Below are 115,110 nucleotides of genomic sequence, written 5' to 3'. Positions count from 1 at the left end.
AAACACAAGCCGGACCGTCCAGAACCAGTCCGGCGCGTTCACTATATCAACGAGTCCGTACCCGTATTTCCGCATTTTTGTTCTAATAAACAGAACATAATCGTTTACCCTAGAATTGTTATCAGAACAAGGAATCGCACATGCTTGCCTTCCATGACGCGCGTCTGCGCTATCTGTACGAAGCCGTCGCCTGCGGCTCCGTGCGCGCAGCAGCCGACAAGCTGGGCATCGCACCCTCCGCGGTCAGCCGGCAGGTCGGCCTGCTGGAAGAAGAACTGGCTTCCGTGCTGCTGGAACGTCATCGCAAAGGCGTGGTTGCCACGCACGCGGGCCGGATACTGATCGACTACTACCGGCAGCACATGGCGCACCAGCACGATATGCTCGCCAAGATCGATGCTCTGCGAGGACTGAAAAGCGGCTCGGTTTCCGTTGTCAGCGGCGAAGGTTTTGCCCAGGAACTGATCGCCGGCCCCATCCGGCAATTCCGCCGGCAGCATCCAGGCATCTCCGTGTCGCTGGATATTTTCGGCACGACCGAGATCGTGCGCCGCGTGCGCGAGGACGAAGCGGAAATCGGACTGGTCTACTATGCCCCTACCGATGCGCATATCGTCTCGCGCGGCTCGGTGACCCAGCCCATGCACGCCATCATCGGCGTCGATCACCCCCTGCGGCATGCCAGCCAGACCTCGCTCCAGGAGCTGAACACCTGGCCGCTTGCATTGCTGCACGGCGTCTTCGGCATCCGGCAACTGCTGGATCATGCGGAACGCATCGAAAAAATCCGCCTGAACGCGGCGCTGACGACCAATCTGATAAGCGTGGCCATCGGATTCGTCACCAGCGGACAGGGCGTTACCTTGCTGCCGCCCTGCGCCGTTTCAACCGAACTGGCGGACGGACGCGTGCTCGCCATTCCCGTGGACAGCCCCGCGCTGCACCAGGCCGAAGTGCAGCTGATCACGCGCGCCGGACGCAATCTGTCGCCGGCGGCGAACCGTTTCCTGCAATACTGCATGCATGGAATGGAAGCGTTCCAGGCGACGACTTGAGGCAATCCCCGCCGGAAAAGGAAAGGCGCCCGTCCAATGGCGGGCGCCCTGCCTGCCCCGCGCTTGCGGCGGGACCTTGGTACGAGCCGTTCCGGCTTACTTTGCCACAGGCATGGAGAACTCCGCGCCCTTGGCGATGCTCTGCGGCCAGCGCTGCATGATGGACTTTTGCTTCGTATAGAAGCGGAAGCCCTCTTCGCCATAGGCGTGCATATCGCCGAACAGGCTCTTCTTCCAGCCGCCGAAGCCGTGCCATGCCATCGGCACGGGGATGGGCACGTTGATGCCGACCATACCTACCTGCACACGCCTGCCGAACTCCCTGGCCACGTTGCCGTCGCTGGTGAAGCAGGACACGCCATTGCCGAATGCATGCTCGTTGATCATGTCCAGCGCTTCCGCGAAATCGGCCGCGCGCACGCAGGCCAGCACGGGACCGAAGACTTCCTCCTGGTAGATGCGCATTTGCGGCGTCACATTGTCGAACAGGGTGCCGCCCGTGAAGAAGCCCTCTTCATGTCCCGCCACCTTCAGGCCGCGGCCATCCACGACCAGCGTCGCGCCCTCGGACTCGCCGATGCCGATGTAGTTTTCGATGCGGTCGCGCGCTTCGCGCGCAACGATCGGCCCCATTTCGGACGCGGAATCCATGCCATTGCCGATCTTCAGCGCGCGCACGCGCTCCGCCAGCCTGGGCATGATGCGATCCGCCACGTCTCCCACCAGCACCGCCACCGAAATCGCCATGCAGCGTTCGCCGGCCGAGCCGTATCCGGCGCCCATCAACGCATCGACGGCCTGGTCGAGATTGGCATCGGGCATGACCACCATGTGGTTCTTGGCGCCTCCCAGCGCCTGAACGCGCTTGCCGAAATGCGCGCCGCGCTCGTAGATGTACTGCGCGATCGGCGTGGAGCCGACGAAGCTGATCGCCGCCACATCGGGATGCTCCAGCAGGGTATCGACGGCCAGCTTGTCGCCCTGCACTACATTGAAGACGCCGTCGGGCAGCCCGGCCTGCTTGAGCAGTTCCGCCATGAGCAGCGATGCCGAGGGATCGCGCTCGCTGGGCTTGAGCACAAAGCAGTTGCCTGCGGCGATGGCCACGGGGAACATCCAGCACGGCACCATGCACGGGAAGTTGAATGGAGTCACGCCGGCCACCACGCCCAGCGGCTGGCGCATGGTCCAGTTGTCCATGCCGGTGGAGACCTGTTCCGTATAGTCGCCCTTCAGCAGTTGGGGAGCGCCGCAGGCGAACTCGATGATGTCGATGCCGCGCTCTACCTCGCCCCTGGCATCGCTGAATACCTTGCCATGTTCCTGCGTGATCAGTTCAGCCAGCCTGTCCTTGTTCTGGTTCATCAGCTCGAGGAAACGGAACATGACGCGCGCCCTGCGGATGGGAGGCGTGTCCGCCCATGCGGCAAAGGCCGCCTTGGCCGCGGCGACCGCGGCATTCACATCATCCTCGGCGGCCAGGTGCAATGTGCGGATGGCGCTGCCCGTGGCCGGGTTGTAGACCGGCTGCGTGCGCGTGCCGGCGCCGTTCTCCCGGCGGCCGTTGATGTAATGGACGATATCCGTCGATGCTGTCGTCATGGTGTCCTCGCTCTGTATGGTGGTTCGTGTTCCAGGCGCCATGGGAAAGTTCACGACGCGATCCGATGCCTGCAGTTTAAGTAGGCCCGCCATGCTTGCATAGACATGGACGCTTGATTCATTGTTCAGATTAATGAACAATGAAAGGCATGGATATCCAAAAAATAGAAACCTTGTGGACGCACCTGCATACGTTGGGCATGCTGGACCGCCAAGGCAGCTTCACCGCTACCGCGCAAAGGCTGGGCATCAGCAAGGCGGCCGTCAGCCAGCGGATCGCCGAGCTGGAGAAAGCCGCCGGCATCCCCCTCGTGCAGCGCACGACCCGCGCCGTGCGGCTGACCGATGCCGGCCGCCAACTGGCGGAAAACACGCAACTTGCTTTCGAAACCATCGCCAACAGCTTCGCCTCGGTGCGGGAGTTGGCGGAACACCCTCGCGGCACCCTGCGCGTAACCGCGCCCGTAGCCTTTTCGCGGCAGCATCTGGTTCCGCGCCTGACGGGCTTTCTGCGTCGGCATCCCGATATCCGCATCGAGCTTGATCTGTCGGACAGGCTGGTATCGCTGGAGCAGGAAGGATTCGACCTGGCCATCCGTCATACCGACGCTCCCCCTGACACCCACGTGGCCTGGCAACTATGCACAACGCGCTCGCTCCTGGTCGCCAGCCCGGACTATCTGCAGCGCCACGGCGTACCGGACCGTCCCGAAGCGCTGTCGGAGCACCGCTGCCTGCATTATCCTCGTCCCAGGGGAACTGCCGCCTGGACGTTCGAGCAGCACGGCGCGCGCAGGCAGGGCGCAGCGCAGAAGCCTGCACGCATCACCGTTCCCGTCCAGGGCTCGTTCGCGGCCAACAACAGCGAAGTGCTGCGCGATATCGCCCTTCAGGGAGAAGGCATCGCGCTGGCGCCGGATTTCAGCGTCCAGCAGGCCCTGCGGGAAGGCGCGCTGGTGGAAGTCCTCCCGCAATGGCGAACGCTGGGGACCTTTGGCGAGCGCATCTATGCGATGCGCCCATACTCGCCGCATGTCCCTCTGGCCGTCAGGCTGTTCGTGGCCTATCTGCGCACCGCCTTCGAAGCGGGTTTCGCGCACCAGCCCAAGGGCTGACTCCCCGCACGGGCGACGGCGAGACGACGCCTTGTCCGGCCGGGCGGCCTATCCTCGCAATCAAAGCTGTTTCGTCGCCCGCCAGTCCTTGCCGCTGTCGTTCCGGCCCCCCATGGAGTCCCCATCGACGCGGCCGGTGTAGACATCCTTTCCGACGGTAAAGGTGATGTCGGCGCCGCTCAGCTTCGCATCGCTGATCTCCTGCGGTTCGCCGTCCTTGCGCAGGCTGCCCGACAGCATCTGGAATGCCTGCGTCAGGGCAAGCACGCCGCCGTCCTCCATCTTCCAGCTGCCTTCCACCTTGGCCGGAATGATCCACTTGTAAGCGTTGCAATAGCCGGTGCAGCCCTCTCCGTCGACCCGCACCGTGTCGTCCGGCTCCCAGTCTCCCATGTCGAACGAGTTGGATACCACCCTCGTGCCCGGCGCCATGTCCAGCAGCGTGGGACGCAGCCTCAGATTCAGATTGGGCAGCAGGAACAACGAAATGACCGAGGCCTTGGAAAAATCGGACTCGAAGATATCGGCTTCTTCGAACGTTGCCCGGTCCGACACGCCGGCCGCTTCCGCCGCCTGCTTGGACAGCGCCACCATGTCCGGGTTGTACTCGATGCCGTGCGCCCTGGCCCCGCGCATGGCAGCCGTGATCACGGTACGCCCGTCGCCGGAGCCCAGGTCGATCAGATAATCCTGCGCCGTCAGCCCGGCCATGTCCAGCATCGCATCGACCAGCGCCTGCGACGTGGGAACCCAGACCACGTCCTTGCCCGCCTGGCCGACTTCGGGCGTGAACGCCCCGACCGCCGCTTCCTGCGCCCAGGCATTTCCCAGCAGTGCCGTCGCCGTGATTGCCGCGAGCAATGTTCTGCGAATTTTCATCATGCTTGTTCTCCCGGTGATTGATTGGAAAAGTCTTGCGTGTTCAATCCGTCGTCGTCGCAGCAGCGGCCTCGCGCGTCTTGCGAAACAGCAGCAGCGGCGTGCCCGCCGCCAGCACGGCCAGCCCCATCAGGCCGGCGGTGCCCGTATACATGACGCTCGAATACAACATGTACAGGCACATCAGGCAGAAAATAGCGGGCGTCACCGGGTAGAAAGGCACCCGGTACGGCAGGACGCGATCGGGATGCCGGCGCCTGAGCACGAACAGGGACACTCCGACCATCAACAGGAAAAACCAGAATACCGGCGCCGTATAGTCGACCATGGCCTTGAAGCCGTCCCTGGTGAACGCGCCCAGCCCGATCAGCGCGAGCGCAATCGCCCCCTGCGCGACAAGCCCATTGGCCGGCGTTCTTCCCCGGCCGTCCCACACGCCAAGCCAGCGCATGACCGTCATGTCGTTCGCCATGGCATAAAACACCCGGGCTCCAGTAAAAATGGTGGCGTTCAAGGTGGAAATGGCGGCCACGACGATGGCCAGCGTCACGGTGACCTCGCCCGCGGGCCCCGCCACGGCGCGCATCATGTCGGCCGCCACCGCATCCGATGCTCGGATTCCGTCCAGCCCGAGAATGGACAGCAAGGCCAGGTTGGCCAATACATACAGCGTCACAAGGATCAGCGTCCCCATGACCAGGACGCGGGCGATATTGCGCGGGGCATCGTTCAACTCTCCCGTCAGATAGGCCGCTTCGTTCCAGCCCCCATAGGTCAGCAGCACGAAGATCATGGCCATGCCGAGCGCCGCGCCCTCCGGCGCCATCGCGGGCGCGGCGGGCGCGGCGGATCCGCCCGAGTTGAAAAAGCCGAACAGAATGATGGCTGCGACCGCGCCGATCTCGATCAGCGTCACGACGATCTGGAGATTCTTGCCATGGGATGTGCCGATGACGTTGACCGCCGTCAGGATGGCCACGGCCAGCGCCGCGTACAGGGCCGGCCCATACGGCCCGAGCGGCGCGAGCAGAGACAGGTAGTCGCCCAATATGAATGCCACCGCCGCGATCGCACCGGTCTGGATGACCGTACAGCGCGCCCAGCCGAACAGCATGGCGCAGGCCTTGCCATAGGCGCGGGACAGGAAGTGATATTCGCCTCCGGCATGCGGATTGGCCGCCGAAAGCTCGGCATAGCATAACGCCCCAACCAGCGTCACCAGGCCGCCGAATACCCACGCCAGAATGAACATCCACTCCGATCCGACATTCGAAGCCACGATGGACGGCGTGCGGAAAATGCCGATTCCCACCACCATCCCCACCATGATGACCACGGCGTCGAACACGGTTAGCTGGGGCTGAGGCCTGGAACGGCTGTCCTGGATCATGGGAGTTCCTTATTCGAACTTATGCCTTCACCGGCTGATCTCCGATTTGACAACATCCATTCAGGAAATATTCATATTAATTTTTCATAAAACACATGAATAATCCAGCATAATCCGCCTTCCAGGCGGATGCGCCGCGCCTCGTTGAAAAGCAAAACGCGGCACGACGAGCCTCGCCCGTCATGCCGCGCCTCAACCTACAGGCGATTCTTCGCCTACTTGGCGAACAGCTGCCCCATGTCCTTGAACGCCTTGAACTCCAGCGCATTGCCACAGGGATCCAGCAGGAACATCGTGGCCTGCTCGCCCACCTGGCCCTTGAAACGCACATAAGGTTCGATGACGAACTTGGTGCCGAAGGACTTGAGCCGATCCGCCAGCGCTTCCCACTGGCCCCACTCCAGCACGATGCCGAAGTGCGGCACAGGCACGTCGTGGCCGTCCACGGGATTGGTGTGCGCCTGCTCCTGCGCGGCCGTCCTGGGGTGTTCATGGATCACGAGCTGGTGACCGTAAAAATTGAAGTCCACCCATTGCTCGCTTGAGCGGCCCTCTTCCAGGCCGAAGACTTCACCATAAAAGCGCCGCGCAGCCGGCAGGTCGTGCACGGGAATGGCAAGGTGAAAAGGAGAAAGACCCATGTGTTGCTCCAGTGAAAGTGAATGAAGGCCCGCACAATGTACCGCAATACGCGTCGTGCCGGCGCGGCGCAACGCGCCAACAGGCACGAGACGCATCAGTCCCTGGCGCCAGCCACCCTGCGCTTGAGCGCGTCCAGCGATGCCTGCGTCCAGTCCGAAGGCGAAACCAGGCTGGCCCAGGCATCGACATAATGCTCAAATGCATAGACATGGCCGTATCCTTTGGGCGGCTCCACCGCCAGCATCAGGTCGAACGCCAGTTGCAGGAACGTGACCACGGGAATCCAGCGCATATCGGGCGATACGTCAGGCCCAAGCGGCCCATTGAGCCAATCGGGACGGCGCCACAAAGACTTTGGATCGAAGAAAGTCACCGCATCGCTGGCATACTGGAGAAAAACGATGCGGTATGGCCCCCATCGCTGGCCCTCCTGGTCCAGCGCATTGACCTGGGCAGTGAAGCGGACAACGGATCCGTCGCCAAACGCAGGCAGCCACGCAGGCGATCCGGCATTGCGCCGGTCCGTCACGGAACGCCACGTAGGCGTATTGAACGGCGGCCCCGACCAGAGCGCGCCATGGTACGGAGCCTCGATAACCTGATAGAGATCATGGCTCTTGTCGCCGTTCAGCGCCCCCAGGCTAAGCCCCTGAAGGTAAAGACGCGGACGCGCCTCCTGGGGCAGACTGCGCCAGTAGTCGTACACCGCGGCAAACACGACACGCGCCGTTTCCGCGCCATACTCCGGGTCGGCCAGCAATGTCAGCCAGCTCAACAGATAGGAGTACTGGACCGACACGGTGGCCACATCGCCATGCAGCACATACTCCAGCGCCGCTTGGCTTTCGGGATCCACCCAGCCTGTACCGGTCGGTGTGGCGATAACGAGATTGCCGCGCTCAAACGCGCCGATGCGCTGCAGTTCGCGCAACGCCAGTTCCGCGCGTTCCTGCGGCGTATCGGCGGAATTCAGGCCTACATAAACGCGCAGCGGCTCCCGGGCGGGGCGCTGGGTCATACGCTCGATCTGCGCAGCATCGGGGCTCGCGGCGATCATGCGCCGCCCCTGCCGGCCCAGCCGTTGCCAGTCGAGGTAAGAGCCCCGCCCTCCTGTCTTGTCCCAGGCGGCCGGCTTCTCGATATCGTCCTCGATCAGGGCATCCAGGCCGGCGTAAGTCTGGTCAGCCAGGCGCATGGCGCCGTGAACCAGCACGCCGTTGCCTATCGTCCAGAACAATGTCGCCGTGACAATCACGGCCAACACTGCCGCAGTCGGTCCTGAAATATGACGCGACAAACGTTGCGACAAGCGCCGCCATATCCATGCGGCCAGCCTGCCGACCATCACCAACAGCAGAAAAGTCGACAATGCGAGCACGGCAATGGTCCACGGACCGGCGCTGTCGACAGGCGGCATTTCCATCAATGCCCGCAAACGGTTCTGCCAGTCAGCCGCCCACCAAAGCGAGAAGACTGCGATCACGATGCAGACCGCCAGTGTTGCGGCCATGGCGATGCGCCGCCCCCTGCCCTGCAATGACGGCAACTCCAGCATGCGCCACAGGTGGCGCAGCAACACCCCCAGCCCGTAGCCCGATGCCAGGCAGAAACCGCCCAGCACCCCTTGTATCCAGGGTTCGCGCGGCACCAGTGATGGCGTCAGCGATGCGGCGAACAATAGCGTGCCGAACACAAGCCCCATGCCGCACAGGGATAAAGCGGGCAGATCGCGTAAAAAACCAAGGCGGTGCATGCTGGGGACGACTCCGTTCCGGCGCGCAGGCAAGGCTGCGCCGACCGGCAGACTGGCGATCCGCAGATAGTAAAGTCCGCCGTCGTTACGGCGCAAGCGCGAAAGCGCCGCGGCTTACTGCCCCTGGGAAACCCGCAACGTCACACGCTCGACGGTTTTTTCAAAGAAATGATAACCGGACCCGCCCTCCGCCAGCAGCGTCAGCAAGGTATCCGGATCATGCACACGCGTGCCGCCCACCACCGTCACGCCCCGCTGCGCATAAGGCGGCATGAACAGCGTCGCGGTCGGGCCGATCACTGCGGCCTGCGCGCCGGGCTTCAGCATGCCCAGCAGGCCGTCCAGCGATCCGTTGATCAGCGTCGTTCCGGTCGTGATGAGCACGTCCGCCTTGGGCACGATTTCCGCGGCTCGGTCCGCAGGGACGTAGAACGGCAGCTCATCCGGCTTGAGCACTGCGGGGTCCAGCTCCAGAATGTTGAACGGCTGCTTGCGTCGGCGCAGTTCCTTCATATAAGGCGGAAACGCGCCGACCAGGGCCACCCGGTGCTCCGGCTCCAGCGCCAGCGCCAGCGCTTCGAAACCGTCCTCGCCCATGACCTCCACTCCCGCCGCAGGCCCATCGCGCCGCCACAAGGTCTCCGCCAGCGCATTCAGCGTGGCGATGGCCAGGGTGCGGCGCAGATCCTGCGGCCGGTAAAGATCGCCTAGTATCTGCTGTACCGGGCGGCCGGTAATCTTGCCCGGCGTCGGCATGGCATGGGCGGAGCTGGGGCAGCATACGGCCTCGGGTACGCTTTTGATCGGCGTGGCGCACAGGCCGCCCGCGCCATTGCTGAGCTTGACGCCGGTAAAGAATACGCCAAGCACCGCACGTTCTATCGTCAGTGTCTCCACTTCGGGTCCCAGCGCCTCGACGATGGCCCTGTGCAGCGCGGCCAGCAGCGTACCGGACGCATCTTCGGGCATGGCACGACGGGAAGGACTCAATAAGGTTTCCATTGATCTACTCCTGGCTTGCTTCGGGCTTGCGCGCGAAATGCAGCTTGGTAACGCCATATTCGCCATGCAGGTCGGCGCGGTCGGCATCGAGCAGGCCGATCTTGCCGAAACGCTCGCAGAAAGTCTCTACATGGCACATGGGATGGCTGTCGGTCAGCACGGCCTTGTCCAGGTCGCGCAGGCCTCCCGGGGCGGTATCGCACGCCTCCAGGCAGAACCAATGCGCGCAGAACAATTCCCCTTCGGGCGCCAGCCGGCCGGCAACGGCGGCCAGCGCGTCATTCGTATTCCTCCGCAACGGATACAACGCGTGGAACAATACTCCGAGATCGTATTCTCCTTCTAGCGGCGTCAGCGCGGAACCCCGCCGCACGCTGCAGCGCTGCTCGAATCCGGATGCGGCGACCGCGGCCCTGGCCTGCTCCAGCCCCTGTTCCGCGACGACGGCCGTCACCACGGCGCCGGGCAACTGCCGGCAAAGCGCAACCGCCAGTTGCCCTTCCCCACCGTCGAAGCACAGCACGCGCAGCGCTCCCTGACGCGCCGCCAGATGATCGCGCAGGTAGCTGGCCAGTCGATCGGCCTCGCCGAAGAACGGGTGCTGCCGCGGCGCCAACGCGGGCCTCGCTGCTTCCGCCGCCGTCCAGCTTGCCGACATGAACCGATCCAGGGAAGACCAACCATTGGACCCGGCAAGCATGTCTTCGAACACTGCCCCCTGATACCAGGGGTTGCCCTTGCACAGCACCTGATCCATGCCATCGGCCAGCACATAGCCGCCATCCGCCCTGGACAAGGCTCCCAGATCCTCCAGCGCCTGCAGGAAGCCAGCCAGGTGCGCGCCCCTGAGATCCAGGGCGGAAGCAATATCCGGGCGCGCAGCAGGGCCATGCTGCGCCAGCCAGTCGAACAGGCCGCAGCGAAATCCCGCCAGCAATGCCTGAAACGATTTATAGCCATCGCTGACCCGGCGTATGGCCGCCATGGCTTGCGGCTCGTTCAACTGGTCCATCACGGATTTGTGTACTTTCAGTTCCATAGGAATGCTCCTCGATGTTTTCATTGCCGCCCGACATGGGCGGGATTCTGCAGTTGTGCCTGTCCCTGCGTTCCTGACGCCAGCATCATGGCAATATCGGCATCGGACACTTCGTATCCGAAAAACCGCCGGTAGAATGCTTTGATCTCACCCGCCAGATCCTCTGGGAGAAACAGTTGCGGGTGAATCAGGCCCGCCGCCCACAGCACCGTCAACGGCTGTTCTACCGTGCGCTGGCCCCAGGAATGGCTGCCCATGGGCGTCGCATGCACCCTCCGGCCCTTCACTGCCGCCAGCCTGGAGAACCGCTCGTCGCGATAGACCGCTTCGACCTGCTCCGGCGAGCCGACGATCAGCACCTCCGGATCCCATTGCAGCAAGCGCTCATGGGAATATTGGGCATTGCCGCCGGCGGCCCACCCTTCGGTCACGCTTTGCCCCCCCGCCTGCGCAATCCACCAGTTGGCGATCAGCAACGGGGTCGTCATGGAATGCGGATTGAAGTACAGCACCCTGGGGCGCTGGCCAGGCGGGATGTCGTCCGTCACCGTGCGCACCTTCTGCATGACTCCGTCGAAATAGCGCAGATAGTCTTCGCCTTGCGCCATTCGATCCAGCGCGCAGCCCAGTACATGCATATTGCGACGGATATCGACTTCGCTTCCCCACTCCAGATACAGCACCGGGATCCTGGCTGCTTCCAGAGAACGGATGCGCATGCGGTCCATAGTGATCACGACATCCGGAGACAGCAGCATGAGGTTCTCCAGATTTACCCCGGTGTCCGCCTGCCCTTGCAGCACGGGCAGATCGGCCAGATGAGAGGCGATGCGCAAATGCAGCGCCCAGCGGCCCGACGCCGTGAAACGCCCGGGCAGCCCATTGACGATCCGGTCTCCGGCGTCCAACGCCAGCAAATAACCATTGATGACGGGAACGGACCCCACGGTCGCCACTCTGCGTACCGTCCCGGGCAGGACTACTGTGCGCCCCGCCATGTCCGTTACCATGGCGCCGTCGGGCGTTCGCACACACTCTCCCGGCGTTTGCGCCCAAAGGGCGCCAGCCGTCGTGGCGGCGCACGCCGATAGCAAGGATCGCAACAGCAGATGCTTCATGCGCTTCATGAATCTCCTTTTCCGAAGCCATGTCCCGCCCCGGAAACACCCGGGCGGGACGCCTCCGTCATCAGAAGTTGTAGATCATGGACAGGTAGAAACTACGCCCGGGATAGGCGTAGGCATCATCCGGCACCTTGCCCAGATAGGAGTACTGGCGATCGAACAGATTGTTGATATCCAGCTTCACATCCAGGCTGTTCGACACGTCCGAACCCCACAGGCGCTTGCGCAGGCTCAGATTGGCCACCGTGAATCGTCCGAAGCCAACCAGCGGCCCGTCGGTGACGTTGGCGCGCCCGCCATACTGCTTGCCGTAGTAGCTGAAGTTCAGGTTGCCGGAGAACTGCGAGGCCGGATGATGAAAACGGACGCCATAGCTCATGGTGGTGTCCGGCACGCGCGTGATCGGCCACCAGGCGCCCAGCATGCCCGGCCCGCCTTCGCGCACTACCTCGTCCTTGCGCGTCATGTGCGTCACATTGAAGTACGGGCGCAGTTCGACGCTGCTATAGCCCAGCAGGGGAGCCACATTGGCGCTGGCCTGCACCTCGAACCCTTCCTGGATGCGCTTGTCGACATTCATCATGACACGGCCCTGGGCGCCCGTGCCGTCTTCCCGAACGCCGGGATAGATATAGATGTTGTCCTTCACGTCGTAGCGGAAGTAGGTTGCCGACAGACGCCAATGCTCATGCGCGATGTCGAACCCGGCTTCAAACGCCTTGGTGAACTCGGGACTCAGGCGGGGATCACCCGGAGCGCCGTAATCCTCGTAGAAGCTGCTGGCGAACAGCTGCCGGCCCGAAGGCGCGCGCCAACCTTGCGTGTAATTGGCGCGCAGCTTGAGCCATTCCGTCGGAAGGTAGGACACGCCCAAGGTGGGCGAGACATGGCTGAAGCTGCGTTTCGTGGGCAACTGGTCGCGCGACGTGATGCCGCGACTGCTGAAATAGGGTACCCGGTCGTAATGCTCGTCGCCCACCGCTTTGTCCTTGGCGCGCACATATTCGTAGCGCAGGCCGCCGGACAGGTTCAGCGCGCCCTCCATGAGCTTGAGCGTACCCACCATGTAGGCGCCCCACTGCGTGGTTTCGCTGGTGGGATGCATCGGGAATCCCTTGCCGGCCCATTCCGGATCCCTTCCGCCCTTCTGCAGGAAGGCCCCGCGCGCGGAGGATGAATTCTCGACGTCGTACTTGATGTAGTCCACGCCGCCAGTGAGGTCAAACCTGGAGGAGGTATAGCTCAGGCTGCCTTGCGCCCGGTCGGTCGATACCTTCTGGCCCTTGGGGTAAAGATTGCCGGACCAGGTCTCGTAGACATCCTTGCCCTGGCCGATGTTGGCATTCCAGGAAAGATGCCCGTCCTGGCTGGAGCCATCGTAGTTCAGGTAGAACAGCTGCGTTTCGCGGTCGGTGTAGTTGGCGTCGCGGATTTCGCCCTCCTCGTCGACATAAGAGGGGCGATGCGCTGCGTCCACCTTGTAATGATAGCCATCGACACTGATGCGGTGGCGCTCGCCGAAGGTATAGCCCAGGTTGAAGTTCAGGCGCTCGGTGCCGTCGGTTTTTGTATTGTGGACTTTCTCGCCTTCGCCGTCCTTGTAGTCGCGGGCAACGCGTCCGCGTTCATAGCCCACCAGATAATCAAAGTCATCGACCTTGCCATGCAGGTCGATGCCGATGCGCTGGGTATCGAAGCTGCCATAGCCCATTCGTATGGAACCGCCGAAGCGCTCCGGTCCGCCCTTGCGCGTCACCACATTGATGACGCCGCCCGGAGAACCCATGGAATAGCGGAACATGTCAGGACCACGCAGCACTTCGACGCGCTCCACGTTGCTCAGCGCAATCTGGCGGATGTTGGCCACGCCCGAACGCCGTCCGTCGATCAGGATGAGCAGCTTGCCGTTGACTTCGGTCATGAGATGCTCGGTATGGAACCCTCGCAGGACCAGTGTATTCTCGCCATGGTCCGTCGGCGTGGCCTCCACGGCAAAGCCTTGCTCGATCAGCAGTTCGCTGAGGTTGGTGGCGGGCGAGCGGCGGATGGCATCCGCCTCGATGACGAAATCGCTGGTGGCCTGCGCCCTCTCCTTGGATGTGAACGTATCCGGCGTGACCTGCACCGGAGACAAGGTACTGACCTGCCCGCTTTGCGCCATGGCTGCCGCGGGCAGTATCAAGAGACAGGCCGCGATTGGCTTGAGTTGATATTTCCTCTTCACTTCAATGACTCCCTAGTCTTCGCTTATTGTGGGAACATGGGTCTGAAGGCGATCCCCTTGCCTTCGGCGGTACGCAGCAAATCCACGCGAACCCCGTACAGCCCCTCGATTGCATCTGGCGTCAGCACTTCGTCTGGCCGTCCATCCGCGGAAACCTTGCCGCCGGCCAGCATGGCCACGCGCTGGCACCCGGACAGCGGCTGGTTGGGATCGTGCGTCGTCATCAGCACGCCATAGCCGTCCTCGACCAGCGCTTCCAGCCGAGCCAGCAAGCGCACCTGATTGCCGTAATCGAGCCCGGACAGCGGTTCGTCCATGACCAGCAGCCGTGCTTCCTGCGCCAGCGCCCGGGCGATCAGCGTCAGTTGTCTTTCTCCTCCGGAGATTTCGGTATAGGCGCGTTCCGACAGGGACGCGATGCCAAGCCGCGCCAGCATGTGCCGGACGCACTCGATATCCGCCCGCCCCGGCGCTTTCATGAATCCACGGTTCGGCAGGCGCCCCATCATCGCCACCTGCATGACGGTGTAGGGGAAAGACGCCATGTGCGCCTGTGGCACATAGGCCACCCGCCGCGCCACATCCCTGCGCCGCCAACCGGAGAAAGGCGCGCCGTCCAGCGCCACGACGCCCGTATCCGGCGCAAGCAGGCCCAGCATGATCTTGAGCAGCGTGCTCTTTCCGGCGCCGTTGACGCCCAACAGGCACACCAGTTCCCCGGCGGACAGGGACAGCGATGCATCCGACAGGACCAGACGGCCTCGGTAAGAAAAGCCGATGTTCCTGGCCGACAAGCCTGGCGGACTCATGCCCATCCCCTCCGCACGCGATGTAGAACGAACAGGAACACAGGAATGCCCAGGATTTCCGTGACGATACCGATGGGTACTTCCGCGCGGAACAGATTGCGCGCGACGCCATCGGCAAAAAGAAGAAACGCAGCGCCCAGACAGGCGGCGGCAGGCAACAGGCGCGCATTGCCAGGCCCTACCAGCAGGCGGGCGATATGGGGAACGATCAGCCCGATCCAGCCAATCATCCCCGCGATGGAGACGGTCAGGGCCGAAACCAGCGTCGCCGTCGCGATAGTCGCCAGGCGTATTGCGGTTACGGGCATGCCAAGCGCGCGCGCTTCATCGTCGCCCATCGACAACGCATCCAGCGCCCGGCCCATCAGGCACAGCAGGACTATGCCGCCCAGCAAGGGGACGGCGGCCCAGGCCACATCGCCGACCGTGGTCTGCCCGAGATTTCCCATCAGCCAATAGGTAATGGCCGGCAATTGGCTGTACGGATCCGCCATATACTTGATGATCGTCAGCAGCGAGGCGAACAGCGCGCCGCTGAGAATCCCGCCAAGAATCAGCATGATGATGGAACCGCCGCCGAACAGATGAGCAATGCCGACGCCGACGGACACGGCAAGCAGCCCCATCAGAAAAGCCCCGGCCTGCACCACCAGCCAGCCGCCCTCAGCGAGAATGCCAAGAGCTGCCCCCGTTGCCGCGCCTGCCAGCACGCCGAGCAGGCCGGGCGATACCAGCGAATTTCGGAACATCGCCTGGTAGGCGGCCCCCGAAACCGAAAGCGACGCCCCCACCAGAATGGCGGCAAACACGCGTGGAAAGCGGATTTCGATGATCAGGTGATGCAACAGCGCATGGCGCTCCGGATCCATGGCAACCAAGCCCGCCGTTGCCAGGAAAAAATGGACAGTCTCCCACCAGGGGACAGGATATGAGCCAATGGACAAGGCCAGCACCGCAGCGGCCAAGGCCAGAAAAGGAGACAGCAGCCAGGCTCGCCATGAACCCGGCACACTAATGCCTAGTTGATGCTCAGCCACGCCGGCACCTCTGCTGTTCATGGAAACCAACGCAAGCCATGGCGACCTTTCCCTGGAATGGAACTGTTTGCACGCTCGCCAAACAGTGACTTGCTTATGCCATCACGCAACTGTATTACTGCCAATCGCTATATATTTAAGTATATATATAATGATACAGAAAACAATTGACTGAAATCAATGCTCACGATATTCCGCTCAAGGTATTCTCTGCATCCGGAAGCGAAGAACTCCGGCCCAAGGGCCGGAGCGTCTTCGCCAAAATACAGGGGCGCCTGCGGCGCCACATGGGTACTGCCTCGCTCGACCTCGGCCTGAAGGCCGAGGCTTGCGCTTTGGCGCGTGGTCAAACTCGTATACTCTATTGGCGTGGCGAATATGGGCGCTCCTGATCCAGGAACGCTTCCATCGCCACCTTGACTCCGCCCTATCCAATCATCCAGCACTGCGGGGAGACGCATGAGCGCCGCCATGGACCAAACAATCACTTCATCAAATGCGCCCGGCCCTGCGTCTGACGTTGCCTGCCACTCCACGGATCAAAGCGCCTGCGACTGCAACGGCCTGCAATACCTGCTCGACGCCGCCAGCGCCATGGAAGCCGTCGATACCGCCGTCGTCCATCCTTGCGACGTAACCAGCCTGTCGTCGGCCCTCGATGCGCGCGCCGCGGGCCTGATACGGCCCATCCTGGTCGCTCCGCAGGCAAAGCTGCGCTCCATCGCCGAGAACGCGGGGCTGGACTTGTCCGGCATCCCCATCGAAGACGTGCCGCACAGCCATGCCGCCGCCGCGCGCGCCGTCCAGCTCGTCCACGAAGGCAAGGCCGAGGCCATGATGAAAGGCAGCCTGCACACAGACGAACTGATGTCCGCCGTGGTGTCGTCCGTCTCGGGGCTGCGTACCAAGCGCAGGGTCAGCCATTGCTTTCTGCTGCAAACGCCGCATTACCCTCGCCCCTTCATCGTGACCGATGCCGCCATCAACCTGGCGCCCGACCTGCTGCAAAAAGCCGACATCGTCCGCAATGCCATCGAACTGGCCCACGTCATCGGCGTAAACCTGCCCAAGGTGGCTATCCTGGCCGCTGTGGAAACCGTCAGCCCGGCGATGCCGGCCACGCTGGACGCCGCCGCGCTGTGCAAGATGGCCGACCGCGGGCAGATCACCGGCGGCATGCTCGACGGGCCGCTCGCCTTCGACAATGCCATCTCCATCGCCGCGGCGCAGACCAAAGGCATCGTTTCCGAAGTCGCCGGCCAGGCCGACATCCTCGTCGTCCCGGACCTCGAAAGCGGCAATATGCTGGCCAAGCAACTGATCTTCCTGGGCAATGCCGCCAGCGCGGGCATCGTGCTCGGCGCCAGGGTCCCCATTGTCCTGACCAGCCGCGCCGACTCCAGGGCCTGCCGCCTGGTGTCATGCGCCCTGGCGGTGCTGCTTGCGCACCACTATCGCAATACGCCGCCCTAGCGCGCTGCACCCTTCCGGAAATCCACATATAAAGACAGCCATGGCCATGACAGCCTCCCGCTCCGATTTTCTCGTACTGGTATTGAATTGCGGCTCTTCGAGCATCAAGTTCGCCGTATTCGACGCATCCGGCGATCCGCTGCCGCGCACGCCGCTATGGAACGGCAAGGTGCAGGGCATCGGCGGCCCCACGCCCGACTTCGGCGAAACCGGCGTCGAGCCCTACCGCATCGAGCTCGATGCGGCGCACCCCTATCGCAGCGCTCTTACCGTCATCCGCCAGCGCGTCCTGGCGAGGCTGGACGGCCGGCCTCTCGGCGCCATCGCGCATCGCGTCGTGCACGGCGGCAGCAAATACTTCCGGCCGATACGAGTGGATGGCGGCATACTCGCCGACCTCGAAAGCTATATTCCACTGGCACCGCTGCACCAGCCGTTCGCGCTGGAGGCCATAGCCATCCTGCTGAACGAACGCCCCGGCCTGCCGCAGATCGCCTGCTTCGACACGGGTTTCCACCATACTGTCCCGCAGGTCGAGCAGATCCTGCCGCTGCCGTTCGATGCCTGGCAGCGCGGCCTGCGCCGCTACGGGTTCCACGGCCTGTCCTACGAATATATGGCGACGGCGCTGGCCGAACGCCACGGCGACGCCGCGCGCGGACGCACCATCGTCGCCCATCTGGGCAGCGGCGCCAGCCTGTGCGCCATGCGCAATCTCGAAAGCGCTGCCACCACCATGGGGTTTTCCGCGCTGGAAGGGCTGATGATGGGTACGCGCACCGGGTCCCTGGATCCAGGCGCCATCCTGTACCTGATGGAAATCGAAAAGCTCTCACTGGAGCAGGTCGGCCGGATTCTCTACCACCAGTCCGGGCTCCTTGGCGTATCGGGCATCTCGCCCGAACCCAGGGTCATCGTCAGGCACGAACAGGATGAAGGCGAAACGGGGGAACGCGCGCGGATCGCCCTGGATCTTTACGTGCGCCGCATCGTCAAGGAAATCGGCGCGCTGACCGCAGTGCTCGGCGGACTGGACATGCTGATCTTCACCGCCGGCGTCGGCGAACACAACGCCTTCATCCGCGAACGCATATGCCGTGACCTGGCGTTTCTCGGCGTGGCGCTGGACGAGCCGGCAAACACGGCCGACGCGCCCGTCATTTCCGCACAGGACAGCACCGTCCTGATCGGCATCGAACCCACCAACGAAGAATGGGTGGCCGCACGGCACGCGGTGCGGCTGCTGCAGGCGCAATAGCCAGGCAATGAAAAGCCCTGGTCCGAAGACCAGGGCTTGCGCAGAAAACCGGCTCACGCAGGCATTACTTGCCCTTGGCGACCGCCTCGTTCCAGGCGGCCACGACCTTCTCGTAGTCGGCCGCAGCTTCGCCCTGGTCGAATTCGTACACCTTGACGTCCTTCATGGCAGGCAGATCCGTCAGCGCCGACACATCGATGTCCTCGCGCACCGGGCGGCGGAAATTCTTGACCAGCAGGGCCTCCTGGACCTCCTTGCTCATCAGGCCGTCGTACAGCTTCTTGGCCGCCTCCAGGTTCTTCGCACCCTTGATGATGAACATGCCTTCGGGAGCCAGGTAGCTGCCCTCGGTCGGATAGACCAGCTTGATTTCCTTCTGGCCACCGGCCACGTACTCATAGGCCGCATACTCCAGCGTCAGGCCCGCGGCATACTCGCCGTTGCCCACGCCCTTGTAGGTCGTGCCCGAAGAACCCGTGACCACAGCATTGGCCGCGATCTTGTCCAGCCCTTCCTGGCCGAACTGCTTGTACAACCCGTATACGAGCAGATAGGTCGTACCGCTCTTGGCCGGATCGGTAATGGCGAACTTGCCTTTCCATTCGGGCTTCATCAGATCGGACCAGGTCGTGGGCTCAGGCAGGCCGCGCAACTGGCGCTTGTTCACCATGATCACCATCAGGTGCACATTGGTGCCGACCCACAGATTGTCCGGGCCGCGGAAGCGCTCGGGGATCGCATCCAGCCCATCGGGCGTGTACGGCTGCAGCTGGCTGCTGTAGGAACCCAGCGTGCCAAAGCCGCCGCTCCAGAAAAGATCGCCGCGTGGATTCGCGGCCTCGGCCTCGATGCGCTTCATCATCGTGCCCGTGCCGCCGGTCACCGTCTGCACGTCGAGGCCGGGCGTCTTCTGCTTGACCACGTCCACCGCCGCCTGGATCGTTTCCGGATTGTTGGACGAATACAGGACCACGGTCTCCGCCTGGGCCGCTCCCAGGGTCAGCGCCATGGACAGCAGCGTCGCTTTCAGAAATTTCTTGTTTTGCATGACATCCTCCTGTGGAAGGCTACTTGCCCGAGAAAAGATTGATTTTGAAGGCTTTCACCGAAATGATGATCGGCAGCAATATGACGGTGACCAGCGCCGCGCCATACGCCGAAGCCATGCCCAGGCGGCCAGAGTCGACCTGGCGGAAAATCGCAATAGGCATGGTTTCCAACCCTCCGCTGTACGCTACGACAGACGCGGAAAGTTCGGATACGGTTGTCAGCCACATCAGGATGGCCGACGATGCGATCGATGCCTTTACCACCGGCAGGATCACCTTGAAGAAGCTTTTCATCGGAGACACGCCCAGGCTGACGGACGCTTCTTCGATGGAATCGGGAATGTTGTAGAGCATGGACGATGCATTGCGCATGGCGAACGGCAGCCTGCGCACGGTTCCGCACAGCACCATGATGGCGGACGTGCCCGCCAGCACCAGCCAGCCGGTATTGAATGTCTGCACCAGAGCAATACCCAGGATGGTGCCCGAGATCGTCAGCGGCAGCACGACCAGATAGTCCAGGAACTGCGTCATTGCCGTGCGTTTCTTGATGACGAGATAGCTCGCCAGCACCGCGAAGCTCACGCCGATCACCATGGCCATTGAAGCGAATTTCAGCGAGTTCAGAATAGGCTGCGGCGCAATCTGGATCGCCTGCAGGATATTGTCCATCGACCACTGCCCCCAATGCATGACGGGGCCCTTGGTCTTGGTGAATGCGCCGATGAACACCATGGCAAGCGGCAGCAGCGACAGTACTACGATCAGTCCGACGCCTCCGGCGAACAGCAGCGCCTTCCACGAACGCACGCGCTCGACTCCGGGCGCCCGGCCCTGCACCATGGTGTAGACCTTGCGTTCAATCACCCGCTTCTGGAAGAACAGCACGAACGCCATCAGTCCGATCACCGTCACGGACATGGCGCTCTGCAGCATGGGGTTGCTGCCCATCTCGCTGACGAAGGTGTCGTAGATCATGACCGACAGCAGCGGCACCTGGCTGCCCAGCATGATGGAAATCGCAAAGTTCCCCACCACCAGCGTGAACACCACAAGGGCGTTGACCAGAACGGCAGGCATGATGACCGGCACGAGCACGCGCAGCCGGGTCAGACCGGGCGGCGTTCCCAGGCTCAGGCCGGCCTCCTCCAGTTGCCCGTCGAACCCGCGCAAGGCAGCCAGCACGCCCAGGTAGATGAAGGTGTAGTACACCAGCGTCATGGAAAATATCATGCCCGTCCAGCCGTAGAACGACGGCAGGTAAATGCCCATGTCCGCGAAGAAGTTGGTGACCACCCCGTTATTGCCCAGCACCAGCAGCCAGGACTGGCTGACGATGACCTCCGGGATCACGATCGTCAGCACCGGCAGGATCGATACCAGGGACTTGAGCGGGAAGTCGTAGCGCGCGACCAGGTAGGCGAACGGCACGCCTATCAGTATCGTGCAGCACGTGACGACCACGCCGAGAATCAGCGTATTGCGGAATGCCGTCAGGTACTTGCTGTCCTGCAGCAGCATCGAAAACGCCTGCAGCGACACTGTGCCGTCGGTATCCGTCACGCTGTTGCCGAACAATACGCTCAAAGGATAGGCGACGAAAAACAGCAGCAGCGCAATGCAGAACAGCGTCAGCAGGCCCCATGGCCACCATTCGATCTTCATGGCATGCCTCCCCGATCAGGCCGCAACGACGCGGCTGTCCACTGGAACCAGAACCTGCACGCGATCGCCGGGCTGGAAGCTTCCCACCATATTGCCTGCATGCAGTTCCACGCGTATTTCAGAGGCATCCGCCAGACGTATGCTGTAGACCGTCTTGAACCCCAGATACTGGCGGCGCAGTACTTCGCCCGGCATCGAGTTCGGCATATAAGGCGTCGCGGCGATCAGCGACAGATCTTCGGGGCGCGCGATCAGCAGGCCGCTGTCTTTCAGGTCGGCGCTGCCCCGCAGGCCTTCGAATACATATTCGCCGATACGGTAATGCAGCACGCCCGCCTGGCCATCCGCTTCGTCCAGGCGAATGGACTGCACGGGAATGATATTGGCGGACCCGATGAAATCCGCCACGTAGGCATTGGCCGGCAAGCCGTACAGTTCCTCCGGCGATCCAAGCTGGGCGATCGATCCCTGGTCCATGAGCGCCACTTGATCGGACATGGCCAGGGCCTCTTCCTGGTCGTGCGTAACGAACACCGTCGTGATCTGCGCTTCGCGCACCAGGTCGAGAATGACATTGCGCATCTGCAGGCGCATCTTGGCGTCCAGATTGGACAGCGGCTCGTCCATGAGCAGTACGCGCGGACGTATCACCAGCGCCCGTGCCAGCGCCACGCGCTGCCGCTGGCCGCCGCTCATCTGCGCCGGGTAGCGATCAGCCAGAGCCAGCAGCCCCACGTTGTCCAGCGCCTCTTCGACGCGCCGCTTCAGTTCCTGCCGGCCCACGCCGCGCGCGCGCAAGCCATAGGCCACGTTGTCGAATGCCGTCTTGTCGGGAAACAGGGCATAGTCCTGGAACACGATGCCGATATCCCGCCGGTAGGCCGGCACTTGCGTCACATCGTCATTGTCGAACAGCAGCCGCCCGGAGTCCGGCGTATAGAAACCCGCGATGCAGCGCAGCAATGTCGTCTTCCCGCAGCCGCTAGGACCCAGCAGCGTATAGAAAGCGCCATCCGGCACATGCAGCGAAAGATCATGCAAGACTTTCTGAGCGCCGAAAGTTTTGGCTACTCCGTCTATGGTGATCGATGCCATGACCTTATCTCCTCCTTGTTCTTGCGTGCAGTATAGGAATCGGCATACCGATCCACCAGCGCGACTTGCTAAGGCCTGCTGTTAGTATTTCTGTTAGCTGGCCAGGGGCTTATCTTCTAGAATAGGCCGGGTCCGTCTCTTGGCGCCGAGCTTGCGGGGACCCCGGCGCGCCAGACATATCGATAAAAACAGGCCCAGCCAATACCGAGAGGAGACAGCTATGGCGCGCAACTTGCCCCCTCTGCGGGCATTGCGGGTATTCGAGGCAGCCGCTCGCCACTGCAGCCTGACGCTGGCCGCAGAAGAGCTGCACATCACCCATAGCGCCGTCAGCCAGCAGATCCGCAGTCTCGAAGACTACTTTGGCCAGCCCCTGTTCACGCGCGAAGCGCGCGGCGTCACCCTGCTGCCGCAGGCACGCGCTTTCTACGACGAGATCCAGGCCTGCCTGCTGCGCATCGAATCCGCCGCCGCCGAGCTTCGCCCCGCGCATCGGCCCTCGCTGAGAGTCTGCGCCACGCCGTCGCTGGCCATGAAATGGCTGATCCCCAAGCTGCCCGCCTTCCAGCAAGCGCACTCGGATGTCGATATCGAACTGTCCACGCTGGACCAGAGATCCATGGATCGCAGCCTGAATACGGCCGACATCGTCATCCGGGACACCCCCGCCCAATGGCCGGGGCATACCTGCCTGAAATTCCAGGAAGATTTCTGCGTGGTCGTGGCCGCCCCCCGCTTCCTGCAGCGCCACCGGATACGCTCGCCGATGGACTGCATCGCGCATCCCCTGCTGAAAGTTTCCGGCCAGACGGGAGACTGGCAGCAATGGCTGACGCTGGCAGGCGTGGACGCCCCGTCCGCATTGCCCGGCGCCACCTTCGATCATCAATTGCTGTGCATACAGGCCGCCAGCAATGAGTTCGGACTGGCCCTGTCGCCATGGAGCCTGCTCGAGGAAGACATGCAGACCGGCAGACTGTGCCCCGTCTTCGCAGAACCGTTGCTGCCCAATACCGGGCTTTACGCCATCTACAGGACCGACAGCGCAATCACCGAGCCGATCCAGCGCTTCGTCGAATGGATGGCCACCCAGGGCAATGCCGGCCATCCCTCCGATTTTCTTTTGACCCATTCTCGTTCCGGACATCGATCATGAACCCACTTTCGTCTACGCTGCAAACCGTCGCGCCGGGCCTGCAGGCGCGCGGCCTGGCCCTTCCGCTGAATCTGGCCGACTACAGGCTGATCGCATTCGACATGGACGCCACCCTGATCACCGTCGAATCCATGGACGAGATTGCAGAGTGCGCAGGGCTGCGCACATCCATGGCGGCCATGACGGCGGCCGCCATGCGCGGCGAAGGCGGCGATTACGCGCAGAACCTGCGCAAGCGCGTCGGCATGCTCGCGGGCGTTCCAGAATCCGTGCTGGAGACCGTCTGGCGCGAACGCATACGCCCGACGCCGGGTGCGGAAACACTGATCCAGGCCTGCAAGGCCGCCGGCCTGCGCTGCATCCTGGTCACCAGCGGCTTCACATGGTTCGCGGAAAAACTGAAGACCCGGCTGCAACTGGACGACCTGCGCGCCAACGTACTGGAAATCGCCGATGGCCGCCTGACCGGGAAGCTGCTCCCGCAACCCTGGGGCGATTGCTTCGACGGAGAAGGAAAGCGGCAGAAGGTACTGGAAACCTGCGCGCAGATGGGCATCGGCCCGGAGCAGGCCATCGCCGTCGGCGACGGCGCCAACGATTTGCCCATGATACGCACCGCCGGCCTGCCAGTGGCCTTCCACGGCAAACCCGTGCTGCGCGCCGAAGCGCGCGTCGCCATAGACGAGGGCGGCCTGGACCGGCTGCTGGAACTGTTCGCGCGGGCCTGACCTATACCGGGAAAGAAAACGTCCGGTTGCGTACCAGACGATCCAGCTCGGCCTGAACCAGGTTTTGCACGAGCTCCAGCTCGCGGGCCTCATCTTTCTCGACGCGCTTTGCCAGCACCAGCTGGCGGCTGAGCTGAACCCCCGAAACCTGGGAAATCCTCACGTCAGGGTGCGCATACCTTCCCCTGAATACCGAAATCGGCATGATGGTGGCCCAACTGTCCGAAATCACCATTTCGCGCACCGCATCGACGGAATCGATCTCCGCCCTGACGTTCAATTGTCCCTGCAGCGGCGTGATCTGGCGCTCGACCAGCCGCCTGTGAAGACTGGTGATCAGTACGGGAATCCGCGGCAATTGGGCGAGCGGGACGACTGGATCCAGCCCAAGCCTGGCATTGCTGACCAATGCAAACGGCTCGCCCAGCAGCAGGTGGAAGCTCAGGCTTCTCGTCGGTTCCGGGTTCGTGAGAATGGCCAGGTCCGCCATCCCCTTTTCCGTCCAGGTGATGAGCTCGGGCGTAAAACCCTCGCGCGCCTTTAGCTGCAGGTCCATTTCCGACGACAGGCAATTTCCCATGAGCCCCGGAAGCAGCAGGCCGGCCAGCGTGGGAGAAACGCCGAGCGTGACCTGCCTCAGGCGGGTATTGGGACGCATGGACAGTCGTTGCCGGACGCGCGCGGCCTCGCTCAGGATCCTTACCGCCGACTCATAAAATGCCACGCCATCGGGCGTCAGCCGCACTCCCCTGGCGCCGCGCACCAGCAGCGCAACTCCCATTTCCGCTTCGAGCTCTCTCAACTGGCGGCTCAAGGCCGGCTGGGCGACGGAAACGATATCCGCCGCGGCGGTAATGCTCCCCGCATCGGCGATAGCCACGAAATAGCGCAAGGCACGCAGATTCATCGATGTCTCCAATCCATATCATTTTGATATGCCTGCAGGCAAATATAGCATTGGTCACACCCAATCCTCTTGAGTAGACTTGACGCAAGCGTAGACATGCAGGTGTTCAATGAAGACAAGAAATAACAATTCGGCATTGGTCTCATTCGAAGAGCTGAAATGCTTCATCCGGAACATCCTGGTCCAGGCAGGCCTTCCCGGCGACGATGCCGACAAGGTCGCCACCCTGATGGCGCGGGCGGACCTGCAGGGATCGGACGGGCACGGCGTCATCCGGCTGCCTCAGTATGTGAAGCGGATCCGCGCCGGCGGCATCAATACGAAACCCGATATCAAAGTCGTGCGGGAGCGGGCGGCAATGGCCGTGGTCGACGGCGACAACGCCATGGGCCATCTGGCCGTTTCATATGCCGCGGAGCTTGCCATTGAAAAGGCCCGCCAGACGGGAGTGGCCTGGGTCGGCACGCGCCGCAGCAACCACGCGGGCCCGGCATCCCTGTACGCCGGCATGCCGATCAAACACGGCATGATAGGCGTCTACTTTGCGGTCGGGAATGCGAACCACCTGCCCCCCTGGGGCGGAGCCGAGATGCTCTTGTCGACCAATCCCATCGCGATCGGCGTCCCTGCGGGCAAGGAAGCCCCCATCGTGCTGGACATGGCCACTACGGTCGCAGCCTACGGCAAGGTGAAAGCCAAGGCAAAACGCGGGGAAATGATGCCAGAAGGCTGGATGATCGACCGCCAGGGCCGCCCCCTGCTCGATCCCAACCGGGCGGACGAAGGATTCCTGCTGCCGATCGGCGGCCATAAGGGCTATGGCCTGGCGCTCATGGTCGGCATCCTCGCCGGCAGGCTGCATGGCGCCGCCATGGGGCGGGATGTCGTCGATTTCAACAAGGATCACACGACACCGACAAATACCGGCCAGGCCATCCTGGCCATCGATCTCGCGGCATTCGGCGATCCCGCCCTGTTCGCCGCCGAAATCGACAGCCTCATTCAGGACATCCGCAACAGCGAAAAGCTTCCCGGCACGGAACGCATCTGGCTGCCCGGGGAGCAAAGCCACGCGCGGCGCCTTGAATATCAACGCAGCGGCATTCCCATTTCCGGCGGCGTCGTCCGCGAGCTTTCCATTCTGGCGGACGAACTGAAGGTCGAGCCTCTCCGGGGAGTCGAAGACACCCGATAGACGCATCGACCGGCTGCCAATAACAAAGACAAAGGAGACAACAGTCCATGAAGCATTCCATCAGACAACTTGTATTGCGCATGGCGATGCTTGGAATCGCATGCTTTTCCGCGACATCCGCACTGGGGCAGACGGCTTATCCGGACAAAGCCATCCGGATGATTGTTCCCTTGGCGGCAGGAAGCGCGGTGGACAAGGCGGCCCGCGTCGTCACGCAGCACATGTCCCAGACACTGGGGCAGTCCATCGTCATCGAGAACCAGCCCGGCGCATCCGGCATCATCGGCGCGGAACGGGTCGCCAAGGCAGAGCCCGATGGCTACACGATCGGCGGATTCAACGACAGCATCCTGACGATGGTGCCCCATCTCCACAAAGAGATGCCGTGGGACCCCATCAAGGATTTCACGTCCGTATCCCTGGTCGGCACCGTGGAATGGGGCCTGATCGTTCCCGCAGCCTCGAAAATCAGGACGGCCGCCGATCTGATCAAGGAAGCAAAGGCAAAACCCGGAAGCCTGATGTACAGCTCCGGCGGCAACGGCAGTCCCCAGCACATTGCAATGGCGCTGTTCGCCAGCAAGGCCGGCATCAAGATGATGCATGTCCCCTACAAAGGCGCCACCCCGGCAGCGGTCGCTGTCGCCGCGGGAGAAGTCCAGGCGGGATTCCAGGGCATCGCCACCGCGATAGGCCTGATCCAGTCGGAAAAACTGCGGCTCCTGGCCGTGACGACCCCCGAGCGTCTTCCACAATTCCCCGACACCCCCACCGTCAACGAAAGCGGCCTGCCGGGCTTTGCATTCAACTCCTGGTTCCTGATCGTGGCTCCCGCAGGCACGAGTCCGGAGATCGCCGAAAAACTGAGCCGCGCGGCGCGCCAGGCCCTGGAGGACAAGGAGGTCGTTTCGCAACTTTCCGTCATCGGCATGACGCCCCGCGGCACGACCCCCGACGAGCTCGCCCAGGCGACGAAAGACAACCTGGAACTCTATCGGCGGCTTCTCCTGGACAATGGCATCCAGCCCGAATAACCGGCAATCCAACGCATACGAGCGACCCATGACAATCATCACGCCATCATCAGCCGCTTTGCTCAAGCCCGAAACCCTCAAGCGCTACGACCGCGGAGGCGGAGCTTCCACTACTCCGCTCGTCAGCAAGACACTGGGAGCCAGCGCATTCATCTCGGGCTACACCGAGTTCGGAGGCGGAGCGAAGATTCCGTTCCACTACCACAACTGCGAAGAGAGCGTCGTGCTGCTATCCGGAGAAGCGCTGTTCGACATTGATGGAGAGGAATATCACCTCAAGCCCCACGACGCGACATTCATCCCGGCCGGCGTGCCGCACCGTTTCCGCAACATGTCGGATACCGAGCCAATGAAGATCCTGTGGATCTACGGCTCGGCGGACGCTACCCGCACATTGGTGGAGACAGGCGAAACGCGGTCCATCACGGCAGAGCACGTATAGGACCGCCCGGAGCCGCAGGCCTCGCCCTGTCCTGGCCAGCGACATGCACGCAGCAATATGCGCACATCCTCTGCGCCAACGGCCTGCCATGACCTATTCGCCATGGCAGGCCTGTTCTTGACAAATATCCTTGATCGCCGGCGTTCCACCGTCTAAGCTGGAGGCATAGACGCTTTCCAGCAACTGCAGGAACGACCGATATGCAGCGACTGATCCTCCCCCTGCCCGGCAATGAAACGTTTGCGTCGGCGCTCGCCGGCCACTGCGGCGCGGAACTCGGCCGGCTGGAGGCCCGCCGGTTTCCCGACGGAGAAAGCTATGTCCGACTGCATGCGGATCCATCGGGCAAGGCCGTCGACCTGGTCTGCACGCTGTCCCGGCCCGACGACCAGTTCCTGCGGCTGGCATTTGCCGCCGATGCCGCCCGCAGCCTCGGCGCGGCGGAAGTCAATCTCATCGCCCCCTACCTTTGCTATATGCGCCAGGACAAGCGCTTCCACGATGGCGAGGGGATCACGTCGCTATCGTTCGCCCGGCTGGTATCGTCCATATTCGACAGCCTGCTGACGGCCGATCCGCACCTGCATCGCCACCCCTCGCTGTCGTCGCTGTACACCATCCCCACCGCGACCCTGCAGTCAAGCCCATTGCTTGCCGACTGGATCCGAGCCCATGTCGAAAGACCGCTGATCATCGGACCCGACGAAGAAAGCGAGCAATGGGCGGGTAGCATCGCCGCCCGCATCGGAGCCCCTCATGCGGTCCTGCGCAAAACCCGCCATGGCGACCGCAGCGTGGAAATCTCCGCGCCCGATCTTTCCGCATGGCAGGCGCACACGCCCGTCCTGGTGGACGATATCGCCTCATCGGGCACAACGCTCGCCATGGCCGCCCGCAAGCTGGCGGAGCAGCATATGCGCAAGCCCGAGTGCGTCATCGTGCACGCGCTGTTTGCGGACGGCGCCTGGGACACGCTGGAGCCATTGTTCTCGCGCATCGCATCCACCGACAGCGTCGCCCATCCCAGCAATCGCATCCCGTTGGCCGGTCTGTTCGCCGACACGTTGACGCGCAAGCTGCGCGATGCGCGGCCAGGACCCGTCAACAACGCAGACAAAGAGAAGATACCCGCATGAGCAATTCCAGCCACCAGGCCCTATGGCTTGCCGGACACGGCCCGATCCGGCACAGGAAAGAAACGGTGGAACGCGTTGCACCGCTGATCGAACGCCTAGTTGCCGACGGCAGGGCCGCGGACACGCACGCCGCCTATCGCCTGTTCGCGGCGGCGGACCGGCTGAGCTGCGTGGCAATGAACGTCGTGGCGCACATGACCTACGCCCAGCGCATCGATTTGTCGGGGCGGCCGCTGGACGCGCATGACTTCAAGCCTTCGCCCGAGGGCCATACCGGAGGCTCTCTCAACATGGTGCCCGCCTTTGTCGGCTACCTGCTCGCCAATGCGCTGACTGGCACGACGCGCGGCTGGCTGATGGGCCAGGGCCATTGCGTCGCCGCTATCGAAGCCGTCAACGCCCTCACCGGCGACGTATCGCCGGCACAGCGCGGGCGATACGATCGCAGCGAAGAAGGACTTTCGCGCCTGATCGGTGATTTCTATTCCTATGCCATCGACGCCAGGGGCCATCCCGCCGTACCGGTGGGAAGCCATGCAGGCCCGAATACTGCCGGCGCGGTGTCCGAAGGCGGCTATCTGGGGTTCGCCGGCCTCCAGTATGTGCACATGCCGCTGCCGGAAGAATCCCTGGTCGCCTTTCTCAGCGACGGCGCATTCGAAGAACAGCGCGGCTCCGACTGGGCCACGCGCTGGTGGCGGGCCGAGGACAGCGGATTCGCCATTCCCCTGATGATCCTCAACGGCCGCCGCATCGAACAGCGCACCCAGATCGTCCAGGAAGGCGGCGCGCCGTGGCTGGCCGAAGACCTGCGCCACAACGGCTTCGATCCCATGATCGTCGACGGCCGCGATCCGGCCGCCATCGCCTGCGCCATCATCGCATCCGAAGACGCGCTGCGCGCCTTTGCTGCCGACCCGCACAAGCGCTACCCGGCGCGCCTGCCCTACATCATCGCGGAAACGGAAAAGGGCTTCGGCTTTCCCGGCGCAGGCACCAATGCCGCGCACAACCTGCCGCTGCCGGGCAATCCGCGCACGGATGCCGCCGCGCGCGCAGCCTTCAACGCCAGCGCCCTGGATCTGTTCGTACCGGAACCCGAGCTGGACGAAGCCCTGCTCGCACTCTCCAATCATGCGCAGCAGGACCGCAAACTGGAAAGCGGCCATCCGATGGCCCATCGCCGGCCCAGGGCTCCCGCCCTGCCGGCGCCTGCATGGGAACGCATCGGCGACTCCGGCAGCGCCATGGCCGCCCTCGACCGCTGGTTCGTTTCCCTGGTCCGGGCCAACCCGGGATTGCGCGTACGCATCGGCAATCCGGACGAACTCGCAAGCAACAAAATGGGCGGCACGCTGGCCCTGCTGAAGCACCGCGTCAATGAGCCGGAGCCCGGCGTTCCCGAAGACATGCACGGCGCCGTGATCACCGCGCTCAACGAGGAGGCCGTGGCGGGCGCGGCGCTGGGCAACAAAGGCGGCCTGAACCTCATCGTCAGCTATGAGGCCTTTGCCGTGAAGATGCTCGGCATGATGCGCCAGGAGATCATCTTCGCCCGCCGGCAGAAGGAGATCGGCCAGCCGCCCGGATGGCTGCCGATACCGCTGATCGTCACCTCGCACACCTGGGAAAACGCCAAGAACGAGCAGTCGCACCAGGATCCGACCATCGGAGAAGCGCTGCTGGGCGAAATGTCGGACACGTCGCGAGTATTGTTTCCCGTCGACGGCAATACGGCGATCGCCGCGCTGCGCGATATCTACGCCAGCCGGGGAGCGCTGGCCTGCATCGTGGTGTCCAAGCGCGACGTGACCCAGCGCTTCGATGCGCATGCCGCCCAGGCGCTGGCGGAAAAAGGCGCTGCGCACATTGCCGGGGACCCTGCCGACGCATGCGTGCAATTCGTCGCCATCGGCAGCTATCAGCTGGAAGAAGCGCTGAAAGCGCATGCTCATCTTGCCCGGCTCGGACAAGCTTCCTGCGTTACCGTGATCATGGAGCCAGGCAGGCTGCGTCTTCCCCGCGACGAGATGGAGGCCGGTTTCGTGGACGGCGATGACACCGTGCGCGCGCTGTTCCCGCCCGGCCTGCCGCGCGTCATTCTCAGCCATACCCGGCCGGAGCCCATGCTGGGCACACTGCGGCGCATCGACGACGGTCCGTCCAGGACGCGCGCGCTCGGCTACATCAATCGCGGAGGCACGCTGGACGTGGCCGGCATGCTGTTCGCCAACCGCTGCACCTGGGCGCACGCCGTCGATGCCGCAGCGGCCGTCGCCGGTTGGGCGCGCGACACCGTCCTGGACGAACCTCGCCTGCGCGCAGTGAACGGGACCGGAGATCCCGCCCACTGCTGAACACGGGAAACTGACACGCGACACGACATTCATTCACGCCCGCATTGCCACAAGAAGGACAATATGCTTTCATTCACCAGCCTCGGAGGCGCCGGCACCGTCACCGGCTCCAAGCATCTGCTGACCCATGACGACACCCGGATTCTCGTGGACTGCGGCCTGTTCCAGGGCCTGAAGAACCTGCGCGAACTCAACTGGCAGCGCCTGTCCGTGGCGCCGGAAAGCATCAATGCCGTCGTGCTGACCCATGCCCACCTCGATCACTGCGGCTATCTGCCCCGGCTGCTGCTGGAAGGCTTCAAAGGCAAGATCCACGCCACTCCCGCCACCTACGACGTCGCCGAGCTCATTCTGCTCGACAGCGCCTGGCTGCAGGAAAAGGATGCGGAATACGCCAACCGCAAAGGCACGTCGAAACACAAGCCGGCGCTGCCCCTGTACCGTGTCATCGATGCGGAGCGCGTGCTGGCGGAATTCGTCGACGTTCCCCTGCACCAGGAAACGCGCCTGCCCGGAGGCGCCAGGCTGACGCTGCGCCGGGCCGGACACATTCTCGGCGCCGCCACCGCGCAGATCGACATCGGCGGAAAACGCATCGTGTTCTCCGGCGATCTCGGCCGCTACGGCGACCCTGTCATGTATGCTCCGGAAGATGTACCGGACGCAGACTACATCGTCATCGAATCCACCTATGGCGACCGCACGCACGCCGACGACAATCCAGTCGACGCGCTAGGTCAGGTGATCGAGCGCACCGTGCAGCGCGGCGGCACGGTCGTGATCCCCGCTTTCGCCGTCGGCCGCGCCCAGACCCTGATCTACTACCTCTGGCGGCTGCGCCAGCGCGGCGGCCTGAACAATGTGCCGGTCTACCTCGACAGCCCCATGGCGACCAGCGCCACCAAGCTGCTGTATCGCCATTCGGACGAGCACAAGCTGACGCCAGCGGAATACGAGGCAGCCTGCCGCGCCGTCACCTATGTGCGCAGCGTGGAGGAATCCAAGGCCCTGTCCGCCAACCGCTATCCGAAGGTTATCCTGTCGGCCAGCGGCATGGCCACCGGAGGCCGCGTGCTGCATCACATCGCGGCCTTCGCGCCCGATCATCGCAACACCCTGCTCTTTTCGGGCTACCAGTCCGACGGCACCCGCGGGCGCAAACTGCTAGAAGGCGAACGCGAAACGAAGATCCACGGCCAATGGGTTCCCGTCAATGCCGAAGTCGCTGAGCTTCCCATGCTGTCGGCCCATGCCGACAGCGACGAGCTGATGCGCTGGCTTTCGGGATTTCGGCGGCCGCCGAGGCGCGTATTCATCGTGCATGGAGAAGACTCCGCCTCGGAAGCGCTGCGCGAGCGCATTCAACGGGAACTGGGCTGGCCGGCCGCCATCCCGCAGCAGAACCAGGCGTTCCCTCTATGAATGCCCGCATCTCCCCTCCCCCCACCTTGCGCGCCGTCCGCATGCGGCTGCACGCGCAGCACCAGCCCATCGCCGTGATGCGCACCGACTGCCACGTCTGCCACTCCGAAGGGCTTTCCCCGAGATCGCAGGTGCTCGTCATCGCCGGCGAACGCCAGGTGCAGGCCCTGCTCTACCAGATCGACAGCGACCTCCTCAGCCCCGGCCAGGTCGCCCTGTCGGAGGCGGCCTGGCATGCCCTGGACATCCAGGAGGGTGCCCAGGTGCAGGTCAGGCACGCGCCCATCCTGCGCTCGCTCGCCGGGATCCGCAGGCGCATCCATGGCCAGCGCCTGAGCGCGCAGGACCTGGACGCCATCGTCCGCGACGTGGTCGCCGGCCGCTACACGGATGTCGCCCTCTCCGCATTCCTGACAGCCACGGCCGCCCTGCCGCTGGATACCGAGGAAACCGTACACCTGACCCGGGCCATGATAGACGTCGGTGAGCGCCTGAGCTGGGACGCGCCGGTCGTGGTCGACAAGCACTGCGTCGGCGGCCTGCCCGGCAACCGCACCACGCCGCTGGTGGTCGCCATCGCCGCCGCCAACGGCCTGGTCATGCCCAAGACCTCTTCGCGCGCCATCACATCCCCGGCCGGAACCGCCGACACCATGGAAACACTGGCTCCCGTGAACCTGGACCTGGACACGATGCGCCGCGTGGTCGAGACCGAGGGCGGCTGCCTGGCATGGGGAGGCACGATGGCGCTGAGCCCGGCCGACGACCTGTTCGTGCGCGTGGAGCGCGAGCTGGACATCGATACCGAAGGGCAGCTGATCGCCTCGGTCCTGTCCAAGAAAATCGCCGCCGGCGCGACGCACGCCGTCATCGACATTCCCGTCGGCCCCACAGCCAAGGTGCGCAGCCACGACGCCGCCCATCTGCTTGCGCAACGGCTGTCCGAGACCGCCGCCCATTTCGGCCTTGCCTTGCGCTGCCTGTTCACCGACGGCACCCAGCCCGTCGGCCGGGGCATCGGGCCGGCACTGGAAGCCATGGACGTGCTGGCGGTGCTCAAGCACGACCCGGGCGCGCCTCAGGATCTGCTCGACCGCGCCGTCCTGGTCGCCGGCGCCGTGCTCGAGCTGGGCGGCGCCGCAGCCGCCGGAGACGGCACGCGCCTGGCGCTGGACACCATCGCCAGCGGCGGCGCCTGGGACAAGTTCCAGCGCATCTGCAATGCCCAGGGAGGGCTGCGCGAACCGCCCCGGGCGGCATTCATCGAACCGATCCTCGCCCCGCACTCGGGCCGAGTGGTGCATATCGACAACCGCAAGCTATCGCGCCTCGCCAAGCTCGCCGGCGCACCGGAAAGCCCCGCGGCGGGCGTGCACCTGCAAGTCCGGCTGGGCGACGAAATCGCGAAAGACCAGCCGATGCTGTTCCTGCATGCGCAGACTCGCGGAGAACTTGCCTATGCCCTGGAGTTTTCGCGTGAAGCGGAAAGCCTGATCCTGGTCGGCTCCTGAATCCCTGATTGCTCGCCTCACCCGGCACGCAACAAAATTCCTGCGGAAATTTGATATCGCTCAAGAAACGACATGGATATCAGGGTAATCCCTTAAAAACCACTCCTTAAGCAAGGATAATCTGCATAAACTTACATGTGCTGCAGGCGATGTCACCACTCACCTGACGCGACGATCATCTTTACTTTATTCCGCGCCGGGGCTTCCTGTTTCACGACCGGCAGAGACGGCAATCACTTCCGGAGTATCCACGCATGCTTGAACGGATCAAAGCGACATTCCAGTATTTCAACGAGGCCGTGCCGTTTCGCCTGGTTCCCGCCATCATCGCCACCGTGGCGCTGTTCACGCTGCTGCTCCTGCCCACACCGGAAGGACTGACCCCGAAGGCATGGGGCCTGGTCGCCATCTTCCTGACGACCATCCTGGCGATCATCCTCAAGGTCATGCCCATCGGCGTCATGGCCATGATGGCCATCGTGATCATCTCGCTGTCGCAAGTCACCGCCACCTCGTCCGGCGGCGCCATCGCCGATGCGCTGAGCAGCTTCTCCAACCCGCTGATCTGGCTCATCGTGGCTTCCATCCTCATTTCCCGCGGCCTGAAGAAAACTGGCCTGGGCAGCCGCATCGGCCTGCTGTTCGTATCCATGCTCGGCAAGAAGACCATCGGGATCGGCTACGGGCTTGCCTTCTGCGAACTGCTGCTGGCGCCGTTCACCCCCAGCAATACGGCGCGCGGCGGCGGCATCGTCCATCCCGTCATGCGCTCCATCGCCAGTACCTTCGATTCCGATCCGGAAAAAGGCACCCAGGGCAAGGTCGGCACCTATCTCGCCTTGGTGAACTACCATTCCAACCCGATCACCTCCGCCATGTTCGTGACCGCGACCGCACCCAATCCCCTGGTGGTGGACTATGTGGCCCGGGCGACAAACATGGATCTGCACCTATCCTGGATCAACTGGGCCCTGTACATGCTGCTGCCCGGCCTGGCCTGCCTGCTGCTGATGCCGCTGGTCATCTACCTGATCTCGCCTCCGGAACTGAAGTCCACGCCCAACGCGGTGGAATACGCACGCTCCGAACTGCACAAGATGGGGCCGCTGTCTCCCAAGGAAAAGGTGATGATGGGGACATTCGCGCTGCTGCTGCTCCTGTGGGCCAACGTGCCGGCCATGATATTCGGGCCAGCCTTCACCCTGAACCCCACCGTCGTGGCCTTCCTGGGCCTGTTCATCCTCATCATCACCGGCACCATAGACTGGGACGACGTGCTGTCGGAAAAGAGTGCCTGGGACACCCTCATCTGGTTCGGCGCCCTGGTCATGATGGCCGAGCAATTGAACAAGCAGGGCGTAATCACGTGGTTCTCCGAAGGCATGAAGGTCGCCATCGCCACCAGCGGCATCGGCTGGGAAGCCATCGCCCTGATCCTTCTGCTGGTCTTCGTTTTCTCGCACTACCTGTTCGCCAGCACGACGGCGCACATCAGCGCCATGATGCTGGCATTCCTGACGGTCGGCGCCCAGTTGATTCCCGGTGAATACATTGTTCCGTTCATGCTCATGATGGCCGCCGGCTCGGCCATCATGATGACGCTGACGCACTACGCCACCGGCACCTCGCCCATCATCTTCGGCAGCGGCTACGTCACGCTGGGCACATGGTGGAAAGTCGGCCTGATCATGTGCGTGCTGGAACTGATTCTCTTCGGCGTGGTCGGAAGCACGTGGTGGAAAGTGCTGGGGCTGTGGTGATCCGATGCGGACGCAGCGTCCGCATCACGTCCTGGCATGCACGCCGGCCAGCCCGCATTTCAGGGCCGGCGCCTTAGCAGTTGGCACAACCATCCATAGGCGCTGACCAGGATGACCCCCGCCAGCACCAGCGCCGCTCCCATCAGGAAGCGCGGTTCAATGGCTTCGCTCAGCAGCCAGGCCCCCAGCAACACGCCGAATACAGGCGTGGCGAAAGAAAATACACCGAGGCGCGAAGCCTGGTAGCGCTGCAACAGCCAGAACCAGATCAGAAAACTCAGGAACGCCACGACCACCGACTGAAACAGGAGGCTCAAGGCCAGCGCGCCCGTCCACTGGACCTGGGTCTGCCCCAGCCAGAAAGCGGCGACCACGAGCAGCACGAAGGCGCTACCCAATTGATACAACAAGGCCTCGGACGGCGGAATGGCCGACAGGCGCGTGCTGCGTATCACCACGGTAGTCAGGCCCCACAAGGCGCCCGCGCCCAGCGCCAGCAGATCGCCCAGCAGCATTGCCTTCATATCGCCCGTCTGCGCTCCCGGCCCCAGGAAGGTCACGGCGATGCCCGATACAGCAAGGCCGATGCCCAGCCACTGCCCCAAGGCCAATCGCTCGGACGGCAACAGCAAATGCAGCCCCAATGCGGCAAAGACGGGCGCGGTGTACAGGAACACCACCATATGCGCGGCGGAAGTGAAGCGCAGGCTTTCCCCCACCAGCAGGAATTCGCCGGCGAACAGCAGCCCGGCAAGCAAACCCGGCTTCCATGCTCCCGGCGAAAACGCAAGGCGCCTTGTGCGTACCAGCACCAGCAGCATAACCAGCACGGCGGCAACACCGGAACGCACGCCCAACTGCAACATCGGCGCCATGTACGCCCCCGTCGCCTTGAGCAGGATCTGTTGCAGGCTCCAGATCAGGCACAACACCATCATGGCCGACACGGCCAGGACGTCCAGGGGTTTGCGTTCGTCGATCATGATGCCTCATATGCAAACCCGGCATTATGCGTGAAATTTTGATCCGCGCCCAACTGCCGGGACCATCACCGGCGGAAGCCCCCTGGCAAAGAAAAATCCCGGCGCCTGCTTGTGGCAGGCGCCGGGAGCATCGACACCGCTCAAGCAGAGCGCTTGGCCCCGGATGAAAAGCCGTGCGCCTGCCTGCTGATGGCAAAATCCAGGCACAGCTTGGTCCAGATGGTGATGCCGGCCAGCGCAGTCCAGGTGTCGTAGGCAAGACTGCCCCAGGCTACGCCGGCAATGACATACAGAAGCACCAGGCCGCTCAGGAGATTGAGCACGCCGCAGACCGCGGCATACTTCTGCGGCCGTGGCGCCGGCTCGCCCCGCTTGAGCGCCACTTCCGACATATCGCGCCGCACCAGGATGCGCCAGCTTCGGCGCATCCAGATGAAACTGATGGGAAACAGCGCCAGGAACAGGATCCATGTCAGGACCAGGTTCACATAGGGGGCGAGACCGATCATGGTTGGCTCCTTTTCATCCGAACTCAGTGTGCGCCCCGAACAGCCTGGGCGCCGCGCGGCACACGCACATTCTCGACAAGCGCCTGGATATGATGCGGCGGCTCTTTGGAGAACTTGTTGACCAGGAACGCCACGCCGAAGTTGATCATGGCTCCCACCGCGCCAAAGGCTTCAGGCGTAATGCCGAAGAAGGAGTTGGGACCGCCGATCAGATCGACATACTCCGTACCCTTCATGAACATGATGCCCTTGTGCGCGAACACGTAGAACAAGGTGATCAGCAGGCCGGCCAGCATGCCGCTGACAGCCCCTTCCTTGCTCATCCGCGTGGAGAAGATGCCCATCATGATGGCGGGGAACAGCGAACTGGCGGCGATACCGAAAGCCAGCGCCACCGTCCCCGCGGCGAAGCCTGGAGGATTGAGCCCCAGATAACCCGCCAACACGATGGCCGCGACCATCGACAGCTTGCCCGCCAGAAGCTCGTTCTTCTCCGAAATTCCCGGGTTGACCACGTTCTTGATCAGATCGTGCGAGACCGCCGACGAAATGGCCAGCAACAGGCCTGCCGCTGTCGACAGCGCGGCAGCGATACCGCCGGCGGCCACCAGCGCGATCACCCAATTGGGCAGCAGCGCGATTTCCGGATTGGCCAGAACGATGATATCGGCATTCACCTCCAGCTCGTTGCCCTGCCAGCCGGCTTCCTGGACGCGTTTCTGCACTTCGGGATTGGCGGTCTTATCGTTGTAGTACTGGATGCGGCCGTCGCCGTTCTTGTCGGTGAACTTCAGCAGACCCGTGGTCTCCCAGCGCTTCATCCAGTCGGGCCTCTCGGCATAGTTCAGGCTGGCCTCGGGCGCATACAGATCGGCATTGGCGGTAATGACCTCCGGATTCACGACCATATGGCCTGCGGCGTCCTGTCCCAGGCCGACAGCCGAGTTCACGGTGCCGTGCAGGTTCAGCTTGGCCATGGCGCCCACGGCGGGCGCCGTGGTGTAGAGCAGCGCGATGAAGACCAGCGCCCAGCCTGCGGAATAGCGGGCATCGGCCACGCGCGGCACGGTGAAGAACCGGATGATGACGTGCGGCAGGCCGGCCGTTCCGATCATCAGCGACAGCGTATACATGAACATGTTCAGCGTGCTGCCAGGCACCGACGTCGTGTACTGGTCGAAGCCCAGGTCCTTGACCACCAGGTCGAGCTTCTGCAGCAGTCCCATGTCGGTGCCGCTGATGTTGGAGCCCAGCCCCAGCTGCGGCAGCGCATTTCCCGTCAGGTTCAGGGAAATGAAGACCGCGGGCACCAGGTAGGCGATGATCAGCACGATGTACTGCGCCACCTGGGTGTAGGTAATGCCTTTCATGCCGCCGAACACCGCATAGGCGAACACCACGGCCATGCCGATGTAGATGCCGGTGTCGCTGCTGACGTTCAGGAAGCGCGAGAATGCAACGCCCACGCCTGTCATCTGGCCGATCACATAGGTGATGGAAGCAGCCAGAAGGCAGACCACCGCGACGGTGCTGGCCGTCTTGGAATAGTAGCGGTCTCCGATGAACTGCGGCACGGTGAACTTGCCGAACTTGCGCAGATAGGGCGCCAGCAGCATGGCCAGCAGCACGTAGCCGCCGGTCCACCCCATCAAGAACAGCGAGCCGCCATAGCCCATGTTGGAGATCATCCCCGCCATCGAAATGAAAGAAGCGGCGGACATCCAGTCCGCCGCAGTCGCCATGCCATTGGTGACGGGGTGCACGCCGCCGCCGGCTACGTAGAACTCACTGGTACTGCCAGCGCGCGCCCAGGCGGCAATGCCAAGATAAATGGCAAAGCTGGCGCCCACGACCAGGTAGGTTAGTGTCTGTAATTCCATGATGTCGTCTCCGTGGTTCCGGTCATTCTTCGTGTACGTCGAAACGACGGTCGAGTCGGCCCATGGCCGCCGCGTACCAGAAGATCAGGACGATGAAGACGTAGATGGAACCTTGCTGCGCGAACCAGAAGCCCAGTGGATATCCGCCCAGTTGCACACTGTTCAGCCATGGGGCGAACAGAATGCCGGCGGCATATGAAACGAGGAACCATATGACCAGGATCCCGGCCAGCAAACGCAAGGTCGCGGACCAGTAGGTGTTGCTGCTTTCACTCATGGATGTCTCCTTTGTGGACGTTTTCCCGCTGCCATGATGGACGGTTGCGAGTGCATGGCGTCTGCTTTGCTTCCATCTATATCGTGCTACTGTGTTATTTCTTGTGCATCCAGCAATGGCACGGGAACCTGCATTATTTCAGAGGGAAACGTCCTCGCATCTCCTTGATTTCCCGATTAAACAAAAGTCGTATTGCATTACTTTTCACTCGATAGGAAACTGGAAAGTTCATAACTCTTTTCCTTCGGCTCCGGCCGTCCGGGGCGCGGCGACATGCCAGGGGACGACGCGGGGAGGCAGGCTCATGGGCAAGCAAGATGCGCAGGCATCGGCCAAGCTGGCCGTTGCGCAGAATCTGCAAGGCATTTCCACATTCCTGCAGGCATATCCGCCCTTCGACCAGATGGAGCCTGCGCATGTGATGTTTCTGGTCGAACATTGCATGCTGCGTTTCTACCCATCGGGCAGCCCCATCCTCTGCCCCGCCGATGGCAGGGTGAGCCACTGGCATTTGGTGCGGCAGGGCCGCGTGGCGGGGCTACGCAAGGGAACCGAAGACGAACCCGACACGCATCTGGAACTGCTGCCCGGCGACGGCTTCCCCTTTGCCGCCATGGTCGGCGAACGTCCCACACGCACCGTCTACACCGCAGCTCAGGACACGTTCTGCCTGGTGCTGCCGGCCGATGACTTCATCCGCTTGTTGCAAATGTCCGACGCATTCCGCGACTTCGCCCTGCGCGGCGTCAGCGGCCTGCTGGGCGAACTGGGCCGGCAGATCCGCATGACAGCCGCGCACACGCTGGGCGCCGATCACTCGCTGGACATGGCCCTGCGCGAGCTTGTGGCGCGCGAACCCATCGTGTGCGGTCCGGATGCCAGTCTGCGCGCCGCCGTGGCGCTCATGAACGAACATCGCACCGGCAGTATCGCCGTGGTGGACGCCGACAGGCGTCCATTGGGAATTTTTACCCTGCGCGACCTGCGGCGCGTAGTCGTCAATCCCGAAGCCAACCTGGACGCTCCCATTGCCCAGGTCATGACGCCAAACCCCTATCATCTGAAATCCGCGGACACGGCATTCGACGCCGCCATGCAGATGACCCGCCACCATATCGCGCATGTCTGCATCGTCGACGACGGCCGCCTGACCGGCGTGATATCCGATCGCGACCTGTTCGCTCTTCAAAGAGTGGACCTCGTCCATCTGGCACGCGCCATCCGGCAGGCGGATTCGCTGGAATACCTGCAATCGCTGCGCGAGGGCATCCCAAAACTGGTGGCCAGCATGCTGGCGCACGGCGCCAGCGCCGAGCAGGTGCTGCGCCTGGTCACCCAGCTCAACGATCAGACCACCGCGCGCGTCATCGAGCTGGTGATGCACACCCATGGCGACCCCGGCATTCCCTTCGGCTGGATCGCCTTCGGCAGCGAAGCGCGCGGCGAACAGACGCTATTGACCGACCAGGACAATGGGCTGATCTTCGAAGCTGACGACGACGCACAGGCGCAGGAGCGGCAAGCGCTGCTGCTGCCGCTCGCCAAGGCCATCAACCATGCGCTGGACCAATGCGGACTGAGACTATGCCCCGGAGACATCATGGCCGGAAATCCCCGCCTATGCCTGGCCGGCTTCCAGTGGCGAGCATTTTTCAGCCGCATGTTCCAGAGCCCCACCCCCCACAGCCTGTTGAATGCCGCCATCTTTTTCGACATGCGGCATGCCTGGGGCGCCGACTGCGGGTTCACGCAGATGCAGGCGCATGCCGTCGAACTGGCGGCCAACGCGTCGCTGTTCCAGCACATGATGGCAAAGACCGCGCTGGAGAATCAGCCGCCTGTCGGCGGAATCCGGAACATGCTGGGCCAGGCGCTGGGATTCGGACAGAATACGATCGATCTGAAAAAACAGGCGCTGACGCTCTTCGTCGACGCGGCGCGCCTGCTGTCGCTGGCGCATGGCCTGACCGTCCCCTCCACAGTGCAGAGGCTACTGCAACTGGGCGAACGCGGGCACCTGGAGCCCGCCCGTGCCCAGACTTATGTAGAGGCCTTCAATTACCTGCAGCAGTTGCGTCTGCGCCACCACCAGCGCCAACGACAAGACAGCAAGCCGCTGGACAATCTTATCCGGCCTTCGGACCTGAACGCACTGGAGCAGCGCATTCTGCGCTCGGCGCTGCAACAGGCCCGACACCTGCAGGACTCGTTGCGACTGCGCTACCAGCTCTAGCAAAGGAATCCGCCATGCTCCACACACTCCAGCGATGGTTGCGATCCGCAGAAACCATGGACACGCCGGCGCCGCGGGGAGTACAGGCACCATCCAACGCCATTGAGCAGCGGCTCTCCCGCCTTGCCCCATTTCCCGCGCCAGGCCAACAGCTACTGGTTGAACAATCCCTGCTGGTCTTCGACCTCGAAACCAGCGGCCTGAACCTCAAGCGCGACCATATCCTGTCCGCCGGCGCGATACGCGTCGATGGCCTGGATATCATGCTGGGCAAAACGTACGAGCGCGTATTCAATGTCGATACCGAGCTGCAGCGCGACAGCCAATTGTTCCACGGACTGACAGCAGCCGACCTGCAACAGGGACATGACCCGCGCACTGCGCTGCTGGATTTGCTGGAGCACGGCCAGGGCGCCATCTGGCTCGCCTGGCAAGGCTGGTTCGACCAGCATATGCTTTACAAGGCCGCCCGGCAATGGCTGGGCATGGATCCCGCGCAATTGCCGAAAGTGCTGGACCTGGCGCTGATCGCTCCCGCCCTGTTTCCGGAGCACAAGCGCCACGGCGACCTGGGCCACTGGCTGGAACGCCTGGGCCTGGACAATGCCAGACGCCACCACGCCACGGCAGACGCCATGGCTACCGCCGAGTTGACGCTGGTCTGCCTGCACAGGGCCATGGCGCGGGGGCTGCGGACATGGGGCGAACTGGCCAGCCTGGCTACGCAAGAGCGCCAGGCCCGCGAACGCCAGGAACAAGCGCTGCGACACGGGTTTTGAACACCAGACCTCCCGACGGGCCTACCCAAAATGCCTGCCCGGGATTCACCATCATCATGCAGGCGGCATGCCCAGCCGCATCACTCATGCAGGGTGATGCCCGTCTCGTCGAGCACTCTGTTCCAGGTCGCGACCTCGTCTTCGATGCGCTTCGTGGCATACGCCGCGCTTTCCGACACGAGTTCGATCCCCAGGCCGCCGAACCGCTCCTTGATGTCATCGTTGTCCAGCGCCGCATTCAAGTCTTTGTTGAGCTGCTCCACCACCTCTTGCGGCGTTCCGGCCGGAACGGCGATGCCGAAGATGGACACCACGTCGTTGCTCATTTCCACGCCGGCCTCGCGCAGTGTGGGAACATCGGGCAGCGCCGCCACCCGGTTGGGCCCGGCGACGCCGATCACCCGAATGCGTCCGCCCTGAAGATTGTTGATGGCCGTGGAAGTGTTCACGAACATGGCCTGGATCCTGCCCCCGATCAGGTCGGTCACCCCCGGCGTGGATCCCTTGTAGGGCACAGGCTCGATATCGATGCCCGTGGCGCGCTTGAACATTTCGCCGGCGATATGCTCAAGCGATCCATTGCCCGTCGTACCGTACGAGAGCTCGCCTGGCCTGGACTTGATCAGATCGATGAACGACTTCAGATCGTCCACGCCCAGGCTGGCCGGCACGATCAGCACATTGGGCAGGTAGCCGACGATGGCCACGTGCTCGAAGCCCTTGAGCAGATCGTAGCCGGTCTTCTCACCCATCAGGCGGGCATTGATGGCATAGGAAGTCAGCGCCGTCATCAAAAGCGTATTGCCGTCCGGACGCGCCTTGGCGACATACTGCGCGCCGATATTTCCCGAAAAGCCGGGCTTGTTGTCCACGACGACTGAATGGCCGCGCTTCTCGCCCAGATGCTGCGCAATCATGCGGGCCATGGCATCGAGCGAACCGCCTGGCGGATAGGCCACGATAATGCTCATGTCCCTGGATTGTGCGCGAACCAGGGCGGAGGGCACTGCCAAAGAAGCAGCAGCACCAATCAAGAGTTGACGACGTGAAATGACAGGCATGTAGAGCTCCTTCAGGTCAGAGAGAATCAAATATCGGACTCACCTCGCGGACAGCGCGGCAGCCAGGGTGCGTGCGGAACACAACTGCGGCGCGCTCAGCAGCCGCCACAGCCCGGCGGCACGCCCGCCGGGAAAAACCGTCGTTGCAAGGCGCATGAATTTGTCTTCATGCTGCGTGTCCGACAAAGGCATGCTCGGATGCCCAAAAGGCTTGGCCTGGCTTTGCCGGAATATCTCGACGCCATCGCGAAGGACGGTAAGCACGGCGAAATCTCCATTGCCATCGGGAAAGTTCTTTCCCTGCGACAGAGAAACCTTGTCCGCCCATGCACGCACCTGCGGGCACATCACGGCGTCATCGGTGAAGTCCTGGATGCCTTGCGTTCCCCGGTATGCGGCAACCGCCACGCAATACTCCACATGGAACTTCGCATCCAGTCCCGTCGCCGGCCAGGCCCTGGCCCGGGCCGAATCGAGCCGCCTGCTGATCTCGCAGCGCAGCTCGACTCCCTCGCCCGATCCCAGAACACCCGCTGCCCCGGCCTGCAGAACCATGTCGATCAAGGCATGCATCAGTGAGCAGGTCGGATACCGTTTGTAGACGATGCCCGGGTCCGTTACCTCGAAAGACTTGCCCAGCGACTGCAGCGCACGCGCGGCGTCATGACTACCGTCATCGCAGAACAATTGCAGGAATCCTTCATGGCCCTCCAGGGACACAGGGCTGGCTGTCAAGCCGCCCGCCGCCAATTGCGCGGCGAGCACGCCGTGCTGGGCCGCAAGCCCGGCATGCAGCGCCTTGGTCATGGTGCCGAAATTCACCCGCAGCCCGCCCGCCATGGAACTGGCGATGCCCAGGGCATGCCGGATGCGGGTCTCGTCCAGGCGCAACAGATAAGCACAGGCAGCCGCGGCGCCTACCGCGCCCAGCGTGCACGTGGTGTGCCATCCCACCTGGGAATGCCGATCGTTGACGCTGCGTCCCAACCTTCCCCCGACCTCGACTCCTGCGATATAAGCCATGACGAGACTGTCGCCATCCGCATTGATCTCTTCGCCCAAGGCCAGGATCGCCGGCACGATGGGAACGGAGGGATGCCCGCGCATGGACTCATGCGTATCGTCCAGCGCATGCGCATGCGCTGCGCAGCCGTTGATCAACGCGGCATCGCCCGCCGAAGCGCGCTCCTCGCGCCCCCAGAGCGCGCAGGCTCCCGAGGCGCCGGCGCGAGCTTGCGCAGCAATGCGGGCGACATCCGCCCGCGCCCCCGCCAGGCCTGCGCCAATGCAGTCGGCCATGGCGCGCCGCGTTTCCCGGCGCACCGCCGGCGGGACATCGCACTGCGGCAATTCGGCCACGAAACGGGCCAGCGCCTGCGTCAGCCCTTCCGTCGTCGGCTCGGGCTGCCGTGGCAGTGCGCTCACTTTCCATCCTCCAGCCATGCAGCCACGTGCTCGTCCATTTCATCCAGGAAATGCTCGATGCCATGCCCGCCCTTGCGGCTCCGCACCGCTTGGGCGACCGCCGGCACGCTGCCGCGCGGCACTACGGCAACGCCTTCCGTGCTGGCGCACACCACATCGCCCGGCTGGACGATCACGCCCGCGCAGCCTACGGGCACGTTCAGTTCCGCAGGCCCGAACTTGGGGCCTGAATACGGCGATACGGCCAGGCCATACACCGGAAACCCGGCTGCCTGCGCTTCGGCGACATCGCGCCACGCGCCATGAACCACAAGCCCCGCCATGCCGCGCTGTTCGCAAGCGTATTTCAGCAATTCGAAGCCGCCCATGCACCAATGGGTAAAGCCCTGTCCATCCACCACCAGTACATCGCCGCGCTCGATGGCGCGAAAGGCGGCCATTACGCCCAGGTTGTCGCCCGGCGGGCACTTCACCGTGAATGCCGGACCGCAAAGCGGCACCGCAGGGGAAACCAGCGAACGCAGGTGCGGCTGGCATACATACATGCGGCCGACCAGATCGCTGATCTGGGTGACATCGGCCTGGGCCAGTGTGGCGACATCGGCAGGCGACGGTCGATCGATGTCGCGATTGAAGACGAAAGGCGTCAGCGGCTTTTTCCAGCGGCGATCATTGGGAAAGGATGACATCGGCCCCGGCTCCTTAATAGTTTTTCTACAACTCTAGCCAGATTATCCTGTCCTTATCTCTATATAGAAAGTGATACTTTATGATCAATTAAATAGTAAATCTAATCATCTACATTATTCGCGCCAGTAGCCAGCCACGGAATGCGGAGACTGCATAGGCATACTGCTTGGCCTCCGGACACACTAGGTAATAACCGCGCGAACTAGGCAATACCCGGGAGGACAACTGCACCAGACTGCCCTGCGCCAACCCCTCCCGCAGCAGGAACCTCGGCAGGAGCGCTGCTCCCAGATGCGACTGAACCGCCTCCAGAATCATGAGAAAACTGTCGAAGCGCGGCCCCTGGAAGGCATTGGCGTGCGCTATCCCCATATGCTCGAACCAGTCCCGCCACGCCGAAGGCCGCGTGAACTGCTGCAACAAGACCGCCCTGACGAGATCCGAAGGTTCATGCAGGCCCAATTGCGTCCGGTACTGCGCGCTGCATACCGGCAGCATGTCCTCGTCCATCAAATGAGCGCAGACCGCCCCCGACCAGGACGCCTCGCCATAGTGGATGGCGGCATCGAACGGTTCGGCGGCGAAATCGAAGGGCGCATTGCGCGACACCAGGTTCAGGTTCACGTTCGGATACTCATGGAAAAACGTCTCCAGCTTCGGCACCAGCCACTTGACGGCGAAGGTGGGCACCGACGCCAGATTGAGAATTTCCTTGTCGCCGCTGGCCATGGCCTGGTTCGTGACTTCTCCCAGGTCGCGCAAGATGCGCCGCACCTCGACCAGATAACGCTCTCCTGCGCTGGTCAGCACCACGCGCTGGCGGACGCGTGCAAACAAGGCCACTCCCAACTGGTCTTCCAGCAGCCGCACCTGCTGGCTGACGGCTCCCTGGGTCACATGCAGTTCCTGGCCCGCACGTCGGAAATTCAGATGGCGCGCAGCGGATTCGAAAGCCATCAGCGTAGCGGTGGAAGGCAGACGGATGCTTTTCATTGCTGGATCTCCCCGCCCATCGACTCCAGCAGCGTGTCGAGCACCCATTGCCCCGCCGGCCCGAGCGAAGCATTGCGCCGATGCACGGCGAACAACGGCATGCTTCGGATACCAGCATTGCATGCCGCCAGATCCAGCTCGACCAATTTCCCTGCGCCCAGATCATCCTCGACAAAGCTGCGCGGCATGAAGCCCCAGCCCAGCCCCGCATGCAGCAAGGCCCGCTTGGCGCCCAGGTCGGTGGTCAGGGTCTGGTTCTCGGAGAACACGGCGAACGTACATCCCTTGGTGCGGGCGCTGCTGTCGGTCAGCACGATCTGCGTATGCCCGCGCAGCAGATCGTCGGTGATCCGATCCAGCGCCGACAAGGCATGGCGCGGCGCTGCCACGGGCGCCATCTCGATTTCGGGAAGCCTGTGACCAACCAGTTCCGGATCAATCTCCTGCAGCGACCCTTGCACGCCCAGGTCGCACTCCCCCAAGAGCACTCGCTGAGGCACCCCGCCAAGCGCATCGATACACAGGCGCAGCACCACGCCGGGAAACGTCCGCTGGAACCGCGCAGCCAGATCCACCAGCTTCTGCATGGGAAACATCACATCCAGGACAAGGGACAGCTCCGTCTCCATGCCTTGCGTCATCCCCCGGGCGCGGGACTTGAGCTGGTCCACCCGCTCCAGCACGGCACGCGCATCGGCCAGCAAAGCGCGGCCATGCTCGGTCAGCTCGGGCTTCCAACCGCTGCGGTCGAACAGAGCGACGCCAAGCGCGCCTTCTAGGTTGACGATGGCGTTGCTCACCGCCGACTGGGCGCGGCGCAGATGGCGCGCCGCGGCCGAGAAGCTGCCTTGCTCGACAATGGCCATGAACACGCGCAGTTGATCCAGATTGAGTGAGTCCAGCATTATCAGATAACCAGATTAAGTTGATCTGAATTTTATCTCTTCCAAAGATGAATGTCTGGCGGCATCATTCACCCATTGCTCCCCGGCATTCGACCACGCGCCAAAGCGCAAGCCTCGTCGTTCACGACGAGGTCAAGCGAGGCAGTGTTCTCATACGGCGCCGCAGGCGCCCCCGTATTGTGGCGGGGAAGCTCCCGACTTCAGGCGGGAGCGACTCACAACCGGCCCATTGCAAAGGAAACATCATGGCTAAAGTTCTGGTTCTCTATCATTCCATGTACGGTCACATCGAAACAATGGCCGACAGGGTTGCCGAAGGCGCGCGCAGCATCGATGGCGCGGAAGTCATCGTCAAGCGCGTCCCTGAGACCATTCCAGCCGAAGCATTCAAATCCGCCGGCGGCAAGGCCGACCAAGCCGCGCCAATCGCAAATCCGCATGAACTGGGCGAATACGACGCCATCATCTTCGGCACGCCCACCCGCTTCGGCAACATGAGCGGCCAGATGCGCACCTTCCTGGACCAGACCGGCGGCCTGTGGGCCAAGGGCGCGCTGGCGGGGAAAATCGCCAGCGTATTCACGTCAACCGGCACCCTTGGCGGCCAGGAGACCACTATCACGTCTTTCTGGCACACCCTGGCACACCACGGCATGATCATCGTGCCGACGGGCTACGGCCTGCAGTCCCAGTTCGACATGTCGCAGGTCAAGGGAGGCTCGCCCTACGGCGCCGCCACCATCGCAGGCGCCGACGGCTCGCGCCAGCCTTCCGAGCCCGAACTGGAACTGGCGTTCGCGCAAGGCGCCAAGGTGGCCCAGTTGGCGGTAAAGCTCGCAGGGTGACTCAGCCCTGAGCGGACAAGGCTCAGGACGAGGCACGCGCGACATTGACATTCTTCACCTGCGTGAACTCGAACAGCTCCTCCAGGCACTCCTCGCGCCCCAGGCCCGAGCGCTTGTAGCCGCCGAAGGGCGCGCCGATGGCGTGCGAGCTCGATCCATTGATCCAGACATACCCGGCCTCCACGCGGCCGGCCGCGGCCAGCGCAGTGTTCAGATCCTGCGTCCATATCGAGCAGGTCAGGCCGTAGTCGAGCGCATTCACTTCCGCCATCAGCGTATCCTCGTTCGTCCACGGGATCACCACGACGACGGGTCCGAAGATCTCCTCGCGGGCGACCCTCATATCGGATGCCACATCGGCAAAGATCGTCGGCTCGACGAACCAGCCATTGGCCAGCTCGGGATCGTCCGGACGCCGGCCGCCCGTTACGAGCCTGGCTCCTTCCGATAGCGCCAGCTCAATGTAGGACATCGTCTTGTCAAAGGCATTCTTGTGCCCCAGGCATCCCATTGTCGTCTTCGGATCCTCCGGAAGTCCTGGACGGTGGGCCGCCCTTACACCTTTGGCGAACCGCTCCAGGAACTCGTCATACAGGCTCGCATGCACATAGACGCGGCTGGTCGATCCGCACGATTGGCCCGCCCACAGGAAGTTCATACCCCGCACCGCGCCAGTCACGGCGGCAGGCAGGTCCGCATCCGGATAGACAATCAGCGCGTTCTTGCCCCCAAGCTCCAGCAGCGTCGGCTTGATCTGCTCGGCCGCGGCGCGCAGCACAGCCTTTCCGGCAGCCTCTCCTCCCGTCAGTGCCACCTTGGCGACCAGAGGATGTTCGACGAGCGCCGCGCCGGCTGCCCGATCTCCGTTCAGGCAATTCAGCACGCCGGCGGGAAACAGATTGGCGATCAGCTCGATCATGCGAATCGACGATAGCGGCGCCTGCTCCGGCGGCTTGATGACGACCGTATTGCCCGCGGCCAGCGCGGCGGCGATGCGGGAAGCCGCGAACAGCAGCGGGTGATTCGAGGGATAGATCCTGACAATCACTCCCAGCGGCTCTCGAATCGTGAAATTGAACGACCCATTGTTCATGGGAATTGTGTCGCCCTTGAGCTCCGGGATCAGGCCGGCAAAGTATTCAAGCATCGCCGCGGCCGCATGGACGTCATGCACCATCTCGGCGACGGGATTCCCACAGTTCAGCGCATCAAGAAGCGCAAGCTCCTTGTCATGCCGCCGCAATACCGCCGCAGCCGATCTCAGGATCTCGGCGCGCTTGAAGATCGGCGTACTCCGCCATACCGGAAACGCGCTGCGCGCCGCCCCGACAGCGGCGTCCGCGTCCTCAGCCGCCGCATTCGCCACCCTGCCCAGGACTGCCTGCGTGGCGGGATTGACGACCTGGGTATAGCGGCCATCGATCGGAGCATGCCACTGCCCCCCGTAGTAATGGCCGTCGTTGACGGGAATGACGGATGAAGTCTGCTTCTGCTGGCTCATGGCATATCTCCGAAATCAATTGTTCGCCCTTGTCCCTATCGTCCTGTTCCGCTGTCGACGGCCATTCCGCTCTTCATGCTGGCGTCATATTCGGGCTCGACGCGCGCGTCAATGACGCAGATTTCGCCGGAGCGCACCAGATCGAGGCCTGTACCGATCGCGGCAGCCAGGGCTGCCGGCTCCGAGACTGGGCCTATGGTCCTGGCGCCCTGCGCCGCCGCAATTGCCAGCAGGTCGACGGACGGCCCGCGAATGATTTGTCCGATCCATTTGTTTTCTACGGGGCGCTCGCGCAGAACCGCCATGCGTTCCTGATGAAGTTCGTCGTTGTAGAACGACTGGTTGTTGGCAATGACGATCAACAGCGGAATTCGATAGTGCGCGGCAGTCCACAGAGCGGAATTGCCCATCAGGAAGTCTCCATCGCCGATGACCGCCACCGCGATTCGTCCCATCTCGCTCAAAGCCAGGGCCGAGCCAATGGCATTGCCGGGGCCCGATCCGACACCCGCCCCCCCGTCATTGCCCAGATAATCCAGTGGATGGCGCGGGCGCAATCCGTCCCCCGGCCATCCCAGGTTGAGCCGGGTTACCGTCGCCTCCTGTCCTTCCAGTGCGTGGCGCACCGTTGCCGCGAAGGCGGCATTGTCCAGGTGATCGGCCTTGGGCAAGGCTGTCGGCTGTGCAGGCTGGAGCCTTGCCTCCGATCTTGGCTTCGCGATCCGGCGCCGCAACGCATCCAGGAGCATGGGGAGGACGTCGTCGGGCTGCCCGTTCAAGCCGATGTCGACCGGAGGCAATCCATGATGATCCATGCTCCAGCTGCGGTGGATATAGCTGTCCAGCGAGACATGGACGACCCGAGCGGGGTGCGCCGAGTCCTTGACGGCGGTCCGCAATGCGCCTTCCAGCGCAATCCAGTCGAACGAGAGCACGAGATCCGCCTGGCGCAGCGCTTCTGTTTGCGGAGGAGACAGGAAAGCGCCCGGGGGCCCCACATGCAGCGGATGGTCGGGCGGGAAGCCCGCCGCCGTCTTCAGGTCGGTGAGTACCCGAGCGCCGAGCAGCTCCGCCAGAGCAATGCGGTCGTTCCATGCCTCGACCGACCGCGAAACCCTGCCGACCAGCATCACAGGCCGCGCCGCCGCCGCAATGTCATCGGCAGCGGCTTCTATCATGGCCGCTGGCGGCACGGGGTCCGCCGCCTGGGCATAGCGGCCTGGCTCGGGCAAGGGAGGCATGGCGTCATAGCGCCGTTCCTGGAGCCCCACATCGAAACAGACATAGGTCGGTCCGCACGGCGCAGTCATCGCAATGGCTTTGGCCCGCATTACCGACTCGGCCGCCGCGCCGAGCGAGGCCGGCTGATCGTCCCATTTGATGAAATCCCGCACGAGCGATCCCTGATCCTTGGCAGTATGCAGCCAATCGATCCAGGGACGCCGTTCAGCGGCATCCACCGGGCCCGTCGCCCCGAACAGCAGCACCGGCACACGGTCGCACCATGCGTTGAAGATTGCCATGGATGCATGCATGAGCCCGACATTGCTGTGCAGGAATACGCCCATGGGCTGGCCGCAGGCCTTGGCATAGCCCTGAGCAATCGCGACCGCATGCTCCTCGTGCAGGCACAGCAATATGGCGGGATCGCGATTTCCAAGGTGATTGACCAGCGAATCGTGGATGCCGCGAAAACTGGCACCAGGATTCAAGGCGAGATACTTTACTCCGGTGGCGCGAATGAGTTCGGCAAAGTAGTCGCTGCCCCACGCGGCCTCCGGGACGGCATCCAGCGCGGGCCTGTCCATATCGAGAGCCACAGGTGAAAGTTTTTTCCCGCTCATGAATACCCTCCTGGAAATTCCGCCCCATCCCCAAAGTCCTGGAGCAAATGCGGCTCGCGCATGCAAAAGCCTTCCGCCGTCCTCAAACACAGCTGGATGCCATTTTGTACCAAAAAAGGAATTTGTTCAAAAAATCACATAGCGCCAAAGTTAACCGTGATCTGAAAAAAGTGCAAGGATGATACTCACCGGGAGTATGGTGTAGAATACTCTCCAGTAGTATGTACATACATGAGAGATTCACGCAGACCGGCCGGAATCCTGGTCTCGTCCATTCCCTCTTCTTCTCTTTAAGGACCAAGCCATGAAGTCACGCGCAGCTGTCGCTTTCGAAGCCGGAAAGCCATTGGAGATCGTCGAGATCGACGTGGAGCCGCCCCGCAAGGGAGAAGTCCTCATCAAGATCACGAATACAGGCGTCTGTCACACGGATGCCTTCACACTGTCGGGCGATGACCCTGAAGGTGTGTTCCCCGCCGTTCTCGGCCATGAAGGCGCAGGCATCGTCGTCGAAGTCGGCGAAGGCGTGACCAGCGTGAAGCCCGGCGACCATGTCATCCCCCTGTACACCGCCGAATGCGGCGAGTGCCTGTTCTGCAAGTCCGGCAAGACCAATCTGTGCGTGGCCGTTCGCGCCACGCAGGGCAAGGGTCTGATGCCCGACGGCACCACGCGCTTCTCCTACAATGGCCAGCCCATCTACCACTACATGGGATGCTCGACCTTCAGCGAATACACTGTCGTGGCCGAAGTCTCGCTGGCCAAGATCAATCCCGACGCCAATCCGGAGCACGTCTGCCTGCTGGGCTGCGGCGTCACCACCGGCATCGGCGCCGTGCACAATACCGCCAAGGTGCAGCCGGGCGACAGCGTCGCCGTGTTCGGCCTGGGCGGCATCGGCCTTGCCGTGATCCAGGGCGCCCGCCAGGCCAAGGCCGGCCGCATCATCGCCATCGATACCAATCCGGGCAAATTCGACCTGGCGCGCACCTTCGGCGCGACCGACTGCATCAACCCCAAGGACTTCGACAAGCCCATCCAGCAGGTCATCGTCGAAATGACGGGCTGGGGCGTGGATCATTCCTTCGAGTGCATCGGCAACGTCAACGTCATGCGCGCCGCTCTGGAATGCGCGCACCGCGGCTGGGGGCAATCCGTCATCATCGGCGTGGCGGGCGCCGGCCAGGAAATCTCCACGCGCCCGTTCCAGCTGGTCACCGGCCGCCGCTGGCTGGGCTCGGCATTCGGCGGCGTCAAGGGACGCTCACAACTGCCCGGCATGGTTGAGGATGCCATGAAGGGCGACATCGACCTGGCTCCTTTCGTCACGCACACGATGGGCCTGGAAGACATCAACGAAGCCTTCCACCTGATGCATGAAGGCAAGTCCATCCGTTCCGTCGTGCATTACTGATGCCTGACTGATACAGAGGAAACACATGAACCGTATCGAACGCCACGCCGTCTTCCAGGGATGGCAGGATGTCTATCAGCATCAGTCGCAGACACTGGGCTGCCAGATGAACGTCGGGGTGTACCTGCCGCCGCAGGTCGAAACCGAAAAGCTGCCGGTGCTGTACTGGCTGTCCGGCCTGACCTGCACCGAACAGAATTTCATTACCAAGGCCGGCGCGCAGCGCTACGCGGCGGAGCACGGCATCATCATCGTCGCCCCGGACACCAGCCCGCGCGGAGACGATGTGGCCGACGACGAAGCCTACGACCTGGGCAAGGGAGCCGGATTCTATCTCAACGCGACGCAGCAGCCATGGGCCAGGCACTACCGCATGTACGACTATATCGTTCATGAACTGCCCGCCCTGATCGAAGCCTCTTTGCCCGCCACCCAGGAGCGTTCCATCAGCGGGCATTCGATGGGCGGACACGGCGCATTGACCATCGCCCTGCGCGAGCCCGGCCGCTATCGCAGCGTATCGGCGTTCTCTCCCATCGTCGCTCCATCCCAGGTGCCCTGGGGGCAGAAGGCGTTCGCGGCCTATCTGGGCGATGACCAAGAGGCATGGAAGGCGCACGATACGGTAGAGCTGCTGAAGTCGGCATCCGAACGGCTGCCGCTGCTGGTGGACCAGGGCCTGGCCGATGATTTTCTCGAGAACCAGCTGCGGCCCGAACTGCTGCGCGCGGCATGCGAGGGAACAGGCCATCCGCTGACCCTGAATCTGCGGCCCGGCTACGACCACAGCTACTACTTCATCGCCAGCTTCATCGGCGATCACATTGCGCACCACGCAGCCGCGCTGAAGCGCTAGGCCGGCTCCCCCCCCGACGTCAACCCATTCGCCATTTTCACCGGCGGCATTTTCTCCCCAGAGGAGCGGCAATCCATGCCTTACTCGCCAGAAGACAAAAAGCGCGCGGTCATGCGCCTGCGCCGTATCAAAGGGCAAGCCGCCGCGCTGGAGCGCGCCGTCGAGGAAGGCACCGATTGCAAGTCGCTGCTGCAGCAGATCGCCGCGCTTCGCGGCGCGGCGAATGGCTTGATGGCGGAAGTCCTGGACAGCCACTTGCGTGAGTTGTTCGGCTCTGCAAAAGAAACCGTTGCCGTACGAGAAGCCAGGGATCCGGACGAGGAAATCGAGGCCCTGATGAAGACGCTGCGCACTTATCTGAAGTAAAAACCAAAGCCGGGGCTGGCTTCAGCGATTTGGACCATGCCCATACTCCCGACAAAACAATGAGAGTAGACTCCTCCTGTCGAGCCCCATCCAAGAAGCATTGACCAATCAATCCGGGACGACCCTCGGCAGCCAAGGAGGACGCCACCATGAATCTATCCCTTCGCCAGATGCGCGCCTTTGCCGCCCTGGCGGAGGCACGCAATTTCACGCGCGCCGCCGAGCAGTGCAGCCTGACCCAATCCGCTTTCAGTTCGCTGATTTCCAATCTCGAAGCGGGGCTGGGACTCAAGCTGTTCTCGCGCAACACGCGCAATGTCGAGCTCACCAACGAAGGCGAAGTCTTTCTGAACATCGTCAACACGCTCCTGCCCGAAACCGAACGCGCCCTGGAGGAAATGCGCAGCCAGGCGGAGCTCAGGCGCGGCAAGGTAGCCATTGCGGCGCTTCCCACGATCTACTCCTCCATCCTGCCCTCACTGATCTCCCGTTTCCATGCAGAACACCCCGGCGTCGAACTCATCATCAAGGACACCGCCAATACGGGCTGCATCGAGCACGTCCGGCATCGCCGGGTGGATTTCGCCCTTTGCGCAGCCACATCGGAAGGGAGCGATTTCATTGCCGAGACACTGGCCTCGGACAGTTTCCATTTCGTGTGCCACGCAAGCCATCCGCTTGCGAAACGCCGGAGCCTGACAGCCAGCGAAGTGCAGGAAGCGTTTCCCATCATCGTCTATGACGGCGCCAGCAGCATCCGCCAGCATCTCGACGCTGTGATCTACCCCCAGCAATGGCGGCGATCGTACGAGGTGAACAGCCTTTCCACCGCCGCCGCCCTGGTCATCGAAGGCCTGGGCGCCACCATCATCCCCACGCTGGGCCTGCGCCAGTTCCGCGACCCTCATTTGCGCGCCATTCCCATCGATCTTCCCATCAACGAACGCAACATATGCCTGCTGCGCCTGAAGCATCGAACGCCTTCCCTGGCTGCAACGGCATTCATCGCGCTGGTTCGGGAGCACTTCGAGACGGAACTCGACCGTCTGCGGCCAAGCAATTCTTTTCGCGCCAAATTAAGCTGATTTTTCAATTAATAGATGGAAAAAATCCATCTATCAGCTTAAATATTCTGACTATGCTTGCTCCTGTTGTCCGCATAAGAAATCTATTTCCAGGAGACATGCAATGAAACGCCTAAGCCATATTCTTCCCGCCATAGCGGTACTCGCCTCGGCGCTTGCAGCAGCGCCCGCGCAAGCGCAGAACTATCCCGACAAACCGGTCCGCGTAGTCGTGGGCATGGCGCCCGGCGGTTCGAACGACACCATTGCCCGCCTGATCAGCGCCGAGCTGCAGGAGCGCCTGAAGCAACCTTTCATCGTGGAAAACAAACCGGGCGCGAACAGCACCATCGCCACCGCGGAAGTCGCGCGGGTCAAGCCGGACGGCTACAACCTGATGCTGGTCATTTCCTCGCACGTGACCAACACCATGCTCTATCCCTCCCTGAACTACAAGCTGGACGACTTCAAGCCCATTTCCGTCATCGCGGACACGCCTTTCGTGCTGGTCGCCAACACCAAGTTCGCCCCGAACAACGTCGCCGAATTCGTGGCGTACACCAAGTCCCGGCCGGAACGCGCCATCGATTTCGGCACGCCCGGCATGGGCTCCACCCAGCATATCGCCATGGAGCTGATGGACCAGGTAGCAGGAACGAAGATGAACGCAGTGCCGTACAAGGGAGGCGCGCCAGCGCAAGCTGACCTTCTCGCCGGCGTCATCCCTGTCATATTCGCCACGCCTACCCAAAGCCTGCCCTTCATCCAGTCGGGCCAGCTCAAGGCGCTGGGCGTGACCTCCAAGGAAAGGCTGCCGCAGCTTCCCGACACACCGACCTTTGCAGAGTCCGGCGTGGACGGCTACGAGGCCAATGTCTGGTTCGGCATTATCGCTCCGGCCCAGACGCCGGACGACACCGTCAAGTTGCTCAACAAGGAAATCGTGGACATCGTCCGCAACGAGCCGATCAAGAGCAAGCTCGCGGAAATGGGCCTGAATCCGATAGGAAGCAGCGTCCGGGAGTTCCAGGACCTGCTGGACAGCGAGCAGAAGAAATGGGCGGACGTCATCAAGTCCGCCAACATCACATTGCAATAAACCGACCGGGACCGGTTCAGTCATCAGGAGTCACACATCAATGTCCGTCATCGAATCCGTATCCGTCTGCATTGCCCGCGTCCCCCTGGACGAACCGGTCACCTTTTCCACTCGGCAAGTCACCGCGAGAGAATACTGCCTGATCCGCATCCGCAGCACCGACGGCCATGAAGGCCTGGGATACTGCTATGCGGTCAACAGCGCCGGCCGGCTGCTGTCCATCGCCGCCACCGAACTGCTCGCCCCCAAGCTCATCGGCCAGGACAGCCACCGGGTGGAAGGCCTGTGGACGGAGATGTATCAGGACGCGCTGCTGCTGGGCCGCGCCGGCGCCGTGATGCGCGTGCTGTCCGCCATCGACATCGCCTTGTGGGATCTCAATGCGCGCAGCGCATCGCTGCCGCTCTATCGCTACCTGGGCGCCACGACGCTGGATCGCGTTCCCGCCTATGCCAGCGGCGGCTACTACCTGCCCGGCAAGACCAACGCCGATCTCGCCAGTGAAATGGAGACGCACGTCAGCGAAGGCTTCACGGCCGTCAAGATGAAGGTGGGCCTGAAAAGCGTCGCGCAGGAACGCGAGCGGATGGCTGCGGTGCGCGATGCCATCGGCGACGATGTACGGCTCATGCTCGACGCCAACAACGCTTGGCGGGATCTTCCCACCGCGCTCGAATACACGCAGTGCTTCGAGCCGTTCAACCCCTTCTGGCTGGAAGAACCGTTCTCTCCCGACGACATCGACAATCACGCCAGGCTGGCGGCGGCGACCCGCATCACCATCGCCACGGGAGAGGTCGAGGCCGGCCGCTGGCGCTTCAAGGACCTGATCCAGTCGGGCGCCACGACCCTGCTCCAGACCGATGCGACTGTGTGCGGCGGCATCACCGAATGGCGCCGCATCGCGGCCACGGCCGCCAGCCATGGGCTTACCGTCGAGCCGCACGCCTGGCACGACGTGCACATCCATCTCGTGGCCTCCACTCCGAACTCCACCTATGTCGAATGGATGCCTGACGACCACATCGTCAATTTCCGCCGGCTGATCGACAAGCAGCTCGTCGCGGAAAACGGCCAGTTGCTGCTGCCCAAGGACCCGGGCCTGGGATTCCGGTTCGACGAGGCGGCGGTGGAACGCTATGGCGTCATCTATAACGGCGAGAAGGAGAAGTGGATCACCGTCCGCTAGGACGGCCGCGGCGCAAGCAAGCCGTCAGTTGCAACCATAGTTCTCCAAAGGCATCAGACTTGAACACTTAGTTGCGGCAAGGGGACGAAGGGCCCAGAATATGGCCCTCCCCCATCATCTCGCGCCCGATGTACAAGAAACCCCTTGCCCTGATCGCCGCCCTGATCGGCTTCCTCTGGTGCCTTAATGCCTATGCGCAGTATTCGGTACAGGCCATTCCCAATCCCAAAAGCCAAGGACATGGCCACTATGTCAGCGACCCGGACGGCAACCTGAACGCCAGCACGATCGCACAGCTGGATGCCATCAGCGCGGGCATCGAGCAAGCCAACAGCAGCGAATTCGCCATCGTGGTCGTGAACGACTACCGGGGCGGCAGCGATTTCCAGTTCGCCCTGGATCTGTTCACGCATTGGGGCATCGGCAAGCAGGGAAGCGACAACGGCCTGCTGCTGTTCCTCAGCATGGACCGGCGCGAATACCGCTTCATCAGCGGATATGGGCTGGGAGGCATCTTTCCCGACCTGTTGCTGAAGCATATCGGGGAAAGCTACCTGGTTCCGTACCTGAAGGACGGCAACACGGACATGGCGGTATTGGCCACTGCAAAAGCGATAGAAAGCGTGTTCCTGTCGCCTGACCACCAGATAGAACTGGACGGGCTGAAAGCCTATCAGCCTACATTCTGGAACCGGCATTCCGCCACGCTGGAACGGACCATGCATGTACTGGCCATATTCGCCATCGGATTCGGCTGGATGAGCCTTGCGCGCAAACGAGCGCTGAAAAAGCATGCAATCAAGCCGAAACGCTACAAGGGATACGCCTTCTGGTATGCGCTGTTTGCTTTCCTGCTTTCCCTGTTCCTCAGCCTGTTCGTATTTCTTGTTCTGGAAGTGATCGAGCGCGTCTACCGATTGCAGAACCTGCCGTACTTCGTTGCCGCATTCGGGACGTTCGTGCTGCTCTTCCATTATTACGAATGCCGCGAATTCATCAGGCGCAGCACCAAGGATACGAAACTCCGCCTGGATATGCAGGCCTCGTTCATCCGCCTGAGTCTCATCCCGCTGCTGTTGTCGCCACTCTCCTACAAGGCATACTACGATCTGGGCCGCAATAGCAGGAATGCACGCCTGCGGGAGGCGCCGCCCGCCACAGCCGGAAAGTGGGCTCGCGTCAATCGCGATACGCTAACGCGCGCAGACCTGAAAAACTACCTGACCGATCTGCAGATCCAGGAAGAGAAGCTGGGCTCCAAGTCCTACGAGATCTGGCTCGATGAGGAAACCGGCGACAAACATATCGCCGCGTTCGATGGAAACCATATCTCCCGATACGAAATCTGCCCGAGCTGCCAGGGGCAGACCCTGAAGAAGCCCGAAATCAAAGTGTATCAGCGGGCAACCTATACCCGGACGGGGAAAGGCGAACGCATAAAGACCTGCGCCTTCTGCAGCCACAAGATATCGATGGGGATGGTAGTGCTCCCCAAACTGCAGGAAAGTAGCTCCAGCTCCGGGGGCTCTGGCGGTTCGGGCGGCGGAGGCGGCAGTTCGGGAAGCAGTTTCGGCGGCGGCTCCAGCGGCGGAGGCGGTGCTGGCGGCAGATGGTGAGAGGCGGGATGGGCGCCGCAGTTCCCACCTATTCCCTGAGCACGGCGGCAAACGCTTCGGCGGCTTCTTCGACCTGGGCCTTGCTGACATCCATATGCGTCACTATCCGCAAGCGGCAGGCGCCCTCCGCACCGATGCGGATGCCTTGCCGCATCAGCCTCGCGCTCAGTTCCTGGGCCGTAAAGCCGGTTTCCCGGACATCGAGGAAGACCAGATTGGTCTGTACCTCATCGGAATCCAGCCTGACCCCGGGCAGCCTCGTCACACGGTCGGCAAACAGGCGGGCATTGGCGTGGTCCTCCGCCAAGCGGTCGATATGATGGTCCAGGGCATACAGGCCCGCTGCGGCCAGCATGCCTGATTGCCGCATCGCCCCGCCGAGGCGATGCTTCCAGAACCAGGCCTGCTCGATGAACTCGGCCGATCCCGCCAGAACGGCGCCGACGGGGCAGCCCAAGCCCTTGGACAGATCGATCCATACACTGTCGCACTGTTCCGCATAATGCCGTGCCGGCACGCCGGACGCGACGACCGCATTGAACAGGCGGGCGCCGTCCATATGCACCGCGATGGAATGGCTGCGAGCGAGTTCGGAGATTTCCCGCACCTGCGCCAGCGGCCAGACACCGCCCCCGCCCCGGTTCACGGTCTGTTCCAGCACCACCAGGCGCGCGCGCGGCGCATTCCGCTTGCCCGGCCGGATATGCGTCGACATCTGCTGGGCGGTAAACATGCCGCCCTGCCCCGCCAGGGTATGCACCATTGCGCCGGCCAGCGCGGCGGGCGCACCCGCCTCGGAGCCGACGATATGCGCGGACTCGTCCGCGAATATCTTGTCGCCCGGCCGGCAATGCACCAGTATGGCTACCTGATTGCACATGACGCCAGACGGCAGGAACAGGGCGGCTTCCTTGCCAAGCAGAGAGGCTACGCGGGCGCACAACAGATTGGTGCTGGGATCCTCGCCTCGCTGCTCGTCTCCCACCTCGGCCTGCACCATGGCCTGTCGCATCTCCGGGCTGGGCCGGGTTGCGGTATCACTGACGAGATCGATGCGAGGCGCGGCAATGGGTTGCATGAACGGCTCCGTTCAATGATTGATGATCTGGCTCAGGAACTGCCTGGCCCGTTCGCTCTTTGGATTGGAAAAGAATTCTTCGGGAGGCGCCGCCTCGACGATGCGGCCCGCATCCATGAATACAACCAGATCGGCCATCTTGCGCGCGAAGCCCATTTCGTGGGTTACCACGATCATGGTAATGCCTTCCTCCGCAAGCTCGGTCATCACTTGCAGTACCTCTTTGATCATTTCGGGGTCCAGCGCGGACGTCGGCTCGTCGAACAGCAAGACCTTGGGCCTGGACATCAGGGCGCGCACAATGGCGACCCGCTGCTGCTGGCCTCCCGACAGCTGGCCGGGATACTTCTCAGCCTGATCGGCCAGGCCGACACGCGCCAGCAGTTGCCTGGCATACGCCTCCGCCTCGTGCTTCGGTGTCTTGTTGACGTAGATGGGAGCGAGCGTGAGGTTGTCCATCACGTTCAGATGCATGAAAAGATTGATGCCCTGGAACACCATACCGACGTCGCGCCGTATCTGCTCTATTTTCCGGATGTCGTCCGCCACTTCGACGCCATCGACGATGATCTGCCCCTCATGGTGCTCTTCCAGGCGGTTGATGCAGCGGATCATGGTCGACTTTCCGGAGCCGGAAGGCCCGCAGACCACGACCTTTTCCCCCCTGGCAACTTCCAGGTTGATATCCCGCAGCGCGTGGTAGCTGTCATACCATTTGTTGACGCCCTTGAACTGCACCACGGGCTCGGCGGCAGCGGCTCCTGTTTCCATCAGTAGTTTCTCCCTTGAGAAAGGTGCCGGGACAGCGATTCGCTGTATTTCGACATGCTGAAGCAAAAGACGAAGTACAGCGCAAACACGAACAGATAAGCTTCTGGCGCGAACTGCACCCATTGGGGATCCTGCGTGGCGGCGCCAGTGGCGCCAAGAATGTCGTACAGGCCAAGAATGCTGACGAAGGTCGTATTCTTGAAGGCGCGGATGATGTCGTTCATCAGGGCCGGGATCACAATGCGCAAGCCTTGCGGCAAGATCACCTTGCGCATCCGCTGCCCGTATTTGAGGCCCGCCGCCTCGGCCGCCTCGTACTGGCCGCGCGGCACGGCCTGCAGGCCGCCGCGCACGATCTCCGCCGCGTAAGCGGCGAAATAAACGACCATGGCGATCTGCGCGCTGACCAGCTTGTCGATGCGGAACGTCGTCGGCAGGAACAGGGGCAGCATGATCGCAGCCATGAACAGCACCACCAGCAGCGGCAGGCCGCGCGTGATTTCGGTGATGCCGATGCATAGCGCCTTGATGGCCGGCAGTTGCGACCTTCGCCCCAGGGCCAGGAAGATCGCGCCCGGCAGACCGAATGCCACCGTGACGATGGCCATGATCAGGGTCAAGGGCAGGCCTCCCCACAAGTGCGTGCCTGTGGGCCTGAGGCCGAAAACGCCTCCCAGCATCAAGACCAGGACGATGGGCAGCAATGCGATCCAGGCCAGCAAAAGGCGGCGCGACCAGAGTCTGCGGAAGCCCGATGCGATGCTCAGGACGAGAATCAGCACGACAGCCAGAAAGGCCCGCCATTGCTCTTCATAGGGAAAAGTGCCGAACAGGATAAGACGGTATTTTTCCCCCACGATGGCCCAGCAGGCCCCTGCGGCCTGCTTGCACACAGCGGCATCGTCGGCATGCCAGACCGCATCGAGCACTGCCCAGCGCAGGGTATGCCAGCCGACATAGCCCATAACGACAAGCATGATGACGGAAAGGACGGTGTTGTGGACGTTATTGAACAAGCCCTGCCTGATCCTGCTGGCCAGGCCTCCCCGGCGCAGCGGCGATGGGCGCTCCGCCGGGGCCGACACTTGCACGCGCGAACGGACTGCGGCGGCGCTCATCTTGCGGCTCCCCGAAGCGCTACCGCCCTGTTGAAGACATTCATCAGGGACGAAACGCCCAGCGCGAGCAACAGATACACCAGGCCCATGATGATGACGCATTCCAGCGTGTGGCCGCTAAGCGTCATGATGGAATTGCTGACGTTGAACAATTCCGGATAGCCCACGGCTACGCCCAGCGCACTGGTCTTGATCAGGCTGATATATTGCGCCGTGACGGGCGGCACGATGACCCGCAGCGCCTGCGGCAGAATGATATGCCGATAAAGCTCGAAGCCATGCAGTCCCACGGCGCGTCCGGCCTCGATCTGCCCTTTGCCCACCGACTGGATGCCCGAGCGCACGATTTCCGAAATATAAGCCGCGAAATACAGCACCAGCCCAAGCGCCAACGCAAGGAACTCGGGTGAAAGGGTAATGCCCCCTCTGAAGTTGAAACCCGTCAGCCTGGGATATTCGATGGCTGTCGGAGCGCCGGTTGCCAGCCAGGCCAGCAGCCCCACCGCGATCAGGCCGGCCATAGACAAGACCAGCACAGGCAGACGCTGTCCGGTGCTCCGCTGCCGCTGATCGGCCCATTTCGCAAAAAAATAGACGCCCGCCAGGCCAGCCGCCAGCGCCAGTGCGACAATGGCGAAGGCATGCCTGTCCTCCGGCCATGCCAATACCAGTCCGCGATTGCTCAGGAACCACCAGTCCATGCCGTGCCAGGCCTGGCGCGCGCCCGGCAGCAGCGTGAACAGCGTGTACCAGAAGACGATCTGGATGAGCTGCGGCGTATTCCGGAAAATTTCGACATACACCGCAGCGCCCCGCGAGACCAGCCAATTGGACGAAAGCCTGGCCATGCCGACCAGCACGCCCAGCAAAGTGGCGAAGATCAACGAGACAAACGACACCCACAGGGTATTGCCCAGCCCCGCCGCGAAGGCTTGCAGAAACGTGTTCGTAGGGCCGAACGGCAGCACGGACTCGGCCAGCGTGAAACCGGCTTCGTTCGACAAAAAGCCCAGGCCGATCCGCATGCCTTTGGCCGCCATGGACTGGAGGGCATTGCTGACCATGAACAGGATGACGGCCGCCATGCCCGCCACCACCAGGATCTGGTAGAAATAGCCCCGCATTCTCTGGCTGCGCCACAGCCCGCGCCAGCTGAATGGCTTGTCAGGCCTGCCTCGGCGGCTGCTTCGTGTCTTTGCGCCCGTGCTCATACCGGCCCCGCCCCAGGCTTAATTGAAGGGAGGCGAGTAAAGCAGGCCGCCATCCTTCCATAGCGCATTCAAGCCGCGCTCCAGCTTGAAGGAAGAATCCTTGCCCAGGTTGCGGTCGAAACTTTCGGCATAATTGCCTACCTGCTTGATGATGCGATAAGCCCACTCGTCGTCCAGGCCCAGCTTGGATCCCAGCCCTCCCTTGACGCCCAGCAGGCGCTGTATGTTGGAGTCCGATTCCTTGCGCTTTTCATCCACGTTCCTAGAGTTCACGTCCAGTTCTTCCGCTTCGAACATTGCGTAAGTCGCCCAGGAAACGATGTCCTTCCATTCCGGATCCCCCTGCCTGACAATGGGACCTTCAGGATCCTTGCCGAACACACCGGGCAGGATCACCCACTCGTCGGGATTGCTGGCCGCCGCGGCACGATTGGCCGCCAGACCCGCGGTGGACTGGACCGCCACATCGCAGCGCCCGCCAAAGAAGGCCGTATTCATTTCCTTCTGGTCGGCGATGACGATCATCTTGAAGTTCAGGTTGAATTTCCGCGCGATATCCGTCGCCACTTCCTCGGAGGTGGAGCCGGGCCGCACGCAAACCGTTGCGCCATCCAGTTCCTGCACCGAGTTCACGCCGAGACTTTTGTTGACCATGAAGCCCTGGCCGTCGTAGAAGGTGGTCGGCGTGAAGTCCAGTCCGGTCGTCACATCCCGGCTCATGGTCCATGTGGTATTGGCAGCCGTCATATCCACGTCGCCGGTCTGCAGGACAGTCAAGCGAGTCTGCGTGGTGGTCTTGACGTAGCGGACTTTGCTGGCGTCTCCGAGCACTGCAGCCGCCACTGCGCGGCAGGAGTCCACGTCCAGCCCAGACCATACGCCTTTGCTGTCGACCGCGGACAAGCCAGGCCGGCTGCCGTTGACCGCGCAGATCAGTTCGCCGCGCGCTTTCACTGCGTCCAGCGTCGGGCCGGCGTGCGCATTGGCAGCGATCAGCAAACCGGCTAGGGAGGAGGTAAACCTGCAGATTGCCTTGATGTTCATTCGTACTCTCCTGATAGAAATAGTAGGTACTGCTGAATCACTCGTACTGCACAGCTTGCCTGGAAACCGTCAGAGACTTTGCTGAATAGCGGGCTCCGGCGAAGCGGATTGGCTGTCATCCATCTGTTCGAAATTGCGCAGGCGCACCTGAAGACCGTGCTCCAGGTGCTCCCACATGGCTGCCTGGGCGTCGGGGCCGTCCCCTCTCTCCACGGCCTCCAGGATGGCCAGATGCTCTTTGAGAGTGTCCCGCAACTGATCGGTGCTGTTATGCCGCGGCAGGCCAAAAGCGATCTGGAAACGCAGGCGCAACGGCTCGAATACTTCCAGCAGCACGGGGTTGTCGGCCGCCATGAAAAGCTCCCTGTGAAACTCGGCGCCGATCTCGTCGATCTGCGACCGGGAATAATCGCCGGAGTGCTCGCGCATGTATTTCATTTGCATGCCCAATCCCGCAAGCGCCTTGGTCGGGCCATTCTTCGCCGCAAGAAAAGCGGCCATGCCTTCCAGGGCCTGGCGCGTCTGATACACCGCACGCACATCCTCGGGCGTCAGGCGGCGCACGAACGTGCCGCGGCCAACCTGGCTTTCCATCACGCCATCGCGCACCAGCGCGCGCAAGGCCTCCCGCACCGGCGTGCGGCCCATGGAAAGGCGTTCCGCCAGCTTGCGCTCGGACAGGGGATCTTCGGAATGCAGCTCCCCGCTGATGACCATGTCCAGCAAGAGCTTGTAGGCCTGGTCGCGCAACAGATTGATATTGGTTGGCATACTGGTATTCCAGCAGCCGCGGCCAAGCCCGTCAACCGGGCGTTTTCCCTAAATCGGCGGAACGATTATGTGATCATGCCCCCGGGAAGGCGTCGATCAGCGCCATTACCCGGTCCACGTCGGACTCGTTGTTGTAGAGGTGAAAGGCGAAACGCAACTGGCCGCGACGGATCGTGAATCCCACCTGCCGGTCCTGCAGCCAGGAAGCCAGTTCGTTGATACGGGCATCGTGCGAAAAATCGTGCCCGCCCGAGCCCAATGCCCCGAGCGTCACAATATGCGATGCATGCGCAGGATCCGAGGCGCCATACACGGGCAAGCCGCGCTCGCGCAAGCCCTCGGCAAACCGGGACGCAAGCCGCAGCACATGCGCCTCGATCACGTCCTGCCCTATGCCCAGGATCAAGTCCAGAGACGCATCGACAGCGTAGGCTTCCGCCAGGGGATAACTGCCCACCTCGAATCGCCGGGCGCCCGGCGCCAGCCTATACGCTTCATTGCCGCCCTCCGAATGCTGGCCAGGGCCGGCATCTATCCCCGAGCGCGACAAATAGGCTGGCGTCAAGCGCTGGGCCACCTCTCGCCGGCAGTACAAAAAGCCCGCTCCATAAAGCCCAAGCAGGCCCTTGCTCGTGGACGTCGCCAGGCAATCGAACAAATCCCTCTCGACATCCAGGTGCAGGATGCCGGCAGACTGCACCGCATCGACAACGAAAAGCACACCGCGTTCGCGAGCGGCCTCCCCTATCGTCCGCAGATCCGTGCGCAAGCCCGGCGCAAAGGTAACGGTTGCTGCCGTGACAACCCGGGTCCGGTCATCGATGGCCGACACCATGGCGGGAGCATCGATGACGCCATCGCGCGGCGGTACTCGCCTCAATTCCACGCCCAGGCGCTCTAGGTGACGCCATGGGTACAGATTATTCGGATGCTCGAGTTCGGCCGTCAGCACCACATTGTCGCCCGGCTGCCAATCGATTGCGCAGGCAATGCCATTGATGCCATCGGACACATTGCGTGTGAACGCAATCTCGTCCTGGTGTGCATTGATCAGGCGAGCGAATTTCTGTTTCGCTGTTTCGACACGAATCTCATGCTCACTGCGGCTTGCGCCCGCGGACTGCATGAGATCCAGATAATGCTCGACAGCGGCGCGGCCGCAGTCCGGCACGATGCTTTTCTCGCAGATGCTCAAAAACGTCAGCCGTTCGAGCACTGGAAATTGCTTTCGCGCGCCGGCCAGCGCTTCGGTCTGCGCGGCGGGAGCTTTGCCTGATCCTGGATCTACGGCATGCATTCTGGAAGGCTCTTGCATGATAGGCTGCGGACAAAGAGTGACTCAGCCACCCACTATAGAAGCTCCATGAGGCGATAGCAACGCGCCTGTGCCGGCATCATCGAAAACATCGGGTTTTCACTGAACAGGTAAGCCAGAAAGACCCGGCCCCTTGCCTCAGCGCCTGTACGCAAGAATATTCAATATCGAGTTACGGGAGAAACAATATAAGCACAGCATTCACAATCAATCATTCCGGCATATCCATGCAATTTCATATTTAAAGATGGAACAAATATTGCCAAATATGAATTCCCGACGGAATTGACTTTGACCATCTCCCCCACGCCAGACTCGCCGAATGGCTTCAATACTGGCAAACCGCCGAGTTACAAACAATAACTCATTGATTTTGATAGATTTTAAAAACAAGCATAAAGTTAAATCAAGCTGATCGGCAATTCAGAAACCGCGAATCACAAGGATTATTTGGATTACTTTAGTTATTTAAAGTCCATAAATAATATTTCGCACTTTCCGGGAGATATTAATGAACAACGACATCATTGCTGGAAAATGGAAACAGTTGACAGGCAAGGCCAAGGCCGCCTGGGGAGAATTAACGGACGACGAGCTCACCCGGACCGAAGGCAACGCCCAGCGCCTTGCCGGCCTGATACAGGAGCGTTACGGCAAGACGAAGGAACAGGCTGAAAAAGAAGTTCGCGATTTTTTTGATCGCAACTCCTGATTTTCTTGCAGAGGCACGAACCGGAATACTGTCAAAAAGAGGAGAAGTCCCATGCTTTACTACGCAGCCGTTTTCTTCGTGATCGCAATCATTGCCGCGGTACTGGGCTTTGGCGGAATTGCCGCCGGAGCGGCAGGCATCGCCAAGATACTGTTCTTCGTATTCCTGATTCTCGCCCTGCTCTCCATCCTGGGCGGTGCATTGAGGAAGAAATAAGGAGCGTGCGCAGACGCCGCCGCTGCGGCAAGACTTCCCTTTGGCGCGCCATTAAAGAGACTCCCCATCAACCATTTTCAAGGAGACCGATAATGGATATTCGCAAGCTGATCACCGCTACCGCTCTGGGCGCCGGCATCATACTGGCCCCCGCGGCTTTCGCAGCCGACCAGACCTCCGAGAAGTCCGTTGGCGATTCCATCGGCGAATACGCATCCGATACCGCGCTGACCACCAAGATCAAGGCCGCATTCGTCGCGCAGGAAGAACTGAACGTCCTGGACATCTCGGTTGAAACCACGAATGGCGTGACAACCTTGTCGGGCAAGGTCCTCACCCAGGAAGAAGCCCAGCTAGCCGAAGAAACCGCTCGCGGCGTCGAAGGCGTCAAGGATGTCCACAACAAGATAACGGTCGAGCCGATCAACTAAGCCTGTACCGTACGTCCCGCCGGTCGCGCGGCCCGGCGCTGGCGGCGGAACTTGCAGTGAGTCACTCCCGCCTGAAGTCGGGAGCTTCCTCGCCACTATACAGGGGCGCCTGCGGCGCCATATGAACACTGCCTCGCTTGACCTCGTCGTGAACGACGAGGCCTGCGCTTGGGCGCGTGGTCAAACACCAGCGAGCCTTTGAAGCACCTGTCCTTACAGGTGCTTTTTTTATGCCTGCACATCAGGAGATGTCCTTCAGTCCAGGATCGTCCCACGCCACTGGGTCCTCTACCGGCTCCAGATGCGTCACGACGGTCATGCCTCCCAACTGAGCTCGCATGTCCGCCTCGATCCGCTCCAGCACATCATGCCCCCGCTGCACGCTCCAGGCGCCAGGCACCAGGATATGAACGGACACGAACCGCCTGGAAGCCGCGCGGCGCGTACGCAGCGCGTGATACTGCACGCCTTCATGACGATAGCCCTCCAGCACCTGCCTGATGAGCGCCTGCTCTTGCTCGGGCAGCGCCGTATCCATCAGACCGGCAACCGAACCGCCCAGAAGTCGCCAGCCGGTCCTGACGATATGCAAACCCACGCACAGGGCAATGAGCGGATCCAGCCACAGCCAGCCCGTCAGTGTCACCGCCACCACGCCCGCCAGCACCCCGGCGGTAGTCCAAACGTCCGTCATGAGATGCTGCGCATCCGCCTCCAGCGTCACCGATTCATAGCGTTTCCCAGCCTGCGCCAGCACCCGGGCAATACCGTAATTGACGAGCGAGGCCAGCACCGAAAGGCCGATCCCCAATCCGGTCTGCTCCAGAGGCTGGAGATGAAGCAACCGTTCGACGGCAGACACAATGATCAGCGCGGCGGCGATCAGGATCAGCACGCCTTCGGCGCCGCTGGCGAAGTATTCAGCCTTCTCGTGCCCGAACGGATGCCCCGCATCGGCGGGACGAGCGGCAATTACCAGCATGATCAATGCCAGCACGGCGGCGACCAGATTGACGACCGACTCCAGGGCGTCGGACAACAGGCCGACGGATCCGGTCAGGTGCCAGGCTGCGGTTTTCAAGCCGATGGTAAACAGCGCTCCGCCGATGGACAGCCAGGCATAGCGCGCCAGCGAGGTTCTGTTCTGGGTCATGCGCCCTCTCCTGTCTTCAGTGTTCCTGCGCCCGGTCCCGCCATCCATTCGCGCGGAGATACCCCCATGCGCTGCCGGAACGCCTTGGACAGGGATGCCGCACCGGAGAATCCGAGCTCCGCAGCGGCCAACTTCACGGGCGCTCCCGCCCGTATCATCGACGCCGCCAGGGTCAGCCGCCAGTCGGTCAGATAGGATGCCGGCGTAGTGCCCGTGGCCGTCCTGAATGCCGCGGCGAAAGCGCTGCGCGACATGCCGGCGACCGACGCCATTCGCTCCAGCGGCCAGTCCTCGTGCGGGGCATGATGCAGCGCGACCAGCGACTTGGCCAGTCGCGGATCGGACAGGCCCATGATCAAGCCGCTGCCCACGCCGGCCTCCGCCGGATGATCGACGATCCAGCGCAGCAGTTGAATCAGCACTACCTCGAACAGCCGGCTGGCGAGCAGGCGCGACCCGCAGCGCACGTGGTCGGCTTCCGCGAACAGCAGATCCAGCGCGGGGCGCAGCCCGTCTATCGCATCCAGCGATACGCAAACGACCGAGGGCAAGGATCGCACGATCGGATTGCGTTCGCCCCCATCGAAATCAAGCGTCGCGCATGTGAAGTCCGATCCGTCATGCGGCGGATTCACGAAGACATGATGCAGCGGCCTGGGATACAGGAGCAATGTGGGCTCGGCCAGGCGCAGTCTCGGCGTGGCTGTCTCGCCGGGCGAATGGCGCACTTCCATCTCGCCCCGGCGCAGCACGTGCATGAACGCGCGGCCCGGCACCGCCTCGAAGGCGTGATGTCCGCACATCGACCCTGTATGGAACAGCGCGGCCCGAACGCGAAAGCGGTCCAGCACCGCAGATAGCCGATCTATCGGCGGTGAAGAATAAGCAGACGGAATCTTGGATTTCTGGATAACTTTCATGGATTAATCATCGCCATAAGTCCAGCAATTCTACCTACTATTTCCCCTGTGCGCAGCCTATGCACGCAGTATTCACCAACTTCAAGGAGATTCATCATGTCCCGCGTTCCCCTTATTGAAATCGCCAACGCCACCGGCGAACGTCAAGCCCTGCTGACGCAGATCCACGGCGCCTTCGGTGCGACGCCCGCCATGTTCAAGGCCGTCGCCAACTCCACTGCAGCCCTCAAGAGCATGTGGGGCTCGTTCGGCGCCCTGGGCGGAGGTGTCATCGGCGCCAAGCTCGGCGAGCAGATCGCCGTAGCCGTGGCCGATCGCAATTCCTGCGAGTACTGCCTGGCTGCGCACACCGTGCTGGGCCGCAAGGCCGGCGCCACGGCGGAGGAGCTTGCGGCCGCGCAGGCCGGAGAATCGTCGGATGCGAAGACCGCAGCCGCGCTGCGCTTCGCGCTGAAGCTGGTCGAGGCGCGCGGACAGGTCGGCGAGGCCGACGTGCAGGCCGCGCGCGACGCCGGCTTCAGTGACGAGGAGATTGTCGAGATACTTGCGCATGTCGCCCTGAACCTGTTCACTAACTACATCAACATTGCCTTCGCCGTGCCAGTGGATTTCCCTCCGGTGAAACTGAACCGCGCGGCATGAGCCTGAGCCCGAAAAAAGGATGCCGTGCTGATAGAGCGCGGCATTCCCGGCCAGGCTCCGCCAACCCTTTGATGCTTTCTAGGATTTCCCCCGCCACCCCAGCGCCTTGTACAAGGCAACGGCGTGCAGCCAGGAATTCGTTTCCGACTGCGCAATCTGCTGTTTGAGCTGAAACAGTGTGCGCTGGTTCTCCAGCACAGCCTGGTAGCTCCCGGCGCCGGCGCGATAGCGCTTGTCGGCGATCTCGAATGCGGCCTGCGCATGGCGGGCCGACTGCAGCAGGGATGCCAGATGATGCTGATGCTCGACCAGCCGGGTGACGGCATTCTCGACGTCCTCCTGGGCGCGCAGCAGACTCTGCTCGTAGACGGCCCGCGCTCCTTGCGACAGCGCCTCGGCGCCGCGCAATCGCGCACGGGCGTTGCCCAGGCGCAGTGCCGGCCAGTCCAGGACAGGCGCTAACGAAAAAGCGCGCGAGGCTGCATTGCCGAAGTCGCCGCCACGCAGCGCGAAGAAACCGAGGAAGCCCCCCAGATTCAGGCGCGGGTACAAATCGGCGGTGGCCGCGCCCACATCCTCCACACTGGCCGCCAGCAGGCGTTCGGCGCGCACCACATCCGGCCGGTGGCGGATCAGGCGATCCACGTCGCCCAGCGGCAATTGCAGCGCCAGCGCTTCAGCCGGCAGCTCGCCCGGTTCGGCCAGCCCCTTGCCGGGACGTTGGCCAGCCAGCACGTCGAGGCGGTAATGGGCCTGTTGCAATGCCGCCGCCAGCGGCGGGATGGCGGACTCGCTGCGTTGCAGGTTGGCGCGGGCGTTCTCCAGATCCTCCGGAAGCCCCGCACCGGCGCGCGCGTTCGCCTCGGCCAGCCGGACGGTCTCGCGCCAGTTCGTGGTTTCCTGCGCGGCGACCTTCCGTTGGCGTCTCAACCCCTGCGCTTCGAACCAGGTGCGCGCCACTTCCGCCGCAATGCTCAAACGAGCCAACTCCAGATCCGCCTGGCCGGCTTCGGCGCGGGCCATCGCGGCCTGGCTGAGACGATCCATCCGGCCGAACAGGTCAATCTCCCATTGCACATCGAAGCCGGCCTGCCAGGATTCCGACAAAGTGCGTGCGGATCGGCCATTGGTATCCGGCTGCTGCCGGATACCGCGCGTGTAGCCGACGCCGGAGGTGACGCCGGGCAATCGGTCCAGCCGGCGCTCGTCGAGCACGGCGCGCGCAGCCAGCAGATTGGCTTGCGCCCGGCGGATGTCGTGGTTGTACGCCAGTGCGGCTTCGATCCAGCGCGTCAGGCCCTCATCCTCGAAGAAGGTCCACCAATCCGCTGGCATCGTCCCGGCCTGGCCCGCCACGAGCCGAGCCGCCTGCGGACTTGCCAGCTCGATTGGCGGCGTACCGGGCTGAACGTACCTGGGCCCAACCGTGCAGCCGGACAACGCCAGCGCGGCCGCCAGCACCCATGCGTATCGTGAATATGTCTTCATGACGCCCCCCTCATGCCGCGACGGCGCTGTCGATCTCGGCCAACGCCTTGCCGCGCGCCGTCTGTACTCGGTGGTCGCGGGCCAGCCACGTATAGATCGTCGGCAGCACGAACAGCGTGAACAGCGTGCCGACCAGCATCCCGCAGACGATCACGGCGCCCAGGCCGAAGCGGCTGTTGGCGCCCGCGCCGCTGGCGAACAACAGCGGCGCCACGCCGAAGGCCATCGCTCCGGTGGTCATCAGTACGGGGCGCAGGCGGATCTGCGCAGCGCGGATGATGGCTTCGATTCGGTCCAGGCCCTCACGCACCTGCAACTCATTGGCGAACTCGACCATCAGGATGCCGTGCTTGCTGATGAGCCCGATCAGCGTCACCAACCCGATCTGCGTGTAGATGTTCAGCGTGGTCCAGCCCAGCGCCAGCGGCAGAAGCGCACCGCAGATCGACAGCGGCACAGTGATCAGGATGATCAGCGGGTCGATCAGGCTTTCATACTGCGCGGCCAGTACCAGATAGATTACCGCCAGCGCGGCGAGGAAGGCGAAAACCAGCGCGTTGCCCTCCTGCACGTACTGGCGCGACTCCGACTGCCAGTCGTGGCTGAAGCCCGGCGGCAAGTCAGCCACCATCTGCTCCAGAAAGTCCACCGCCTGACCCAGCGATACGCCCGGCGCGGGGATGGCCTGCAGGGTGGCCGCATTCTGCTGATCGAACTGGCTCAGCCGGTTGGGCTCCACGCCCATGTCCAGCCGCACCACTGTGGACAGCGGCACCAGCGCGCCATCGCCGGTGCGCACGTATTGCCGGGCCAGCGCCTGCGGCGTCAATCGCTGCTCGCCCACACTCTGTGGAATGACGTCGTAGGAACGGCCGAACAGCGCGAATCGGTTGACATAGTTCTCTCCGACCAGCACGCCCAGCGAATCGCCGATGTCCTGCATGACGATGCCCAGGCTGCCGGCCTTGGCGCGGTCGATCGTGACCTGCACCACGGGGCTGTCGTACTCCAGGTCGCTGTCCACCACTACGAACAGGCCGCTTTCGCGGGCGCGCTGTTTCAGGCCCTCCATCGCCTCGTACAGCACGGAGTAGTCCTGCGCGCTGCGCAGCACCAGTTGCACCGGCAGACCGCCGCTGCCGCCCGGCAGCGGCGCGACCTGGAAGGCGAAGATGCTGCTGCCCTCGATGCCGCTCACCGCATTCTGCAGCTCGGCGACGATTTCCGGCTCCTTGCGCTCCCGCGCGCCCCAGTCGGACAGGTTGATGCCGCCGAAGCTGGCCGCGGGTCCGTCCGTGCCATTGATGATCCAGGTGCCGGTGGTTTCCGGGATGGCGGCCATGATGCGATGCAGTTCGTCGGCGAACCGTTCCGCATAGTCCAGGCTGGCGTGTTGCGGTGATTTGATTGCCGTCAGCACCGCCGCCTGGTCCTCCGGCGGCGCCAGCTCGCGCTGCGGCGTCTGGTACAGGAAAGGCAGGCTCAGGCAGACCAGCAATGCGAAGCCGCCGCTCAGCCAGCGCTGCCGCAGCGAGAAACGGAGCGCATCGCCGTAACGGCGCGCCAGCCCGCCGAAGACGTACTCGGCCAGCGCCGCCATGCGGCCTTGCCCGCCATCCTGGAGGCTGGATTTCAGGAGCAGCGAACTCATCACCGGCGAGAGCGTCAGCGCCACCACGCCGGAAACGATCACTGCGCCAGCCAGCGTCAGCGCGAATTCGCGGAACAAGGCGCCGGTCAGCCCGCCCATCAGGCCGATGGGCGCATAGACGGCCGCCAGCGTCAACGTCATCGCAATCACCGGCCCGGCGATCTCACGCGCGCCGATCAGCGCCGCCGCCACGGGCGTCTTGCCTTCCTCGATGTGACGATGCACGTTCTCCACGACCACGATGGCATCGTCTACCACCAGTCCGATCGCCAGCACCATCGCCAGCAGAGTCAGCAGATTGATGCTGAAGCCGAAGGCCAGCATCAATCCGGCCGCACCCAGCATCGACAATGGGATAGTGACAACGGGAATGATGACGCTGCGCAACGATCCCAGACACAGCCAGATGACCAGCACCACGATCAGCACCGCCTCCAGCAGCGTGCGCAACACCTCGTTGATCGATGCCTCGATGAAGCGGGCCGTCTCGTAGGCCAGGTCCATCTTCACGCCCGGCGGCAAGGTCTTCTCGATTTCAGGCAGCAGTTGGCGGATGCCGTCCACGATGACCAGCGGGTTGCCCGCAGGCGTCGGGAACAGCCCCAGATGTATGGCCGGGTCGCCGTCCATCGTGGCGCTGGTATCGGTGGCTGCCGCGCCCAATTCCACCGTACCCACGTCGCGCAAACGCACCAGTCCATTGCCATCGTTGCGGATCACCAGGTCGCGAAACTCCTCGATGCTGGTCAGGTCGGAATTGACTCGTACATTGGAGATAACATACTGACCACGCACCTGTCCCGGCGCGGCCTGGTAGTTGTTGCGGCGCACCGCCTCGGCCACATCCGTGGCGGTCAGGCCGCGCCCGGCCAGGCGGTCCGCGTCCAGCCACAGGCGCATCGCCAGACGCTGTCCACCGAAAGTCTGCACCTTGGCCACGCCGGAGATGCCGGAGAACAGCGGCTCGACCACGCGCGACAGGTAATCGGTCAGCTCCGGCGTCGACAGGCTCCCGGTGGAAAAACCCACATAGGCCACCGCCGTCGAATCCCCCGCAGACAGCTCGATCACCGGGTCGTAGGCCCGTTCAGGCAGCCGGTAGCGCACCTGGTTGACCTTGGCCATGGTCTCGGTCAGCGCCTGGGTGGAGTCGCGGTTCAGCTCCATGCGCAATGTGACAGTGCTGCGGCCCTGCACCGACGAGGACGAGAGATAGTCGATGCCCTCGACCGAGGACACCGCCTGCGTGATCGGCTGAGTGACGAAGCCCTGCATCAGCTCGGCGGACGCGCCGGGGTATTCGGTGCCTACCGTGATGGTGGAGGTTGCCAGCGTCGGATATTGCCGGATCGGCAGCTTGCCCAGCGCGAACAGACCCAGCAGCACGATCAGGCTGCTGACCACCAGCGCCAGCACCGGGCGGCGCACGAAAACGTCGGTGAATCTCATGAGCGAGCAACCTCCGCCCCGGACGGCATTGGCTGCTCATCATGGAGCGCATCGCGCTCCGCCACCTCGACCTGCATCCCGTCGCTCAGCCGCAACTGGCCGGAAACGACTACCTGCGTCCCTTCTTGCAAGCCGGATTCGATCTCGACACGGCCCTGCCAGCGTTCTCCTGTCTTGACCGCCACTCGGCGCACGGTCAGCGTCTCCCGCCCGCTCCTCTCGGCAATGAATACCGTCTGGCCGTAGGCCGAATAGGTCACGGCGGTTTCGGGCACTGTCAGCACCGGCGCCGGCTCCTGGCGCAGCACACGCACATTGGCAAACATGCCTGCCTGCAGCAATCCCTCCGTATTCGGAATGCGGGCCTGTACTCGCACTGTGCGCGACGGACTGACCAGCGGGTCGATGGCCGCGACCCGGGCTTCGAACACGCGTCCAGGCCACGCATCGGCGCGCACCTGTACCGGCTGGTCATCACGAAGATGCGGCGCAGCCCGCTCGTCCAGCGCGAAATTCGCATGCAGAACATCGGCATCGACCAGGCTGGCTATGCCGTCTCCGGCATTCAGGTACTGTCCCTCATGGACGCGGCGGATACCGATCACGCCAGAAAACGGCGCCACGATCGCTTTCTGAGCGATCACCGCCTCGATGCGCCGGAGTTCGCCGCGCGCCATGTCGCGCGTGGCGGTGGCGTTGTCCAGTTGCTCCTGGGTCGCCACCCGATCGGCGCGCAACTGGCGAGTGCGGGTCAATATCGTTTCGGCATTGCGCAACTGGGCCCGCAACCGCAGATGCTCGGCCTGCTCGGGGGCGTCGTTGATCTGCGCCAGCAACTGTCCCTTCGCGACACGCTGCCCGGACGAGAACGCGATACGCGTGACGCGCCCCGAGACTTCCGAGGCCAGCTCCACCTGACGCGCGGCTTCCAACTCACCGACCCCGTGAAATGCCCGCGGCGCATCCGTACGCTCCACCTTTGCCAGGGCTACCTTGGCGACCGGCCAGCCGCCGCCCGAAGCTTCGCCCGGCCGGCTCCAGACCAGCCATGCGACAGCAGCCACTGCCAGCACGACCGCCACACCGGCCCATTTTCCTATCCCGCTGCTCATCTCGCGAGCCTCCTTGTCTCATGCCGTCCGCCATGCGCGGCAGCGGCCGACAGAAGAATGCGGGCGACGAGCCGCAGCGCGCGGCTACCCAATACAGCATTGAGGGAAGTATGCATTGTTGTTTTCCCAGCGAATCGGCACAGCGGCGCAGCCCGCGTGCGATGGGTTGAAGAAAGCCGGCCAGCAAGGCTTGCCAGAGGAATCGCGTTGGACTATAAAACCTCAAGTTAAGTTGAGGTCAAGCGCCATGACGAAAAAAGACAAACCCATCGACTTCACCCGCATGCTGACGGTGGGGGAAGTCGCCCACCGTGCGGGCGTGCCTGTGTCCACCATCCACTTCTACGAATCCAGAGGGTTGATCGCGAGCACGCGCAGCTCCGGCAACCAGCGGCGGTTTCCATCGGTGATGCTGCGCTACATCGCCGTCATCAAAGTGGCGCAACGCGCCGGCATACCGCTGGAGGAGATCAAGGAAGCGCTGGGCCGCTATCCGCCGGGCAGCAAACTGACGGCAGGTCAGTGGAGCGAACTGTCCACAGCCTGGCGCGCCATCCTGAATGAACGAATCAAGCGTCTGACGCGGCTGCGCGACGAACTCGACGGCTGTATCGGCTGCGGTTGCCTGTCGCTTGACGAGTGCCCCTTGCGCAATCCGATGGATATGCTTGGCGAAGAAGGACCGGGACCGAGAATTCTGGAACGGCCATAATGATCAGCGGGCGCGTGACGCTACATGAGCAGCGATCAGTGAAGAACTCCGGCCCAATACGGGGGCGCCTCCCGCTTTCGCGCCATTCCGATGGTTCCCTGTCTTGATACACTGCGAGCGTGCCGCGGCTTGCGGGAATATCGACAAACGAGGGCTTGAATGCGCGATTCTGTTTCGATGAAGTTCGCAATCCCGAAACTGCGATCTTCCGCCTGCATTGCCTGCACGGCGCTGGTGCTGGCGGGCTGCTCGACGCTCGGCGGGAAAAGCGAAATGGAGTGCATGGAGCGGGCGATGTATTTCGAATCGCATCGCTCCAGCAGAGACGGCCTGATTGCCGTCGGCAGCGTGGTGATGAATCGTGTCGAGTCCAGCCAGTTTCCCGACACGGTATGCGGCGTCGTAGGGCAGAAGGGACAGTTCGCTTCGGGAGTCCTGTCCCGCCCGATGAGCGAGAGGGATCTGCCCAAGGTCAGGGAAGCAGCGCGCGCCGTTCTTGGAGGAGAACGCCATCCCTTGATCGGCAATGCCATGTTCTTCCACAACGCGCAGCGCCGGTTTTCCTACGGCAATATGCACTATGTTCTCGTGACAGGCGGCAATGCTTTCTATGAAAAACGTAGAAAGAACCTGGTAACGCAACCGGTTCCGCCTCCCCCGATAGAAGAGCTTACCGGCCGTTGAAGCGCGCTGGATCATCCGCAAGGCTTATTACGATTCCGGCCAGCTCCCCCATATCGCCCGCAGGATCAGCAACCCGGCCATCGCGCAGAGAAAGCAGGCCAGGCTGCGCCGGAAGACATGCTCGGGCAGCCGGCCCATCCAGCGCAAGCCCAGCATATAACCCAGCCCGGCCGTCACTACCGCCACCAGCAGCCATGAAGGCCTGATCCACTGTTCCCCCTGCGCCAGGGTCAGCCCGAGCTGCACCGTCTTGCCGGTAGCGAAGCACAGATTGAGGAGAATCAATTGCTCCATCCGGGGCTGCCGGAGCAATCCCCCATACAGCACGATCAGCGGCGCGCCGACATTCAGCGACGATTCGGTCACGCCGGCGCCAAGGCCGAACGCCAGGCGGGCGGCGGGAGGCGGCTGCAAGCCGCGCTCGCGCATGCGATGCGCCAGGGCGGGCACGACCGCGCTCAGCAACAGCAAGCCGGCCAACAGCAGCCACGAAGCCCTGGCTGAAAGCGCGGACTGCAACTGCACTCCCAGCACGCTGCCGACCAGGATGCATGGCAGAAGGACCAGGTGGCCGCAGCGCCTGACCTGCGCAAAATGGCGGCCCAGAAACCCCAGGGCGATGCACCACAGCGGAACCGCCGCAAGCAGCACCGCTTCGCGAGGCTCCATCCACAAAGCCAGCAGCGGGGTCGCAATCATCGCAAAACCGATGCCGAACACGCCATGAAGAAAACTCGATGCCAGCATGATGGCGGCGATGGCCGCCATCGGCAGGAATTCCGGCCCGGCCATGGACAGGTCCATCAAGAGCGCCTGGCCAGGGTACCGGCGGGCAAGCCCGTTGCGGCCTGGAACCGCATGCCCAGGCCATGCAGCAGACCATCGGCGCCAGCGGGAGCGAGCAAGGAGATGCCGAACGGCAAGCCATCGGAACGGATGGCGGACGGCACGGCGAGCGCGCTCAGGTCGAGCGGATTCACAGCATAGGTGTAGTAGCCGATGGAGTGGTTCAAGGCGATCGGATCCTGTTCCAGCTCCTCGCAGCGGTAGGCCCGCCCGACCGTTGGCGTTGCGATCACATCCAGCCCGGCCTCGACGAACAACCGCCGCGCCGCACGCCGCAAGTCATACAGCGCATACACGGCTTCCACGACTTCCCGGCCGGAGTAGGCCAGGCCTTTTTCCAGCATGGCCGCCACGGCCGGGTGTACCGTATCGGCGCGCTCCCGCAGCACCTGGCCGTAGCTATAGGCCCGCTCGGCCAGCAGGCCGCTGTCGAACGGCAGCCGCGCCGCCTCCTGGAACAGGGAGTAATCGATTTCCCTTGGCACCCCGCCGATCCCGGCAAGGCGCTCGATCGCCTCCTCATAGGCCCGGCGCGCCAGTTCATCGCCGAAGAAGGCGAGCTGCGACTCACGCGGCACGCCAAAGACGAATTGCCCTGGCGCATCCGGCGTCAGGGCAATGTCATCCGCATCGGTACGGCTGAAACTGTCGTCCGGATCGTAGCCGCGGATGACCGACAACACCGCATAGCCGTCCTCGACCGTTCTGGAAAATACCGGCATGCAATCGAAGTAGCGGTTGTTCTTGACCATGCCCTGCATGCTGACCAGGCCCAGCGTCGGCTTGACGCCGACCACGTTGTTCATGGCCGCGGGCACCCTGCCGGATCCGCCGGTGTCCGATCCGAGCGAGAAAGATACCAGGCCGGCCGATACGGCGACGCCTGATCCCGAGCTGGAGCCTCCCGGCACATAGCGCGGATCGAAAGCATTGCGGCAATAGCCGTCCAGGCTGCGGGTTCCGTTCAGGCCGGTGGCGAACTGATCCAGCGTGTTTTTGCCGATCAGGATGGCGCCGGCCCGCAGGGCCTGCGCCACGGCGTAAGCGCTTTGCTCAGGGTGCCGGTCGAAGCCCCGGCAGCCGCAGGTGGTCGCCATCCCGGCCACGTCCACATTGTCCTTCACGGAAAAGGGAATGCCGTACAGCGGCAATTGCCTGGCCGACGGATCGGACATCAGCTCGCGCGCCCGCGCCCGTGCCTGCCGCTCGTCGACGAGTTCGGTCCAGACGTGCGGATCGGCATAGGCGCGGACGCGGCGAAAACACTCGCTGACGACGTCTTCCGGCGTCAACGATCCCTGGGCATAGGCATGGCGCAACGAGGCCATGCTCACATCGAGATTGCTTGTATTCATCATGAATCGCATAGGGGTTCAGGCGGCATCGCCGCGGGTCTGTCGGTCGACCTGCACCGTATAGCGGAACGAATCCCCACGATGGAACAGGTGTTCGTACATCAGCGGCAAGCCCGCCCGGTCATGCGTCAGCCGCTCGATATGCAGCAGCGGAAAGCCGGTGGCCACGCCAAGCTGGCGCGCCTGCTCCTGGTTCGCCTGATGGGCGCCCAGCACCAGGTTTGCGCGTCCGAGCGCAATCCCGTAGCTGCTCTCGAGGATGACGAGTATGTCTTTGGTCGAAAGATCCTCCCGGGCCAGCCTGCCGCCCACCGCCATCAGGAAATAGCTGGTTTCCACCGATACGGGCTCCTGGTTCAGATAGCGGATGCGGCGGATTTCGACGCAGGCCGCGCCGGGCCGGCTTTGCAGCCGCTCGGCCACCAGGCCCTCCGCCGGAATCTCGCGCACGGAGACCAGGTCGGAGCGGGTATCGAAACCGTGCGGATGCATGGCCTCGCCAAAGCCCTGGAGCGTGGCCAGGTTCTGGAATGCAATAGGCTTGGCCACGAAAGTCCCTTTGCCATGCACCCGCACGATAAGCCCTTCGCTTTCGAGCTCCTGCAAGGCCTGCCGGACGGTAATCCGGCTGACGCCGAACATCTCTATCATCTGGTTTTCCGACGGCAAGCGCTGGTGCGACGCCAGCGCACCGTCCAGGATCTGCTTGCGCAACGCATCGCGGATCTGGGCATAGAAGGGAACGGGCGATGCCTTCAGCAGGCTTGCCGGCTGCGCGGCCGCGGCCAGCAGGCCGCGGCTTGCGCTTTGGCGCGTGGTCATCGGCGGCCCTCCCAATGCACGATGCGGCGGGCCAGCCAGGCAATGAGCCGGTCGCTGACCAGTCCGATGGCGCCGATCAGGATGACGCCCGCGAATACATAAGTGGTGCGGAAGAAGTTGGCCGCATCCAGCACAACGAAACCCAACCCCCTGTCTCCGCCCAGCAGCTCCGAGGCGACCAATATGGAGAGCGCCATGCCGAGCGCGACGCGCAATCCGGTCATGATCTGCGGCAGGGCCGCGGGCAGGACGACATGGCGAAAGATCTGCATGCGGCTGGCTCCGCACGTCTGCGCCGCGCGCAGCAGATCGGCGGGAACACTGCGGGCGCCGGACTGGCTATTGACCATCATGATCAGGAATACGGACAAGCCGATCAGAAGAATCTTGGAAGTCTCGCCAATGCCGAACCAAAGAATGAACAACGGAATCAGGCCCAGCGGAGGAATCGGCCTGAGCATTTCTCCCGGCACCAGCAACAAGGCGTCCGCAGCCGACGAACGCGCGCGCAGCAGGCCTACCGCCACTCCCAGCGCCGACCCGCCGGCAAAGGCCACGCCCACGCGTGTCAGGCTGGCCAATACATGCTCCGACAGGCTGACGCCCGAGTAGCCCTGCAGCGCCATGGACGCAAGGCTGGACAGCACGGCCTGCGGCGATGGCAGGATGACGGGCCTGACCAGGCCGGAATGCGACACAGCGATCCATAATCCGAGCAGGACGAGCGGCGAGAGGATCGCCAGGGTGATGTAGCTTTTCTTTTTCATCGACGTATGCTCCGGTTAATGTCCGTCTTCCCGCATGGCGCGATAGATTTCCTCGCGCACAGCGAGATAGGAGGGATGCAGCCGGTTCTCCGCCGACTCCCTGGGTTCGGGCAGATCGATGCGGAACTCGTCGAACCGGCCCAATTGCCCCTTGCGCATGAGAAAGACCCGATCGCTCAGGAATACCGCTTCGTCGATGCTGTGCGTGATGAACATAACGCTGCACTGGGTTTGCCGCCGGATCCTCAGGATTTCCTCCTGCAGGGTCTCGCGGGTTTGCACGTCAACCGCCGCAAAAGGTTCGTCCATCAGCATCACGCTAGGGTTGGCCGCCAGGACCCGCGCCAACCCGCACCGCTGGCGCATGCCCCCGGACAACTGATACGGATAGGCGGACTCGAAACCCGCCAGGCCCACCAGCTCGGCCATCCGGCTGGCCGTCTCGCGCCGTTCGGCCTCTGGGCGGCCAGCGCACGTCAGGCTGAATATGATGTTCTGGGCCACCGTCATCCAGTCGAACAGCGCGTAGGATTGAAACACCACGCCCCGGTCCGGGCCCGGTCCCACGATCTCCCGGTCATTGACCAGGGCGACGCCGGAGGTGGGCCGCAGGAAGCCGGCCGCGATATTAAGCATGGTGGTCTTGCCGCAGCCCGAGGGCCCCAGGACAGAGATCAGCTCGCCTCTTTGCATCGAGAAGCTGATGTCCGCAAGGACAGGCCTGCCGTCATAGCTCAGGCCCACGCTATCGAAGCGCAGCGCCGGCCTGGCCAGCCTCTGTGGCCGCCGCCCTGCGGACGTGGCGGCAGGTGTCTCGGCGAGAATCATAGTCGGGACTCCCCCAACAGGCGCGCCATCGCCAGGGCAAGCACCTGGGCCGATGGCACCGCCTTGACCGTGTGGATGTACTCGTTGACCGGCGGCCAGCCGTCCTCTCCCGGACCGAAGGTCACCGATGGAATGCCCGCGTGAGAAAAACGGATCGTGTCGCAATAAGCGTTCTTGCGATAGAAGCGCGGCGCATCTCCCAGCACCTGGCGGTACGCCTCGGTCAGCGACGCCACTGGCTCGCTCGATTCGGGCACTTCCAGCGTCGCCGGCACGAACAGCGAACCGGGCACCTGCCGCACGCTCGCCTTGAGTTCGGGATCGCTCGCGGCCACGAAATCGATGCGAGCCCGGAGATCCTCCAGTACCGACTCCATCGTCATTCCCGGCAACAGACCGACGACAGCCAGCACCACCTTACATTCCGAAGGCGTGAACTGCATTTCCCTGGGCTCGCCGGCGCGTATGCGCGTCGGGCTTACCATGGGCGGAGTGCCGCCCATGTAACGCGGCGCCTCATGACGAAACTCCATATGCTGCAGGGATTCCAGCAGGCCGGCCATTTTGCTGATCGCATTCACGCCGGTATCGGGGCGCCACAAATGGGACTTGGTGCCTTCGGTTTTCACCTCCACCAGGCAGTTGCCGGCGTGCGCCACCGCGATGCCGATGCCCCATGCTCCGTCCGCCTCGGTCCAGGAAGTCGGCTCGGCCGTGATTTCGTAGTCGGCGCGCAGTCCCAGCTCGTCCAGCAGGTAGATCGCGCCATTAGGTCCATGCTTTTCCTCGTCCACGGTATAGACGCAATGCAAGGTACCGTCGAACTCGACTCCCGCCGCCTTCAATGCCTCGACGGCAAGCAGCGTGCACGCCAGATTGCCGCGCGTGTCGGAAGTGCCCCGCGCGTAGAGCTTGTCGTGGACCAGCGTCGGATTGTAGGGATCGCCATCCGTCATGGTCCAGCCTGCCGGATCGCCGGCCGGATAGACATCGAGGTGATCGTTGATGATCAGGACGGGACCATCGCCCCGCCCTTTCCATGTACCGATGACGTTCGGCCGGCCCGGAACCTTGGCGTGCATCGACACCTCGAGACCCATCGCGCGCAGCTTGCCGGCGACGCATTCGGCAATGCCGGCCTCAGAGCCCGACGGCATGTCGGGGTCCAGCGGGTTCTCGGAATCGGGCTGGCCTGCAACGACCAGTTCGCGTGTCAATGCCAGCCACTTCTCATAGGTGATGGCGTCGGTGATCGACTGCGCCAGCGCAGCCAGGGTGTCTTGCGTTTTCTGCATGATGATGTCTCGGAGAGGAAGGGAAATAAGGTCGGGAAACGCCTGGTCTCAGCGGCCAAGCACTTCGACGATGGGCGAGGTATTGAACAGGCCGCGCCAATCGGAAGGCAGCGCCTCGATACGCTTCTGGCCCGCCAGGAAGTCGCCGATGCCTTGCAGGTGCTTCATCAGCCGTGAATCCAGCTCCTTGCCCGGTTCGCCCATGAAATCGGCGGTCAGTTGCTCTTCCAGCGTGGGATGGCTGACGCTTTGCCTGACGACAAGCGCATCGAAGTCCCCGGGCGACATGCCCAGACGGCTCGCCTCGGCCGCCCGCACTTTCGCCGGGTCGGCGGCATAGTCCACCTGCGCCTGCCGCCAGGCGCGCAAGAAAGCCAGCAGCGTCTCGCGCCGTTCCGCGGCCAGCGACTTCTGCATCACCCACACACCGCCGGTGATCATCCCCAGCGACCGGGTCGTGGCCAGAACCTTGCCGCCTTCTTTTTCGATGGCGCCGATATTGGGCTCCCAGGTCATGGCCGCATCGATCTGGCCCGCGCTATAGGCCGCCGGCATATTTGCCGGGCTCAGGTTCACGACTGTCACGTCCGACTGCGACAGCCCGGCCTGCTGCAGGGCCTGCAGCAAATGGTAGTGGCTGGAAGAGCCCACCGTCGCGCCAATGCGCTTGCCCTTGAGGTCCTGCAGCGTCGCGCCGGCCGAAGGGCTGGCGACCAGCCGGATATTGGTGAAGTCCAGGCGCTCCATCATCAGCACCTCGAGCTCGATGCCGTTGGCGTAGCCGGTAACGGAGGGAAACTCGCCCATCCAGCCCATGTCGATCTCGCGCGAGGCCAGGGCGGGAAGCATGGCCGGCCCGGCGGGAAACGGCACCAGCGTCACATTCAGGCCCTGCTGCTCGAACAGGCCGTTCCGGGTGGCGTAGCTGAGCAGGACATTGACCTCGGCGGTCTGAAAGCCGATGCGCAAGTCGCGCGGCTGTGACCAGGCTGCGCTGGCAAGCGCGGCGGATGAAAGCAACAACAGTGAAAAAAGACGGCGGAGCATAGTGGTCATCCTCATGGAAGCGTCTGTCGGCATAACTTGTCATATCAAGCTATGACCTGACAGAAGCAATCCGCGTGCCAGGACCTGGCAGAAGACGCCATTTGCCTTTAATTGTGAATCTATGTTCTTGAAATATCTATGGAATCAGGAGTTTTCATGCCTCTTGAGAAACATCGCACTGTTGGCAATGAGAGAGACACAGCGTCCATGACGGCACACGAAAGCGGTGCGTTTGCACTCGATCGGGGCGCGCTCACGCCCCCGAGCCTGGACAGGGTTATGAACGGAAGACAAACCCAGGCTTGGCGGGCGGCGGCATCATGCAAGCAGAAGCGCTGGAGCGGCAACCTGCGCAGCCAGGTTGCCGCATGGCTCCCGCAGCCCCGACCTGCTACATCAGAAAGAAGTACGCCCAGAGCGTGATCAGGGCTATGCAAAACACATTGAGGACGGCGCCCACGGAAATCATTTCGCGCTGCTTGATGAACCCGGTTCCGAATACGATCGCATTCGGCGGCGTGGCGACCGGCAGCATGAACGCGCACGAAGCACCGATGCCAATAACCAGCACCATCACTTGCACCGGCATGCCCATTTCTGTCGCGATGGCTGCGAACACCGGCACCAGCAGCGCCGCGGACGCCGTATTGCTGGTGAACTCGGTCAGCACATTGATGAAAATCGCTACAACCAATATCACAATGAACGGATGAGCGCCGCCAAAGGTCTGGGCCACCTGCTGGCCAAGGACCAGCGAAGCGCCCGAGCTTTGCAGCAGCGAGCTCAGCGTCAATCCACCTCCAAACAGGAACAGCACGCCCCATTCCGTATTGTCGGAAACCTGCCTCCAGTTTGCTGCCCCCGAAACCACCACCGCAATCGCTGCAGCGACCGCAATCCAGCTATCGGGCGCCGTAATATCCAGCAGCGATGCGATCTTCACGCTGAAAATCCAGGCCAATGCCGTACCGGCAAAAATCAGCATGGCTGTTATCCGCAGCGGCGTCCACGGAATATCCTCGATCTCCACCTCGATTTTCCGGTTCAAATTAGGGCGCAACACAATGAACATGGCCAGCAGCATCAGTGGCAGCAGCACCAGCACCATCGGCAGCCCGATCTTCATCCAGCCCGCGAAGTCCATGTCCAACGCGCGCGCAGCGATGGCATTGGGCGGCGATCCTACCAACGTGCCCAGACCGCCGATACTGGCCGAATACGCGATACCCAGCAGGATGAACACGAAAGTGTTGCGATCCTTTTCCTTGTCCATCTGGGTCAGCATGCCCAGCGCCAGCGGAAGCATCATGGCGGCCGTAGCCGTGTTGCTGATCCACATGGAGAGAAAAGCCGTCACTCCGAATATGGCCAGAGTGGCAATAGCCAGATTGGAGCCGGACAGGGAGATCAGCCTCATGGCGATTTTCCTGTCCAGCTTTTGGACATGCAGCGCCGTGGCTAGCGCAAATCCCCCGAAGAACAGGAAAATGATCGGATCGGCAAATGTTTCGAAGGCTTTTTGGGTTGTCAGGTCGGGAATACCGATGGCCAGCGCGACCACGGGAATCAGCAAAGCCGTGACCGTGATGTGTATCGCTTCGGTGAGCCAGAGGATTGCGATGAACAGCAGCAGCGCAAGACCTTTGTTGGCGCTGTCTTCGTATGGCAACGCTACATAGAGCCAAACCGACAGCAAGGCCGCAATGGCCATTATCGCAACGCCTTTGACAATACCTTTGGGAAAGCGACCATCCGGTTCCCTCAAGGTTTCGCTGCTTTCTGTCATCGTGCAATCTCCTGCCGTAGTTTCGTCTCTGGACAGCAGAAGTCTAGCATTTGCGAATCATCAGGAACTTTGAGAATTACCGCTTGCGCGTCTTGGCTCAGTGCGGTTGGAACGGTGTGATTAACCGAGTGTAATGAATGCCCGTCCCCCGATAATGGGGTAGAGCCGAGCCGCAGAACAGCATGGAACGTCGAAGTGGAGCGGGTGATGGGAATCGAACCCACGCTTGAGGCTTGGGAAGCCGCCGTTCTACCATTGAACTACACCCGCATGGACTTTCGGAAGCAAGCGCCAACCCGAAAAGAAAACATCGAAATTGTAGCGCAAACCATCCTTGCTGCGATTTCAATCGATGCAATATTCGCACACCGCCAGGCCCCGGCGACATGCTTAAGCAACACGTACGCATCACACTCGGCATTGACAAGCAAACACCTTCCCTGTTTCACTCTTCTCCTTTCAGGATGGCGCCGCTCAAGCAGCGCCATCTCTCAAAAATGGGAAAAATCATGGAACGCAAGGCACTGGTCCTGTTCTCCGGCGGACAGGATTCCACCACCTGCCTGGCCTGGGCACTGGATCGATACTCGCACGTGGAGACAATCAGTTTCGACTACGGTCAACGGCATTCGGTAGAGCTCGAATGCCGCAAGGTCGTGCTGGGCCAGATCAGGGCAAAATTCCCATCCTGGGCGGCGCGGCTGGGCGCGGACCATATCCTCGACCTGGCCTCGCTCGGGCAAATCAGCGACACGGCGCTCACGCAGGAACAGGAGATCGTCTTCGAAAAGTCCGGCCTGCCTTCCACCTTCGTGCCGGCGCGCAACCTGCTGTTTTTCACATACGCATCGGCGGTCGCCTACCGGCGCGGGCTGACGGCGCTGGTGGGCGGCATGTGCGAGACCGACTATTCGGGCTACCCGGATTGCCGGGACAACACGCTGAAGGCGCTGCAAGTAGCGATGAGCCTGGGCCTGGATGCGCCGATGGTAGTGGAGACTCCGCTCATGTGGCTGGACAAGGCGCAGACCTGGAAGCTCGCGGAGCAGCTCGGCGGCCAGCCGCTGATAGACCTGATCCGCGCCGAAACGCACACTTGCTACCTGGGCGACCGTACCCATCTGCACTCGTGGGGCTATGGCTGCGGAGAGTGTCCGGCCTGCGAGCTGCGGCGCAACGGTCATGAGGCCTATACGCGAACGACTGCAGCATAAACACGCACATTCCGTGCAATCGATCCTGCACGCAAACGCAAGCCTGCAGCCGCTTCGAGACTTCCGCCTCTCTCGGCCTCAATCGACAAAAGACTGCGGGTACATTTTCCGGATCTCGGCGACATGTTGCAAAGTACCCGACAGGTGCTCGCGCAACGCGTTGCATGCCTGCTCCGGATCGCCTTTGGCAATGCCTTCGACGATCTTTTTGTGATCTTCCAGGATACGCTGCATCTTGCCTTCCGTCGGCACGTGCAGGCGCCGCAGCCTGTCGATGTGTCCACTGCGGCTATGTATCAGGCGCCAGAGGTCTTCCTGCCCTGCCGCCTGGTAGAACTCATGGTGGAACGACTGGTCGGCCTTGACAAAACCCGCCTGGTCATTGGCTTCCAGAAGCCCCGACTGCAGCACCAGCGACGCCTTCAGTCGCGCCACCAGGGACGGATCCGGCGACAGGCTTAGCTCCCGCACCAGCTCCAGCTCGATCGATCGGCGCAGGAAATGCGTCCGGCGGGCGTGCGACAGGCGGATCTTGCTGACCTGCGTGGCAGCCTGGGGGAAGACTTCGACTAGGTCCTCCGCCTGGAGGCGCATCAGCGCATCGCGTACGGGCGTCTGGCTGACGCCGTGCTGCTGCGCAAGCTCGCTGCGCGACAAGTGCATGCCCGGCGGCAGTTCCATCGACAGAATCCGTTGCCGCAGTGTCTCGTACAGCTGCTGGGCGACTGGACGCATGCGGTCCAGCGTGGTTGTTTGAGGCATATTGATAATTATGTCATTCCAACGGAAGCAACCGATGATGATAGCGCATCGCCTCAAGCACGGGATAGGCTTCCGGCAAATTTACCGTCCCGGCCTTTCCCTCATGCACTATTCTCGAAAATATACTAATATATTAGTTGACTCAATAAGAGCAACTGACTTGTCTCAGTCACCACAAGGAGAAGACCCATGACCGCAATACTCGCGACTCGCCGCCAGCTATGTACAGCGCTGGCGCTCGGAACGACACTCCTGGCCGCCCCGGCTGCCGCGCAGGAAGACTACAGCAAATGGCCCGAGCGCCCTGTCAACTACGTCGTTCCCTTTACGCCGGGCGGCTCCACCGACGTCGTCGGCCGTACCCTCAGCCAGCACCTGTCCACCGCGCTCGGCCAATCGTTCGTCGTGGAGAACAAGCCTGGCGCCGCCGGTGCTGTCGGCGCCAGCTACGTCGCACGCGCCAAGCCCGATGGCTACACCCTGTTCGGCGGCACCATCAGCACTCATGCCATCAACGCCAGCCTGTACAAGGACCTGTCCTACGATCCCGTCAAGGATTTCGAGCCCGTCACGCTGGTCGCCACGCTGCCCAACGTGCTGATGGTCAATCCCAACCTCGGCATCAATTCCGTACAGGATCTGGTGGAATACCTGAAGCGCGAACCTGATCGTCGTACGTTTGCTTCGTCCGGTTCGGGCACTTCAACGCACCTGGCTGGCGAGCTGTTTGCAGACCTGATCGACATCCCCCTGACGCACGTCCCATACCGCGGCACGCCGCCCGCCATGACCGACGTCGCGGCAGGCAACGTGACATTCATGTTCGACCAGATCACTGCCGCGCTGCCGTTTGTGAAGGACGGCAGGCTGAAGCTGCTGGCCGTCACCACGCCGGAACGCATCGGTCCGGCGCCCGAACTGCCCACCATGATGGAAGCAGGCATCAAGGATTTCTCGATGGCATCCTGGCAAGCCGTGTACGCCCCCAAGGGTACGCCGCGTCCGATCGTGGAGCGTCTGCACAGCGAGATCAAGAAAGTGCTGGAGCTGCCTGAAGTGCGCAAGCAGTTCACGGAAACGCTGGGCATGCAGATCGTGGCCGGCGGCCCCGATGAACTGGCTGCCCATATGGCTGTGGAAATCCCCCGCTGGGCCGAGCTGGTCGAAAAATCCGGCGCTGCGCCTAACTAAGACAGCAAGCCTGCCGCCGCCAATCGACGATATTGGCGGCGCCCCCAGGCGCCTCAGCCGGAACCGGAGCCGATCTCTTGCCGTCGGTTGCCGCACAACCCGGAGCGAAGAACTCCCGCCTCAAGGCCAGGGTTGCTCGCTCCGGGTATTTTTTTGTCGAGTTTCCCATCCTTTTTGTGAATGGATCTGGGCGCATAATAAAAAACAGCCCCCTGTCTCCAAAACAGGGGGCTGCATCAGCTTCCAGGCCGCATGACGGAATACTCAATCCGCCATGCGACAGGAACAGCATTCAAAAGATATCCGGCTCTCCCGCTGTACGACCGAATTCGGGCGACAGGTAGTCGAAGTCGCAGCCCTTGTCGGCCTGCGTGACGTGCCTGGCGAACATCCAGCCATAGCCGCGCTCGAATCGCGGTTCCGGCTGCTTCCATTCTGCGCGGCGCTTCTCCAGTTCCTCGTCGCTGACCAGCATGTCCAGCGAACGGTTCGGGATGTCCAGGCGAACGAGATCTCCCGTACGCAGCAGCGCCAGCGGGCCGCCCACGAAGGACTCGGGTGCGACGTGCAGCACGCATGCGCCGTAGCTGGTGCCGCTCATGCGCGCGTCGGAAATGCGCAGCATGTCGCGATGCCCTTGCTTGATCAATGCCTTGGGGATAGGCAGCATGCCCCACTCCGGCATGCCGGGGCCGCCCAGCGGACCAGCGTTGCGCAGCACCAGGACGTGGTCCGGCGTGACTTCGAGGTTCTCGTCGTCGATGGCGGCCTTCATCTCGGGATAGCTGTCGAACACCAGCGCGGGCCCTGTGTGCTGCTGGAAGCGCTGATCGCAGGCCGACGGCTTGATGACGGCGCCGTCCGGGCACAGGTTTCCGCGCAGCACGGCCAGCGAGCCTTCGTGATAAACGGGGTTGGACAATGGACGGATGACATCTTCGTTGTAGATTTCCGCGCCTTCCAGATTCTCGCCCAGCGTATCGCCGGTGACCGTCAGTGCATCGAGCACCAGCTTTTCCTTCAGGCGGCTCATCAGAGCCAGCAGGCCGCCGGCATAGTAGAAGTCTTCCATCAGGTACTTGTCGCCGGACGGGCGGATATTGGCGATGACCGGCGTGGTGCGGCCCATGCGGTCAAGATCTTCCAGCGTCCAGTCGATGCCGGCGCGGCGCGCCATGGCCAGCAAGTGCACCACCGCGTTGGTGGAGCAGCCCGTCGCCATGGCTACGGTAGTGGCGTTGTGGAACGCATCGCGCGTCACGATCTTGCCGGGCACCAGGTCTTCCCAGACCATTTCCACGATGCGCCGGCCGCAGGCGGACGCCATGCGGATGTGGTTGGCATCCGCGGCGGGAATGGAGGAAACCCCGGTCAGGCACAGGCCCATGGCGTCGGCGATGGCCGTCATGGTCGAAGCCGTGCCCATGGTCATGCAGTGGCCATACGAGCGCGCGATGCCGCCCTCGATGCCCAGCCACTGCTTGTCGGTGATACAGCCCGCGCGGCGCTCGTCCCAGTACTTCCAGGCGTCCGAGCCCGAGCCGAGCTGCTGGCCCGCGTAGTTGCCGCGCAGCATGGGGCCGGCCGGCAGGTAGATCATGGGCAGGCCTGCGCTGAGGGCGCCCATGATCAGCGCGGGAGTGGTCTTGTCGCAACCGCCCAGCAGCACGACGCCATCGACCGGATGGGCGCGGATCTGCTCTTCGACTTCCATGGCCAGCATGTTGCGATAGAGCATGGTCGTGGGCTTCATGAAGCTTTCGGATAGCGTGATCGCGGGCATTTCAACGGGGAAGCCGCCCATTTGCAGCACGCCGCGCTTGACGTCTTCGACGCGATGCTTGAAGTGTGCGTGACAGGGGTTCAGATCGGACCAGGTGTTGATGACGCCGATGATAGGCTTGCCCGCCCAGTCTTCGGGCGCATAGCCCATCTGCATAATGCGCGAGCGGTGGCCGAAGCTGCGCAGGTCGTCCGGCCCAAACCAGCGCGCGGAGCGCAATTCACTGCTTTCCTTCCTGCGTTCTTTTGTATACGGCGTATGTGATGAGCTCATGCGGGTTCCTTGGTCTGTCTCTGTCGGGTTTGTACTGGTTAGCCTGCGGCGAAAATATACTAATATATTAGTTAAATATAGCATGCAGGCTTTCCCTGAGACAAGGCCGACAGGCAGACGCGTCGCTCGGCAACTCCCTCCCGGAAATCAGGCTGGGAAGCCAGGCAAAGCCGCCACCTCGCTCCGCACAGGCGTACGCGCAATATTCATAATCCAGCACACGCAGGCGAAGTAGCCGACCAACGCGCCGAGCTCCACCACGCCCTGCTCGCCCCAACGCCGTATTGCGGCGGCGTAGGTCGGTTCGCTGACGCTGTGCCGGCGCAACAATTCGGTTGCGAACGCCCAGGCATCGGCTTCGTCGTCGGGCATGGAACGAGGACGCGCTCCCGTCGCCAGTTCCTCCAGAAGCGCTTCCGGAACTCCAGCCTGGATCGCCAATGGATAATGAACCGCCCACTCGAACTGATTGCTCAATTCGCGCGCCACGACCAGCGTGGCGAACTCATTGACATGCCGGGGCAGAACCGCATTGAACCGCAGGTATTCGCCCACGCCAGCCAGGCGTTCCAGCAATACAGGGCTATGCATCAACGGGACGAACGGCCCCTTGACGCCCTTGCGCGGTCCGGCAATCAGCGCCTCGGTCACGGTGCGTTGCGCATCGCTCATATGTTCCGCCGGCGGCAATGGCAGGCGCTCATGGGTTTGCGTTCCGAAACCCTGTGGAGTGGCAATCGTCATGGATTCTCCTTGATGGAAGTATTTGCGGAAGAGGTGAATACAAGCAATGCGCTGCTTGCCAGCAAGGCCCCGGCGCCCAGCCACAGTGCGGCATCGAGCGTCAATCCAAATGCCAGCAAGGCGTTCGCCGCCATCGGCCCTGCCAGCTGACCGATGGCGAATGCAGCCGTCATGGCGGCCAGGCGCTGCCGGACATTGGAGCCGGCATGCGCTCGCGCCTCTTGCAGGCCAAGCAAGGTGATCAGCATGAAGGTTCCGCCTACGCACAAAGCGGCCACGGCCAATCCGGCAAGTCCGGGCACGGCCACCGGCAACGCAATGCCCAGCGCCATGAGCACTTGCGCGCCGGCCCATACATGCCGCCGCGGCCAGCACGCCAGCCATGTGACAGCCAATGTCGACAGCGCGGCGGCAAGGCCGAACAGCGGCCACACCCAGCCGAACAGCGCGGGAGTCTCGAACAACAGGCGAGCCTGCGCCGGCAGATAAGTCGCTGGCAGGATGTAGCCAAAGCCGAACAAGCCATAGCACAGCACCAGCGGGCCAGCGCCCGCCGCTTTGTCGTGTACGGCCTTAGCAGCGGCGTCGGCGCTCGTGCCGCTTTCGATCGGCAATCTCTCGCCGGCAAGCACGAACAGCGTGCCGGCCAGCGCGAATCCCGCCAGCGCCAGCCACAGGATGACTGCGCCGGCTCCGAGCAGCATCCCGCCCCAGCAAATCAATCCGGCCAAGGCGATGCCCGCGCCGACCCCTGAAAACACCAGGCCGTCAAACCGCTGGCCGCCCAACTGCCCCAGGCGGGCAAGGACCACGGTCGCAGTGCCGACAAGCACCCAGGCGCTCGCAACGCCGGCAATGAAGCGCATCGCCAGCCACAGGAACAGGGAGCCCTCCACGCTCATTGCAACCGTACTTGCGACGACCGCCCACAAACCGCTGCGCATCAATCCGGCTGCGGACACGCCGCGCCGGCCGGCCAATACGGCACCCGCCAGATATCCCAGGTAATTGGCCCCGGCGAGCCAGCCTCCCGCGGTCAGCGAAAGCCCCAGATCGGCCTGCATCAACGGCAGTTGCGGCGTGAAGGCGAAGCGGCCGATACCCATCGCCACGGCCAATGCAGTCAGCCCTTGCAGGGCAAGGCGAAATGCTGTCGAAGATGAAGTGCGGGCGGAATTCATGCCGCATGATGGCGCGCTATAATTTTCTTGTAAATTGAAAAATAAAGAATAAACATTCTTGAAATGAGAAAATTCGATCTCGATGACCTGACAATCGTCCAGGCGGTAGTAGCGCATGGCGGCGTGACGCGCGCCGCACAGGCCTTGCATCGCGTGCCCTCCAACATCACCACCCGCATCAAGCAGCTGGAAGCGCGCATGGGAGTGACGTTGTTCATGCGGCATGGGCGTGGGCTGGCGCCGACGGAAGAAGGCCGTCTGCTGGCTGTCTACGCCGCCCGCCTCTTGCGCCTGGCCGACGAGGCCGAATCGACGCTGCAGACCGGCCGCTTGCTGGGAACCCTGCGGATCGGCTCTCTTGAAAGCACTGCAGGCACCCGCCTGCCGCAGCTTCTTGCAAGCTACAACCGCAGCAACCCATCGGTGCGCATCGAACTGGTGACCGGCACCACCGGAGCGCTGATCGGCAAGCTGGCTCGCCGCGATATCGACGCCGCCTTCGTCTCGGAGCCCTTTCACGCGCCGGGGCTGGCGGCCCAGGCGGTATTCGAGGAAGAGCTGGTGCTGATCACAGCGCCGCACGTGCGAACGCTGTCCGGCATGGACGAACTCGAGCACTCCACCTTGGTCGCCTTTGCCAGCGGCTGCTCCTATCGCCGCCTGCTGGAGCAGTGGCGCAGCGAGCAAGGCAGCAGCGCCCTCAGCGTGATGGAGTTCTCCTCTTACCCGGCCATCGTCGCCTGCGTTGCCGCCGGCACCGGAATCGCCATCGTTCCCAGATCGGTACTGGCCGGGCTGCACGCCGCCAGATCCGTGCGCGCCCATCGCCTGCCCGACCGCCTCGCCCGCAACCGCACGCACCTGCTTTGGCATGAAGGCCAGGAATCCCTGGCCCTGTCGGGCTTGCGCGCCCTGCTGGAGACGCATTGCGCGGAAAAATCCTGACGTTAAAATGCGGCACGTCATCGGCTTTACGGATCGCCCGCTAAAACCGGACGATATCGCTTTCCATACATAGCAGCCCAGAAGCTCCGGCGCTTGGACCGGAGTTCTGCACCTCGTCGTGAACGACGAGGCTTGCGTCTGCGCGCGTGGTCATACGAAGATGCTCTCAATCTCGCATGAGGGAGTCACCCTTGAATAAATATGCCGCTGTTTTTACCTTATCGTTCTGGAGCGCAATCGCCCACGCCCAGGATTTCACTGCGGATCAATCCCGTCAGCCGCCCTCCGTTGAAGAAGGACGATCGGCATGGGCGCTGCAGGTGACCCCTTATCTATGGGCGGCGGGGCTCAAGGGAAATATTTCTCCCTTCAAGCACGCTCCGACAATGGCGGTGGACAAATCGTTTTCCGATGTAATAGACGATCTCAATGTCGGCGGCTTCATCAATGTATGGGGCCGTCGCGACCGGTTCGTGTTCTCGGCCGATGTAATGTATGTCAACACGAGCGATGCCTACGGCAAGGGGCCATTGCCTGCATTCCAGTTGCCCGGCTTCGGCAGCCCGATTCCGCCGGGCTCCAACCTTAAGGCAAGGATCGACAGCAAGCAACTCACGGCAACCCTGCAAGGCGGATACCGTGTCGTCGACACGCCGGCATTCACACTCGATGTCCTGGGCGGTGCGCGCTTCTGGCACATTTCCACCGACATCTCGGTCACGGCAAGCCACCCCGCCATCGGCGTCCAGACGGCCAGGCACAATGAGAAATTCGATTGGATAGACCCCCTGGTCGGTGTGCGCGCATTCCTGCCCGTTACGGAAAGCCTCTCTTTCCAGGTACAGGCGGATGCCGGCGGTTTTGGCGCAGGCGGGAGCCGCACCTGGTCGACGCTTGCGACGGTCAATTATGTCTTTTCCGATCGCCTGTCCGCCTCGGCAGGCTACAAGGCGCTCGATGTCGATTACGATCATGGCGGCCATGTCTATGACATACGCCTGCGCGGCCCGGTCCTCGGACTGACTTATCGGTTTTGAAGGAGCATTTTCGACATGACTCGATTCACGCGTACTTTTGCCGTACTGAGCGCCTCTGCGATACTGCTGGCCGCTGAGGCGCATGCCTGCACCCGCGTCATATATCACGGCCCGAACGACACTTATCTCACTGGCCGCTCGATGGATTTCAAGGACCCGATTGTCAGCAATCTCTGGGTTTTTCCCCGCGGCATGCAGCGGCATGGGGCAGCCGGTCCGCGATCGTTGGAATGGACTTCGACCTACGGCAGCCTCATCGTTTCCGGCTATGAGATTTCGGCGGTAGACGGAATGAACGAAGCAGGCCTCAACGCCAATCTGCTGTGGCTGGCCAATGCCCAATATCCGGAGGACGATGGCGTCACGCCCCGCATATCGCTGGCGATATGGGCGCAATACTTTCTCGATCAGTTCGCCACGGTCGATGAAGCAGTCAAGCATGCGCGCGCCACGCCAGTGCAGGTGGTCAGCGGCGAAGTCCCCGGCCGCCCGGGCAGTCTCGCTCCCCTGCATCTGTCGCTGTCCGACGCCACGGGCGACAGCGCGATCCTGGAGTGGCTCGACGGCGAGCTGCGCATTCACCACGGCCGTGAGTTCCGCGTGATGACGAACGAACCCTCCTACGATGAGCAGCTTGCGATCACACGCTACTGGAGCGGGATCGACGGCCGCTCGTTCCTGCCGGGCACAAACCGGGCATCCGACCGGTTCGTGCGCGCAAGCTACTATACCGACGCGGTGGTCCAGAGCGACGATCCCCGGGTCGCCGCCTCGGCCGTGTTCAGCATCGTCCGGAACGTCTCGGTACCTTATGGCATCAGCCTGCCGGATGCGCCCAACCTGTCCACGACACGCTGGCGCATCGTGGCTGATCAAAAGAACAAATTGTTCTATGCCGAGTCCGCAACGTCGCCCAATGTGTTCTGGGTGGACATGAAGCGTCTCGATTTCTCGGAAGGCGCCGAAACACGCACCATCAATCTGGGCGTCGATATGAACAGGACGCTGGCCGGCGAGGTATCGGGTCAATTCGTTGCCGCGCGGCTTGCAAGCCGCTTGGATTCGCCAGGCCCAGGACAGTCCGCAGTGGACTGTCCTGGGTCCGGGCTCATCCCCAAGGGGGCGCTTTTTGCCTAGGGGCGGCCCGGCGGCAAAAAACCCCGCCAGCCACTACAATTCCATCCATGATGAATCCCGATACCAATCCTATCCCGGACAGCCAGGCGGCGGTTCCCGTCGGCGAGACGGCAAGCGCGCCGGCGAAGTCCTCCCAGCCTAACCCCACCGTGTCCAGCGCTCCTTCGGGCGCCGGGCATATTCGCAGTTTCGTCCATCGCCGCAGCCATATCACGCAAGGCCAGCAGGAAGCGCTGGAGCGCCTGCTGCCGCAATGGTCCATTTCCTACCGCAACCAGTTGCTGGACACAGCCGAAGCCTTCGGCCGCCAGGCCCCGGTCATTCTGGAGATCGGTTTCGGCATGGGAGAAACCACACAGAAAATCGCCCAGTCCAGGCCTGGAGACAATTTTCTTGGCGTGGAAGTCTTCAATGCCGGCGTGGGCTCGCTGCTGAAACGCATCGATGAGTCTGGCCTGCGGAATATCCGCATCATCCAGCACGACGCCGTCGAGGTCGTGCGCGACATGCTCGCCCCGGATTCGCTGGACGGCGTGCATATCTATTTTCCCGATCCCTGGCCCAAGAAGCGCCATCACAAGCGCCGCCTGATCCAGCCAAAATTCATCCAGCTGCTGGCCAGCCGCCTGAAGCCCGGCGGCTACATCCATTGCGCTACCGATTGGGAAAACTACGCGGAGCAGATGCTGGAAGTGCTGTCCGCGGAGCCGTTGCTGCGCAACAGCGTAGCGCAAGGCTATGCGCCCCGTCCGGACTATCGCCCCCAGACCAAGTTCGAAACCCGCGGCCTGCGGCTCGGCCATGGCGTCTGGGACCTGATATTCCTGCGCCAGGATGCCGCCGCCCCGGCCGCCTGACTCGATACGTACGGAGGAACACCGCTCAATGTCCAATACGACATCGCTTTCCATTGTGCTGAACGGCACGCCCAAGACCCTGGAAAACATCGCCACCATCAGCGATTTGCTGGCGCATCTCGGCTACCAGGGCAAGCGCGTGGCCGTGGAACAGAACGGCCAGATCGTTCCGCGCAGCAGCCATGGCCAGACCCGCCTTAACTCCGGAGACCAGCTGGAAATCGTGGTCGCCGTCGGCGGAGGCTGATCGCTCTCGCGCCTCCGCCCGCCCGGGACGTGAACAATTGTTGACGGTTTGTATCTTCCAAGGTTTTGGGAATCAACGCATAATTTGACTTGTACAGGCAGCGCCTGGAATCTGTGCAAGCATCCGCACACAGCAGTATCAAACGGAGAGAATTACATGAGCCTTATCAGCTTTCTGAAAAACGTAGGTGAAAAACTGTTCGGCGCCAGCGAGGCCCAGGCAGCCACCCCCGATGAACTGCAAAAGGAACTTGCCAAGCACGCACTGTCGGCGGACAACCTGACCATCACCGTCGATGGCGACAAGGTGACGGTATCGGGCAAGGCCAAGTCCACGGAAGAAGCCGAGAAAATCGTTCTTGCGCTGGGCAATACAGTCGGTGTGGCTTCGGTGGAAAACAAGCTGGAAGTCGAACAAGCCGCTCCCGAAGCCGTGATGTACACGGTACAAAAGGGCGACACGCTGTGGAAGATTGCCGAAGTCCATTACGGCAAGGGCCAGGGCGCCAAGTACACGCAAATCTTCGAGGCCAACACTCCCATGCTCAGCCATCCGGACAAGATCTACCCCGGCCAGGTTCTGCGTATTCCTCCGCTGAACTGAGCAAACCTCTTTACCTGTAAGACTCCGTAGGTCTTCAAGCGGGCTGATGCACTTGGTGCACCAGCCCGTTTTTTGTGCGATCGGCAGGCGGGCCCCTCATTACCGCGCCATATTGGTGCAGACCCGCATAAAGTGCAATCAGGCTGGCTAGAATACAAGCTCAAGCCATGCAAACAAGACCCAGCCGCTCCCGCGCTGATTCCACGAGATGCACCTCATGCCAGACGCCTCCACGACCAACGCACGCACCGCAAGCAAGCCGATACTGATCATGCAGGTGGGCAATACATTTCCCGATCTCCGTCGTTCGGCAGGCGATTTCGACGACTGGATCTCCGCCGGCCTGGGGCGGCAGCGGCCCGTCCTGCGCATGGATGCGCGCGAGATGCCGGCATTCCCGCACCTATCGGACATTGCAGGCGTGGTCGTCAGCGGATCCTCTGCGATGGTGACCGACCGGGAACCCTGGAGCGAACGGCTCGCGGCATGGCTGCGCGCATGCGTGGAAGCGCACACCCCCGTCCTCGGAATCTGCTATGGCCATCAATTGCTGGCGCATGCGCTTGGCGGACGTGTGGATTATCGGCGGGAGGGCATGGAAATCGGTACAGAAGACATCGCGCTGGCCGATGCGGCCGGCCAGGATCCATTGTTCACGGCGACTCCGCCGATCTTCCCCGCGCAAATGACTCATTCCCAATCCGTGCTGAAGCTGCCTCCCGGAGCAGTGCGCCTGGCGAGCAGCCGGCATGAGCCCAACCAGGCATTCCGCGCGGGAACATGCGCCTGGGGGTTCCAGTTTCATCCGGAGTTTTCTGCGGCAATAATGCGCGAATACATAGCCAGACGCGTCGCAAGCCAGGATCAGGCCGACGCCCTGGCATCCGCCGTCAGGGATACGCCGGATGCGGCGGGCCTGCTGAAAAAATTCGCCGCCGTAGCATCGGGAGCGAACGTGGCAAGCCTGGAGCAAGCCTGCGCCTGAGTCGCCGGCGTCTGCCAGGGCACATGCCAAAGGACCAGGAAGCGAAGTGAAACGGCTCCAGCCTTCAGGCCGGAGCGCTTCGCGACGGCATCGGCTCAGCGCGTGAAGCCGCCGAAGCCGCCCTTGCCCAAGCCTTTCAGGCCGCCCATGGCGCGCATCATTTTCGCCATGCCGCCCTTCTTCATCTGCTTCATCATGCCCTGCATCTGCTCGAACTGCGACAGCATGCGGTTGACTTCCTGAACCGGCACGCCCGAGCCCGCCGCGATGCGGCGCTTGCGCGAGGCTTTCAGCAGCTCAGGCTTGGCGCGCTCTGCGGGCGTCATGGAATTAAGGATGCCTTCGGTGCGACGCAACTGCTTTTCCGCCTGGCCGCCCTGCAACTGTCCCGCCGCCTGGGCGAACTGCGCCGGCAGCTTTTCCAGCAGCGAGCCCATGTCGCCCATCTTCTTGACCTGCTGAAGCTGGTCGCGGAAGTCGTTCAGGTCGAACTTGTTACCCGACTTGATGCGCGTGGCCAGCTTCTGCGCCTCGGCGATGTCGATGTTCTTCTGCGCCTGCTCCACCAGCGATACGATGTCGCCCATGCCGAGCACGCGCTGCGCCATGCGCTCCGGATGGAAGGGTTCCAGGCCGTCGAGCTTTTCCGACACGCCGACGAACTTCAGCGGCTTGCCCGTGACGTGACGCACCGACAGCGCCGCTCCTCCGCGCGAATCGCCGTCCAGCTTGGTCAGCACCACGCCGGTCAGCGGCAGCGCCTCGCCGAAGGCCTTGGCCACGTTTACCGCGTCCTGGCCCTGCATGGCATCGACCACGAACAGGGTTTCGATGGGCTTGAGCAGGTCGTGCAGGCTGCGGATTTCCTGCATCATGGCTTCGTCGATACCCAGGCGGCCGGCCGTATCGACCATCAGGACGTCATAGTGATGGCGGCGGGCATGATCCAGCGCAGCCGCGGCGATGTCCTGCGGCTTCTGGCTGGCGTCCGAAGGCAGGAAATCGACTTTCGCCTGCTCCGCCACGGTGCGCAGCTGCTCGATGGCGGCCGGACGATAGACGTCGGCGCTGACCACCAGCACCTTCTTCTTGCCCGACTTGCGCCCATGGTGGGTATGGTTGCCTTCGGCCAGCCACTTGGCCAGCTTGCCTGTCGTCGTGGTCTTGCCCGCGCCCTGCAGGCCAGCCATCAGGACGACGGCGGGCGGCTGGGTGGCCAGCGACAGCTCGCTGGCGCCATCGCCCAGGTCCGCCCCCATGAGCGAGGTCAGTTCCTTGTGCACCACGCCGACCAACGCCTGCCCCGGATTCAGGCTGCCCGCCACTTCCTGGCCCAGCGCCTTTTCCTTGACCCTGGCGACGAAATCCCGCACGACAGGCAGCGCCACGTCCGCTTCCAGCAGCGCCATGCGAACTTCGCGTAACATATCCTGTGTATTGGATTCCGTCAGGCGGGCTTCGCCTCGCATGGTCTTGACGACACGCGACAGCCGTTGAGTTAAGTTATCGAACATGATTGGAGTTTCGCTTACACTGGGTTGTTCATCAAAGAGCGACTAAAATTGACCGGCGCCGGCAATCCGCCCGCCCAAATTTCGACGCATCAAGGACTATGTCTTCAGGCATTGTATTTCACTTGCTGGCCACATTGGCATATGCCGCGCTTGCCGCCGTCATCTGGCGCCCAATGACGCATCCCGTGCAAGACTCCGCCATCGCCCTCCGCTCCTGCAAGCTGCTGCTGCTCGTGGCCATCATCCTGCACGGCATCGGCCTGCACCAGGCCATCCTGCAGGGGCCGCGCCTGTACCTGGGCTGGGCGCTGGCGCTTTCCGCCGCCGTCTGGATGGGGCTGATCGTGTTCTGGCTGGAAAACCTGGTGCTGCGCATCGAGAGCATGCTGCTGTTGCTGCTGCCGGCCGCCGCCATCTCCACCGCCATGGTCACTATCTTTCCACAGGGCATCATGGTAGCCCACGCCAGCGACGAATGGCTGCGCATGCACCTGATCATCGCCCTGGCCGCCTACGGCCTGATCACGGTCGCCGCCCTGCAGGCCATGCTGATGACCGCGCTCGACCGCCAGTTGCACCGTCCCGTGCAGGACGCCGACAACCGCAGCCTGCTCAATCGCGCACTCGACACCATGCCCCCGCTGCTGGTCCAGGAACGCCTGCTGTTCCGCCTGATCCTGGCCGGCTTCATCGTATTGTCGCTGGCCGTCCTCAGCGGCGCCATCGCCTCCATCCAGCTCAGCGGCATTCCCTTCCCGCTGGATCACAAGACCATCTTCACGCTGCTCTCCTGGCTGACTTTCGGCGTGCTGCTGCTCGGCCGCCACGTGCGCGGCTGGCGCGGCCGCATCGCCCTGCGCTGGACGCTGGCGGGTTTCGCCTTCCTGCTGCTGGCCTATACCGGCACGCGGTTCGTGCTTGAAGTCATCCTGCACCGGAGCTGAACGTGGGCAAACTCATTTTCTGGTTCCTGGTCATCCTGTTCGCCCTGTTCGCCGCCCGGCTGCTGGTGCGCAGCCAGATGACGCCCCCGACCGAAAAACGCCCGGCGCCACGCGGGAAAAACGACAAGCGCCAGGCTGAATCCATGGTGCGATGCGCGCATTGCGGCATCCACCTGCCACGCTCCGAAGCCATCCTCAGCGATGGCCAGACATGGTGCAGCCAGGATCACGCCAGGCTGGGCATGAAGCAATGATCGCAGGCGCGAAGGAAGCTCCCGAGCCCTGCGCCCCCGTCTGCCGGCTGGATCGCCAAGGCTGGCTCATGCCTGCAGCAGGCATCCGCATCGCGCCTTCGCCCAACTTCGACCAGCGCCCGGCGGATACCGACACCTGCCTGCTCGTCATCCACAATATCAGCCTGCCGCCCGGCATATTCGGCGGACCGGAAATCACCGACCTGTTCCTGAACCGGCTGGACTACGGCTCCCACCCCTGGCTGGAACGGCTGCGCGGCCTGCATGTCTCCGCGCACTTCCTCATCCGCAGGGACGGAAGCATCGTGCAGTACGTATCCACCGAGCAGCGCGCATGGCATGCGGGCGTTTCGTCATTCGAGCACCGTGAGCGCTGCAACGACTTTTCCATCGGCATCGAACTGGAAGGCACCGACACGCTGCCGTTCGAGGATGCGCAATACCTGACGCTGCAAAACCTGACGCAGACATTGCGCCAGCGCTATCCCCTGCGCGCCGTGCGCGGCCACGAACACATCGCCCCCGTCCGCAAGACGGACCCCGGCCCGTGCTTCGACTGGAACCGCTACATGCGGATGAGCGGCTGGCCCAGGCGGCTGATGCCTCCTGTGTGACCCTGGCATGATCCAGGCGCTGGCCGCAGGCGGCGCATGACCACGCGCCAAAGCGCAGGCCGGCTGGCATAAATGCCGGATACGCCGTACAGTAATAAGCAGGCAGCATGTTTCCACGCTTCTTCAAGGAGTCGACATGCCCTGGACTACACACCGCGTCTTCAACGTCGCGCCCGACCTGGCTGACTACAACCTCTACCAGCGCGATCTCGCCTTGCGCGAAGCCGTACAGCGGCATTGCTCCCGCGCCCGCGACGAAGCGCTTTCCCGCTACGGCGCAACGCTAGGGCGGCAGGAAACCCTGCAGGCCGCGGACGACGCCAACCGTCACCCTCCCGAGCTGCGTACCCATGACCCGCAGGGCCATCGCATAGACAGCATCCACTATCACCCCGGCTGGCACCACATGATGCGGCTGCTGCGCGAGCAGGGGCTGGTCTCCCAGCCCTTCTCCGATTCCGAGCCCGGCGCGTGGTCCGCCTACGCCGCTGGCTTCTCCATGCACGGCCAGATCGAGGCCGGTTCGCAATGCCCCGCTTCCATGACGTTCGCATCCATTGCCTTGCTGCGCGAAGAGCCGGAACTGTTTGCCGATCTCCGGCCGGGCCTGTACTCGCGCACATACGATGCCCGCGATGTCCCCATCCCCGGCAAAGGCTCGCTGCTGATCGGCATGGGCATGACGGAGAAGCAGGGCGGGTCCGACGTGCGCAGCAACCAGACGGTCGCCACGCCTATTGCAGCGGCCGGGCGCGGCCAGGCCTACGCGCTGACAGGACACAAATGGTTTTTCTCCGCCCCCGCCAGCGATGCGCACCTGGTCGTGGCGCGTGAAGGAGCCGAGCGCATCTCCTGCTTCTACGTGCCGCGCTTCCTGCCCGACGGCAGCCGCAACGCCATTCGCATCCAGCGCCTCAAGGACAAGCTGGGGAACCGCTCCAACGCCAGCGGCGAAGTGGAGTTCCAGGATGCCTGGGGCATACTGATCGGAGAAGAAGGCCAGGGCATACGCACCATCATCCGGATGGCCGCGCATACCCGCCTGAACTGCGTCATGGGATCCACCGGGCTCATGCGACAGGCCCTGAGCCAGGCCATCCATCATTGCCGCCACAGGCAGGCCTTCGGCGGCGCGCTCGTCGACAAACCCCTGATGCGAAACGTGCTGGCCGATCTCGCGCTGGAAAGCGAAGCCGCCACCCTGCTAATGATGCGCCTGGCGCAGGCCTTCGAGCACAGCGATGACAACAGGCTGGACCAGGCCTATGCCCGCATCATGACGCCGGCGGCCAAGCTGTGGCTCTGCAAACGCGCCATCGCCTATTGCGCCGAAGCCATGGAAACACTGGGCGGCAACGGCTATGTAGAGGAATGCGTCATGCCGCGCCTGCTGCGCGAAACACCCGTCAACTCCATCTGGGAAGGCTCGGGCAACATCATGGCGCTGGACGTGCTGCGCGCCATCCAGCGTGAGCCGGAGGCCGCCGGGCGGCTGCTGTCCGATCTCCAGCAGCTCTGCGCAAGCGATACGCAATTGACGGATAAATTCCAGTGGCTGCGGCAGGCGCTGCGCTCGACGCAGCAGGAACAGGAATGCAATGCCCGGCGCATCGCCGGCCTGCTGGTCCTGCTGGCCCAGGCCCTGCTGATGCGCCGGCATGCGCCGCAGGCCAGCGCGGATGCGTTCATCGCCAGCCGTTTCCCGGGGGAATCGCCCGGCATCGCGGGAACGCTGCCATCCGGACTGGCGCTGGAAGCCATCATCGAGCGCGCCTGGCCCGTATAGAGGATGCAATGCCCGGCGGGCGGCAAGGCCAGGATGCCGACCTCGTCGCAAGCAGCGAGGCTTGCGCTTGGGCGCGTCGTCAGGCGAACACCATGCAAACCGGACTGCCGCACGATACGCTGCGCCCCGTTGCCTTCAGCGTCCCCTGATCACTATCCACGGCGAATGCCACGATCGTGTCGCTATCCTCGTTCAAGGCATACAGATGGCGGCCGTCGGGCGTCAGGGTAATAAAGCGCGGCGTCTTTCCGAGGCTGGGCTCGGCGCCCAGGAATTCGAGACACCCGTCCTCGGGCCTTACGCGGAAGACGGCTACGCTGTCATACCCCCGGTTCGAGGCATAGACGAAGCGCCCCTGCGCATCGACGATGATTCCGGACGCCCTGCTGTTGCCGGTATAGGTCTGCGGCAGCGCGGACAGTATCTGCAAGGGCTGCAGCGCCCCGGTCTCCGGATCGAACCGGTACGTCGTCACCGTGGAATCCAGCTCGTTGACGCAATACGCCATGGACAGGCCTGGATGAAAGGCGAGATGCCGCGGCCCCGCCGTTTCCCGGCTGTCCACCGAAGAAGCCGGCAGCAACCTGCCCTCGTCGAAACGGAAAGAAAAAATCCGGTCCAGCCCTTTGTCTGGCACGATCACATACCGGCCGGACGGGTCGAAAGGATTGAAGTGCGGCTTGGCATGCTTCTGCTCGACCCTGTGCGGCCCCGGCTCTCCTTCCAGCGGCTCCAGCTGGCTCAAGGGCAGCAGGGAGCCATCCCCGGCGATCGGCAAAACCGCCAGGCTGGCGCCGATGTGGTTGGACACCACGACGTATCGCTCTTGCGGATCCAGCGCCAGATGCACAGGATTCCGGCCCTGCGTGGACTGCGTATTGAGCAGGGACAGGCGTCCCGTCCCGCGGTCGATGGCGAACGCGCTGATGTCGCTCCGGTCGCCGTGCACGGTATACAGCCTGTCCCTGCGGGAATTGACGGCAAGGTAGGAAGGGTTGACCAGGTCGCCCACGACCTGCGCCAGTTCCAGCGACGCATCCCTCGCATCGAAGCGATAGACGCTGATCCCTTCGCCCCGGGCATGGCGTTCCCTGGTTGTGCGCGAACCTACGTATGCGTACATATTCCCTTCCCCCCCGATATCGTTTCGCGGCGGCAGGCGGCCTCATTCGGCCACGATGCCGGCCTTCTCCACGATGGTCTTGTATTGCTGGCTTTCCTCTTTGACGAACTCGGCGAATTGCTGCGCCGTCATGACGTCGATTTCCCCGCCCTGCGCGACCAGTCGTTCCTTCAGCGAAGGATCCTGCAGCGATTCGCCGATGGCCTTGTTCAGTGCATCCACGACGGGGGCGGGCGTTCCCTTGGGCGCGAACACGCCAAACCAGTTGGACAGCGAATACGACTCCAGCCCCTGGGTTTCGGCAATGGCGGGGATATCCTTGGCGAAGCCCGTCCGCTCTTTCGATGTCACGGCCAGGGCCTTGACCTTGCCGGTCTCGATGAAAGGCAGCGCAGCGGCATAGCTCACGAACGTCATGTCCACATTGCCTCCCGCCACGTCCGCCAGTTGGCCGGACGCGCCACGATACGGCACATGGATCATATCGATATCCGCCAGGATTCCGAGCAGCTCACCATTGAGATGCTGAGGATTGCCGACTCCGCTGGAAGCATACGTGACCTTGCCGGGATTGGCGCGGGCATGCGCCACCAGTTCCGCCACATTGCCGGCCTTGACGGAAGGCCCGACGATCAGCACGTTGGGTACCCGGGCGACCAGGCTGACCGGCACCAGATCCTCCGGCTTGTAGTTCATCTTGTCCTTGTAGACGTAGGCGTTGATCGCCGTCTCGCCGGCCGATCCCAGCATGATCGTGTAGCCGTCGGCGGGCGCCCGGGCCACGAATGCCGCCCCCAGCATGCCGCTGGCGCCCGGCTTGTTTTCCACGATGACGCTCTGGTCGAGCACGACGCGCAGCTTTTCCGCCAGCAACCGGCCCATGGTGTCGACGCCGCCACCGGGCGAGAACGGCACGATGATCGTGACGGGCTTGTCCGGATAGCTTTGCGCCATTGCCGGAGCGCCGGCAGCAAAGCCGGCGCTCAACATGAGGGTTGCCGCCAGTTTCCTATATGTGGATCGCATAAATGATCTCCTCTCTCGTTCCAAAGGGCTTGATGAGCGTTGTTCAAAAGGTAGTTTCTTTTTCTATATTGCATTTTAAAAATAAAAAATGCAATAATACATTTATGGAAAACACCAATAACTCCCCATTCGGCCTGCTGGAAGACAACGGACAGGCCCACTGCATCGTCGATCTCCCCTCGCTTTGCGGGGAGCGACTGGCCCGGCTGCCGGTCGTGCTGCGCCTGATGCTGGAAAACATCGTGCGCAACACCACAGGCGCCGAGCGCGACAATGCGGTACAGGCCATCTTCCAGTGGCTGGACAGCGGCGCCAGCGAAGCGGAGATCGCATTCCAGCCCGCACGCGTGCTGATGCACGACACCACCAGCACGCCCGCGCTGGTGGACATCGCCGCCATGCGCGATGCGCTGGCGGAAGCTGGCGTCGATCCCGCCCTGCTCAGCCCCGTGCTGCCCGTAGACGTATCGGTCGACCACTCCCTGGCCGTCGAAGCCTATGCCAGGCCGGACGCCGCCGAAGTGAACATGTCGCACGAGATCCGGCGCAACCAGGAACGCTACCGCTTCCTGAAATGGGCGTCCCTGGCGCTGGAGGGCGTCAGGATCAATCCGCCGGGCACCGGCATCATGCACACCATCAACCTGGAGCAATTGGCGACCGTCGTCACGACAGGCAAGAACGCGCAAGGGCAGGACTGGATCATGCCCGACATGATGATAGGCACCGACAGCCACACGCCCATGATCAACGGCATCGGTGTCCTGGGCTGGGGCGTGGGCGGCCTGGAGGCGCAGACCGTCATGTTCGGCATGCCAACCATGCTGCGCATCCCCGACGTCATCGGCGTGGAGCTGACCGACCGTCTGCCGCCCGGCGCTACCGCCACGGACCTGGCGCTGACCGTGACCCATAAGCTGCGCGCCATGGGCGTCTCCGGCGAATTCGTCGAATTTTATGGACCTGGCGTGTCCACGCTGACGGCGGGCGAACGCTGCGTCGTCGCCAACATGGCGCCGGAATACGGCGCGACCACAGGCTATTTCCCCGTGGACGAGCACACGCTGGACTACCTGCGCCAGACCGGCCGCGACGAACAGGCTATCGCGCGCGTGCGCAGCTACATGCAGCGCACCGGCCTATGGTTCGATCCGCAGGCCAGGCCGCGCTATACGCGCACATTGCATATCGCGCTGGACGCCATTGGCATGCACGCCGCCGGCCCCAGGCGTCCGCAAGACCTGCTGCCGCATACCGATATCCCCCGCGCATTGGAACAACTGGAATTCCACCCCGCCCGGGCGTCTTCGCTGCCGCGCCACCCCGTCGCCATCGCCGCCATCACCAGTTGCACCAACACCTCGGATCCGGCGCTGCTGATCGCCGCTGCCATCGTCGCGCGCAAGGCCCGCAAACTGGGGCTTCGCCCCCCGCATTGGGTGAAGACCTCCCTGGGACCGGGCTCTCCCGCCGCCGCCAGCTACCTGGAAAGGGCCGGCTTCACGGAAGACCTGGCCGCAACCGGCTTTTCCATCGTGGGCTACGGCTGCACCACCTGTATCGGCAACTCCGGCCCGCTGCCGGACTGCATCCGCGAAGAAGCCAGGGCGGGCAATATACGGCCGGTGGCCATGCTGTCCGGCAACCGCAACTTCGCCGGCCGCATCCATCCCGACCTGGACCTGGGGTTCCTGATGTCCCCTCCCCTAGTCGTCGCCTACGCGCTGGCCGGCGATGCGGAACGCGATCTAGCGCATGAGCCCGTCAGCCACACGCCGGAAGGCCAGCCGGTCTTCCTGCGGGATCTGTGGCCGTCCAGGGAAGAGGTCTCGCAAGCCCTGGCGCTGGCGCTCGATCCCGCCGACTTCAAGCGCTGCTTCATCCATGCCCAGCGCAATCCGCTATGGCATGCGCTCGACGTGGAAGATTCACCGCTGTTCCCGTGGGATCCGAAATCGACGGCGCTGCGCCGTCCCCCGTTCGCCTCCCTGGAATACGGCTCGCAGCTTGGCTCGTACAGCGCCTATCCCCTGCTGGTCGTGGGAGACGACATCACCACGGACCACATCTCGCCCGCCAGCGCCATCCCGCCCGACAGCCTGGTGGCCGACTTCCTGGTGGAGCGCGGCGATGACCGCCACGATCTCAACGTATTCGCCTCGCGCCGGGGCAACTGGGAAGTCATGCTGCGCGCATCGTTCCACAGCAAGACCCTGAAAAACCTGCTGGCGCCGCAAGCGCCCGTCGCGCACACACTGCATGCGCCTTCCGGCGAGATCCTGCCCATCTGGGAAGCCGCGCAACGCTACCGGGACGCAGGCGATCCCGTGGTGCTGGTGGCGGGCGAGCGCTACGGCACCGGCTCCTCGCGCGACTGGGCGGCCAAAGGCCAGCGCCTGCTGAATATCCGGGCCGTGCTGGCGCTGAGCTTCGAGCGCATCCACCGCTCCAACCTGATCGGCATGGGCATCCTGCCGCTGCGCCTGCCCGAGCACCTGGGTCCTCAGACGCTGGAGCTGCAGCCGGGCGACCGCATCCGCATCGACGCGGCCGCCATCCAGCCCCGCTGCGCCATCCCGGTCACGATAGAACGCGCCAGCGGCACGCAGGAAACATTCCTTGCCACCGCAGCTGTGGAAACCCAGCTGGAGGTCGAGCTGCTGCAATGCGGCGGCGTCATCCCCGCCATCCTGCAAAAGACCATCCAGGAGCACGGAACCTCGGTGAGCCGCGCCTGATTGCAACGGCTATCCATGCGCGCTCTCCCCACATACAATCCCAGCATCTGATCAATCACTACGGATACCGCCGACCATGACCACAAGCACCATCGATCCGTCCCTGCTCCAGGCCTTCGCCCCGACCGGCGTGCTGCGCGCCTCGATCAACGTAGGCAATCCCATTCTTGCCGGGCGCAATCCCCAGACGCAAGAGCCTTTCGGCGTCTCCATCGACCTTGCCAGGGAACTGGCCGGCCGCCTGGGCGTGGACCTGAAGCTGGTGGTGTGGGAATCCGCAGGCGAGTCCGTGCAGGCCGCCACCGACGATATCGTGGATATCGGCTTCTTCGCCATCGATCCCAAGCGCGGCGAGTCCGTCGCATTCACGCCGCCCTACATCCTGATCGAAGGCGCATACCTGGTCGCCGACGGCTCGCCCCTGCAAAGCAATGAAGAGGTCGACAAGGAAGGCACCACGGTCACCGTCGGCAAAGGCAGCGCCTACGACCTGTACCTGAGCCGCACCCTGAAGAACGCCAGCATCGAACGCGCCCCCACCTCGCCCGCCGTGGTCTCCTACTATCTGGAACACGGCCACGACGTCGCCGCCGGCGTGCGCCAACAGCTGGAAGCCGATGCCGCGAAACATGCCGGCCTGCGCCTGCTGCCCAGTCATTTCATGGTCATCCGCCAGGCCATGGGCATGAACCGCTCGCGCGGAGAAGCCGCCATCCGCTATCTGTCGCAGTTCGTCGAAGAGATGAAAGCGTCGGGCTTCGTCGCGCAAGCCATGAAACGCCACGGCATCCAGGGCGCAGCCGTCGCCCCCGCCGAAGCTCAGGCCTGATCGGCCTCTTGCGCATTCCGCGCGCTCAGCAGCGTGCGGATATTTCCCAGGTTCTTGAGCGTGCTCTGCAAGTGCCGGCGCAAGGCATTCGACGCCTGCTCGTTCTCCCCCCGCTCCAGCAGCGCCAGGATTTCCAGGTGCTGCTCGCAATGCTCGAGGTAACGGACGCGATTGCGCATCGAACGGTAGGACAGCAGGCGCCGCACCTTGTTGACGCGCTGTATGGTCTCAATGAAAAAGGGATTGCCGGACGCCTCGATCAATGACTCATGAAAGCGCACGCCACGATCATGCAACTGGTCCGCGGTATCGGTTTCGATCCCGCCCTCCAGAAGATGCATCTCGGCCGCCCGGCAGCGGTCTATCGTCGCCTGACTGATGGAAAACCCAGGTTCGAGCAAAGCCGCCGGCTCCAGCGCAAGACGCAGGCGGTACGACTGCAGCAGGCTGTCCGGCGTGGTGATCATGGAAGAGAATGCCCAGCCGTAGCCCGGTGTGCGCGCCGCCCAGCCCTCGTTGGCGATACGCGCCAGCAATATCTGCAACTGCGCACCCGTCAGCTTGTAGCGGGAGCGCAGCAGGCTTTCCGTGCACTGCAGGGGCAGGTCCCCGCGCAGCAGATCGTCGGCAATATCGAAGTAGACCTGTTCCAGCACATCCTGCCCGCTCAACTGCGCCATTAACTCTGCATCGAGCGCCGAGTCGGACAGATCCACCGCCAGGAAATAGCCCCGGTTCTCCGCGCGCGTCACGATACCGCTTTCCAGCATCGCCTTCAGTGCCTCATTGACAGGAGAACGCGACACCTGCAGCCGATCGGCCAGCTTCTGAGCCCCCAGATGCGTGCCGACAGGCATGCGCTCCTGCTGGATCAAGGCAATGATCTTTGCTGCGATGGGATGGGAAACGCTCATTATGCTGGGTGACGACCGGATTCTCGCGAAAGATCACACTTTAGACGAGCCGACGGCCAACATCAATTGGATAGCTGGTTTTGACGGTCCGGTCCCTGTTTCCGGACGGGCGGAACTCTCCATGCTGCGGCGGGCGAAGGAATCAGAAATTTTCATGGGAATTTCCGTCAGCGCTCGAAGGGCTGCCTTGCCGATTGGCGCAAGGGCATATGCCAGACGGCAAAACGCCCATGATGCCTCGACATCATGGGCGCTTTTAATAGATCGAAACGGATCAGTCAGCCAGCAGCAGCTTGTTCAGCCGCTTGACGAACGCCGCCGGCTCATCCAGGCGGGCCCCTTCGGCCAGCAACGCCTGATCCAGCAGCACCGCCGCCCACTCGCCGAAGTCCTCGTCCGAAGCCTTCTGCACGCGCGCCAGCAGCGGATGCTCCGGGTTGACCTCCAGGATAGGCTTGACCTCCGGCGCTTTCTGACCCGCCGCCTGCAGCATGCGCAGCAAGTGCGGACTGAGCTCGTTCTCGTCCACCACCACGCAAGCCGGCGAATCCACCAGGCGCAGCGTCACGCGCACGTCCTTCACCTTCTCGCCCAGCGCCGTCTTCAAGCGCTCGACCACAGGCTTGAAGGACTCGCTGACCTCTTCCTGATGCTTCTTTTCCTCTTCATCGGCCAGCGCGTCCAGATCCAGGCCGCCCTTGGCGATGGATACCAGCGACTTGCCCTCGACCTCGTGCAGGTGCGACAGCATCCACTCGTCCACGCGATCCGACAGCAGCAGAACCTCGATGCCCTTCTTGCGGAAGATCTCCAGGTGCGGACTGTTGCTGGCCGCAGCATAGGATTCGGCAGTGACGTAGTAGATCTTGTCCTGCCCTTCCTTCATGCGCCCGATGTAATCGTCGAACGACACCGTCTGCGCCGAAGAATCGCCTTGCGTGGAAGCGAAACGGAACAGCTTGGCCAGCTTTTCCCGATTGCCGAAATCCTCGCCCACGCCTTCCTTCAGCACCTGGCCGAACTGCTCCCAGAACACCGCGTAATCGTCCTTGCGATTCTCCGCCAGGTCTTCCAGCAGCGACAGGATGCGCTTGGTCGAACCCTCGCGGATCGCGCGCACGTCGCGGCTTTCCTGCAGGATTTCGCGCGACACGTTCAACGGCAGATCGGCGGAATCGATCACGCCGCGCACGAAGCGCAGGTAGGACGGCAACAGTTGCTCCGCATCATCCATGATGAACACGCGCTTCACATACAGCTTGACGCCGCGCTTGCCATCGCGATCCCACAGATCGAACGGCGCGCGCTTGGGGATGTACAGCAGCTGCGTATATTCGCTGCGGCCTTCCACCCGATTGTGCGTCCACGCCAGCGGATCCTCGAAGTCGTGCGCGATGTGCTTGTAGAACTCCTTGTACTGCTCGTCATCGATCTCGGACTTGGAACGCGTCCACAGCGCATTGGCCTGGTTCACCGTTTCCCACTCGTCCTTCTTCACCTGCTCGGACTTCTCGCTGTCCCACTCTTCCTTGCGCATTTCAATGGGCAGGGAGATATGGTCGGAATAGCGGCGCAGCACCTCGCGCAGCTTCCAGCCGCTGAGGAAATCGTCCTCGCCTTCACGCAGGTGCAGCGTGACGGTCGTGCCGCGATCCGCCTTCTCCGATGCAGCGATGGAGAACTCGCCCTGGCCGTCGGATTCCCAAAGAATGCCCTGGTCCGGCGACAGGCCGGCGCGCAAACTGTGCACGGAAACCTTGTCCGCCACGATGAAGGAGGAATAGAAGCCCACGCCGAACTGGCCGATCAGTTGGGCGTCTTTCTGCTTGTCGCCGGTCAGCTGCGAGAAGAACTCCTTGGTGCCGGAACGAGCGATCGTGCCCAGATTGGCAATGGCCTCGTCGCGCGACAGGCCGATGCCGTTGTCCGAAATCGTGACCGTGCGGGCGTCCTTGTCGTATTCCACGCGGATGCGCAGCTCGGCATCGCCCTGCAGCAACTGCGGCTGGTCGATGGCCTCAAACCGCAGCTTGTCGCAGGCATCCGACGCGTTGGACACCAGCTCACGCAGGAAGATTTCCTTGTTCGAATACAGCGAATGGATCATCAGGTGAAGCAGTTGCTTCACTTCCGTTTGAAAGCCAAGGGTTTCGGCGGAGGATGTGGTGTCGGTCATAGGTGTTGAGTGAAAAAGCGGGTTGTTGGGTTGGAATTAAGGGGGATTTTAGGGATATGGGGGTGGGTAGGGAGGATTCAAGGGGGGATGGGGGTGTTTTGGGTGGGTGACAGGTGTTGGAAGTGGGTTGGACTGTGTGAGACTCTGGAACTGCCGTGTCAAAAGCATCTTGGTGGACGGTCTAGCTGGAGGGTGGACTGTGTTTTGTCGGGGGAAATTGAGATATAATCGCGCTCTTGTGTTTAGCAACACATTTCACACTCTCCGGTCGGGAATGCGCCGACCGCGACAAAAAGCCCGGGTGGTGAAATTGGTAGACGCAGGGGACTCAAAATCCCCCGCCGCAAGGCGTGCCGGTTCGATTCCGGCCCCGGGCACCACTCTAAAAATCACAATAAATACAAGCATTTAGAGCGGTTTCAGTTCTTACCCCAAAGCCGGGGGATTTCCAAAGTTTGCGACTCAGGTACAGTTTCGGTACAGTGGTGAAGCGCCGAGTGTACTTTTCGGAACTTTGATCCGCATGGCTACTATCGTTAAGACCCCTTCTGGCACCTGGAAAGCCGTCATTCGAAAGACGGGTTGGCCGACTGCATCCAAGACGTTTCGCACGAAGCGTGATGCAGAGGACTGGGCACGGCGTACTGAAGATGAAATGGTGCGTGGCATCTACATACAACGCGCTCCAGGCGAGCGGATGACGGTAGAGGTCGCGCTTAAGCGGTATCTACAAGAAGTCACGCCCACCAAACGAATCCACCCGCATCTCTGAGCATAAGAAGGCGCAGCCGCTGCTGAAGCATCTTGGGAAGTATTCACTGGCTGCACTGAGTGCTGACGTTGTCGCCGAGTACCGCGACATGCGACTAGCTGGTGATCCTGATGAGAAAGGGAAGTTGGTTCCTCGCAGCAACAATACTGTCCGACTGGAACTGGCACTGTTGAGTCACTTATTTACTGTGGCCATTAAAGAATGGGGTTTGGGGCTCCCCTTCAACCCCGTAGCTCAGATTCGACGCCCTGCGCCCGGCGCCGGCCGAAATCGTCGACTGACGCCAGCAGAGAACAAGCGTCTGCTGGCTGCCGTGGATGCTTACTCAAACCCGATGTTCAGTTGGATCGTGCGAATTGCCCTGGAAACGGGAATGCGGCTTTCAGAGATCAGCGGTCTACGGCTTCACCAGGTTGATATGGAAAAACGGGTTGTACGCCTGGATATCACGAAGAACTCTTCGCCACGGACAGTCCCACTGACGAAAGCTGCCACCGCTGCGTTTCAAGCTGCAATAGAAAATCCGGTCCGACCGACTGAAACTGACTTAGTGTTCTTTGGCGAGCCTGGTCAGGACGGTGTGAGACGGCCTTATCTATTCGATAAGGCCTGGACGGACGCCAAGAAGGCTGCCGGCCTGACAGATTTCCGGTTTCATGATCTGCGGCATGAGGCGGTTAGCCGGTTGGTCGAGGCCGGGCTGTCAGATCAGGAAGTTGCCGCAATCAGCGGGCATAAGAGCATGCAAATGCTGAAATGAATCGCCCCGGGTTTTGCGGAGGCTCCAACCTTTGAGAGAATGGAGCCACTATGAGCAAGCAGAACAAGTTTTCCCCCGAAGTCCGTGAA

101 protein-coding genes, 2 tRNA genes and 2 pseudogenes are annotated in these 115,110 nt (G+C 62.8%); 48 read left to right on the top strand and 57 right to left on the bottom strand.

Annotated features, from left to right (window positions below; translation table 11 throughout):
• The first annotated feature begins 140 nt into the window (after nt 1–140).
• The gene (locus EV686_RS14660; RefSeq protein ID WP_132477704.1) at nt 141–1,055 is read left to right on the top strand and encodes a LysR family transcriptional regulator; all 915 of its coding nucleotides are present in this window, start codon (nt 141–143) and stop codon (nt 1,053–1,055) included.
• Between the two features lie 96 nt (nt 1,056–1,151).
• On the opposite strand, the gene EV686_RS14655 is transcribed toward EV686_RS14660, so the two are convergent.
• A complete protein-coding gene (locus EV686_RS14655) occupies nt 1,152–2,657 on the bottom strand; it encodes a CoA-acylating methylmalonate-semialdehyde dehydrogenase (RefSeq protein WP_132477744.1) in 1,506 nt (501 codons plus the stop codon).
• Between the two features lie 149 nt (nt 2,658–2,806).
• Between EV686_RS14655 and EV686_RS14650 the strand changes: the two genes are divergently transcribed.
• Nucleotides 2,807–3,772, top strand: coding sequence for a LysR family transcriptional regulator (locus tag EV686_RS14650; protein ID WP_132477703.1), 966 nt, complete (start codon nt 2,807–2,809; stop codon nt 3,770–3,772).
• A gap of 60 nt (nt 3,773–3,832) precedes the next feature.
• Here the strand turns inward: EV686_RS14650 and EV686_RS14645 are convergent, their stop codons facing one another.
• From EV686_RS14645 to EV686_RS14600, 10 genes are all read right to left on the bottom strand, one after another.
• The gene (locus tag EV686_RS14645) at nt 3,833–4,654 is read right to left on the bottom strand and encodes a class I SAM-dependent methyltransferase (protein ID WP_132477702.1); all 822 of its coding nucleotides are present in this window, start codon (nt 4,652–4,654) and stop codon (nt 3,833–3,835) included.
• 40 nt (nt 4,655–4,694) lie between these two features.
• Entirely contained in the window at nt 4,695–6,041 is a 1,347-nt protein-coding gene (locus EV686_RS14640; protein WP_132477701.1) for an APC family permease, read from the bottom strand.
• Nucleotides 6,042–6,256: 215 nt separating this feature from the next.
• Nucleotides 6,257–6,682: a VOC family protein gene (locus EV686_RS14635; protein ID WP_132477700.1), complete on the bottom strand. Its 426-nt coding sequence runs from the start codon at nt 6,680–6,682 to the stop codon at nt 6,257–6,259.
• A gap of 95 nt (nt 6,683–6,777) precedes the next feature.
• Nucleotides 6,778–8,532, bottom strand: coding sequence for an alpha/beta hydrolase (locus EV686_RS14630; protein WP_243650901.1), 1,755 nt, complete (start codon nt 8,530–8,532; stop codon nt 6,778–6,780).
• A gap of 18 nt (nt 8,533–8,550) precedes the next feature.
• On the bottom strand, nt 8,551–9,438 hold the full coding sequence (locus EV686_RS14625) for a DUF364 domain-containing protein (protein ID WP_132477699.1): 888 nt from the start codon (nt 9,436–9,438) through the stop codon (nt 8,551–8,553).
• A gap of 4 nt (nt 9,439–9,442) precedes the next feature.
• Nucleotides 9,443–10,477, bottom strand: coding sequence for an SAM-dependent methyltransferase (locus tag EV686_RS14620; protein ID WP_132477698.1), 1,035 nt, complete (start codon nt 10,475–10,477; stop codon nt 9,443–9,445).
• A 20-nt stretch (nt 10,478–10,497) separates the two neighbouring features.
• Complete coding sequence (locus EV686_RS14615) at nt 10,498–11,604, bottom strand: ABC transporter substrate-binding protein (RefSeq protein ID WP_132477697.1); 1,107 nt, start codon at nt 11,602–11,604, stop codon at nt 10,498–10,500.
• A gap of 61 nt (nt 11,605–11,665) precedes the next feature.
• A complete protein-coding gene (locus tag EV686_RS14610; RefSeq protein ID WP_132477696.1) occupies nt 11,666–13,825 on the bottom strand; it encodes a TonB-dependent receptor in 2,160 nt (719 codons plus the stop codon).
• A 23-nt stretch (nt 13,826–13,848) separates the two neighbouring features.
• Nucleotides 13,849–14,634 (bottom strand): ABC transporter ATP-binding protein, encoded by a 786-nt coding sequence (locus tag EV686_RS14605; RefSeq protein ID WP_132477695.1) that lies wholly within the window; start codon nt 14,632–14,634, stop codon nt 13,849–13,851.
• On the bottom strand, nt 14,631–15,671 hold the full coding sequence (locus EV686_RS14600; protein WP_207901792.1) for a FecCD family ABC transporter permease: 1,041 nt from the start codon (nt 15,669–15,671) through the stop codon (nt 14,631–14,633). The genes EV686_RS14605 and EV686_RS14600 overlap by 4 nt, the downstream gene beginning before the upstream one ends.
• A 167-nt stretch (nt 15,672–15,838) precedes the next feature.
• On the opposite strand from EV686_RS14600, the gene EV686_RS14595 reads away from it, so the two are divergent.
• The 3 genes and pseudogenes from EV686_RS14595 to EV686_RS14585 all read left to right on the top strand — a co-directional run bounded on the left by EV686_RS14595 (nt 15,839) and on the right by EV686_RS14585 (nt 18,402).
• Complete coding sequence (locus EV686_RS14595) at nt 15,839–16,063, top strand: hypothetical protein (RefSeq protein ID WP_132477693.1); 225 nt, start codon at nt 15,839–15,841, stop codon at nt 16,061–16,063.
• A gap of 169 nt (nt 16,064–16,232) precedes the next feature.
• A pseudogene (locus EV686_RS14590) lies at nt 16,233–17,144 on the top strand (bifunctional enoyl-CoA hydratase/phosphate acetyltransferase); the annotation flags it as partial.
• Nucleotides 17,145–17,190: 46 nt separating this feature from the next.
• Complete coding sequence (locus tag EV686_RS14585; protein WP_132477692.1) at nt 17,191–18,402, top strand: acetate/propionate family kinase; 1,212 nt, start codon at nt 17,191–17,193, stop codon at nt 18,400–18,402.
• Nucleotides 18,403–18,466: 64 nt separating this feature from the next.
• On the opposite strand, the gene EV686_RS14580 is transcribed toward EV686_RS14585, so the two are convergent.
• From EV686_RS14580 to EV686_RS14570, 3 genes are read right to left on the bottom strand one after another with little or no spacing between them, the layout of a single operon-like run.
• A complete protein-coding gene (locus EV686_RS14580; protein ID WP_132477691.1) occupies nt 18,467–19,450 on the bottom strand; it encodes an extracellular solute-binding protein in 984 nt (327 codons plus the stop codon).
• A gap of 19 nt (nt 19,451–19,469) precedes the next feature.
• Nucleotides 19,470–21,116, bottom strand: coding sequence for an ABC transporter permease (locus EV686_RS14575; protein ID WP_132477690.1), 1,647 nt, complete (start codon nt 21,114–21,116; stop codon nt 19,470–19,472).
• Between the two features lie 15 nt (nt 21,117–21,131).
• A complete protein-coding gene (locus EV686_RS14570; RefSeq protein ID WP_132477689.1) occupies nt 21,132–22,211 on the bottom strand; it encodes an ABC transporter ATP-binding protein in 1,080 nt (359 codons plus the stop codon).
• 220 nt (nt 22,212–22,431) lie between these two features.
• Between EV686_RS14570 and EV686_RS14565 the strand changes: the two genes are divergently transcribed.
• Nucleotides 22,432–23,367 (top strand): LysR substrate-binding domain-containing protein, encoded by a 936-nt coding sequence (locus EV686_RS14565; RefSeq protein WP_132477688.1) that lies wholly within the window; start codon nt 22,432–22,434, stop codon nt 23,365–23,367.
• A complete protein-coding gene (gene serB / locus EV686_RS14560) occupies nt 23,364–24,095 on the top strand; it encodes a phosphoserine phosphatase SerB (RefSeq protein ID WP_132477687.1) in 732 nt (243 codons plus the stop codon). Before EV686_RS14565 ends, serB begins: the two co-directional genes overlap by 4 nt.
• A gap of 1 nt (nt 24,096) precedes the next feature.
• On the opposite strand, the gene EV686_RS14555 is transcribed toward serB, so the two are convergent.
• Nucleotides 24,097–25,002 carry a LysR family transcriptional regulator gene (locus tag EV686_RS14555; protein ID WP_132477686.1) on the bottom strand — a complete coding sequence of 302 codons (906 nt, stop codon included), beginning with the start codon at nt 25,000–25,002 and terminating at the stop codon, nt 24,097–24,099.
• 109 nt (nt 25,003–25,111) lie between these two features.
• Between EV686_RS14555 and EV686_RS14550 the strand changes: the two genes are divergently transcribed.
• From EV686_RS14550 to EV686_RS14515, 8 genes are all read left to right on the top strand, one after another.
• Nucleotides 25,112–26,197 (top strand): Ldh family oxidoreductase, encoded by a 1,086-nt coding sequence (locus EV686_RS14550; protein ID WP_132477685.1) that lies wholly within the window; start codon nt 25,112–25,114, stop codon nt 26,195–26,197.
• Nucleotides 26,198–26,244: 47 nt separating this feature from the next.
• On the top strand, nt 26,245–27,231 hold the full coding sequence (locus tag EV686_RS14545) for a Bug family tripartite tricarboxylate transporter substrate binding protein (RefSeq protein ID WP_243650900.1): 987 nt from the start codon (nt 26,245–26,247) through the stop codon (nt 27,229–27,231).
• Nucleotides 27,232–27,259: 28 nt separating this feature from the next.
• Complete coding sequence (locus EV686_RS14540; protein ID WP_132477684.1) at nt 27,260–27,673, top strand: cupin domain-containing protein; 414 nt, start codon at nt 27,260–27,262, stop codon at nt 27,671–27,673.
• 200 nt (nt 27,674–27,873) lie between these two features.
• Nucleotides 27,874–28,809 (top strand): ribose-phosphate pyrophosphokinase, encoded by a 936-nt coding sequence (locus EV686_RS14535; protein ID WP_132477683.1) that lies wholly within the window; start codon nt 27,874–27,876, stop codon nt 28,807–28,809.
• The gene (locus tag EV686_RS14530; protein WP_132477682.1) at nt 28,806–31,166 is read left to right on the top strand and encodes a phosphoketolase family protein; all 2,361 of its coding nucleotides are present in this window, start codon (nt 28,806–28,808) and stop codon (nt 31,164–31,166) included. The genes EV686_RS14535 and EV686_RS14530 overlap by 4 nt, the downstream gene beginning before the upstream one ends.
• 63 nt (nt 31,167–31,229) lie before the next feature.
• A complete protein-coding gene (locus EV686_RS14525) occupies nt 31,230–32,588 on the top strand; it encodes an MBL fold metallo-hydrolase RNA specificity domain-containing protein (protein WP_132477681.1) in 1,359 nt (452 codons plus the stop codon).
• The gene (locus tag EV686_RS14520) at nt 32,585–34,099 is read left to right on the top strand and encodes a thymidine phosphorylase family protein (RefSeq protein WP_132477680.1); all 1,515 of its coding nucleotides are present in this window, start codon (nt 32,585–32,587) and stop codon (nt 34,097–34,099) included. The genes EV686_RS14525 and EV686_RS14520 overlap by 4 nt, the downstream gene beginning before the upstream one ends.
• A gap of 254 nt (nt 34,100–34,353) precedes the next feature.
• Nucleotides 34,354–35,859: a DASS family sodium-coupled anion symporter gene (locus EV686_RS14515; RefSeq protein ID WP_132477679.1), complete on the top strand. Its 1,506-nt coding sequence runs from the start codon at nt 34,354–34,356 to the stop codon at nt 35,857–35,859.
• Nucleotides 35,860–35,918: 59 nt separating this feature from the next.
• Here the strand turns inward: EV686_RS14515 and EV686_RS14510 are convergent, their stop codons facing one another.
• From EV686_RS14510 to EV686_RS14495, 4 genes are all read right to left on the bottom strand, one after another.
• Nucleotides 35,919–36,839 (bottom strand): DMT family transporter, encoded by a 921-nt coding sequence (locus tag EV686_RS14510; protein WP_165972634.1) that lies wholly within the window; start codon nt 36,837–36,839, stop codon nt 35,919–35,921.
• A gap of 143 nt (nt 36,840–36,982) precedes the next feature.
• Nucleotides 36,983–37,351, bottom strand: coding sequence for a hypothetical protein (locus tag EV686_RS14505; protein ID WP_132477677.1), 369 nt, complete (start codon nt 37,349–37,351; stop codon nt 36,983–36,985).
• A 23-nt stretch (nt 37,352–37,374) separates the two neighbouring features.
• A complete protein-coding gene (locus EV686_RS14500; RefSeq protein ID WP_132477676.1) occupies nt 37,375–39,231 on the bottom strand; it encodes a sodium:solute symporter family protein in 1,857 nt (618 codons plus the stop codon).
• A gap of 22 nt (nt 39,232–39,253) precedes the next feature.
• Nucleotides 39,254–39,508: a DUF4212 domain-containing protein gene (locus tag EV686_RS14495; RefSeq protein WP_132477675.1), complete on the bottom strand. Its 255-nt coding sequence runs from the start codon at nt 39,506–39,508 to the stop codon at nt 39,254–39,256.
• 304 nt (nt 39,509–39,812) lie between these two features.
• Here EV686_RS14495 and EV686_RS14490 point away from each other — a divergent pair, with 304 nt between their 5' ends.
• Together EV686_RS14490 and EV686_RS14485 are read left to right on the top strand one after the other, a co-directional pair.
• On the top strand, nt 39,813–41,741 hold the full coding sequence (locus EV686_RS14490) for a DUF294 nucleotidyltransferase-like domain-containing protein (protein WP_132477674.1): 1,929 nt from the start codon (nt 39,813–39,815) through the stop codon (nt 41,739–41,741).
• A gap of 14 nt (nt 41,742–41,755) precedes the next feature.
• Entirely contained in the window at nt 41,756–42,520 is a 765-nt protein-coding gene (locus EV686_RS14485; protein ID WP_132477673.1) for a 3'-5' exonuclease, read from the top strand.
• 80 nt (nt 42,521–42,600) lie between these two features.
• Here the strand turns inward: EV686_RS14485 and EV686_RS14480 are convergent, their stop codons facing one another.
• The 5 genes from EV686_RS14480 to EV686_RS14460 all read right to left on the bottom strand — a co-directional run bounded on the left by EV686_RS14480 (nt 42,601) and on the right by EV686_RS14460 (nt 47,594).
• Nucleotides 42,601–43,491: a Bug family tripartite tricarboxylate transporter substrate binding protein gene (locus EV686_RS14480; protein WP_243650899.1), complete on the bottom strand. Its 891-nt coding sequence runs from the start codon at nt 43,489–43,491 to the stop codon at nt 42,601–42,603.
• 129 nt (nt 43,492–43,620) lie between these two features.
• Nucleotides 43,621–45,006 carry an MmgE/PrpD family protein gene (locus tag EV686_RS14475; protein WP_165972630.1) on the bottom strand — a complete coding sequence of 462 codons (1,386 nt, stop codon included), beginning with the start codon at nt 45,004–45,006 and terminating at the stop codon, nt 43,621–43,623.
• On the bottom strand, nt 45,003–45,695 hold the full coding sequence (locus EV686_RS14470; protein ID WP_132477670.1) for an RraA family protein: 693 nt from the start codon (nt 45,693–45,695) through the stop codon (nt 45,003–45,005). Before EV686_RS14470 ends, EV686_RS14475 begins: the two co-directional genes overlap by 4 nt.
• A 109-nt stretch (nt 45,696–45,804) precedes the next feature.
• Complete coding sequence (gcvA, locus tag EV686_RS14465) at nt 45,805–46,689, bottom strand: transcriptional regulator GcvA (protein WP_132477669.1); 885 nt, start codon at nt 46,687–46,689, stop codon at nt 45,805–45,807.
• Nucleotides 46,686–47,594 (bottom strand): LysR family transcriptional regulator, encoded by a 909-nt coding sequence (locus tag EV686_RS14460; RefSeq protein ID WP_132477668.1) that lies wholly within the window; start codon nt 47,592–47,594, stop codon nt 46,686–46,688. The genes gcvA and EV686_RS14460 overlap by 4 nt, the downstream gene beginning before the upstream one ends.
• 245 nt (nt 47,595–47,839) lie before the next feature.
• Between EV686_RS14460 and wrbA the strand changes: the two genes are divergently transcribed.
• Nucleotides 47,840–48,439, top strand: coding sequence for an NAD(P)H:quinone oxidoreductase (gene wrbA, locus EV686_RS14455; protein WP_132477667.1), 600 nt, complete (start codon nt 47,840–47,842; stop codon nt 48,437–48,439).
• Between the two features lie 22 nt (nt 48,440–48,461).
• Here the strand turns inward: wrbA and EV686_RS14450 are convergent, their stop codons facing one another.
• Complete coding sequence (locus EV686_RS14450; protein WP_132477666.1) at nt 48,462–49,940, bottom strand: aldehyde dehydrogenase family protein; 1,479 nt, start codon at nt 49,938–49,940, stop codon at nt 48,462–48,464.
• A 35-nt stretch (nt 49,941–49,975) separates the two neighbouring features.
• Nucleotides 49,976–51,784: a thiamine pyrophosphate-binding protein gene (locus EV686_RS14445; protein WP_243650898.1), complete on the bottom strand. Its 1,809-nt coding sequence runs from the start codon at nt 51,782–51,784 to the stop codon at nt 49,976–49,978.
• Between the two features lie 304 nt (nt 51,785–52,088).
• On the opposite strand from EV686_RS14445, the gene EV686_RS14440 reads away from it, so the two are divergent.
• From EV686_RS14440 to EV686_RS18720, 7 genes are all read left to right on the top strand, one after another.
• Nucleotides 52,089–53,198, top strand: a complete 1,110-nt coding sequence (locus EV686_RS14440) for an S-(hydroxymethyl)glutathione dehydrogenase/class III alcohol dehydrogenase (RefSeq protein ID WP_132477665.1) — start codon at nt 52,089–52,091, stop codon at nt 53,196–53,198.
• 25 nt (nt 53,199–53,223) lie between these two features.
• A complete protein-coding gene (gene fghA / locus EV686_RS14435) occupies nt 53,224–54,054 on the top strand; it encodes an S-formylglutathione hydrolase (protein ID WP_132477664.1) in 831 nt (276 codons plus the stop codon).
• 75 nt (nt 54,055–54,129) lie between these two features.
• Nucleotides 54,130–54,420, top strand: a complete 291-nt coding sequence (locus EV686_RS14430; RefSeq protein WP_132477663.1) for a metal/formaldehyde-sensitive transcriptional repressor — start codon at nt 54,130–54,132, stop codon at nt 54,418–54,420.
• A 149-nt stretch (nt 54,421–54,569) separates the two neighbouring features.
• On the top strand, nt 54,570–55,505 hold the full coding sequence (locus tag EV686_RS14425) for a LysR family transcriptional regulator (RefSeq protein ID WP_132477662.1): 936 nt from the start codon (nt 54,570–54,572) through the stop codon (nt 55,503–55,505).
• Between the two features lie 103 nt (nt 55,506–55,608).
• Nucleotides 55,609–56,583 (top strand): Bug family tripartite tricarboxylate transporter substrate binding protein, encoded by a 975-nt coding sequence (locus EV686_RS14420; protein ID WP_132477661.1) that lies wholly within the window; start codon nt 55,609–55,611, stop codon nt 56,581–56,583.
• Between the two features lie 40 nt (nt 56,584–56,623).
• The gene (locus EV686_RS14415; protein WP_132477660.1) at nt 56,624–57,772 is read left to right on the top strand and encodes a mandelate racemase/muconate lactonizing enzyme family protein; all 1,149 of its coding nucleotides are present in this window, start codon (nt 56,624–56,626) and stop codon (nt 57,770–57,772) included.
• 128 nt (nt 57,773–57,900) lie between these two features.
• Nucleotides 57,901–59,388 carry a TPM domain-containing protein gene (locus EV686_RS18720; protein WP_132477659.1) on the top strand — a complete coding sequence of 496 codons (1,488 nt, stop codon included), beginning with the start codon at nt 57,901–57,903 and terminating at the stop codon, nt 59,386–59,388.
• 28 nt (nt 59,389–59,416) lie between these two features.
• On the opposite strand, the gene EV686_RS14405 is transcribed toward EV686_RS18720, so the two are convergent.
• From EV686_RS14405 to EV686_RS14375, 7 genes are all read right to left on the bottom strand, one after another.
• The gene (locus tag EV686_RS14405; protein ID WP_132477658.1) at nt 59,417–60,466 is read right to left on the bottom strand and encodes a threonine aldolase family protein; all 1,050 of its coding nucleotides are present in this window, start codon (nt 60,464–60,466) and stop codon (nt 59,417–59,419) included.
• A gap of 12 nt (nt 60,467–60,478) precedes the next feature.
• A complete protein-coding gene (locus tag EV686_RS14400; protein ID WP_132477657.1) occupies nt 60,479–61,237 on the bottom strand; it encodes an amino acid ABC transporter ATP-binding protein in 759 nt (252 codons plus the stop codon).
• Nucleotides 61,237–62,355, bottom strand: a complete 1,119-nt coding sequence (locus tag EV686_RS14395; protein WP_132477656.1) for an amino acid ABC transporter permease — start codon at nt 62,353–62,355, stop codon at nt 61,237–61,239. Before EV686_RS14395 ends, EV686_RS14400 begins: the two co-directional genes overlap by 1 nt.
• Nucleotides 62,352–63,566 carry an amino acid ABC transporter permease gene (locus EV686_RS14390; protein WP_132477655.1) on the bottom strand — a complete coding sequence of 405 codons (1,215 nt, stop codon included), beginning with the start codon at nt 63,564–63,566 and terminating at the stop codon, nt 62,352–62,354. Before EV686_RS14390 ends, EV686_RS14395 begins: the two co-directional genes overlap by 4 nt.
• A gap of 18 nt (nt 63,567–63,584) precedes the next feature.
• Complete coding sequence (locus EV686_RS14385) at nt 63,585–64,610, bottom strand: amino acid ABC transporter substrate-binding protein (RefSeq protein ID WP_132477654.1); 1,026 nt, start codon at nt 64,608–64,610, stop codon at nt 63,585–63,587.
• A 69-nt stretch (nt 64,611–64,679) separates the two neighbouring features.
• A complete protein-coding gene (locus EV686_RS14380) occupies nt 64,680–65,381 on the bottom strand; it encodes a GntR family transcriptional regulator (protein WP_132477653.1) in 702 nt (233 codons plus the stop codon).
• A gap of 73 nt (nt 65,382–65,454) precedes the next feature.
• Nucleotides 65,455–66,696, bottom strand: a complete 1,242-nt coding sequence (locus EV686_RS14375; protein ID WP_132477652.1) for an aminotransferase class V-fold PLP-dependent enzyme — start codon at nt 66,694–66,696, stop codon at nt 65,455–65,457.
• 511 nt (nt 66,697–67,207) lie between these two features.
• On the opposite strand from EV686_RS14375, the gene EV686_RS14370 reads away from it, so the two are divergent.
• The 3 genes from EV686_RS14370 (at nt 67,208) to EV686_RS14360 (ending at nt 68,055) form a co-directional block, all read left to right on the top strand.
• Nucleotides 67,208–67,408 carry a CsbD family protein gene (locus EV686_RS14370; RefSeq protein WP_132477651.1) on the top strand — a complete coding sequence of 67 codons (201 nt, stop codon included), beginning with the start codon at nt 67,208–67,210 and terminating at the stop codon, nt 67,406–67,408.
• 51 nt (nt 67,409–67,459) lie between these two features.
• Nucleotides 67,460–67,624 carry a DUF1328 domain-containing protein gene (locus EV686_RS14365; protein WP_132477650.1) on the top strand — a complete coding sequence of 55 codons (165 nt, stop codon included), beginning with the start codon at nt 67,460–67,462 and terminating at the stop codon, nt 67,622–67,624.
• Between the two features lie 92 nt (nt 67,625–67,716).
• Nucleotides 67,717–68,055, top strand: a complete 339-nt coding sequence (locus EV686_RS14360; protein WP_132477649.1) for a BON domain-containing protein — start codon at nt 67,717–67,719, stop codon at nt 68,053–68,055.
• Between the two features lie 241 nt (nt 68,056–68,296).
• Here the strand turns inward: EV686_RS14360 and EV686_RS14355 are convergent, their stop codons facing one another.
• Both EV686_RS14355 and EV686_RS14350 read right to left on the bottom strand, forming a co-directional pair.
• Nucleotides 68,297–69,208, bottom strand: coding sequence for a cation diffusion facilitator family transporter (locus tag EV686_RS14355; RefSeq protein ID WP_132477648.1), 912 nt, complete (start codon nt 69,206–69,208; stop codon nt 68,297–68,299).
• Nucleotides 69,205–70,077: an AraC family transcriptional regulator gene (locus tag EV686_RS14350; protein ID WP_132477740.1), complete on the bottom strand. Its 873-nt coding sequence runs from the start codon at nt 70,075–70,077 to the stop codon at nt 69,205–69,207. The genes EV686_RS14355 and EV686_RS14350 overlap by 4 nt, the downstream gene beginning before the upstream one ends.
• 147 nt (nt 70,078–70,224) lie before the next feature.
• On the opposite strand from EV686_RS14350, the gene EV686_RS14345 reads away from it, so the two are divergent.
• Complete coding sequence (locus EV686_RS14345) at nt 70,225–70,770, top strand: carboxymuconolactone decarboxylase family protein (RefSeq protein WP_132477647.1); 546 nt, start codon at nt 70,225–70,227, stop codon at nt 70,768–70,770.
• Between the two features lie 78 nt (nt 70,771–70,848).
• Here the strand turns inward: EV686_RS14345 and EV686_RS14340 are convergent, their stop codons facing one another.
• Genes EV686_RS14340 through EV686_RS14330 form a run of 3 tightly spaced genes read right to left on the bottom strand, consistent with a single transcriptional unit; the run spans nt 70,849 to nt 76,470 of the window.
• Nucleotides 70,849–72,258, bottom strand: coding sequence for an efflux transporter outer membrane subunit (locus EV686_RS14340; protein WP_132477646.1), 1,410 nt, complete (start codon nt 72,256–72,258; stop codon nt 70,849–70,851).
• A gap of 10 nt (nt 72,259–72,268) precedes the next feature.
• Complete coding sequence (locus EV686_RS14335; RefSeq protein ID WP_132477645.1) at nt 72,269–75,358, bottom strand: MexW/MexI family multidrug efflux RND transporter permease subunit; 3,090 nt, start codon at nt 75,356–75,358, stop codon at nt 72,269–72,271.
• The gene (locus EV686_RS14330) at nt 75,355–76,470 is read right to left on the bottom strand and encodes an efflux RND transporter periplasmic adaptor subunit (RefSeq protein WP_132477644.1); all 1,116 of its coding nucleotides are present in this window, start codon (nt 76,468–76,470) and stop codon (nt 75,355–75,357) included. Before EV686_RS14330 ends, EV686_RS14335 begins: the two co-directional genes overlap by 4 nt.
• Before the next feature lie 247 nt (nt 76,471–76,717).
• Between EV686_RS14330 and soxR the strand changes: the two genes are divergently transcribed.
• Together soxR and EV686_RS14320 are read left to right on the top strand one after the other, a co-directional pair.
• On the top strand, nt 76,718–77,182 hold the full coding sequence (soxR, locus tag EV686_RS14325; RefSeq protein ID WP_132477643.1) for a redox-sensitive transcriptional activator SoxR: 465 nt from the start codon (nt 76,718–76,720) through the stop codon (nt 77,180–77,182).
• Between the two features lie 159 nt (nt 77,183–77,341).
• Nucleotides 77,342–77,866, top strand: a complete 525-nt coding sequence (locus tag EV686_RS14320; RefSeq protein WP_207901788.1) for a cell wall hydrolase — start codon at nt 77,342–77,344, stop codon at nt 77,864–77,866.
• A 27-nt stretch (nt 77,867–77,893) separates the two neighbouring features.
• On the opposite strand, the gene EV686_RS14315 is transcribed toward EV686_RS14320, so the two are convergent.
• From EV686_RS14315 to EV686_RS14275, 9 genes are all read right to left on the bottom strand, one after another.
• Nucleotides 77,894–78,670, bottom strand: a complete 777-nt coding sequence (locus EV686_RS14315; RefSeq protein ID WP_132477642.1) for a sulfite exporter TauE/SafE family protein — start codon at nt 78,668–78,670, stop codon at nt 77,894–77,896.
• Complete coding sequence (locus tag EV686_RS14310) at nt 78,670–80,070, bottom strand: allophanate hydrolase (RefSeq protein ID WP_165972629.1); 1,401 nt, start codon at nt 80,068–80,070, stop codon at nt 78,670–78,672. Before EV686_RS14310 ends, EV686_RS14315 begins: the two co-directional genes overlap by 1 nt.
• 15 nt (nt 80,071–80,085) lie before the next feature.
• Nucleotides 80,086–80,889, bottom strand: a complete 804-nt coding sequence (locus EV686_RS14305; protein WP_132477640.1) for a GntR family transcriptional regulator — start codon at nt 80,887–80,889, stop codon at nt 80,086–80,088.
• Complete coding sequence (locus EV686_RS14300) at nt 80,886–81,656, bottom strand: ABC transporter permease (RefSeq protein ID WP_132477639.1); 771 nt, start codon at nt 81,654–81,656, stop codon at nt 80,886–80,888. Before EV686_RS14300 ends, EV686_RS14305 begins: the two co-directional genes overlap by 4 nt.
• 15 nt (nt 81,657–81,671) lie before the next feature.
• Nucleotides 81,672–82,484, bottom strand: coding sequence for an ABC transporter ATP-binding protein (locus EV686_RS14295; RefSeq protein ID WP_132477638.1), 813 nt, complete (start codon nt 82,482–82,484; stop codon nt 81,672–81,674).
• On the bottom strand, nt 82,481–83,779 hold the full coding sequence (locus EV686_RS14290; protein ID WP_132477637.1) for a M20 family metallopeptidase: 1,299 nt from the start codon (nt 83,777–83,779) through the stop codon (nt 82,481–82,483). Before EV686_RS14290 ends, EV686_RS14295 begins: the two co-directional genes overlap by 4 nt.
• A gap of 48 nt (nt 83,780–83,827) precedes the next feature.
• Nucleotides 83,828–84,826, bottom strand: coding sequence for a taurine ABC transporter substrate-binding protein (locus EV686_RS14285; RefSeq protein ID WP_207901786.1), 999 nt, complete (start codon nt 84,824–84,826; stop codon nt 83,828–83,830).
• Nucleotides 84,827–85,217: 391 nt separating this feature from the next.
• On the bottom strand, nt 85,218–86,612 hold the full coding sequence (locus EV686_RS14280; RefSeq protein ID WP_132477635.1) for an SLC13 family permease: 1,395 nt from the start codon (nt 86,610–86,612) through the stop codon (nt 85,218–85,220).
• Nucleotides 86,613–86,808: 196 nt separating this feature from the next.
• Nucleotides 86,809–86,882: transfer RNA gene (locus EV686_RS14275), tRNA-Gly, on the bottom strand.
• 239 nt (nt 86,883–87,121) lie between these two features.
• Here EV686_RS14275 and queC point away from each other — a divergent pair.
• Nucleotides 87,122–87,826: a 7-cyano-7-deazaguanine synthase QueC gene (gene queC, locus EV686_RS14270; RefSeq protein ID WP_132477634.1), complete on the top strand. Its 705-nt coding sequence runs from the start codon at nt 87,122–87,124 to the stop codon at nt 87,824–87,826.
• Between the two features lie 78 nt (nt 87,827–87,904).
• Here the strand turns inward: queC and EV686_RS14265 are convergent, their stop codons facing one another.
• Nucleotides 87,905–88,588, bottom strand: coding sequence for a GntR family transcriptional regulator (locus tag EV686_RS14265; protein ID WP_132477633.1), 684 nt, complete (start codon nt 88,586–88,588; stop codon nt 87,905–87,907).
• A 189-nt stretch (nt 88,589–88,777) separates the two neighbouring features.
• Between EV686_RS14265 and EV686_RS14260 the strand changes: the two genes are divergently transcribed.
• On the top strand, nt 88,778–89,779 hold the full coding sequence (locus EV686_RS14260; protein WP_132477632.1) for a Bug family tripartite tricarboxylate transporter substrate binding protein: 1,002 nt from the start codon (nt 88,778–88,780) through the stop codon (nt 89,777–89,779).
• Nucleotides 89,780–90,071: 292 nt separating this feature from the next.
• Here EV686_RS14260 and araD read toward each other — a convergent pair whose 3' ends face one another.
• From araD to EV686_RS14245, 3 genes are all read right to left on the bottom strand, one after another.
• Complete coding sequence (gene araD, locus EV686_RS14255; RefSeq protein WP_132477631.1) at nt 90,072–91,835, bottom strand: L-arabinonate dehydratase; 1,764 nt, start codon at nt 91,833–91,835, stop codon at nt 90,072–90,074.
• Nucleotides 91,836–91,982: 147 nt separating this feature from the next.
• Entirely contained in the window at nt 91,983–92,579 is a 597-nt protein-coding gene (locus EV686_RS14250) for a carboxymuconolactone decarboxylase family protein (protein ID WP_132477630.1), read from the bottom strand.
• The gene (locus tag EV686_RS14245; RefSeq protein ID WP_165972628.1) at nt 92,576–93,760 is read right to left on the bottom strand and encodes a YbfB/YjiJ family MFS transporter; all 1,185 of its coding nucleotides are present in this window, start codon (nt 93,758–93,760) and stop codon (nt 92,576–92,578) included. Before EV686_RS14245 ends, EV686_RS14250 begins: the two co-directional genes overlap by 4 nt.
• Nucleotides 93,761–93,823: 63 nt before the next feature.
• On the opposite strand from EV686_RS14245, the gene EV686_RS14240 reads away from it, so the two are divergent.
• The 7 genes from EV686_RS14240 (at nt 93,824) to EV686_RS14210 (ending at nt 99,571) form a co-directional block, all read left to right on the top strand.
• A complete protein-coding gene (locus EV686_RS14240; protein WP_132477628.1) occupies nt 93,824–94,705 on the top strand; it encodes a LysR family transcriptional regulator in 882 nt (293 codons plus the stop codon).
• 191 nt (nt 94,706–94,896) lie between these two features.
• Nucleotides 94,897–95,742, top strand: coding sequence for a hypothetical protein (locus EV686_RS14235; protein WP_207901784.1), 846 nt, complete (start codon nt 94,897–94,899; stop codon nt 95,740–95,742).
• 15 nt (nt 95,743–95,757) lie between these two features.
• Complete coding sequence (locus EV686_RS14230; RefSeq protein ID WP_132477627.1) at nt 95,758–96,879, top strand: linear amide C-N hydrolase; 1,122 nt, start codon at nt 95,758–95,760, stop codon at nt 96,877–96,879.
• A 50-nt stretch (nt 96,880–96,929) separates the two neighbouring features.
• Nucleotides 96,930–97,736, top strand: coding sequence for a tRNA (guanosine(46)-N7)-methyltransferase TrmB (gene trmB, locus EV686_RS14225; protein WP_165972633.1), 807 nt, complete (start codon nt 96,930–96,932; stop codon nt 97,734–97,736).
• A gap of 28 nt (nt 97,737–97,764) precedes the next feature.
• Nucleotides 97,765–97,983: a sulfur carrier protein ThiS gene (gene thiS, locus EV686_RS14220; RefSeq protein WP_132477625.1), complete on the top strand. Its 219-nt coding sequence runs from the start codon at nt 97,765–97,767 to the stop codon at nt 97,981–97,983.
• Between the two features lie 156 nt (nt 97,984–98,139).
• A complete protein-coding gene (lysM, locus tag EV686_RS14215; RefSeq protein WP_132477624.1) occupies nt 98,140–98,586 on the top strand; it encodes a peptidoglycan-binding protein LysM in 447 nt (148 codons plus the stop codon).
• Between the two features lie 217 nt (nt 98,587–98,803).
• A complete protein-coding gene (locus EV686_RS14210; RefSeq protein WP_132477623.1) occupies nt 98,804–99,571 on the top strand; it encodes a glutamine amidotransferase in 768 nt (255 codons plus the stop codon).
• Nucleotides 99,572–99,666: 95 nt separating this feature from the next.
• Here the strand turns inward: EV686_RS14210 and ffh are convergent, their stop codons facing one another.
• Complete coding sequence (gene ffh / locus EV686_RS14205; protein ID WP_132477622.1) at nt 99,667–101,085, bottom strand: signal recognition particle protein; 1,419 nt, start codon at nt 101,083–101,085, stop codon at nt 99,667–99,669.
• Nucleotides 101,086–101,183: 98 nt separating this feature from the next.
• Here ffh and EV686_RS14200 point away from each other — a divergent pair, with 98 nt between their 5' ends.
• From EV686_RS14200 to EV686_RS14185, 4 genes are all read left to right on the top strand, one after another.
• Nucleotides 101,184–102,029, top strand: coding sequence for a cytochrome C assembly family protein (locus tag EV686_RS14200; RefSeq protein WP_132477621.1), 846 nt, complete (start codon nt 101,184–101,186; stop codon nt 102,027–102,029).
• Between the two features lie 2 nt (nt 102,030–102,031).
• On the top strand, nt 102,032–102,283 hold the full coding sequence (locus EV686_RS14195) for a PP0621 family protein (RefSeq protein ID WP_132477620.1): 252 nt from the start codon (nt 102,032–102,034) through the stop codon (nt 102,281–102,283).
• Nucleotides 102,280–102,897 carry a 1,6-anhydro-N-acetylmuramyl-L-alanine amidase AmpD gene (gene ampD, locus EV686_RS14190; RefSeq protein ID WP_132477619.1) on the top strand — a complete coding sequence of 206 codons (618 nt, stop codon included), beginning with the start codon at nt 102,280–102,282 and terminating at the stop codon, nt 102,895–102,897. The genes EV686_RS14195 and ampD overlap by 4 nt, the downstream gene beginning before the upstream one ends.
• A 136-nt stretch (nt 102,898–103,033) precedes the next feature.
• On the top strand, nt 103,034–104,683 hold the full coding sequence (locus tag EV686_RS14185) for an isovaleryl-CoA dehydrogenase (protein ID WP_132477618.1): 1,650 nt from the start codon (nt 103,034–103,036) through the stop codon (nt 104,681–104,683).
• 79 nt (nt 104,684–104,762) lie between these two features.
• Here EV686_RS14185 and EV686_RS14180 read toward each other — a convergent pair whose 3' ends face one another.
• On the bottom strand, nt 104,763–105,806 hold the full coding sequence (locus EV686_RS14180; RefSeq protein ID WP_132477617.1) for a lactonase family protein: 1,044 nt from the start codon (nt 105,804–105,806) through the stop codon (nt 104,763–104,765).
• Nucleotides 105,807–105,848: 42 nt separating this feature from the next.
• Nucleotides 105,849–106,832, bottom strand: a complete 984-nt coding sequence (locus EV686_RS14175) for a Bug family tripartite tricarboxylate transporter substrate binding protein (protein ID WP_132477616.1) — start codon at nt 106,830–106,832, stop codon at nt 105,849–105,851.
• Nucleotides 106,833–106,936: 104 nt separating this feature from the next.
• Here EV686_RS14175 and acnA point away from each other — a divergent pair, with 104 nt between their 5' ends.
• Both acnA and EV686_RS14165 read left to right on the top strand, forming a co-directional pair.
• Complete coding sequence (acnA, locus tag EV686_RS14170; protein WP_132477615.1) at nt 106,937–109,570, top strand: aconitate hydratase AcnA; 2,634 nt, start codon at nt 106,937–106,939, stop codon at nt 109,568–109,570.
• Nucleotides 109,571–109,646: 76 nt separating this feature from the next.
• Nucleotides 109,647–110,399 (top strand): ABC transporter substrate-binding protein, encoded by a 753-nt coding sequence (locus EV686_RS14165; protein WP_132477614.1) that lies wholly within the window; start codon nt 109,647–109,649, stop codon nt 110,397–110,399.
• Here EV686_RS14165 and EV686_RS14160 read toward each other — a convergent pair.
• The 3 genes from EV686_RS14160 to htpG form a co-directional block, all read right to left on the bottom strand.
• The gene (locus tag EV686_RS14160; protein WP_132477613.1) at nt 110,390–111,313 is read right to left on the bottom strand and encodes a GntR family transcriptional regulator; all 924 of its coding nucleotides are present in this window, start codon (nt 111,311–111,313) and stop codon (nt 110,390–110,392) included. The two genes, EV686_RS14165 and EV686_RS14160, sit on opposite strands and share 10 nt — an antisense overlap.
• Before the next feature lie 33 nt (nt 111,314–111,346).
• Nucleotides 111,347–111,469: a hypothetical protein gene (locus EV686_RS19000; protein WP_279389474.1), complete on the bottom strand. Its 123-nt coding sequence runs from the start codon at nt 111,467–111,469 to the stop codon at nt 111,347–111,349.
• A 118-nt stretch (nt 111,470–111,587) separates the two neighbouring features.
• Entirely contained in the window at nt 111,588–113,489 is a 1,902-nt protein-coding gene (gene htpG / locus EV686_RS14155) for a molecular chaperone HtpG (RefSeq protein WP_132477612.1), read from the bottom strand.
• A gap of 295 nt (nt 113,490–113,784) precedes the next feature.
• Here htpG and EV686_RS14150 point away from each other — a divergent pair.
• Both EV686_RS14150 and EV686_RS14145 read left to right on the top strand, forming a co-directional pair.
• Nucleotides 113,785–113,869, top strand: a tRNA-Leu gene (locus tag EV686_RS14150).
• A gap of 143 nt (nt 113,870–114,012) precedes the next feature.
• Nucleotides 114,013–115,021, top strand: a pseudogene (locus tag EV686_RS14145) (tyrosine-type recombinase/integrase).
• Nucleotides 115,022–115,110: the final 89 nt, after the last annotated feature.

The organism is Paracandidimonas soli (genome assembly GCF_004342005.1).
GTDB classification, from domain to species: Bacteria; Pseudomonadota; Gammaproteobacteria; order Burkholderiales; family Burkholderiaceae_B; genus Paracandidimonas; species Paracandidimonas soli.
Note: the sequence above shows the minus strand (reverse complement) of the source record. Positions and strands in the feature narration are given on the sequence as shown.

Bases quoted from the DNA above. Each gene is read 5' to 3' on its own strand.
- EV686_RS14300 (WP_132477639.1), bottom strand. From the start codon at position 81,656: ATGAAAAAGAAAAGCTACATCACCCTGGCGATCCTCTCGCCGCTCGTC.
- EV686_RS14660 (WP_132477704.1), top strand. From the start codon at position 141: ATGCTTGCCTTCCATGACGCGCGTCTGCGCTATCTGTACGAAGCCGTC.
- EV686_RS14470 (WP_132477670.1), bottom strand. From the start codon at position 45,695: ATGTCATCCTTTCCCAATGATCGCCGCTGGAAAAAGCCGCTGACGCCT.
- EV686_RS14580 (WP_132477691.1), bottom strand. From the start codon at position 19,450: ATGCAAAACAAGAAATTTCTGAAAGCGACGCTGCTGTCCATGGCGCTG.
- EV686_RS14340 (WP_132477646.1), bottom strand. From the start codon at position 72,258: ATGAAGACATATTCACGATACGCATGGGTGCTGGCGGCCGCGCTGGCG.
- EV686_RS14540 (WP_132477684.1), top strand. From the start codon at position 27,260: ATGACAATCATCACGCCATCATCAGCCGCTTTGCTCAAGCCCGAAACC.
- EV686_RS14445 (WP_243650898.1), bottom strand. From the start codon at position 51,784: ATGAGCGGGAAAAAACTTTCACCTGTGGCTCTCGATATGGACAGGCCC.
- EV686_RS14620 (WP_132477698.1), bottom strand. From the start codon at position 10,477: ATGGAACTGAAAGTACACAAATCCGTGATGGACCAGTTGAACGAGCCG.
- EV686_RS14375 (WP_132477652.1), bottom strand. From the start codon at position 66,696: ATGCAAGAGCCTTCCAGAATGCATGCCGTAGATCCAGGATCAGGCAAA.
- EV686_RS14245 (WP_165972628.1), bottom strand. From the start codon at position 93,760: ATGAATTCCGCCCGCACTTCATCTTCGACAGCATTTCGCCTTGCCCTG.
- EV686_RS14260 (WP_132477632.1), top strand. From the start codon at position 88,778: ATGACCGCAATACTCGCGACTCGCCGCCAGCTATGTACAGCGCTGGCG.
- gcvA (WP_132477669.1), bottom strand. From the start codon at position 46,689: ATGAAAAGCATCCGTCTGCCTTCCACCGCTACGCTGATGGCTTTCGAA.
- fghA (WP_132477664.1), top strand. From the start codon at position 53,224: ATGAACCGTATCGAACGCCACGCCGTCTTCCAGGGATGGCAGGATGTC.
- EV686_RS18720 (WP_132477659.1), top strand. From the start codon at position 57,901: ATGTACAAGAAACCCCTTGCCCTGATCGCCGCCCTGATCGGCTTCCTC.
- EV686_RS14565 (WP_132477688.1), top strand. From the start codon at position 22,432: ATGGCGCGCAACTTGCCCCCTCTGCGGGCATTGCGGGTATTCGAGGCA.
- EV686_RS14555 (WP_132477686.1), bottom strand. From the start codon at position 25,002: ATGAATCTGCGTGCCTTGCGCTATTTCGTGGCTATCGCCGATGCGGGG.
- EV686_RS14415 (WP_132477660.1), top strand. From the start codon at position 56,624: ATGTCCGTCATCGAATCCGTATCCGTCTGCATTGCCCGCGTCCCCCTG.
- araD (WP_132477631.1), bottom strand. From the start codon at position 91,835: ATGAGCTCATCACATACGCCGTATACAAAAGAACGCAGGAAGGAAAGC.
- EV686_RS14515 (WP_132477679.1), top strand. From the start codon at position 34,354: ATGCTTGAACGGATCAAAGCGACATTCCAGTATTTCAACGAGGCCGTG.
- EV686_RS14330 (WP_132477644.1), bottom strand. From the start codon at position 76,470: ATGAGCAGCGGGATAGGAAAATGGGCCGGTGTGGCGGTCGTGCTGGCA.
- EV686_RS14175 (WP_132477616.1), bottom strand. From the start codon at position 106,832: ATGCGATCCACATATAGGAAACTGGCGGCAACCCTCATGTTGAGCGCC.
- EV686_RS14240 (WP_132477628.1), top strand. From the start codon at position 93,824: ATGAGAAAATTCGATCTCGATGACCTGACAATCGTCCAGGCGGTAGTA.
- EV686_RS14505 (WP_132477677.1), bottom strand. From the start codon at position 37,351: ATGATCGGTCTCGCCCCCTATGTGAACCTGGTCCTGACATGGATCCTG.
- trmB (WP_165972633.1), top strand. From the start codon at position 96,930: ATGAATCCCGATACCAATCCTATCCCGGACAGCCAGGCGGCGGTTCCC.
- EV686_RS14380 (WP_132477653.1), bottom strand. From the start codon at position 65,381: ATGCCAACCAATATCAATCTGTTGCGCGACCAGGCCTACAAGCTCTTG.
- EV686_RS14280 (WP_132477635.1), bottom strand. From the start codon at position 86,612: ATGACAGAAAGCAGCGAAACCTTGAGGGAACCGGATGGTCGCTTTCCC.
- EV686_RS14420 (WP_132477661.1), top strand. From the start codon at position 55,609: ATGAAACGCCTAAGCCATATTCTTCCCGCCATAGCGGTACTCGCCTCG.
- EV686_RS14550 (WP_132477685.1), top strand. From the start codon at position 25,112: ATGAAGACAAGAAATAACAATTCGGCATTGGTCTCATTCGAAGAGCTG.
- EV686_RS14305 (WP_132477640.1), bottom strand. From the start codon at position 80,889: ATGACCACGCGCCAAAGCGCAAGCCGCGGCCTGCTGGCCGCGGCCGCG.
- EV686_RS14450 (WP_132477666.1), bottom strand. From the start codon at position 49,940: ATGAGCCAGCAGAAGCAGACTTCATCCGTCATTCCCGTCAACGACGGC.
- EV686_RS14210 (WP_132477623.1), top strand. From the start codon at position 98,804: ATGCCAGACGCCTCCACGACCAACGCACGCACCGCAAGCAAGCCGATA.
- EV686_RS14355 (WP_132477648.1), bottom strand. From the start codon at position 69,208: ATGACCCAGAACAGAACCTCGCTGGCGCGCTATGCCTGGCTGTCCATC.
- EV686_RS14295 (WP_132477638.1), bottom strand. From the start codon at position 82,484: ATGATTCTCGCCGAGACACCTGCCGCCACGTCCGCAGGGCGGCGGCCA.
- EV686_RS14180 (WP_132477617.1), bottom strand. From the start codon at position 105,806: ATGTACGCATACGTAGGTTCGCGCACAACCAGGGAACGCCATGCCCGG.
- ffh (WP_132477622.1), bottom strand. From the start codon at position 101,085: ATGTTCGATAACTTAACTCAACGGCTGTCGCGTGTCGTCAAGACCATG.
- EV686_RS14440 (WP_132477665.1), top strand. From the start codon at position 52,089: ATGAAGTCACGCGCAGCTGTCGCTTTCGAAGCCGGAAAGCCATTGGAG.
- EV686_RS14500 (WP_132477676.1), bottom strand. From the start codon at position 39,231: ATGGAATTACAGACACTAACCTACCTGGTCGTGGGCGCCAGCTTTGCC.
- EV686_RS14200 (WP_132477621.1), top strand. From the start codon at position 101,184: ATGTCTTCAGGCATTGTATTTCACTTGCTGGCCACATTGGCATATGCC.
- soxR (WP_132477643.1), top strand. From the start codon at position 76,718: ATGACGAAAAAAGACAAACCCATCGACTTCACCCGCATGCTGACGGTG.
- EV686_RS14160 (WP_132477613.1), bottom strand. From the start codon at position 111,313: ATGAGCGTTTCCCATCCCATCGCAGCAAAGATCATTGCCTTGATCCAG.
- EV686_RS14285 (WP_207901786.1), bottom strand. From the start codon at position 84,826: ATGCTCCGCCGTCTTTTTTCACTGTTGTTGCTTTCATCCGCCGCGCTT.
- ampD (WP_132477619.1), top strand. From the start codon at position 102,280: ATGATCGCAGGCGCGAAGGAAGCTCCCGAGCCCTGCGCCCCCGTCTGC.
- thiS (WP_132477625.1), top strand. From the start codon at position 97,765: ATGTCCAATACGACATCGCTTTCCATTGTGCTGAACGGCACGCCCAAG.
- queC (WP_132477634.1), top strand. From the start codon at position 87,122: ATGGAACGCAAGGCACTGGTCCTGTTCTCCGGCGGACAGGATTCCACC.
- EV686_RS14430 (WP_132477663.1), top strand. From the start codon at position 54,130: ATGCCTTACTCGCCAGAAGACAAAAAGCGCGCGGTCATGCGCCTGCGC.
- EV686_RS14480 (WP_243650899.1), bottom strand. From the start codon at position 43,491: ATGAGCATTATCGTGGCCTATCCGCCAGGCGGTTCGCTCGATGCCATG.
- EV686_RS19000 (WP_279389474.1), bottom strand. From the start codon at position 111,469: ATGAAAATTTCTGATTCCTTCGCCCGCCGCAGCATGGAGAGTTCCGCC.
- EV686_RS14315 (WP_132477642.1), bottom strand. From the start codon at position 78,670: ATGGACCTGTCCATGGCCGGGCCGGAATTCCTGCCGATGGCGGCCATC.
- EV686_RS14485 (WP_132477673.1), top strand. From the start codon at position 41,756: ATGCTCCACACACTCCAGCGATGGTTGCGATCCGCAGAAACCATGGAC.
- serB (WP_132477687.1), top strand. From the start codon at position 23,364: ATGAACCCACTTTCGTCTACGCTGCAAACCGTCGCGCCGGGCCTGCAG.
- EV686_RS14535 (WP_132477683.1), top strand. From the start codon at position 27,874: ATGCAGCGACTGATCCTCCCCCTGCCCGGCAATGAAACGTTTGCGTCG.
- EV686_RS14605 (WP_132477695.1), bottom strand. From the start codon at position 14,634: ATGAGTCCGCCAGGCTTGTCGGCCAGGAACATCGGCTTTTCTTACCGA.
- EV686_RS14395 (WP_132477656.1), bottom strand. From the start codon at position 62,355: ATGAGCGCCGCCGCAGTCCGTTCGCGCGTGCAAGTGTCGGCCCCGGCG.
- EV686_RS14525 (WP_132477681.1), top strand. From the start codon at position 31,230: ATGCTTTCATTCACCAGCCTCGGAGGCGCCGGCACCGTCACCGGCTCC.
- EV686_RS14250 (WP_132477630.1), bottom strand. From the start codon at position 92,579: ATGACGATTGCCACTCCACAGGGTTTCGGAACGCAAACCCATGAGCGC.
- EV686_RS14405 (WP_132477658.1), bottom strand. From the start codon at position 60,466: ATGCAACCCATTGCCGCGCCTCGCATCGATCTCGTCAGTGATACCGCA.
- EV686_RS14570 (WP_132477689.1), bottom strand. From the start codon at position 22,211: ATGGCATCGATCACCATAGACGGAGTAGCCAAAACTTTCGGCGCTCAG.
- EV686_RS14265 (WP_132477633.1), bottom strand. From the start codon at position 88,588: ATGCCTCAAACAACCACGCTGGACCGCATGCGTCCAGTCGCCCAGCAG.
- EV686_RS14185 (WP_132477618.1), top strand. From the start codon at position 103,034: ATGCCCTGGACTACACACCGCGTCTTCAACGTCGCGCCCGACCTGGCT.
- EV686_RS14345 (WP_132477647.1), top strand. From the start codon at position 70,225: ATGTCCCGCGTTCCCCTTATTGAAATCGCCAACGCCACCGGCGAACGT.
- EV686_RS14460 (WP_132477668.1), bottom strand. From the start codon at position 47,594: ATGCTGGACTCACTCAATCTGGATCAACTGCGCGTGTTCATGGCCATT.
- EV686_RS14575 (WP_132477690.1), bottom strand. From the start codon at position 21,116: ATGAAGATCGAATGGTGGCCATGGGGCCTGCTGACGCTGTTCTGCATT.
- EV686_RS14585 (WP_132477692.1), top strand. From the start codon at position 17,191: ATGACAGCCTCCCGCTCCGATTTTCTCGTACTGGTATTGAATTGCGGC.
- EV686_RS14490 (WP_132477674.1), top strand. From the start codon at position 39,813: ATGGGCAAGCAAGATGCGCAGGCATCGGCCAAGCTGGCCGTTGCGCAG.
- EV686_RS14640 (WP_132477701.1), bottom strand. From the start codon at position 6,041: ATGATCCAGGACAGCCGTTCCAGGCCTCAGCCCCAGCTAACCGTGTTC.
- wrbA (WP_132477667.1), top strand. From the start codon at position 47,840: ATGGCTAAAGTTCTGGTTCTCTATCATTCCATGTACGGTCACATCGAA.
- htpG (WP_132477612.1), bottom strand. From the start codon at position 113,489: ATGACCGACACCACATCCTCCGCCGAAACCCTTGGCTTTCAAACGGAA.
- EV686_RS14385 (WP_132477654.1), bottom strand. From the start codon at position 64,610: ATGAACATCAAGGCAATCTGCAGGTTTACCTCCTCCCTAGCCGGTTTG.
- EV686_RS14335 (WP_132477645.1), bottom strand. From the start codon at position 75,358: ATGAGATTCACCGACGTTTTCGTGCGCCGCCCGGTGCTGGCGCTGGTG.
- EV686_RS14495 (WP_132477675.1), bottom strand. From the start codon at position 39,508: ATGAGTGAAAGCAGCAACACCTACTGGTCCGCGACCTTGCGTTTGCTG.
- EV686_RS14655 (WP_132477744.1), bottom strand. From the start codon at position 2,657: ATGACGACAGCATCGACGGATATCGTCCATTACATCAACGGCCGCCGG.
- EV686_RS14425 (WP_132477662.1), top strand. From the start codon at position 54,570: ATGAATCTATCCCTTCGCCAGATGCGCGCCTTTGCCGCCCTGGCGGAG.
- EV686_RS14370 (WP_132477651.1), top strand. From the start codon at position 67,208: ATGAACAACGACATCATTGCTGGAAAATGGAAACAGTTGACAGGCAAG.
- EV686_RS14320 (WP_207901788.1), top strand. From the start codon at position 77,342: ATGCGCGATTCTGTTTCGATGAAGTTCGCAATCCCGAAACTGCGATCT.
- EV686_RS14520 (WP_132477680.1), top strand. From the start codon at position 32,585: ATGAATGCCCGCATCTCCCCTCCCCCCACCTTGCGCGCCGTCCGCATG.
- EV686_RS14615 (WP_132477697.1), bottom strand. From the start codon at position 11,604: ATGAAGCGCATGAAGCATCTGCTGTTGCGATCCTTGCTATCGGCGTGC.
- EV686_RS14635 (WP_132477700.1), bottom strand. From the start codon at position 6,682: ATGGGTCTTTCTCCTTTTCACCTTGCCATTCCCGTGCACGACCTGCCG.
- lysM (WP_132477624.1), top strand. From the start codon at position 98,140: ATGAGCCTTATCAGCTTTCTGAAAAACGTAGGTGAAAAACTGTTCGGC.
- acnA (WP_132477615.1), top strand. From the start codon at position 106,937: ATGGAAAACACCAATAACTCCCCATTCGGCCTGCTGGAAGACAACGGA.
- EV686_RS14545 (WP_243650900.1), top strand. From the start codon at position 26,245: ATGAAGCATTCCATCAGACAACTTGTATTGCGCATGGCGATGCTTGGA.
- EV686_RS14230 (WP_132477627.1), top strand. From the start codon at position 95,758: ATGACTCGATTCACGCGTACTTTTGCCGTACTGAGCGCCTCTGCGATA.
- EV686_RS14650 (WP_132477703.1), top strand. From the start codon at position 2,807: ATGGATATCCAAAAAATAGAAACCTTGTGGACGCACCTGCATACGTTG.
- EV686_RS14290 (WP_132477637.1), bottom strand. From the start codon at position 83,779: ATGCAGAAAACGCAAGACACCCTGGCTGCGCTGGCGCAGTCGATCACC.
- EV686_RS14530 (WP_132477682.1), top strand. From the start codon at position 28,806: ATGAGCAATTCCAGCCACCAGGCCCTATGGCTTGCCGGACACGGCCCG.
- EV686_RS14400 (WP_132477657.1), bottom strand. From the start codon at position 61,237: ATGGAAACAGGAGCCGCTGCCGCCGAGCCCGTGGTGCAGTTCAAGGGC.
- EV686_RS14360 (WP_132477649.1), top strand. From the start codon at position 67,717: ATGGATATTCGCAAGCTGATCACCGCTACCGCTCTGGGCGCCGGCATC.
- EV686_RS14645 (WP_132477702.1), bottom strand. From the start codon at position 4,654: ATGATGAAAATTCGCAGAACATTGCTCGCGGCAATCACGGCGACGGCA.
- EV686_RS14165 (WP_132477614.1), top strand. From the start codon at position 109,647: ATGACCACAAGCACCATCGATCCGTCCCTGCTCCAGGCCTTCGCCCCG.
- EV686_RS14625 (WP_132477699.1), bottom strand. From the start codon at position 9,438: ATGGAAACCTTATTGAGTCCTTCCCGTCGTGCCATGCCCGAAGATGCG.
- EV686_RS14365 (WP_132477650.1), top strand. From the start codon at position 67,460: ATGCTTTACTACGCAGCCGTTTTCTTCGTGATCGCAATCATTGCCGCG.
- EV686_RS14390 (WP_132477655.1), bottom strand. From the start codon at position 63,566: ATGAGCACGGGCGCAAAGACACGAAGCAGCCGCCGAGGCAGGCCTGAC.
- EV686_RS14310 (WP_165972629.1), bottom strand. From the start codon at position 80,070: ATGATGAATACAAGCAATCTCGATGTGAGCATGGCCTCGTTGCGCCAT.